This is a genomic window from Streptomyces sp. NPDC102274 (assembly GCF_044766385.1).
GTDB lineage: Bacteria > Actinomycetota > Actinomycetes > Streptomycetales > Streptomycetaceae > Streptomyces.
The window spans coordinates 113,956-206,931 of sequence record NZ_JBIWLW010000006.1; the positions used below are offsets into that span (position 1 = coordinate 113,956).

General features: G+C 69.5%; 71 protein-coding genes, 1 tRNA gene and 5 pseudogenes (1 of these 77 only partly in view). 39 read left to right on the plus strand and 38 right to left on the minus strand.

Annotated elements, in window-relative coordinates; all coding sequences use genetic code 11:
- Positions 1-152, plus strand: partial view of a hypothetical protein gene (locus ACIRQP_RS10845; RefSeq protein WP_403886649.1) — the final stretch only. The gene continues 487 nt to the left of window position 1, outside the view; 152 of the gene's 639 nt are visible here — the last part of the coding sequence; the start codon falls outside the window, past its left edge; its stop codon occupies positions 150-152.
- A 213-nt stretch (positions 153-365) separates the two neighbouring features.
- Positions 366-914, plus strand: coding sequence for a large conductance mechanosensitive channel protein MscL (gene mscL / locus ACIRQP_RS10850; protein WP_403886652.1), 549 nt, complete (start codon positions 366-368; stop codon positions 912-914).
- 22 nt (positions 915-936) lie between these two features.
- On the opposite strand, the gene ACIRQP_RS10855 is transcribed toward mscL, so the two are convergent.
- Positions 937-1,152: a hypothetical protein gene (locus tag ACIRQP_RS10855; protein ID WP_403886654.1), complete on the minus strand. Its 216-nt coding sequence runs from the start codon at positions 1,150-1,152 to the stop codon at positions 937-939.
- 136 nt (positions 1,153-1,288) lie between these two features.
- Here ACIRQP_RS10855 and ACIRQP_RS10860 point away from each other — a divergent pair, with 136 nt between their 5' ends.
- Both ACIRQP_RS10860 and ACIRQP_RS10865 read left to right on the plus strand, forming a co-directional pair.
- Positions 1,289-2,320, plus strand: a complete 1,032-nt coding sequence (locus ACIRQP_RS10860; protein ID WP_403886657.1) for a P1 family peptidase — start codon at positions 1,289-1,291, stop codon at positions 2,318-2,320.
- A gap of 145 nt (positions 2,321-2,465) precedes the next feature.
- Positions 2,466-3,314 carry a DUF6227 family protein gene (locus ACIRQP_RS10865; protein WP_403886659.1) on the plus strand — a complete coding sequence of 283 codons (849 nt, stop codon included), beginning with the start codon at positions 2,466-2,468 and terminating at the stop codon, positions 3,312-3,314.
- Positions 3,315-3,383: 69 nt separating this feature from the next.
- Here ACIRQP_RS10865 and ACIRQP_RS10870 read toward each other — a convergent pair whose 3' ends face one another.
- The 5 genes from ACIRQP_RS10870 to ACIRQP_RS10890 form a co-directional block, all read right to left on the minus strand.
- Positions 3,384-5,513 carry a fructose-specific PTS transporter subunit EIIC gene (locus ACIRQP_RS10870; protein ID WP_403886662.1) on the minus strand — a complete coding sequence of 710 codons (2,130 nt, stop codon included), beginning with the start codon at positions 5,511-5,513 and terminating at the stop codon, positions 3,384-3,386.
- A 148-nt stretch (positions 5,514-5,661) separates the two neighbouring features.
- Positions 5,662-6,609, minus strand: coding sequence for a 1-phosphofructokinase (gene pfkB, locus ACIRQP_RS10875; RefSeq protein ID WP_403886665.1), 948 nt, complete (start codon positions 6,607-6,609; stop codon positions 5,662-5,664).
- Between the two features lie 11 nt (positions 6,610-6,620).
- Positions 6,621-7,382 (minus strand): DeoR/GlpR family DNA-binding transcription regulator, encoded by a 762-nt coding sequence (locus tag ACIRQP_RS10880; RefSeq protein ID WP_403886668.1) that lies wholly within the window; start codon positions 7,380-7,382, stop codon positions 6,621-6,623.
- A gap of 107 nt (positions 7,383-7,489) precedes the next feature.
- Positions 7,490-8,785, minus strand: coding sequence for a S1 family peptidase (locus ACIRQP_RS10885; protein WP_403886671.1), 1,296 nt, complete (start codon positions 8,783-8,785; stop codon positions 7,490-7,492).
- A 71-nt stretch (positions 8,786-8,856) separates the two neighbouring features.
- The gene (locus tag ACIRQP_RS10890; protein WP_403887146.1) at positions 8,857-10,341 is read right to left on the minus strand and encodes an MFS transporter; all 1,485 of its coding nucleotides are present in this window, start codon (positions 10,339-10,341) and stop codon (positions 8,857-8,859) included.
- Positions 10,342-10,629: 288 nt separating this feature from the next.
- Between ACIRQP_RS10890 and ACIRQP_RS10895 the strand changes: the two genes are divergently transcribed.
- Complete coding sequence (locus tag ACIRQP_RS10895) at positions 10,630-11,616, plus strand: helix-turn-helix transcriptional regulator (RefSeq protein ID WP_403886674.1); 987 nt, start codon at positions 10,630-10,632, stop codon at positions 11,614-11,616.
- A gap of 177 nt (positions 11,617-11,793) precedes the next feature.
- Here the strand turns inward: ACIRQP_RS10895 and ACIRQP_RS10900 are convergent, their stop codons facing one another.
- Together ACIRQP_RS10900 and ACIRQP_RS10905 are read right to left on the minus strand one after the other, a co-directional pair.
- Positions 11,794-12,789 (minus strand): RNA polymerase sigma factor RpoD/SigA, encoded by a 996-nt coding sequence (locus ACIRQP_RS10900; protein ID WP_403886678.1) that lies wholly within the window; start codon positions 12,787-12,789, stop codon positions 11,794-11,796.
- Positions 12,790-13,250: 461 nt separating this feature from the next.
- Positions 13,251-14,037 (minus strand): annotated as a pseudogene (locus tag ACIRQP_RS10905) (dioxygenase).
- Positions 14,038-14,241: 204 nt separating this feature from the next.
- Here ACIRQP_RS10905 and ACIRQP_RS10910 point away from each other — a divergent pair.
- Positions 14,242-14,775, plus strand: coding sequence for a MarR family winged helix-turn-helix transcriptional regulator (locus ACIRQP_RS10910; RefSeq protein WP_403886681.1), 534 nt, complete (start codon positions 14,242-14,244; stop codon positions 14,773-14,775).
- Positions 14,776-14,904: 129 nt separating this feature from the next.
- On the opposite strand, the gene ACIRQP_RS10915 is transcribed toward ACIRQP_RS10910, so the two are convergent.
- Both ACIRQP_RS10915 and ACIRQP_RS10920 read right to left on the minus strand, forming a co-directional pair.
- On the minus strand, positions 14,905-16,440 hold the full coding sequence (locus ACIRQP_RS10915) for an MFS transporter (RefSeq protein ID WP_403886684.1): 1,536 nt from the start codon (positions 16,438-16,440) through the stop codon (positions 14,905-14,907).
- A 294-nt stretch (positions 16,441-16,734) separates the two neighbouring features.
- Positions 16,735-17,391, minus strand: coding sequence for a TetR/AcrR family transcriptional regulator (locus tag ACIRQP_RS10920; RefSeq protein ID WP_403886686.1), 657 nt, complete (start codon positions 17,389-17,391; stop codon positions 16,735-16,737).
- 267 nt (positions 17,392-17,658) lie between these two features.
- On the opposite strand from ACIRQP_RS10920, the gene ACIRQP_RS10925 reads away from it, so the two are divergent.
- The gene (locus ACIRQP_RS10925) at positions 17,659-19,110 is read left to right on the plus strand and encodes a M6 family metalloprotease domain-containing protein (RefSeq protein WP_403886689.1); all 1,452 of its coding nucleotides are present in this window, start codon (positions 17,659-17,661) and stop codon (positions 19,108-19,110) included.
- Positions 19,111-19,287: 177 nt separating this feature from the next.
- On the opposite strand, the gene ACIRQP_RS10930 is transcribed toward ACIRQP_RS10925, so the two are convergent.
- Together ACIRQP_RS10930 and ACIRQP_RS10935 are read right to left on the minus strand one after the other, a co-directional pair.
- On the minus strand, positions 19,288-21,039 hold the full coding sequence (locus ACIRQP_RS10930) for a class I adenylate-forming enzyme family protein (protein ID WP_403886692.1): 1,752 nt from the start codon (positions 21,037-21,039) through the stop codon (positions 19,288-19,290).
- A gap of 111 nt (positions 21,040-21,150) precedes the next feature.
- Entirely contained in the window at positions 21,151-21,906 is a 756-nt protein-coding gene (locus ACIRQP_RS10935) for an SDR family NAD(P)-dependent oxidoreductase (RefSeq protein ID WP_403886695.1), read from the minus strand.
- A gap of 438 nt (positions 21,907-22,344) precedes the next feature.
- Between ACIRQP_RS10935 and ACIRQP_RS10940 the strand changes: the two genes are divergently transcribed.
- Positions 22,345-22,417: transfer RNA gene (locus tag ACIRQP_RS10940), tRNA-Arg, on the plus strand.
- A gap of 47 nt (positions 22,418-22,464) precedes the next feature.
- Here ACIRQP_RS10940 and xerC read toward each other — a convergent pair.
- Together xerC and ACIRQP_RS10950 are read right to left on the minus strand one after the other, a co-directional pair.
- Positions 22,465-24,139 (minus strand): annotated as a pseudogene (gene xerC / locus ACIRQP_RS10945) (tyrosine recombinase XerC).
- Positions 24,136-24,801, minus strand: a complete 666-nt coding sequence (locus tag ACIRQP_RS10950; RefSeq protein WP_403886697.1) for a helix-turn-helix domain-containing protein — start codon at positions 24,799-24,801, stop codon at positions 24,136-24,138. Before ACIRQP_RS10950 ends, xerC begins: the two are co-directional and overlap by 4 nt.
- A 109-nt stretch (positions 24,802-24,910) precedes the next feature.
- On the opposite strand from ACIRQP_RS10950, the gene ACIRQP_RS10955 reads away from it, so the two are divergent.
- The 8 genes and pseudogenes from ACIRQP_RS10955 to ACIRQP_RS10990 all read left to right on the plus strand — a co-directional run bounded on the left by ACIRQP_RS10955 (position 24,911) and on the right by ACIRQP_RS10990 (position 32,349).
- Positions 24,911-25,141 carry a hypothetical protein gene (locus tag ACIRQP_RS10955; RefSeq protein ID WP_403886700.1) on the plus strand — a complete coding sequence of 77 codons (231 nt, stop codon included), beginning with the start codon at positions 24,911-24,913 and terminating at the stop codon, positions 25,139-25,141.
- A gap of 215 nt (positions 25,142-25,356) precedes the next feature.
- Positions 25,357-26,592, plus strand: coding sequence for a DUF3631 domain-containing protein (locus tag ACIRQP_RS10960; RefSeq protein ID WP_403886703.1), 1,236 nt, complete (start codon positions 25,357-25,359; stop codon positions 26,590-26,592).
- Positions 26,593-26,840: 248 nt separating this feature from the next.
- A pseudogene (locus tag ACIRQP_RS10965) lies at positions 26,841-27,607 on the plus strand (DUF2637 domain-containing protein).
- 232 nt (positions 27,608-27,839) lie between these two features.
- Positions 27,840-28,172, plus strand: a complete 333-nt coding sequence (locus ACIRQP_RS10970) for a hypothetical protein (RefSeq protein WP_403886706.1) — start codon at positions 27,840-27,842, stop codon at positions 28,170-28,172.
- 9 nt (positions 28,173-28,181) lie between these two features.
- Complete coding sequence (mobC, locus tag ACIRQP_RS10975) at positions 28,182-28,355, plus strand: plasmid mobilization relaxosome protein MobC (protein WP_403887148.1); 174 nt, start codon at positions 28,182-28,184, stop codon at positions 28,353-28,355.
- The gene (locus tag ACIRQP_RS10980) at positions 28,356-30,062 is read left to right on the plus strand and encodes a relaxase/mobilization nuclease domain-containing protein (protein WP_403886709.1); all 1,707 of its coding nucleotides are present in this window, start codon (positions 28,356-28,358) and stop codon (positions 30,060-30,062) included.
- Between the two features lie 373 nt (positions 30,063-30,435).
- Positions 30,436-31,929 (plus strand): hypothetical protein, encoded by a 1,494-nt coding sequence (locus tag ACIRQP_RS10985; RefSeq protein ID WP_403886712.1) that lies wholly within the window; start codon positions 30,436-30,438, stop codon positions 31,927-31,929.
- 24 nt (positions 31,930-31,953) lie between these two features.
- Positions 31,954-32,349, plus strand: coding sequence for a hypothetical protein (locus ACIRQP_RS10990; RefSeq protein ID WP_403886715.1), 396 nt, complete (start codon positions 31,954-31,956; stop codon positions 32,347-32,349).
- A gap of 21 nt (positions 32,350-32,370) precedes the next feature.
- On the opposite strand, the pseudogene ACIRQP_RS10995 reads toward ACIRQP_RS10990, so the two are convergent.
- The 8 genes and pseudogenes from ACIRQP_RS10995 to ACIRQP_RS11030 all read right to left on the minus strand — a co-directional run bounded on the left by ACIRQP_RS10995 (position 32,371) and on the right by ACIRQP_RS11030 (position 41,914).
- Positions 32,371-32,911: pseudogene (locus tag ACIRQP_RS10995) on the minus strand (flavoprotein).
- On the minus strand, positions 32,911-34,053 hold the full coding sequence (locus ACIRQP_RS11000; protein WP_403886718.1) for a hypothetical protein: 1,143 nt from the start codon (positions 34,051-34,053) through the stop codon (positions 32,911-32,913). The pseudogene ACIRQP_RS10995 and the gene ACIRQP_RS11000 overlap by 1 nt, the downstream one beginning before the upstream one ends.
- Positions 34,054-34,140: 87 nt before the next feature.
- Positions 34,141-36,222, minus strand: coding sequence for a methyltransferase, FxLD system (fxlM, locus tag ACIRQP_RS11005; RefSeq protein WP_403886721.1), 2,082 nt, complete (start codon positions 36,220-36,222; stop codon positions 34,141-34,143).
- A gap of 21 nt (positions 36,223-36,243) precedes the next feature.
- Complete coding sequence (locus tag ACIRQP_RS11010) at positions 36,244-37,518, minus strand: lanthionine synthetase C family protein (RefSeq protein WP_403886724.1); 1,275 nt, start codon at positions 37,516-37,518, stop codon at positions 36,244-36,246.
- Complete coding sequence (locus ACIRQP_RS11015) at positions 37,515-40,469, minus strand: lantibiotic dehydratase (RefSeq protein WP_403886727.1); 2,955 nt, start codon at positions 40,467-40,469, stop codon at positions 37,515-37,517. The genes ACIRQP_RS11010 and ACIRQP_RS11015 overlap by 4 nt, the downstream gene beginning before the upstream one ends.
- Before the next feature lie 217 nt (positions 40,470-40,686).
- Positions 40,687-40,866, minus strand: coding sequence for an FxLD family lanthipeptide (locus tag ACIRQP_RS11020; RefSeq protein WP_403886730.1), 180 nt, complete (start codon positions 40,864-40,866; stop codon positions 40,687-40,689).
- 185 nt (positions 40,867-41,051) lie between these two features.
- Positions 41,052-41,240, minus strand: coding sequence for a hypothetical protein (locus ACIRQP_RS11025; protein WP_403886733.1), 189 nt, complete (start codon positions 41,238-41,240; stop codon positions 41,052-41,054).
- A gap of 227 nt (positions 41,241-41,467) precedes the next feature.
- Entirely contained in the window at positions 41,468-41,914 is a 447-nt protein-coding gene (locus tag ACIRQP_RS11030) for an ATP-binding protein (RefSeq protein ID WP_403886736.1), read from the minus strand.
- A 241-nt stretch (positions 41,915-42,155) separates the two neighbouring features.
- On the opposite strand from ACIRQP_RS11030, the gene ACIRQP_RS11035 reads away from it, so the two are divergent.
- From ACIRQP_RS11035 to ACIRQP_RS11045, 3 genes are all read left to right on the plus strand, one after another.
- Positions 42,156-43,439, plus strand: a complete 1,284-nt coding sequence (locus ACIRQP_RS11035) for an XRE family transcriptional regulator (RefSeq protein WP_403886739.1) — start codon at positions 42,156-42,158, stop codon at positions 43,437-43,439.
- Positions 43,436-43,975, plus strand: coding sequence for a GNAT family N-acetyltransferase (locus ACIRQP_RS11040; RefSeq protein ID WP_403886742.1), 540 nt, complete (start codon positions 43,436-43,438; stop codon positions 43,973-43,975). The genes ACIRQP_RS11035 and ACIRQP_RS11040 overlap by 4 nt, the downstream gene beginning before the upstream one ends.
- Positions 43,976-44,140: 165 nt before the next feature.
- On the plus strand, positions 44,141-45,811 hold the full coding sequence (locus ACIRQP_RS11045) for a Shedu anti-phage system protein SduA domain-containing protein (RefSeq protein ID WP_403886745.1): 1,671 nt from the start codon (positions 44,141-44,143) through the stop codon (positions 45,809-45,811).
- A 287-nt stretch (positions 45,812-46,098) separates the two neighbouring features.
- On the opposite strand, the gene ACIRQP_RS11050 is transcribed toward ACIRQP_RS11045, so the two are convergent.
- From ACIRQP_RS11050 to ACIRQP_RS11060, 3 genes are all read right to left on the minus strand, one after another.
- The gene (locus ACIRQP_RS11050) at positions 46,099-47,652 is read right to left on the minus strand and encodes a hypothetical protein (protein ID WP_403886748.1); all 1,554 of its coding nucleotides are present in this window, start codon (positions 47,650-47,652) and stop codon (positions 46,099-46,101) included.
- Between the two features lie 232 nt (positions 47,653-47,884).
- Entirely contained in the window at positions 47,885-48,118 is a 234-nt protein-coding gene (locus ACIRQP_RS11055) for a WD40 repeat domain-containing protein (protein ID WP_403886751.1), read from the minus strand.
- Between the two features lie 3 nt (positions 48,119-48,121).
- Positions 48,122-49,225 carry a WD40 repeat domain-containing protein gene (locus ACIRQP_RS11060; protein ID WP_403886754.1) on the minus strand — a complete coding sequence of 368 codons (1,104 nt, stop codon included), beginning with the start codon at positions 49,223-49,225 and terminating at the stop codon, positions 48,122-48,124.
- A 205-nt stretch (positions 49,226-49,430) separates the two neighbouring features.
- On the opposite strand from ACIRQP_RS11060, the gene ACIRQP_RS11065 reads away from it, so the two are divergent.
- Positions 49,431-49,592, plus strand: coding sequence for a hypothetical protein (locus tag ACIRQP_RS11065; protein WP_401485397.1), 162 nt, complete (start codon positions 49,431-49,433; stop codon positions 49,590-49,592).
- A 569-nt stretch (positions 49,593-50,161) separates the two neighbouring features.
- Here ACIRQP_RS11065 and ACIRQP_RS11070 read toward each other — a convergent pair.
- On the minus strand, positions 50,162-50,896 hold the full coding sequence (locus ACIRQP_RS11070) for an SDR family oxidoreductase (RefSeq protein WP_403886757.1): 735 nt from the start codon (positions 50,894-50,896) through the stop codon (positions 50,162-50,164).
- Positions 50,893-51,158, minus strand: a pseudogene (locus ACIRQP_RS11075) (Atu4866 domain-containing protein). Before ACIRQP_RS11075 ends, ACIRQP_RS11070 begins: the two are co-directional and overlap by 4 nt.
- Before the next feature lie 158 nt (positions 51,159-51,316).
- Here ACIRQP_RS11075 and ACIRQP_RS11080 point away from each other — a divergent pair.
- The 3 genes from ACIRQP_RS11080 to ACIRQP_RS11090 all read left to right on the plus strand — a co-directional run bounded on the left by ACIRQP_RS11080 (position 51,317) and on the right by ACIRQP_RS11090 (position 53,061).
- Positions 51,317-52,159 carry a helix-turn-helix transcriptional regulator gene (locus tag ACIRQP_RS11080; RefSeq protein WP_403886760.1) on the plus strand — a complete coding sequence of 281 codons (843 nt, stop codon included), beginning with the start codon at positions 51,317-51,319 and terminating at the stop codon, positions 52,157-52,159.
- A 102-nt stretch (positions 52,160-52,261) separates the two neighbouring features.
- Positions 52,262-52,528, plus strand: coding sequence for an Atu4866 domain-containing protein (locus tag ACIRQP_RS11085; RefSeq protein ID WP_403886763.1), 267 nt, complete (start codon positions 52,262-52,264; stop codon positions 52,526-52,528).
- Positions 52,513-53,061 (plus strand): nuclear transport factor 2 family protein, encoded by a 549-nt coding sequence (locus tag ACIRQP_RS11090; protein ID WP_403886766.1) that lies wholly within the window; start codon positions 52,513-52,515, stop codon positions 53,059-53,061. The genes ACIRQP_RS11085 and ACIRQP_RS11090 overlap by 16 nt, the downstream gene beginning before the upstream one ends.
- 55 nt (positions 53,062-53,116) lie before the next feature.
- On the opposite strand, the gene ACIRQP_RS11095 is transcribed toward ACIRQP_RS11090, so the two are convergent.
- Positions 53,117-53,500 (minus strand): SLOG family protein, encoded by a 384-nt coding sequence (locus ACIRQP_RS11095; protein WP_403886769.1) that lies wholly within the window; start codon positions 53,498-53,500, stop codon positions 53,117-53,119.
- Positions 53,501-53,994: 494 nt separating this feature from the next.
- Here ACIRQP_RS11095 and ACIRQP_RS11100 point away from each other — a divergent pair, with 494 nt between their 5' ends.
- Positions 53,995-55,440, plus strand: coding sequence for an FG-GAP-like repeat-containing protein (locus ACIRQP_RS11100; RefSeq protein WP_403886772.1), 1,446 nt, complete (start codon positions 53,995-53,997; stop codon positions 55,438-55,440).
- A 113-nt stretch (positions 55,441-55,553) separates the two neighbouring features.
- Here ACIRQP_RS11100 and ACIRQP_RS11105 read toward each other — a convergent pair whose 3' ends face one another.
- Entirely contained in the window at positions 55,554-56,495 is a 942-nt protein-coding gene (locus ACIRQP_RS11105; RefSeq protein WP_403886775.1) for a hypothetical protein, read from the minus strand.
- A gap of 53 nt (positions 56,496-56,548) precedes the next feature.
- Between ACIRQP_RS11105 and ACIRQP_RS11110 the strand changes: the two genes are divergently transcribed.
- The 5 genes from ACIRQP_RS11110 (at position 56,549) to ACIRQP_RS11130 (ending at position 63,829) form a co-directional block, all read left to right on the plus strand.
- Positions 56,549-57,859 carry a CapA family protein gene (locus tag ACIRQP_RS11110; RefSeq protein WP_403886778.1) on the plus strand — a complete coding sequence of 437 codons (1,311 nt, stop codon included), beginning with the start codon at positions 56,549-56,551 and terminating at the stop codon, positions 57,857-57,859.
- Positions 57,860-58,213: 354 nt separating this feature from the next.
- A complete protein-coding gene (locus ACIRQP_RS11115; RefSeq protein ID WP_403886781.1) occupies positions 58,214-60,529 on the plus strand; it encodes a HAMP domain-containing protein in 2,316 nt (771 codons plus the stop codon).
- Between the two features lie 6 nt (positions 60,530-60,535).
- Entirely contained in the window at positions 60,536-62,242 is a 1,707-nt protein-coding gene (gene pgsB, locus ACIRQP_RS11120; protein ID WP_403886784.1) for a poly-gamma-glutamate synthase PgsB, read from the plus strand.
- Positions 62,239-62,721: a poly-gamma-glutamate biosynthesis protein PgsC/CapC gene (locus tag ACIRQP_RS11125; protein WP_382877922.1), complete on the plus strand. Its 483-nt coding sequence runs from the start codon at positions 62,239-62,241 to the stop codon at positions 62,719-62,721. The genes pgsB and ACIRQP_RS11125 overlap by 4 nt, the downstream gene beginning before the upstream one ends.
- Before the next feature lie 28 nt (positions 62,722-62,749).
- On the plus strand, positions 62,750-63,829 hold the full coding sequence (locus ACIRQP_RS11130) for a C40 family peptidase (protein ID WP_403886788.1): 1,080 nt from the start codon (positions 62,750-62,752) through the stop codon (positions 63,827-63,829).
- A gap of 127 nt (positions 63,830-63,956) precedes the next feature.
- Here the strand turns inward: ACIRQP_RS11130 and ACIRQP_RS11135 are convergent, their stop codons facing one another.
- Together ACIRQP_RS11135 and ACIRQP_RS11140 are read right to left on the minus strand one after the other, a co-directional pair.
- Positions 63,957-65,801: an MFS transporter gene (locus ACIRQP_RS11135; RefSeq protein ID WP_403886791.1), complete on the minus strand. Its 1,845-nt coding sequence runs from the start codon at positions 65,799-65,801 to the stop codon at positions 63,957-63,959.
- A 236-nt stretch (positions 65,802-66,037) separates the two neighbouring features.
- Positions 66,038-68,308 (minus strand): serine hydrolase, encoded by a 2,271-nt coding sequence (locus tag ACIRQP_RS11140; RefSeq protein WP_403886794.1) that lies wholly within the window; start codon positions 68,306-68,308, stop codon positions 66,038-66,040.
- A 171-nt stretch (positions 68,309-68,479) separates the two neighbouring features.
- Here ACIRQP_RS11140 and ACIRQP_RS11145 point away from each other — a divergent pair, with 171 nt between their 5' ends.
- From ACIRQP_RS11145 to ACIRQP_RS11160, 4 genes are all read left to right on the plus strand, one after another.
- A complete protein-coding gene (locus ACIRQP_RS11145) occupies positions 68,480-69,223 on the plus strand; it encodes a GPP34 family phosphoprotein (protein WP_403886797.1) in 744 nt (247 codons plus the stop codon).
- 455 nt (positions 69,224-69,678) lie between these two features.
- A complete protein-coding gene (locus ACIRQP_RS11150) occupies positions 69,679-70,536 on the plus strand; it encodes a helix-turn-helix domain-containing protein (protein WP_403886800.1) in 858 nt (285 codons plus the stop codon).
- Positions 70,537-70,831: 295 nt separating this feature from the next.
- Positions 70,832-71,041: a DUF397 domain-containing protein gene (locus ACIRQP_RS11155; protein ID WP_129768573.1), complete on the plus strand. Its 210-nt coding sequence runs from the start codon at positions 70,832-70,834 to the stop codon at positions 71,039-71,041.
- Positions 71,042-71,477: 436 nt separating this feature from the next.
- Positions 71,478-73,070, plus strand: a complete 1,593-nt coding sequence (locus ACIRQP_RS11160) for a sodium:solute symporter family protein (protein ID WP_403886803.1) — start codon at positions 71,478-71,480, stop codon at positions 73,068-73,070.
- A gap of 111 nt (positions 73,071-73,181) precedes the next feature.
- Here the strand turns inward: ACIRQP_RS11160 and ACIRQP_RS11165 are convergent, their stop codons facing one another.
- The 4 genes from ACIRQP_RS11165 to ACIRQP_RS11180 form a co-directional block, all read right to left on the minus strand.
- A complete protein-coding gene (locus ACIRQP_RS11165) occupies positions 73,182-74,297 on the minus strand; it encodes an ADP-ribosylglycohydrolase family protein (RefSeq protein ID WP_403886806.1) in 1,116 nt (371 codons plus the stop codon).
- Between the two features lie 221 nt (positions 74,298-74,518).
- Entirely contained in the window at positions 74,519-75,763 is a 1,245-nt protein-coding gene (locus ACIRQP_RS11170) for a DUF418 domain-containing protein (protein ID WP_403886809.1), read from the minus strand.
- A gap of 104 nt (positions 75,764-75,867) precedes the next feature.
- Positions 75,868-79,293, minus strand: coding sequence for a tetratricopeptide repeat protein (locus ACIRQP_RS11175; protein ID WP_403886813.1), 3,426 nt, complete (start codon positions 79,291-79,293; stop codon positions 75,868-75,870).
- Between the two features lie 37 nt (positions 79,294-79,330).
- A complete protein-coding gene (locus ACIRQP_RS11180) occupies positions 79,331-82,003 on the minus strand; it encodes a bifunctional FO biosynthesis protein CofGH (RefSeq protein ID WP_403886816.1) in 2,673 nt (890 codons plus the stop codon).
- A gap of 235 nt (positions 82,004-82,238) precedes the next feature.
- On the opposite strand from ACIRQP_RS11180, the gene ACIRQP_RS11185 reads away from it, so the two are divergent.
- On the plus strand, positions 82,239-83,804 hold the full coding sequence (locus tag ACIRQP_RS11185; protein ID WP_403886819.1) for a CehA/McbA family metallohydrolase: 1,566 nt from the start codon (positions 82,239-82,241) through the stop codon (positions 83,802-83,804).
- A gap of 102 nt (positions 83,805-83,906) precedes the next feature.
- Here the strand turns inward: ACIRQP_RS11185 and ACIRQP_RS11190 are convergent, their stop codons facing one another.
- Both ACIRQP_RS11190 and ACIRQP_RS11195 read right to left on the minus strand, forming a co-directional pair.
- A complete protein-coding gene (locus ACIRQP_RS11190; protein ID WP_403886822.1) occupies positions 83,907-84,380 on the minus strand; it encodes a hypothetical protein in 474 nt (157 codons plus the stop codon).
- An 11-nt stretch (positions 84,381-84,391) separates the two neighbouring features.
- The gene (locus ACIRQP_RS11195) at positions 84,392-85,660 is read right to left on the minus strand and encodes a multiprotein-bridging factor 1 family protein (protein ID WP_403886825.1); all 1,269 of its coding nucleotides are present in this window, start codon (positions 85,658-85,660) and stop codon (positions 84,392-84,394) included.
- Positions 85,661-85,834: 174 nt separating this feature from the next.
- On the opposite strand from ACIRQP_RS11195, the gene ACIRQP_RS11200 reads away from it, so the two are divergent.
- Together ACIRQP_RS11200 and ACIRQP_RS11205 are read left to right on the plus strand one after the other, a co-directional pair.
- Complete coding sequence (locus ACIRQP_RS11200) at positions 85,835-86,257, plus strand: ATP-binding protein (protein ID WP_403886828.1); 423 nt, start codon at positions 85,835-85,837, stop codon at positions 86,255-86,257.
- Between the two features lie 892 nt (positions 86,258-87,149).
- A complete protein-coding gene (locus ACIRQP_RS11205; protein WP_403886831.1) occupies positions 87,150-87,443 on the plus strand; it encodes a hypothetical protein in 294 nt (97 codons plus the stop codon).
- A gap of 24 nt (positions 87,444-87,467) precedes the next feature.
- Here the strand turns inward: ACIRQP_RS11205 and ACIRQP_RS11210 are convergent, their stop codons facing one another.
- A complete protein-coding gene (locus tag ACIRQP_RS11210) occupies positions 87,468-89,006 on the minus strand; it encodes an FAD-dependent oxidoreductase (protein WP_403886834.1) in 1,539 nt (512 codons plus the stop codon).
- A gap of 209 nt (positions 89,007-89,215) precedes the next feature.
- Here ACIRQP_RS11210 and ACIRQP_RS11215 point away from each other — a divergent pair, with 209 nt between their 5' ends.
- From ACIRQP_RS11215 to ACIRQP_RS11225, 3 genes are all read left to right on the plus strand, one after another.
- Positions 89,216-92,167 (plus strand): BTAD domain-containing putative transcriptional regulator, encoded by a 2,952-nt coding sequence (locus ACIRQP_RS11215; RefSeq protein WP_403886837.1) that lies wholly within the window; start codon positions 89,216-89,218, stop codon positions 92,165-92,167.
- Positions 92,168-92,384: 217 nt separating this feature from the next.
- Entirely contained in the window at positions 92,385-92,537 is a 153-nt protein-coding gene (locus ACIRQP_RS11220; protein ID WP_403886840.1) for a hypothetical protein, read from the plus strand.
- A gap of 139 nt (positions 92,538-92,676) precedes the next feature.
- Positions 92,677-92,838, plus strand: a complete 162-nt coding sequence (locus tag ACIRQP_RS11225; protein WP_403886843.1) for a hypothetical protein — start codon at positions 92,677-92,679, stop codon at positions 92,836-92,838.
- The last annotated feature ends 138 nt before the right edge of the window (positions 92,839-92,976 follow it).

Sequence of the window (92,976 nt, forward strand, 5' to 3'; positions counted from 1 at the left end):
GAGCCAGGGTGACCGAGGTTCCGGAGGCACGGGAGACCGTCGTGGACACAGGGGACGGCGGGGCGCTGATCGTCCTGTCCGTTCCACGCGCGACGGCCACGGAACTGGCCGGCGCGGGCGCCACGTCACGGTTGGCGGTGACGCTGTGCTGAGCCGGCTCGTGCAGGGTCGGCTTCTGCCGAGGCGGCTTGTACGGGGGCGGCTTGTACGGGGGCGGTTCACGCTGAGCCGATGTGTTCGCACTCGCACTGGCGAGCTGTGGGGTCGCCTGATCGCGTCTGCGGATTGGACAGCGTGGGCACGCGCTGTCGTAGGTTGCGAAGCTGATTGTCACCTCTACCGCACATGCGAAGAAAGGCTCACTCGTGAGCAAGGAGAAGGAAAGCGTGCTGGAGGGCTTCAAGGCCTTCCTGATGCGCGGCAACGTGATCGACCTCGCGGTCGCGGTGGTCATCGGCGCGGCGTTCACGAATGTGGTGAACTCGGTCGTCAAGGGCCTGATCAACCCGGTGGTCGGCGCGTTCGGCACCCAGGATCTGAACAAGTACAGCTCGTGCCTCAAGTCGCCGTGCGAGACGAACGACGCGGGCGAGGTCGTGAGCGGCATTCCGATCATGTGGGGAACGGTGCTGAGCGCGGTCCTCACGTTCGTGATCACGGCGGCAGTCGTGTACTTCCTGATGGTCCTGCCGATGTCCAGGTACCTCGCCAGGCGAGCCAGGCAGCAGGCCGCCAAGGAAGAGGTTCAGGAGGTCACGGATGTCAGCGAGCTGGAGGTGCTGAAGGAGATCAGGGACGCGCTGATCTCGCAGCGTGGCTCAGGGACGGCCGTCCCTGGGCAGGCAACCACGGGTCAGGCAGCCTCTGGTCAGACCACCCCGGGGCCGAACAATCCGGGGCAGGGCAACCCGTAACGGCTGATTTCGGCACTGCCCGTCAGAGGTGGTGGGGCGGCTTCTCGTCGAGGAAACGCGCGAGATCGGCGGCGCTGTCACCGCTCCCGGCGGGCCTGTCTCCCCAGCCACGGTCCGTATCGTCCGTCGACTGCTGGTCCAGCGGATCGTCGAAGATCAACGCCGGATTGGGGCGAGGCGGCCGGGACGGCTGTGGCGGGTCCGCCGCCGGCGGCTCGGGGGTAGGGGCGGTGCTCATAGCTCCAGGGTACGGGGGCTCGGTCCGCGTCGGCGCGGACAAGGCCCGGGCGGTCGTCGGGGCCGGCGGCGGCGACCATGACGACGGGGGTGACGCTTGCCGGGCGCGCGGCCCCCCGTGGTACGGATGGGGGTTCATGACATCCAATGACGCACTGACCGACGTGGCGGGCCTGCGGGTCGGGCACGCCGAGGTGGCGGGGGAACGGGCGCTGAGCGGCACCACCGTTGTTCTCGCCCCGGAGGGCGGGGTGGTGGCCGCGGTGGACGTACGGGGCGGCGGGCCGGCCACCCGGGAGACCGATGCCCTCGATCCACGCAATATCGTCCAGCGCGTCGAGGCCGTGGTGCTGACGGGCGGCAGCGCGTTCGGGCTCGACTCGGCGTCCGGGGTGATGGCGTGGCTGGAGGAGCGCGGGCGCGGCATCCGGGTCGGTCCCGACCCGCACCAGGTGGTGCCGGTCGTGCCGGCGGCCGGGGTCTTCGACCTGGGGCGCGGTGGCGACTGGCTGGTCCGCCCGGACTCGGCGACAGGCCGTGCGGCGGCGGAGGCGGCGGCGGGTACGGCGAGCGGAGCACCGGTCGCGGAGGGCGGTGTGGGCGCCGGGACGGGCGCTCTCGTCGGTCCGGTCAAGGGCGGGATCGGTACGGCGAGCCTGGTCCTGGACTCCGGGATCACGGTGGCCGCCCTCGTCGTGGCCAACGCGGCGGGTTCCGCGATCGATCCGCTGACGGGCGTGCTGTACGGGCGCTACCTCAACGGCCGTACGGAGTACCCGGCGCCCGAGGTCCACGAGGCGGCCCAGCGGCGTCTGGCCGAGCTGCGCGAGCGGAACGGCCCCCCGCCGCTCAACACCACGCTCGCCGTCGTCGCCACCGATGCCGAACTGTCCCGGGCACAGGCGCACAAGCTCGCGGGCACGGCGCACGACGGCATCGCGCGCGCCGTCCGTCCCGTGCATCTGCTCAACGACGGGGACACGGTTTTCGCTCTGGCGACGGGTCAACTCCCCCTCGCCGAGGGGGATCCGCTCGCGCTCAATGAGGTACTGGCGGCCGGAGCGGACGTCGTGACCAGGGCAATCGTCTCCGCCGTCGAGGCGGCGGAGAGTGTGGCGGGGCCCGGCGGGACGTTCCCTTCGTATCGCGAGCTGTATGGGCTCGACTGACCGGCGCAGTCGCCGAGTTGGTGGGGGCGCGCGGGAACTTCACGTACGCCCCCTTCGTTTTCTCAAACTTAGGACGCGATGTCAGCCCTAGGCGCTACGTTATGCAATCACCAAGTGACATGTGGCGACGGCCTGGAGACCCATCTTGAACGATCCCTACGAGACAACCGAGACGCACCTCGAGCGACTCCTGGGTCGGGCACTCAACTCCTTCGACCTGCCGGACGCATTGGTCGAGCAACTCAGCCATGCGCTGGCGCACGCCAGCTCGCTGTGCTCCGCGCACCACAGTGCGGGGCTGCACCGCGAGACGTACCGACACACGTATCTGCTCGCGAACGGCAGCGCGCTCAGTCTCTGGGAGCTGGTGCACAACACCGGCCGGGACGAGGCGCGGTCGCACGAGCTGTACGCGGAGGAGTCCGAGGCCCAGCTCGCCGCGGCCCGTCTCTGCCGCCCCGGCAGCCCCGAGGCCCCGCGGCTCTCCGACGACGGGTCAGCGGACCCTGAGGCGGTGCGCGATCCAGACGGGCCGCCCATGGACGATGCCGCGGCGGGGCTGCTCGCGGAGCTGGAGTCCGAGCGCACGGCCGAGATCGACGCGCATCTCGCCCTGCTCCGCGGTCTGCGTGCCATGCCCTCGACCCCGCTTCCGCGGCACCGGATGTACTCGCCGGACAACTCCCCGGACCATGCCCGCCGGGTGCTGCGCCGGGCGGAGAACGCCGACCGGCCGGGCGAGGAGACGGCGGGGCTGCTGCGCACGGCCTTCGCGCACCACATCACGCAGGTCTTCGGCAGACAGTGCCAGGTCGAGGGCAAGGACGCCGGGTTCATGCTCTACGAGCACGCGTTCTTGCTGATCGACGGCAGCGAGACAAGCCTGTGGGAGGTGGAGCACACGGCGACGCCGGACGGCCGTCATATGTGCGAGGTGTACGAGACGGAACACCTCGCGCGCGAAGCCATGGAGCTCCGCGCGCAGGTGCGATGAGGTGAGGGCGGGACGGGGTGGGTCGTACGGCCGTCAGGGGTGGACGGCGTACGACCACGAGGATCCGGCTCAGGCGGCCACCGGTACCTTGGCGTCCGCCGCCCCGTCACCGGTGACGCCGCCACCAGCGCTTCCGGCCTCCGCCGTCCGGTCCGGGCGGCCCGTCTTGCGGGCTCCCTTGAGCAGGATGACCAGCCCGGCGCTCACCGCTGTACCCGCCGCGATCGCGATGAGGTAGAGGAACGGGTTGCCGATCAGCGGGATCACGAAGATGCCACCGTGCGGGGCCCGCAGCGTGCACTCGAAGAGCATCGACAGCGCGCCGGTGACCGCGCCGCCCGCCATCGCGGACGGGATCACCCGCAGCGGGTCGGCGGCCGCGAAGGGGATCGCGCCCTCGGTGATGAAGGAGGCGCCGAGCACCCAGGCTGCCTTGCCGTTCTCCCGTTCGGTGCGGGTGAACAGTCTGCCGCGTACGGTTGTGGCCAGCGCCATGGCGAGCGGCGGGACCATGCCGGCGGCCATCACGGCGGCCATGACCTTGAGGCTGCCCTCGTTGGGGTTGGCGAGGCCGCCGACCGCGAAGGCGTACGCGACCTTGTTCAGCGGGCCGCCGAGGTCGAAGCACATCATCAGACCGAGGATGACGCCGAGGATGATCGCGTTGGCGCCGGAGAGCCCGGACAGCCAGTCGGTCAGCGCCTTTTGGAGCGAGGCGATGGGTTTCCCGACCACCAGGAACATCAGGAAGCCGACGATCGCCGAGGAGATCAGCGGGATCACGACGACCGGCATGATGCCGCGCAGCGGGGCGGGGACCTTCAGCTTCTGTATCGCCATCACCGTGCCACCGGCGATCAGACCGGCGACCAGGCCGCCCAGGAAGCCCGCGTTGATGGTGAGGGCGATAGAGCCGCCGACGAAGCCGGGCACCAGACCGGGGCGGTCGGCCATCCCGTACGCGATATAGCCCGCGAGGACCGGCACCAGGAAGCTGAACGCCAGGCCGCCGATCTGGAACAGCAGGGCGGCCCAGCTGGTGTGGTCCGTCCAGATGAAGTGCTCGGCGACGGAAGGGGCCTTGTCGACGGTGTAGCCGCCGATGGCGAAGCCGAGGGCGATGAGAAGCCCGCCCGCGGCCACGAACGGGACCATGTAACTGACACCGGACATCAGCCACTTGCGCAGCTTGGTGCCGTAACCCTCGCCCGGTTCAGCCGCGTTGTCCACGGGTGAGGCGTGGTCGCTCGCCGTACCGGTGATCTCGCCGCGTTCCGCCTTGCCGCGTACGTCGGCGATCAGCTCGGCGGGCCGGTTGATGCCCGCCTTGACGCCGACGTCGACGGTGGGTTTCCCGGCGAACCGGTCCTTCTCCCGTACCGGCACATCATGGGCGAAGATCACGGCGTCGGCGGCGGCGATGACGGCGGGGTCGAGCCGGTTGAACCCGGCGGACCCCTGCGGCTCGACGACCACCTCGACGCCCGCCTCCCGCCCGGCTTGTTCCAGCGCCTCGGCGGCCATATAGGTGTGCGCGATCCCGGTGGGGCAGGAGGTGACAGCCACGATCCGGAAGACGCGATCGGCGGGCTTCTTCGGCTCCTCCGCCGCCGGGGGCGCGGCCGCGGGCACGGCCGGGGGCTCCTCCGCGGCCGGGGCCTCTTCCGTCGGCGTCGCCGGCTCGGCAGGCCCGTCGGCAGACGCGGCGGGTTCGGGGCGCGGCTCCGGCTGCGGCTCGTCGGGCTCGGCCCGTGTGGCGTCCTCGCCGCGAATCAGCGACGCCGCCGCGGTCGCGTCCGTCGCCGTACGCAGCGCGGTCGTGAAGTCCTCGTTCATCAGACGCCGTGCCAGGGCCGAGAGGATCGTCAGATGGGCATCGTCGGCACCGGCCGGGGCCGCGATCAGGAAGATCAGGTCCGCCGGACCGTCCGGGGCCCCGAAGTCGATCCCGCGCGCCGAGCGGCCGAAGGCCAGCGTGGGTTCGCTGACATGGGCGCTGCGGCAGTGCGGGATGCCGATACCGCCGTCGAGCCCGGTCGGCATCTGCGCCTCGCGCGCGGCCACATCGGCCAGAAAGCCGTCCAGGTCGGTGACCCGGCCCAGGGTCACCATCCGTTCGGCCAGCGAGCGGGCCGCGGCTTCCTTCGTCTCGGCGGCCAGGTCGAGGTCGACCAGGTCCGCGGTGATCATGTCGCTCATCGCGGGCTCCTTCGCTCGCATATCGCGAGGGTCAAGTGGGTGGGAGAGGGGGGAGAAGCGGGAGTAAGGGGAAAAGCGGCAGGAGGGTGAGGGGAAAGGGATGGGGATGGGGATGGGTAGCGGGGGGCTTGGGGGCAGGGAGACGGGCTCATGAGGCGGGCTCCGCGAGTGGACGGTCCAGCGGGACGTCCGCGGTCACCGTGACCGCCGACGGGTCCAGGTCCGCGGGCGACGGCATCACGCTGCCCGGCAGTTGCACCGCCGCCGCCCCATGCGCGACGGCGGACGCGAGAGCCTCGGGGCCTTCGCCGCCCGCCGTCAGGAACCCGGCGAGCGAGGCATCGCCCGCACCGACGTTGCTGCGGACCGCCGCGACGGCGGCACAGCCGAAGTACGTCCCCGCGCCCGAGACCAGTAGCTGGCCGTCCGCGCCGAGGCTGGCGAGCACGGACCCCGCGCCGTACGTCCGCAGTTCCTCCGCGGCCTTCACCGCGTCGCCCACCGTCGCGAGGGGGCGTCCGACGGCCTGTGCCAGCTCTTCGGCGTTCGGCTTGACGACGTCCGGCCGTTCCCGGAGCGCGGCCAGCAGCGAGGCACCCGAGGTGTCGAGCGCGATCCTGGCCCCGGCGCGGTGCGCGCGGGCGACCAGTTCGGCGTACCACTCCGACGCGAGGCCGCGCGGCAGACTGCCGCAGCAGGCGATCCAGGTGGCCGCGCCCGCGTGCGTACGAATCGTGGAGAGTAGCGACTCCGACTCGACGGCCGTCAGTTCGGGACCCGGCGCGTTGATCTTCGTCAGGGTGCCGTCCGGCTCGGCGAGCGCGATGTTGGAACGGGTGGCGCCCGCGACCGGCACCGGCGCGACCTCGATGCCCTGCCCCGCGAGCAGTTCGGCGACGAGCGCGCCGGGCGCGCCGCCGAGCGGCAGTACGGCGACCGTACGCCGGCCCGCCGCGGCGACGGCCCGCGAGACATTGACCCCCTTGCCGCCGGGGTCCATGCGCTCGGCCGTGGCCCGCAGCACCTCGCCTCGGTCGAGGGCCGGGACCTCGTACGTACGGTCCAGGCTCGGATTCGGGGTGACGGTGAGAATCATGCGGCGCTCTCCTAGACGCACAGCACTTCGGTGCCCGCGGCCCCTACCGCCGCGGCGTCCGAAGTGCTGAGCCCGCTGTCGGTGATGAGCAGGTCGACATCGGCGAGAGCGCCGAAGCGCGCGAAGTGCTCCTGGCCGTGCTTGGCGGAGTCGGCGAGCAGCACCACCCGCCGGGCGGCGCCGACGAGCGCGCGCTTGACCGCGGCTTCGGCGAGGTCCGGGGTGGTGAGACCGCCCTGCGGCGAGAACCCGTTCGTGCCGAGGAACACCACATCGGCGCGGATCTCGCCGTACGCGCGCAGGGCCCAGGCGTCGACGGCGGCGCGCGTACGGTGCCGCACCCTGCCCCCGACCAGATGGAGATCGATGCCCGGATGATCGGCCAGCCGGGCGGCGACGGGCAGCGCGTGGGTGACGACGGTGAGCCCGCAGTCCAGCGGCAGCGCCGCCGCGAGCCGCGCCACGGTCGAACCGGCGTCCAGGATCACGCTGCCGTCCTCCGGCAGCTCGGCGAGTGCCGCGTGCGCGATGCGGTCCTTCTCGTCGGCGGCGGTGGACTCGCGCTCCGCGAGGTCGGGCTCGAAGTCGAGCCGCCCGGCCGGTATGGCCCCACCGTGCACACGCCGTACGAGCCCGGCCCTGTCCAGGGCCTTGAGGTCACGCCGTACGGTCTCGGCGGTTACCTGGAACTCCTCGGCCAGCGACAGCACATCGACGCGGCCGCCCTCGCGGGCGAGGCGCAGGATCTCCTGCTGGCGCTCCGGTGCGTACATGTGGTTTTACGTCCATTCCGTGCCCGAACCTGTGGTTTCGGCGACACGCTACGCCCAGATTTTCTGAAAGTAAACAGATCCGGGCACGGTACGGACAGAGTCGGGCGTCAGCCGTTCTCGGCGGCGCTCTCGCCGTAGCCGACGGTTCCCGCGCCGCCGTCGTTCCCGGCAGCACCGTCTTCGTTCCCGACGACCTCGCCGCCATCGTTCCCGACGACCTCGCCGTCGCCGTCCCCGACAGCCCCGTCCCCCGCAGCCCCGTCGCCGACAGCCCCGTCGCCGACTTGGGCGCCGACGGCGGCCAGCGCGGTGGTCACCGGCTGGAAGAACGTCTCGCCGCCGACGGTGCAGTCGCCGCTGCCGCCCGAGGTCAGCCCGATGGCGCTGCCGTCCGCGGTGAAGAGGGGGCCGCCGCTGTCGCCCGGCTCCGCGCAGACATCGGTCTGGATCAGGCCGGTGACCGTACCCTCCGCGTAGTTGACGGTGGCGTCGAGGCCGGTGACCGAGCCGTCGTGCAGCCCCGTGGTACTGCCCATGCGGATCACCGCCTGGCCCACTGTGGCCTCGGCGGCCCCGGTGATCTCCACGGTCCGACCGTCGCCCGTGTCGACCACGCCGGGGGCCTCGGTGGTGGCGTCGTCGTAGCCGACGAACGCGAAGTCGCCGTCGCCCGGGAAGATCGCCTGCCGTACGGTGCCCACCGGCGCCCCGCCCACGGCGTCCGACCACTCGGCGGCGGCGACTCCGCAGTGGCCGGCGGTGAGGAAGCCGGGCGCGCCGTTCCCGTCGATGACGTTGAAGCCGAGCGAGCAGCGCGCGCCGCCGCCGAAGATGGCGTCACCGCCCGCGGCGACGGTCTTGAACTCCCCGGTCGACTTCTTGATACGGGCCGTGTCCGCGCCCAGCGATCTGACCGTGGACTCGATCCGGTCCCAGTTGTCGCCGGTGACGGTGCGATCCGCCGTGACCTGGATCTGGTTGGTCTTCGGATCGACGGCCCACGCGGTGCCCGGAATGGTGGCCTGCCGCCGCAATGTCTGCGCGGCGGACTTCAGTTGGGCCGTGCTGTTCTTGACGTTCCGCACCACGGCTCCGGCCCTGGCGACCTCGGCACGCATATCGCTGTCGTCGCCGACGACATTGACGGTGACCTGCTGCCTGTCCTTGTCGTAGTAGGCACCGGCGTAGGCCGGACCCAGCCGCGCGGCGATCCGTGAGGCGAGGTCCCCCGCGGATAAGGCACTCAGCGTCTTGGGCACGGGCGCGGGCACGGGAGCCGGAGAGGGATCGGATCCGGCCTGCGAGGCATTGGCCTGGGGCAGCAGAATCGCGGCCGCCACCACGGCCGCGGCGCCGCCCCCGGCGAAAACGATCTTCCGCTTGGGTATGCGTTTGTGGCTCAACTCGTGACCTCCTGTGGGGGACGGAGTCCGCTCGTCGGCAGCAGACGAAACGCGCTACGCGCTACGAGCCTTCATACGCGGGAGACCTGAGTTGTGTTCAGCTCGGCCTCCATGGCCTCCATGGCCTCCGCCGCCGACTCCTCCGCATGCTGCTTCGGCCGGGCCGGCAGCGCGAACATCACCCCGAAGATCATCACGAGCACCGCCGCCACCCACCACAGCGCGTGCTGGAATCCGTCCACGAAGGCCATGCCGACCACCGAGGGGTCGGCCGCCGAAGAGCCGGCCGACGAGGAACCACGGACGTGATCGTCGACCACACCGAAGAACACCACCGACACCAGCCCGAGCCCGAGCGCGTTGCCCATCTGCTGCGTGGTGTTGATCAGACCGGACGCCGAGCCCGCGTGCTCGCGCGGCACCCCGGACAGCACCGCGTCCGTCAGCGGCGCGATGATCAGGCCCATGCCGAGCCCCATCACCGTCAGCGGCAGCGCCAACTGCCAGGCGTGGATCTCCGTTCCGTACCGCCCGGCTTCCCAGATGTAGACCAGCAGTCCCGCTGCCATCGTCAGCGCACCGGTCTGGAGCACCTTCCGGCCGAAGCGCGGCACCAGCTTCTGTACGGACAGTCCCGCCGCCACCGAGACCGCGACCGAGAACGGCACTCCCGTGAGCCCCGCCCGCAGGGGGCTCCAGCCGAGACCGATCTGCATATAGAGGGTCGAGACCAGGAAGAAGATGCCCAGAGCGATCCCGAAGGTCAGCTGTACGGCGATACCCGCGGCGAAGCTCTTCACCTTGAACAGCGACAGCTCGACGAGCGGCGAACCGTCCTTGCGCGTCTTCCGCTTCTCGTACGCCACGAAGCCCGCGAACACCAGCACACTGCCCGCCATGCACAGATGGCCCCACAGCGGCCAGCCCAGCTCGCGCCCGCGCGTCAGCGGGTAGACCAGCATCAGCAGGGCGGCGGTCACCAGCACCACGCCGACCAGGTCGAGCCGCAGCGCCTTGGGCGCCTTGGACTCGGTGATGAACTTCCGGCCGAGCAGTACGCCCGCGATCCCGACCGGCAGATTGATGAGGAAGATGGGCCGCCACTCCAGCCCGGCGATGTTCCACTGCGTCAGCAGCGCGCCGAGCAGTGGTCCCGAGACGGCGCCGAGGCCGACGATCGCGCCGAACATCCCGAAGACCTTGCCACGTTCGTGCGCCGGGAAGGTGACATGGATGATCGCGAGCACCTGCGGCACCATCATCGCCGCCATCGCGCCCTGGAGCAGCCGTGAGCCCGCGAGTATCTCCGGGGTCGCGGCGAATCCGCAGAGCGCGGAGGCGATCGTGAAGCCGGTGATGCCGATCAGGAAGAGCCGCTTACGGCCGTATATGTCACCGAGCCGACCCCCTGTGATCAGTCCGGCGGCGAAGGCGAGGGCGTATCCGGCGGTGATCCACTGGATGGCTCCGAACGAGGCGCCCAGACCCCGTTCGATGCTCGGGATGGCGATATGGACGATCGTGACGTCGACCAGGTCCATGAACGCGGCGGTCATGACGACGGCCAGGGCCAGCCAGCGACGACGGTCGCCGGGCGCGGAGACCGTGCCACCGACGGCCGAGACGCTGTCCGAAGCGCCGGGACGGGACTCGGCAGCCTTGTCCAGAACGGCCACGGGCGTTGAGCGGGCGGGAGGAAAAGCAGAAGACGAAGAAGTCGGAGAGGGGGAAGAGGGCGAAGAGGGCTGAGAGGGCTGAGAAGAAGCGGGCGAAGAACTCATACGGAAGAAGCTAGGGACCATTTAGGCCAGGACGAGTCCTAGATGGCACGCACCATGGATCCCATGACCGACACCCCGGCACGGCTCCTCAGTCTGCTCTCCCTCCTCCAGACTCCGCGCGAGTGGCCGGGCAGTGAGCTGGCCGAGCGGCTCGCTGTCAGCCCGCGCACCATCCGCCGCGACATCGACCGGCTGCGCGCCCTCGGCTACCCCGTCGAAGCCACCATGGGCCCGGTGGGCGGCTACCGGCTGGTCGCCGGCACCGCCATGCCGCCGCTGCTCCTGGACGACGAGGAGGCCGTCGCCATCGCCGTCGGGCTGCGCGCCGGGGCGGGCCATGCCATCGAGGGCGTCGAGGAGGCCTCCGTACGGGCGCTCGCCAAGCTGGAGCAGGTGCTGCCCTCCCGGCTGCGGCACCGCGTCTCCACACTCCAGGCCGCGACCATCCCGCTCACCCAGGGCGACGGATCCACCATCGATCCGCGCACCCTGACGGTGATGGCCTCGACGGTCACCGGCACGGAGCGGTTGCGGTTCGGCTACCGCTCGGGCGACGGTACGGAGACGAAGCGGCAGGTCGAGCCGTACCGTCTCGTCTCCACCGGTCGGCGCTGGTATCTGGTGGCCTACGACCTCGGGCGCGAGGACTGGCGTACGTTCCGGGTCGACCGGGTCAGCGAGCCCTTCGCCACCGGCGCGCGATTCCGCCCGCGCGAGCTGCCCGCCGGGGACGCGGCGAAGTTCCTGAGCCGGTCGATGTCCCGGATGCAGCCGTCGATGGAGGTGGATGTGAGCTTCCTGGCGCCCGCGCGGTTTGTGGCGGCGCGGCTCCCGGCCCGGCTCGGCACGCCAGAACCCACCGGCCCTGACTCCTGCCGACTGCGCACCTCGGTGGACGACTCGGTGGAGTGGCTGGCGCTCCGACTGGCGCTGGTGGACTGCGAGTTCACGGCGCACCGGCCGGACCGGCTGACGGACTACCTGCGGGAACTGGGGGCAAGGCTCACCCGTGCGGCCGTCCTTGCGGCTGTCCCGGGAGAAGCACCGTAAGAGCAGCCTCGGACACGACCCGGACAGACTCGGACACGACCCGGACAGAGGTGAGCCCCGGCACCTGGGGGGGGTTGGTGCCGGGGCTCGTTCTCGGGGGCCGACGGGTCGGCCCGTACGTACCGCTCGGAGAGACAGTACGAGTAAGGGGGACACTACGGGTACAGAACGGTGACGTCACGCCGCCGCGTCGAAACCTGTGTCACGAGCCATCTTTTTCAGCTCCATCAGCGCGTGCTTCTCGATCTGCCGTATCCGCTCGCGGGTCAGGCCGTGCTGCTTGCCCACCTCGGTGAGCGTACGCTCGCGGCCGTCCTCGATGCCGTACCGCATCTTGATGATCGAGGCCGTGCGCTGGTCGAGCTTGCCGATCAGGTCCTCCAGCTCCTCACTGCGGAGCAGCGTCAGCACGGACTGCTCGGGCGATACCGCGGAGGTGTCCTCCAGCAGATCGCCGAACTGCGTGTCCCCGTCGTCGTCCACCGACATGTTCAGACTGACCGGGTCACGCGCCCAGTCCAGTACGTCGTTGATCCGCGCCGGGTTCGACCCCAGCTCCTCGGCGACCTCTTCGGGCTCCGGATCCCGTCCGTTCTCGCGGTTGAACTCCCGCTGAACGCGCCGGATCCTGCCCAGCTCCTCCACCAGATGGACCGGCAGCCGGATCGTCCGGGACTGGTCCGCTATGGAACGCGTGATGGCCTGGCGGATCCACCACGTCGCGTACGTCGAGAACTTGAAGCCCTTGGCGTAGTCGAACTTCTCCACGGCACGCACCAGGCCGGCGTTGCCCTCCTGGATCAGATCCAGCAGGGGCAGACCGCTGCGCGGGTAACGCCGCGCCACGGCGACCACCAGGCGGAGGTTCGAACGGATGAAGATGTCCTTCGCACGCTCGCCCGCGGTGACCAGCGCCTCAAGCTCTTCGTGCGAAGCGCCACCCGCCTCGCTCTTCACCTCTCCGTCGAGAATCTGCCGGGCGTATACTCCGGCCTCGATGGTCTGGGACAGCTCGACTTCCTTTGCGGCGTCGAGCAGCGGCGTACGCGCGATCTCGTCGAGGTACATGCCGACCAGGTCGCGGTCGGCGATCTCCCCGCCTACGGCGCGAACACTGCTTGCCGCTTTCGTCCCGCCAGAAGCGGTACGACGGGCGACGGCACGGGTTGCCATGCGAGCTCCCTTACTGAACTGAGTAGGTCGCGACACCCTCCCGGGTGCCCTGCATCCGAAGGAAACAACGACTGGAATCCGGACAGAATTCCCATGCCGTACATGGATTTTGTGATCATGCAGTACCCTGTACCGCCACGATGGGTCGGCCGGTGCTGCGAGGAGGGCCAGAAGCGCAGGTCAGAGCGGGTCGGAACAGGCTCACGGGCCGGTACCCGGTCGTCGTCCCCCCATCCCTGTAGATATCCCCGCAGATCCCTCTGAGATCCCTCTGACCTCACATTCCTGAAGACGGCTCGCGCCCGTCTTTGGTTGCTCAGCGGTTGCTCAGCCCACACCGGGTCGACGCCTGCCGCCGGGTCCACGCCCGCCGCCGGCTCGTCAGCGGGGCGATGAGGCAGCGGTGCGATGAATCAGCGGGGCGGTGGGTCAGCGGGGCAGCAGGGCAGCGAGTCGGCAGGTCAGCCGAACTGCACCGCCCTCTTCGCCAGGCCCATCCAGAAGCCGTCGATCACGCTCCGGCAGCTCTCCAGCTCGCCCTCCGACGCACCCAGCGTCACGAAGAGTGGCGCGAAGTGCTCAGTACGGGGGTGGGCCAGCCGGCCGGCCGGGGCCTTGTGCTCGAAGTCGAGCAGGGCATCGACGTCCCGCGCCCGCAGCGCCCTCGTACCCCAGTCGTCGAACTCCGCGGACCAGCCGGGCACCCCGCCGCCCGTGTGCCGCAAAGCGGCCAGGTTGTGGGTGAAGAAGCCACTGCCGACGATCAATACACCCTCGTCCCTGAGCGGTGCCAGCTTGCGCCCGATCTCCAACAGCTTCTGCGGGTCGAGTGTGGGCATGGAGACCTGGAGCACCGGAATGTCGGCCTCCGGGAACATCTCCGCCAGGGGCACATACGCACCGTGATCGAGCCCGCGGTCCGGCACGTCCTGCACCGGCGTCCCGGCGCCGCGCAGCAGCTTCCTCACGGAATCGGCCGGCCAGCTCGGGCGCCCCCGGCGCCGCGTACCGCACCGCGTAGTAGTGCTCGGGAAAGCCCCAGAAGTCGTACACCAGCGGCACGGTCTCGGTCGCGCCGAGCGCGAGCGGGGCCTCTTCCCAGTGCGCGGAGACCATCAGGATCGCCTTGGGGCGGGGCAGCGTCCCGGACCAGGCGGCCAGTTCACCGGGCCAGACCGGGTCGTCGGCCAGCGGCGGGGCTCCATGGGAGAGGTAGAGGGCGGGCATGCGCTCCGCGACGGCGTTCATGGCGACTCCCGGTCTGTTGACCTGTCTCTGTCCGTGGACGTGCAGCATGTGGACGTGGACGTGGATCTATCCGTCCGTGGATCCATCTGCGCGTGGATCCATCTGCGCGTGGATCCATCTGCGCGATCCACCTACTTGAATCCTCAAGCATTCACTTCACTGTCACCCTATCCAGACCTAGTTTAACTTTCAAGAATTGGTAGAGTGGAATACATGACGATGGCATCCACCGGCAGCGGCGCCGGTACGGGCGAGGAGCCTCGCTGGCTCAGCAACGAGGAGCAGCGCGTCTGGCAGGCGTATCTCCAGGCCACCACGCTGCTGGAGGACCATCTCGACCGCCAGCTCCAGCGTGACGCCGGGATGCCGCACATCTACTACGCCCTGCTCGTGCATCTCGCGCGCGCTCCCCGGCGCCGGATGCGGATGACCCAGCTGGCCAAGGACGCCAAAATAACCAGGTCACGGCTGTCGCACGCGATCGCGCGGCTGGAACAGCACGGCTGGGTGCGGCGCGAGGACTGCCCCTCCGACAAGCGCGGACAGAACGCGTTCCTGACGGACGAGGGAAACGATGTCCTGGAGAAGTCGGCGCCGGGCCATGTCGCCGCCGTACGCCAGGCGATCTTCGACCGGCTCAGCCCCGAGCAGATCGGACAGCTCGGCGAGATCATGCGGGTGATGGCGGCAGGGCTCCAGCCGGAGGGTACGGGCGCGGATCTGCCCTGGCGCCGCTGACATACGAAGTACTACGGACACGAATCCGCCCCGGCACCACCGCTGAATAGCGGCGGTACCGGGGCGGACGGTTCCGTGCCGTGGGGCAGCGACCGTCAGTGCATCCGCACCGTCAGTGCATCGCCATCGTCAGTGCATCGCCACCGGCATCTTGATCTCGTCCTCCGCGCCCTCGACACCCGAGGCGACCGGCGAAGAACCGGGACGGCCCGTGTTGATCAGGGTCACGGCGATCGCGGAGGCGACCAGCAGGATGCCGACCGCCCACCAGATCGCGCTGGAGAAGCCGGCCACCAGGGCCTGGAGCTCCAGCAGCTGCGCGTTGGTGGCCGTCGCCGCGTGGGAGGCGACGTACGCGGTGGTGGCCGAGGCCGCGATCGTGTTCAGCAGCGCCGTACCGATCGCGCCACCCACCTGCTGCGAGGTGTTCACCATCGCCGAGGCGACGCCCGCGTCACGCGGCTCGATGCCGTGCGTGGCGAGCGACATGGCCGGCATGAACGCCGTACCCATACCGAGGCCGAGCAGCAGCTCCGCCGGCAGGATCAGGCCGGTGTACGAGGAGCCGATCTCCAGCTGGGTCAGCAGGAGCATGCCGACGGAGGCGACCAGGAAGCCGGGGCCCATCAGATGGCGAGGCGCCACCCGGGTCATCAGCCGGGCACCGATCTGGGTCGAGCCCGTGATCATGCCCACGATCATCGGCATGAAGGCGAAGCCCGTCTTGACCGGCGAGTACCCCTCGACCACCTGGAGGTAGTACGTCAGGAAGAGGAACAGACCGAACATGCCGATGATGGCGAGGCCCAGCGAGAGATAGACACCGGCGCGGTTGCGGTTGGTCACCACGCGCAGCGGCAGCAGCGGAGCCTTGACCCTCGACTCGACGGCCACGAACGTCACCAGCAGGACCGCGGCGGCGACGAAGAGCGAGATCGTCATCGAGTCGCCCCAGCCGTTGGACTCGGCGCGGGTGAAGCCGTACACCAGCGAGACCAGGCCCAGCGTGGAGAGTACGACGCCGGGGATGTCCAGCGCGGAGCGGTTGCGCCCGCCCGCGGGCTCGCGGATCACGAAGTACGCGCCCAGGGCGGCCACGATCGCGAACGGAATGTTGACGAAGAACGTCCAGCGCCAGTCCAGGTACTCGGTGAGGAATCCACCGAGGATCAGACCCACGGCGCCACCGCCACCGGCGATCGCTCCGAAGATGCCGAAGGCCTTGGCCCGCTCCTTGGCATCAGTGAAGGTCACGGCGAGCAGCGACAGAGCGGCGGGCGCGAGCAGCGCGCCGAAGACACCCTGGAGCGCGCGGGCGCCGAGCAGCAGCCCCTCGCTGTTGGCCGCGCCGCCGATGGCGGACGCGGCGGCGAAGCCGATGAGGCCGGTGACGAACGTGCGCTTACGGCCCCACAGGTCGGCGATGCGTCCGCCGAAGAGGAGCAGACCACCGAAGGCGAGGGCGTAGGCCGTGATGACCCACTGCTTGTTGCCGTCCGATATCCCCAGGTCTTTCTGGGCGGAGGGCAGCGCGATATTCACGATCGTCGCGTCGAGTACGACCATGAGCTGCGCGAGGGCGATGAAAACCAGCGCTTTCCAGCGGCTGGGGTCGGCGGCCGTGGCACCCGGATCGGGGCGCCGTGTTTCGGCTGTTTTTGACATGGAGGTGTCCACCTAAGGGTGCGTAAAGGCGAAAACGTACGTAAGCACACGCGACGCTGCGTGACTTACGAAGTCATGGGGTCGTGGAGTCTCTGGTGCGGGCGCTGGAGCACGAGCCGCTGGCCGCGGGCACGGACACGCGCCGGCGGACCTCTGAACTGAGCGGGCCGCTGGAGCTTGCCGGAGTTGCCGGAGCCACGCGGCCGCTACTGGAACTGGAATGGGCTACTGGGACTGTGGGGGCCTGGCCGCCGGGGTTCGCGGGCCTGGCCGGTGCGTTGGTTCAAGGGCGCGTCACGGAGCGGCGCGGCGCAGATCCTCCATAGTCGCGGCCGAGCCGGCCAGTTCGGACCTGGCGGGTGCTTCCAGGCCATCGAGGAACAGCTGGAGATGCCGGTGGATGAACCGGTCCATGTCCAGGCAGCCGGTGCCGGGCAGCGGGCGGGTGAGCTGGGACAGCGCGACCATCAGATCGCCGACGGCGACATCCGTTCGCAGCCGCCCGGCCTGGCGCGCCCGTTCCATGAGCCCTTCGACGACCGTCTCCAGACGCACGCGCTGCGCGTCCAGATCGGGACGTTCCCTGTTGAACGTGGCGGACAGCATCGGACAGAGCGCTCCGATTCGTTCGTCGGCCGCGGCATGCACGAAGCGGCGCAGCGCGATGAACGGGTCGGACTCCTCCGCGGCGATACGGTCCGCCTGGTCGGCGACACTCTCCATGACGGAGCGCACAACAGCGTGAACAAGGGCGTACCGGTCGGCGAAGTGCCGGTAGAGCGTGGCATTGCCGATGCCCGCACGGCGGGCGATCTCATCGAGCGGGGCGTCGGCCCCGAACTCCACGAACATCTCACGGGCCGCCGCCACGATCCGCTCCCGGTTGCGCAGAGCGTCCGCGCGCGGGCGGGCCACTCGGCGCGTCGGGGTTTCAGCTGCGATGGCGGTCACGTCGAACCCTTCCCTCGGTTCCCTCGGTCCTCGTGCTTCGTATGTCGCAAGCGGGGATCGCTTCCCCGCTTTCCAGAGACACCTGTGTAAACGGGGAAGCCATCCCCGGTTATTTCACTCAAACATGTGAGCTGGGTCACTCTGCTCCATTCGGTGGCAGGAACCCACGATCGGCGCACCCAGCGAGCGCCGACACGCCGACCGACGCACGGTGATCGAACAGCGCAGTCAGTACGGCCGACTGCCGCGGACGTAAAGGGCGACCGCATGCAGCAGAGGCGTCAGATACGCGGAGCCGGCGGGAGAGCCGGAGCCACAGGAGCCCCCGAAGGCATAGAAGACACGGCAGACACGGACGGAACCGCAAGCACCGGAAGCACCGCCGACGCGACCAGCACCCGACGTACCCAACGAACCCCGTGCACCTCACGCACCTCACGCACCAGTGGCATCGCCGGCCGGGCCAAGGGCCCCCGCCGCCTCACCGCCATCGCCGGCCTCACAGCGCTCACCCTCGCCGCCCTGACCACGGCGAGTTCGACCCTCCACGCCACCGCCACCGCCTCGGGGGGCCTGGGACTGGCCGTGAACTCTCCCCTCGGCCCGTGCCGTATCGTCCCGAACATCGCCGTACAGATGTCGGAGGGCCTGCCCACCCCGTCCGGTTACTCCCGCTCCACGGGCAAGGTCCGCGCCCTCAACCTCATGATCGACTTCCCGGACGCACCGGGCACGGGGAGGGCGCTCGACCGACTCTCCGAGTTCTTCCCGAAGACGTCGCAGTGGTTCAGAACCAGTTCGTACGGGCGGCTCGACTACCGCCCCGAGGCCCCGCTGCGGGACTGGGTACGGATGCCGCTGCCCTTCGCGGAGTACGGGATCGCGCGCGGCTCACCGTACGAGCCGGGCTACCGAAAGCTGGTCGACGACATCGTGGCCGTCACCGACCCGGAAGTGGACTTCAGCGCGTACGACCTGGTCAACGTGTTGGTCACACCCAACGCGGGCCCCTCGGCGCTGGACACCGTCCTGTCCGTCACCTTCTCCGGCAACGCGGATGCCCCGCACGCCGACGGCGCCCCCCTCGCCAACACGTCCTTCGTCTACAGCCGCCAGGACGACGGCTCCGGATCGTACGCCGAGACCGGCTACCGGGTGCTCCCGCACGAGAACGGCCATGTCTTCGGGCTGCCCGATCTCTACACGATGGACGGCGGCAGCTCGGTCGGGCACTGGGACATCATGTCCGAGGACTGGGGCGCCAACAACGATCTGCTGGGCTGGCACAAGTGGAAGCTCGGCTGGCTCGACGACGAACAGGTCCGATGCGCCGCGCGGGCGGGCAGCAGCAACGACTATGTGCTCGGTCCGCTGGCCACCACGGGCGGGCCGAAGCTGGCGTTCGTACCGATCTCCAAGGAGTCGGGGTACGCGGTGGAGGTACGGACGCGCGAGGGCAATGACGAGGCGGTCTGCGAGCCGGGGGTCCTGATCTACCGCGTGGACTCGGGCGTCGACACGGGCCGCGGCCCGATCGCCGTCGCGGACAGCAAGCCGAACAGCGGTGGCTGTACGCGCAGGCCCAATGTGCACGCGGAGCTGTCGGACGCGCCGTACCGGCCGGGGCAGACCTTCACCGACCAGGAGCACGGCATCGAGATCTCGGTGCTGGCGCAGGACCCGGACGGAAGTTTCAAGATCAGGGTGAAGCGGTCCTGAGCGGTTCCGAGTGCCTCTGGCGGTCCCCCCGAGTGCCTCTGGCGCCCCCCCCGAGCGCCTCTTGGCTCTTGGCCGGTCTGGGCTGCCTCCGGGTGATCCTGAGCGTCCCGTGCCGTCCCCGTGCACGACCACTCTCCACTCCCTCCCCGCCTCGTCATTCCTCCCGCGATTCCCCCGTCATTCCTCCCCCGCGCGGATGTGCTCCGCCACGGGGTCCCGCAGCTCACGCTTGAGGATCTTGCCGGTCGGGTTCCGCGGCAGCGGCTCCTCCCGCACGAGCACATGAGCCGGCACCTTGAACGCGGCGAGACGACGGCCGACATGGGCCCGCAGTTCCCCGGCGTCCGTCCCGGCCCCCGGCCTGATCCGCACCACCGCCGCGACCTCCTCGCCCAGCACGGGGTGGGGGACGCCGAGCACGGCGGCGTCGATGACGTCCGGGTGCGCGTGGAGTACGTCCTCGACCTCGACGCAGTACACGTTCTCGCCACCGCGGACGATCATGTCCTTGATCCGGTCCACGACACTGACGCGCCCGTCGTCCCGTACGACCGCGAGGTCACCGGTCCTGAACCAGCCGTCGCGGGAGAACGCCCGCGCGCTCGACGCCTCGTCCCGCCAGTAGCCGCGCATGAGCGACTGGCCGCGCAGCCACAGCTCCCCCACCTCCCCCTCGGGCAACGTCTCGCCGGCCGGATCCGCGATCCGTACCTCGGTGACGGGCGTCGGACGTCCCACGCTGGCCGGGAACCGCCGGTAGTCGGCGCCGAAGTTGGCGAGCACCCCGCCGGAGGTCTCCGTCAGGCCGTAACCGTTACGAGCTTCGATGCGCTCCCCGTAACGGGCTGTGAGCCGGGCCACCAGATCGGGCGGCGCGGCGGCGCCGCCGGTGGCGAGCATGGTGAGGGATTCCAGCGGGTCGTTCTCGGCGACCGCCTCGTCCAGCAGTTGGAGCGCGGTGGCCGGGACGCCCGCGTAGTGCGTCACCCCGTGCTCGCGGATCAGTTCCAGGGCCCGTCGCGCGTCCCACTTGCGCATCAGGACGAGCGTGCCGCCGACGGCCATCGCCGAATAGAGGCTGGTGAACGCCGCCACATGGAAGAACGGGAACGTCATCAGCGAGACGGGCGCGGGCCCCTGGCCCGGGATCCGCCCGCGCCCGAGGGCGGAGGCGGCGGCCTGGAAGCGGGGGTTCATGGCCGCTCCCGCCTGTGCGAGATGGGTGGCGACGGCGCCCTTGGGCCGTCCCGTCGTCCCCGATGTGTAGATGATGGTGGCGTCGTCCTCGGGCCGCACCTCGACGTCGGGGGGCGCGGCGGCGGGATCGGGGGCGGGCAGTTCCTCGTACCGCTCCACGCCCGCGCCGAGCGCGCCGCCGGAGTCGTCGCGGCCTCCGCACCCGTCGTAGCCTCCGCAGCCGTCGTGGTCGTCGGAGTCGAAGACGACGATCCGCACCCGCTCGCGCCCGCCTTCACGCTTCCCCTGGTCCTCGGCCCATCGGCTGACGCGCGGCAGCCGCTCGCCGTCCACGAGCAGCACGCGCGGCGCGCAGTCGTCCAACGCGTACCTGAACTCGTCCTCGGTCCACCAGGCGTTGAGGGGTACGGCGATCAGCCCCGCCAACTGGGCGGCCCAGAAGGCGATCTGCCACTCGGGGTGGTTGCGCATGGCGATGACGGCGCGGTCGCCGGGGCGCAGCCCGTACGCATCGAGGAACCGGTTGGCGAGGGCGGAGGCGGCGGCGAAGAACTCCCCGTACGTATACGTCCGGTCCTCCGCCACCAGAAACGGCTGATCGCCGAAGGTCCAGGTCGGCTCGACGAACTCGCGCAGGGTGCGCGGCCCTTCGGCATAGATGAGCGAGCCGTTCTCGGCGCGTACGACGGCGAAAGGCGCCCCGGGCGCGGTGAGGATGGGCGACACGGGCACCTCGGGAATCTCTCTGAGCGCTTGCTCAATACGGGGGCGACGCTACTCCACCGACCTGACGGAGTCGACCCGCGCCGCCCCCGCCCGGCGCGGCCCTGGCGCCATGCCCGGTCAGTCCACCTGCGTCCCGCAGGTGATGTTGAGCGCGGTCGCGGTCATGGAGCGGGCGCGGTCGGAGGCGGCGAAGGCGGCCACGTTCCCCACGTCCTCCAGGGTGGCGGCCCGCTTCAGCATCGTGCGCCGCTCGATGTCGTGGACGATGGCGTCACGTCCGTCGAAGTCCGCGGGAAGCGTCTCGGCGATCCCGGCGGTCTGGAGCGTCAGCGCCCGGATCCCGAACGGCCCCAGCTCACAGGCCAGTTGGCGGCGCAGCGATTCGAGCGCCTGAAAGGCGACCTGGAGCCCGCCCAGGCTGAATTCGGGCGCCGGATCGCCGTACCCCCCGAACACCAGGATCACGCCGGAACGACGCGGCTTCATATGGCGGGCGGCGGCGCGCGCGGTCAGGAAATTCGTCCGCAGGGCGGTCACGACGGGCCGCTCGAAGTCCGCGAGCGCCATTTCGGCGAGCGGGGTGCCCTGCACGTCGTTGTGCGAGATCAGATTGAACGAGATATCGATACTGCCCGCCCGCTCGGCCACATCGTCGGCATGCGCGTCCACGGCCCGTTCGTCGAGCGCGTCCAGTACGGCGGTCTCGACGGTGCCGCCCTCGGCCCTGATGTCCGAAGCGACCGCCTCCAGCGGCCCGGGGGTACGGGCGGCGAGGAAGACCTGCGCCCCCTCCCGCGCGAAGATCCGCGCCACGGCGCCGCCGATGGCCCCGCTGCCGCCGTAGATCACAGCGGTCTTGTTCTTGAGCAGCATGCCCGCTCTCCTTCTCGCATTCGGATGCGACGGAACGTACGCCCCGCCTCCTCGAAGGACCGCCGCCCCGCCCAAAACTCATCGCCGCGTCTCATCCGGTCCGGGCCACCGATCGCCGGGCTCGGCGGTACCGCCGTGCGACTCTCGGCACTGCGCACCCGCTGTCTCTCCACGCATCCCAACAACACGAGTCCGCTGGAGGACCCGGACCCCCGACCACCAGAAGGTCCTGGCGCTCACGACCCCCGCGGCACAGGACGACACCCCAGTGGTCCCCCGTTCCTTCCGCGCGCCTCACCGAGACCGGCCTGCCGCGCCCGCCCACGGCAGGGCGGGCGGGCAGGGCGGGCGCAGGTCACGGCAGCCACCTGCCGGACAACGCCACCCGCTACACTGTTTCCGGCGGCACAGCCCTCACCGGCCGCGCCAAGCCTTCCCGCCTTCGTAGCTCAGGGGATAGAGCACCGCTCTCCTAAAGCGGGTGTCGCAGGTTCGAATCCTGCCGGGGGCACAACGCGTTACCGCTCTGACCTGGGGTTTCTCCCCCAGGGAGGGGTCTTACTCGACCTCGGACTTCTCGTCCGAGGCCGTTTGCGTGAGCGGTGCGTGAGCGGACGGGGAGTTGATCTCCCGCATTTTCCCCAACGGATCAGCACCATCCGGCCCGGGTTCCGCGCCGGCAGGCTCCGCGCCGTCGGGATCGGCCTCCGCTTCGGGATCGGTGTTCTCGGTGGTGACGCGCGCTCGCGGCACGAGCCGGGCCGCGGCCTCCGCGATCGCCAGGTCCGCCTCGGGGAGCAGGCTCGTGTACGTGTCCGACGTGATGGTGATCGAGGAGTGGCCGAGCATCTCCTGGATGTCCTTCAGGCCGGCACCGGCCGCGTGAGCCAGCGTCGCGGCCCCGTGACGGAGATCGTGGAGCCGGATCGGCGGAAGACCGATTTCCTCGTGCAGCTCGATGAACCGCCGTGTGACGTTGGCGGGGTGGAACAGTTCTCCGTTCTCGCGGGTGAAGACCCTTCCGGTCTCCATCCAGCCGCTCTCCCACTCCTTGCGGTCCTTGTCCTGCTGGGCTCGGTGCCGTTTGAGTGCCTGGACCGTGTCGGCGTCGAGGGCGATGGTGCGCGCCCCGGCGTCGGTCTTGGGATCGTCCTCGTACACCTCCCAGCCGTTCACGACGAGTTGCTTGGCAACCGTGAGAAGCCCGGCCTCCAGGTGCGTGTCGGTCCACCTCTGACCGCACGCCTCGCCTCGCCGAAGTCCGCGGAAGGCGACCAGGTGAAACAGCGCGTACAGCCGGTCCTCGGCTACATGGTCAAGGAAGAGGGCCGGTGTGTTCCGGCGTCCAGACCATCACCGGCGAGGGCTTCTCGCCAGTGCGCTTCCAATGGAGGATGCGCTCCTCGGTCCACACAAGTGCCTTGGGGCGCCTGCCAGCCTCCAACTCGACGTGGGAGGCCGGGTTGAAGGTGATCAGCTGCTGAGCGATCGCCGCGTTCAACGCGGCCCGCAGCGTGGAGCGAACACGTTGCCGCGTCGCCGGACCGACAATGCGGCGGTAGGGATCCATCTCGGCGATGGCCGCCTTCATCGCCTTACGGCGGGCGCGGGGCCCGCGCCCCTTCCAGGAAATCTGTGCGAGATCCTCGAACGCCTTGCGTCGCGCGGCGTTCCCCTCGGCGATCTCGACGTTGGCCTCGGCTATGGCTTCGAACATCTCCGAGAGGTGAGTGACCCGAAGGCGGTCGAGCCGTACGTGCCCGATGCGCGGCTGAAGGTGGACGCGAATATTGCTCTCGTCGCGGCTGATTGCACTCTGCCGCCCCTTCTTGCCCGCCAGCCAGATATCCAGCCACTCGCCGACCGTGAGGCGGCTGGTGAGGTCCAAGCCGTGGCTCAGGCGCCGACGGGTCGACTCGATGTCCGGTAGCGGAGCCTTCTCGTCTGCCACTTTCTCCAGCAACTCGGCGATCTGATCCAGACCTTCGGAGTCATCGGCGTCGGCGAGGCCGAGAAGCGCGCGTATGTGGTCGAGGTCGGTTTGGGCGGCTTTGTTGCTCTCGTAGCCGGCACGGCTGAAGGATCGGCGGATTCCATCGGCTCGGGGTGGGAGCTCCTGGCGTATGGAGTAGGAGCCATGCTTGCGGCTGGTGAGCTTGGGGCACTTCTTGCCGAGCGGCTTGCCGGTCTCGGCGTCGCGGCAGTAGCAGCGGCGGTGGGTGGATCCCTTCAAGGGCGTTCCTCCGTGGTGGTATCGGGGGCCCATTCGGGCGGGTCGACGTCGTGGAGTGCGGGTGGGAGGTCGGGCGGGATGGCTCCGTCGTCGAGGAGGTCTCGGCGGAGGTAGCGGAGCTTGTACTTCGCGGAGACGGCCCGGTCGGCGTACTCGGTCCGCTTGCGTTCGGCCTCTTCCTGCTGGGCGCGGCTGGTTGCCGTCTTGGCGGCGAACCGTGCCTGCTCTTCTTCGTCGAGCGCGGCCAGGGCGGTGCCCACGAGGCTGGCGTGTACCTCGAAATCGGGCACGAGGCCGGCATCGTGCCCCAGTACCTCCTGCTCGCCGGTGAAGCGCCGCAGGGCGTCCCAGGTCGGCACGAGTTGCTCGAAGGGGAGTTCCTGAGTCTGTTCGACGTAGCCGACCGGGAAGATGAGGCAGGCCGGGTACGTCTCCAGGGCGGCGGCCAGGACCAGGACGTCCACCAATGGCAGGCCGGCCCGGCGGCCGGACTCCATGTTGGCAATCACGTTGCGCGGGATCGGGTGCCCGAGCTGCTCGCACCGGTCGGCCAATTCCTGCGCGCTCCACCCCATCTCCTTTCGTCTGCGGCGGACTTCGCCGGCCACGTTCGCCTGGACCCGGTCCACCCACTCCGGGAAGTCGTCCGCTTCATCATCCACACCGCGTTGTGTCATACAGACACATTAGCTTGTGGATCCTGATTGGTGGCTGCCTGGAGCCGGACGTGATGACCGCGTTCGCCGACGGCTGTACCGAAAGGGATGGCGCATGCGCGAAAACACCACGGAGGGGTCGCCGAAGGGGATGAGCCGGGAGGACCTGCTGGCCCTGCCAGTAGCCATTGACCTCGAAACCAGCAACCGCGCCCTGGGGCTCGGGCGGAGCAAAGGCTATGAGCTGGCGAAGCGCGGCGCATACCCGTGCAAGGTCCTTCGACTTGGTAACGCCTACCGGGTCGTGACTGCGGATCTGCTGGATCTGCTTGGGCTGGCCGCATGAAAAGGCAGCAGGCTAGCAAACCATTCTGCGTTGAGCTGACACAGAATCGCTGGACTGTTGCCGGGTGTGGCCGTACGGTCCGTGTTCCCTCGGGGAACAAAGTGGGCCTCCGGCGATGCAACGCCGGAGGCCCGAGCAACCCCGATCGGCCCTGGAAGAACCAACTCGGCGGCAACGGCGCGCAAGCCCGCCACCGCCAGACGAGGAGCTGCCCTGTGGAACCTTCGGGAACCGAGCCCTATTCCAGCCCCGAGAAACCCTCTTGGCCGCCGGTGGCCATACCCGGCCAGTCCACGAGCCGCCCTGCTTCGCCGGGAGGACCGCCCGCCGCCGTCTCCGGCGCTGCTCCGATATCCGAAGGGGAGCGGGTACTGACGGAGCTCCGTGAGCGGATTCGGCGGTATGTCGTGCTGCCGAGCGAGGAAGCGTTCACGGCAGTAACGCTGTGGGTGGCGGCGACCCATCTGCAGACGGCGTGGCAGCACGCTCCCCGACTGGCTGTGGTGGGACCGGCGAAGCGGTGTGGCAAGTCACGGCTGCTGGATGTGATCACCGAGAGCGTCCACGATCCGCTGATCACGGTCAACGCCTCGGCTGCCGCGGTGTTCCGGTCGATCACCGATACCCCGCCCACCTTGCTGGTCGACGAGGCCGACACGCTCTTCGGCTCCGCGAAGGTCGCGGAGAAGAACGAAGAGATGCGCGGCCTACTCAACGCGGGACACCAGCGCAACCGTCCCACCCTCCGGGTCAGCGGGCCCAACCACGAGGTGGCCAAGTTCCCTACCTTCGCCATGGCCGCCCTCGCGGGCATCGGTGACCTGCCCGACACGATCATGGACCGGTCGATAGTGATCCGGATGCGCCGCCGCAGGCCGGGCGAGGCGGTGGACGAATTCCGCACCTACCGCGACACCCCGCCCCTCCACGCGCTGCGCGACCGGCTCGTCGCCTGGCTGGCCCCGCTCCACGCCGACGCGATGGAACTGACACCGGCCATGCCGGTCCAGGACCGCGCGGCCGACACCTGGCAGCCGCTGGTGTCCGTCGCCGGCCTCGCCGGCGGGACGTGGCCCGGCCTCGCCCGCACCGCCTGCCGGGTCATGGCGAAACACGAGGCCGAACAGGACCAGGACAGCAGCAGCCTGGGCATCCGCCTCCTGGCCGACATCCGCCGCGCCTTCGCCACCGAAGGCAACCCACCGGCGCTCCGCACCAGCCGACTCCTCGACATCCTCAACCAGGACGCCGAGACCCCCTGGCCGGGGTACACCACCAACGGCCTGACCCCTCGGGGCCTGCAGATCCTGCTCAAGGAGTACGGCATCAGCTCCGCCCCCCGCCGCTTCCACGGCAACGTCCAGGCCCGGGGTTATGCCCTCCTGCATTTCACCGACTCCTGGGCACGCTACTGCCCCGAGCCCGTACCGGAAGCCACGACCGGGGCCTGACCTGGCACGACCCGTCGCGACTCGTCTCCGCGCAGGTCAGCGCGGTGACGAGTCGAGGTCCGGTGACGAGTCGACTCGATGTCACTGCCGCACCCGTACCTGCTCTGACCAGGCACGCGACGAGTCGCGACGGGTCTCTTCCACCCACCACCGGGCAGGCCACACAAGCCCCGCCTCCGTAATCCTGGAGTACTCCCGCTTTGTCCTCCCCCGCCCTCGCCGCAGTACCGTCCACTGCCCAGGTGCCCTTGGCAGCAGCGATCCGCGCGGGTGTGGCGCTGCTGGCCGTGGCCGCCTTCGCGCTCTCCTACGACGCCCTGCGCCAGATGGCCACCGCCAGCCACATTCACCCGGCGCTCACCTACGCCTTCCCGCTCGTCATCGACGGGTTCATCGCCATCGGGATCGGCGCCCTGCTCGTCCTGCGGACCGCACCGCTGTCCGCCCGCCTTTACATCTCGGCGCTGGTCGCCATCGCCACCGCCACGAGCATCTGGGCCAACGTCCTGCACGCCATACGCCTCAACCAACAGAACCACACCCAACTCGCCCTCGACGACCTCACCGTCGGCGCCATCTCCGCCATCGCCCCACTCGCCCTCGCCGGAGCCGTCCACCTCTACCTCCTCGTCGCCCGACACCCCACCACCACCTACCGCCACAACAACGGCCACAAGACCAACGACGGCCACGAACCCGCCGAGGAAAGCCAAGCCAGCGAGACAGCACCACCACCCGCCACAAAGACCAACGACGTGGCGCAACCGGTCGGGAAGCACAAAGGGGGGCCCCGCACCAGACTGGCGAGCCGGGAGGCGCTCCGCCGAGCATCACCCTGGAGCAGGCCATCGACATAGGCCGCGCAGCTCCCCTCGGACGACACGACCGCGTCTCACGCCGCAACGTCGAGCAGGCGATCCGGGACAAGGGATTCGGCATCTCCCGAAGCCGCCTGGACAGGGTCAAGAACCTGCTGCAGGCCGAACTCGACAAGGCCACGCCAGGCACGGGCTGAACCTCGCAGCTCAGGTCACCCCAGCCCGCCCCTCCCCCGCATCAGCGCGGGAGGGGCGGGCCCAGGGCTCTCACCCTTACCACCGCCCGCAGGAGTAGACATGCACAACTTCAACCACCAACTTCCCTCTACGCAGGAGCAGATGATCTCCGCCCCAGCCACAGACAGCGGAGCAAGGTATCCCGTTGGACCGTCCAAGGGCCGGTCCAACGGGGAATCCTCCGCCCCGGGGGTGGCTGAGGGGCTCGGGCAACAGGGGGTGCCCGAGGAGAAACAGCTCCCCGTCGCGGAGCCGCAGCTCCCGCGTGCCGCCGATGAAGCCGCGCTGCACCGCGTCGCCCGCCGCCGCGACCGTATGGAGAGCCAGCGCAAAGAGCGCGTCGACGTGCGCTACAGCCTCGACGAGAAGACCGACATCCTCGCCATGGCCCGGTCGCTGAACATCGCCGCCGCCCACTACGTCGGCGCCGTCGTCATGGCCCACGTCCACGGCCACCTCACCCTGCCCGGCCGGCGCACCCCCGTCGACGACCTCATCGACGAACTCAACGCCCTGCGCGCCTAGGTCGCGAAGATCGGCACCAACATCAACCAGATCGCCCGCGTACTCAACTCCGGCGGCCAACCACACCCTGAGGACACCGCCGTCCTCGCCCAGGCGGAACGGACCCTGAACGCCGTCAGCGCCACCGTCGCCGCCATCGACGTCACCTCCGACCAGGCGGCTTCCACGAAGCGGGCCGACTGAATGATCGCCAAAATCACCAGCGGAAAGGACACCGCGAAGCTGATCAACTACCTCTACGGCCCAGGACGGGCCAACGAACACACCGACCCCCACCTGGTCGCCTCCTGGGACGGCTTCGCCCCCGACCCCGGCCGCACCGACGACATCAAGGCGACCAGGCAGCGCCTCGCCAACGCCCTGGACCTACGAGTGAAGCAGGCCGGCGACCGCGCCCCGGAACAGCACGTGTGGCACTGCTCGGTCCGCACCGCACCTGAGGACCGCATCCTGACCGACGACGAATGGGCGGACATCGCCCGCCGCGTCGTGGCCGCCACCGGCATCGCACCCGACGGCGACCCCGACAGCTGCCGCTGGATCGCCGTGCGCCACGCCCCCGACCACATCCACATCGCCGCCACCAAAGTACGAGGAGACCTCCGCCCCGCCCGCCACTGGAACGACTACCTCACCGCCGACCGCGAACTCATCGCCATCGAGAAGGAATACGGGCTACGCGAAGTCGCACGCGGCGACCGCACCGCAGCCCCACGCCCCACCCGCGCCGAGAAGGAGAAAGCCCAGCGAGCGGGGCAGGCGCAGACGGCGCGCGAGCAACTGCGCACCACGGTCCGCACCGCCGAATCCATCGCGGCTAGCCCCGAGGAGTTCCTCGCCGTACTCTCCGGCACCGACAGTGTGCTGGTCGAGATCCAGCACTTCCCCTCCGGCGACATCCGCGGCTACAAAGTCGCGCTCCCCGACGACACCAACGCCGCCGGTAAGCCGGTCTGGTTCTCCGGCTCCAAGCTCGCGCCGGACCTGTCATTCCCCAAGATCCGCGAGCGCCTGACCGCCACCGAGCCCACCAGCCAGCGGCCGGACGACCGGCGCAGGCCGAACCCCTGGCACCAAGCCACCGCCGCCACGGAACGCATCCCCCACCACCTCGACCACCATGACGACACCATCGCCCAGGCCCACCTCGCCGCCTTCGGTGAAGCCCTCGACGCCCTCCCCCGCCTCGCGCCCCAGCACATCCGACACCAGCTCCGGCAAGCGGCGACTGCCTTCGAACGCGCCACCCGCTCCCGTATCCACGCCGAACACCACCACGCCCGCGCCCTGCGCGGCGCCGTACGCGCCATGCGCACCCAGCCCGTGACCGGAGACGGAGCCCTCCTCGCAATGTTCCTCGACGCCGCAATCCTCACCGTCATCGCCGCAGCCCGCTGGCACCAGCTCCGCCACCACGACCAGCAAGTCGCCGCCGCCCAGCAGACCCTGCTCCACCTCCAGGCCGCCTACAACCAATCAGCCGCCATACCGCTGGCTGCCCTCGCCCAACGCCGACCACCGCAGCAGACTGTGGACCGGCACATCCGCCACCTGCGCCAAGCTGTGCCCGACTATGCCGAGCAGACCGTCGAAGACCCCGCCTTCGGCGCCCTTACCGCCGCCCTCGCCGAGGCCGAGGCGGCAGGCCACGATCCCGAGCGGCTCCTCCAACAGGTCGCCGGCCAGCGTGCCCTGGACGACGCCGACTCCCTTGCACGGGTCCTGACCTGGCGCGTCCAACGCCTCAGCGCACGGCCGGCACCCAGCGCACGAGCCCGAGCAGCACAGGCTCGCAGTGCTGCCGCACGGCACACCGGCGCTCCGGTTCCGATGACAGCAGCCGCCTCAGCCCCGCAACAGTCGGCACAAGCGCGGCCGCGCTCCCGGTAAGGCCCGATGCCCAGGTTCCGGCAGAACGCCGTCTGCGCCCTCGGTATCCCCACAACTCGGTGGCGCCTTTCGGTCATTGTTCGATCCAAATGCCTCCATGCGCAACTTGTACTGGTTTGCGCTATGGCAACGCTTGCCATGCGCGAGGACGATGCCCCTCTGCGTCCGCCGTATTCAGGTGTCGCGGTGGGGCATCGGAGACACGGGGGTGGGGGACTTGTCCTACGCGGAGCATCAGTCTGTCTTTTCGGCGCCCGCGGTGCCGTTGGGGACTGCGGCTGATGCGCGGGAAGTGATCAGGCATGGGGTGTATACCGAGGGGGTCACCCGCCGGTTGAGCGCTGCGGCCTTCGCCCGTACAGACTGGTTGGCCGTGTTACGTGCCGAACTGGCCAGCCTGTGGAAGGAGTTGAAGGCAGCCGTAAAAAAGCGGCTGCGGTGGCTCTTCCCTCCCAAGGAGGCGGAGAAAGCTCCCGGTTCCTCCGAGCCGGCGCCGCCGTCGGTCGTGGTGGGTGAGGACTACGCCGTCTGGGTTCGGCGGAGGATCAAGAAGTCGAAGCGGCCTGTGCCGGTGTACGGCTTCCACCAGGAGCCCGTGGTGGAAGCCTCGGACCGCGCCATACACCATATGCGGAAACGGCGAGGTGCCGTCGCTGCGGTGGTCGCGGTTGTCGTCTGGCAGGCCATCGCCGGCAGTCTGACGGTGGGGTGGGCTGCCCTCACCTTGATCGTCGGGCTGTGGGGCGTCTACCTGGTCGAGCGATACCTGGCACAGACGCGCCTCAACGCCCTGTTGGCCGGGGAACTGCACGCAACTCCGACAGCCGTTCAGGCCCATGCCCTGCCGTATCTCCGGGAGCGCCGCGACAGCGGCAACCGGGACCGGTTTCTCGGGGCGGGTCTTCAGGCATGGCCGCCTGCGGTTATCGGTATCGATGTCGAGCCGGCCCCCGAGAACCAGGATGTCGGAGACGACAACGCCGGGCTGCCTGCGGGACTCGGTTCTCCGGCGCAGCGCCCGGGTCAGCCCGACATGGCCGAGGTGGCAAAGGCCGTACTGGATGCCCTGTCTCAGCACAACAAGCCAGTGGCCCGCAAGCCGCTGAAGCACTTCACCGTGGCCCAACTGCACACGCATGTCGCGCGCCGACTGGACGACCCGGCACCCGCCCATCACCGCGATCACCCCATCCCGCGCATGGAGGTCATCGGCATCGCCGGCATCCACTACAAGCGCTGGGACCAGATCGACGACGATGCCTGGCGCACTCTGCACACCCTCGCCGAGGACAGCATCGGCGACAAGCCCGCCGAGGAGATCGCCCGCCGCTACATCTGGGCCCGGGTCACCGCCTGGAACGGTGATCTCATCGCCGCCGTCCTGGTCCACCTCGCCTACCAGGGAGGCTTTCTGCGCGTCACCGTCCGGCCGCACATCATGGCGCCGCTCAACTCGAAGGTCGCTGGTCTCAAACCCACCGACCCACGCAGCCTGAGATGGCTCGCCCGCACTGCATTCAATGCTCTCGGCGACATCTACATCGGAGCCGACCGGCTCCTACGCCGCACCGCCCGCAAGCGCCCCGAACTCGACCCGGGCAGCGGACCGGTCAGCCTCCGCGAGGTCTACAGCGTCCGCTGGATCGACGACATGCACACCAATGACGACGCCCGCTACTACGTGCAGATGATGCAGCGCCGCGTCTTCGACTCCACCGAGATCTTCCTGCGCGACCACAACGTCGACATCGCCGCCTACCAGCAACAGGCCACCGCGATCTACAACTTCGGGGTCATGAACGGCGGCACCATGGCCGGCCCTGTGCAGGCCACGCCGTTCTCCAACAACCCCTCCATGACCAACTGAACCGCACCCCGCCAGGAGCCCCGCATGGCCATCCGCCGACAGCCCGACCCGGCCCCCAACGGACCCAACTTCGGCATCATCAACACCGGAAACATGACCGGACCGGCCCAAGCCGCAGCGTTCTCCCAGAACGTCAGCCAGACCAACCACATCACGAACGAAGCCGTCGACAAGGCCCGCGACAGCATCGACGACCTTCGACGGCGCCTGGAAGAACTACGCGGCCAATACCCCGAGGTGGACGCCGCCCTGCGCGACCTCGCCATGATCACCCCGCGCCTGGACGAACCCGACCGCGACCCCGGCACCCTGCGCTACATGCTCCAGAACCTCGTCGAACGCTGCGGCGGATTCCCCAACCTCCTAGCCGCAGCCCAACTCGTCCAGTCCACTGTCGTGGCGCTGTTGCCTGGTTCATGACCTCCCCCGCCCCAGCTGCGGTTACCGAGCAAGCCATAGCTCAAGGAGGTCCAGGGCTTCCTCCCAGCGGTAGCGGTCGGACCCGCCGCCAGCCTTCGGCTTGTGTGGCTCGTGCGAGCCGATCAAGACGCCCATCTCGCGCAGCCGCTCCAGATTCTGCCGGTACGCGGGGTGAGCGACCTGAGCCGAGTTCAAGTACGGCAGCACGGCGAGCGGTACGCCCATGGCAGGTGCTTCGCACAGCATGCCCAGCGCGAGGTTGTCGGAGATCCGGCAGCCCATTTGTTGACGGTGTTGAAGCTGGCCGGGGCGACCGCGATCGCATCCGCAGGCCGAGTCGGACGCGGTTCTCCCGGTGATCGCCAGGCCGGGCGGATGGGGTGACCGGTCTGTGACTCGACCGCCTCCGCGTTGAGGAAGCCGAGTCCTTGGGGGGTGGCGACGCCGCCGACGTCCCAGTGCCGCTCGTGCGCTGCGGTGATCAGCTTGCTGACGTCGGCGGCGACCCCGGCCGCGCGCAGACCACGATCTGGAGAAACGGCTCGCCAGTCTGTACGTCCATCAGGCTCTCTCCATAGGGGTTGTACGTCCGGGCTCGGAGAGGCGTGTGAGGCTTCCCCGGATCACACTGTCGCTGGCGCGCAGAGCCGCCGTCAGTTCTCCTTGCAGCTCGTCCGGGATGGTCCCTGCCCCAAGGGCACAGGCCCGCACCAGTGCGCGGCAGTCCTGCGCTTGCCGGTCTGTCGCGATCGCGGTGAACAGAGGGTGCGCCAGGTTCTCGCGGGCCGCGTAACCGTCTTCGGCGTCCGTCGTCCTGCGGCGGAGGTCGTTGACGATACGGTGAGCGGCGGGCGCCTCCGCGGAACCAATCGCGTCCAGGACGGTAAGTCCGAGCCGGGTGTCGAAGACCGTCATCCCGGGTCCGCTCTTCCGCTCGGAGTAGGTCGTCACCAAGCTCGCTAGGCGGCCGTGAAACGGTTGCCCGGCGTCGCGGCGGCACAAGACGGTCAGGCATGCCGTAACGGCTTGCTCCCACGGGTCGCCAGGCATCGTGCCGGCGAGGAGAACAGCAGCCCGTGCCGTGTCACCCTCAACGAGAGCGGCGAGTACGGCGACTTGGCGCCCGTCGAGCATCCGTTTGCCTACGCCTCGGTGAGCTTCGATGTGTGTCAGGGCCTCGGCCCAACGTCCCTCGGTCGTGAGAGTGCGCGTGCCGTCGGCGAGGAGCACGCGCCACAGCCACGCACGGACCTCATGGCGGTCGTCGTCGGTCGCAGTGAGGACCGCCGGTACCGCGACGCCCTCGAACCGAGCATCTACGCCCGCCTCGACGGCCTCATACAGGTCGAGCAGTCGCTGGCGGCCTTCATCAGCGCGCCCCGCGCGGATCTGGAGGCGGGCGAGGTTGACGACTGGTTCCAGCCCTCGGATTGCGCTCATGCCGGGCAGGGGGCAGGCGTGGAGGTAGGCGGCGGCGTGCTGGTGGCACATCTGGCGTGCGAGGTCGGGAAGGTCGAGATCGGAGGCGATGAGCGCGGCCTGGTTGTAGACAGCTGATGCGAGCCCTTGGTCGGTCTTGTTCACCGCAGTGTCGGCCAGGTCGACGAGAGCGCGCACGCGCTCGGGCAGGGGCAGGGGCAGGCAGGCGGGCCGGAAGCGCGCGACGAGCGGGAAGCGTTGGGCTGTGGGTCCGTGCGGGTCCATGGGTCCCCCAGGCATGAGTGAGAACTGGTGAGGTGACGGTGCCCGCCGGCCGTACGCCGGCGGGCACCGTCCGCTACGCGTGGGGCGTCACTGCCAGTCGACGACGATGCGGTTCAGCGGAGTGTCGAGAGAGAAGAGACCGGGGCGCTGCTCGATGGCGGGGGCGTCGAGGGGCTGGATTTCGAACGTGGCTTCCCGGCTGCGGTATTCGCGGTCCCAGGTGCGGATGGCGTCGGCGACCTTCGCGGCCAGCTCGTCGCTGCCCCCGCCGTGGCCGATGACGCCGAACTCCCAGAGCTTGCCGCCCTCGGGAGTCCTCTTCTCCGACAGCCGCCGCGCCAGGTAGGTGACGGCGCCCTTGTCGACGACGGCGGTCGACGAGGGGTAGGGGTCCTCGGTGAGCAGGCCGCCCTTGGCGCTCTGGGGGAACAGCATCCGGATCAGGCCGGAGGGAAGGGAGCAGGTGACGAACAGTTCCATCCACTCCGGCGACTCCATGGCCTGGACCGTCATGCCAGTCCATTCCTCGGTGCGGGGCTGGTCCAGAACACCGGCAAGGGCGTCGGTGTCGATGTGCTGCCCAGCGGGGGCCTGAAGCCGGACAGCGCCGTCCGCGCTGAGCGGGATGACTCGGCGGTCATCGTCGGCAATGCCCCGCCGGAGCGGCATGAAGGTGTTCATCTCGCTACCGAGGGAAACCCATCGGCCATCGCGCTGCTCGTAGGCGATGGAACGGGAGACAGTGCCCTTCAGTCGCTGGGGGACGAGGACCCGGCCGCCGTGGGCGAGCTGCTGCAGCCAGGCGTGCGGCACGCCGTGCGCGCCCACGGTGGCGATGATCCGGTCGTACGGCGCTCCCTCGGCGTAGCCGAGTGCTCCGTCACGGGTCACGGCCTCGGCGTTGGTGATCCCGGCGTCGGCGAAGTGCGCGCGGGCGCCCTCCACGAGGTCGTCGTCGACGTCGAGGGTGGTCACGTGTCCGCTCTCGCCGACCAGGTGGGCGAGCAGACCGGCGTTGTAGCCGGTGCCGGCGCCGAGTTCGAGGACGCGCTCGCCGGGCCGGGCGTCGAGCTGGTCCAGCATGAGAGCGACGACGCCCGGCTGGGAAGCGCAGGAGATCGACGTCCCGTCGGTGTCGTACTTGATGTGCACCGGTGCGTTGGCGTAGGCGTCTTCGAGCGACGCTTCGGGCACGAACACATGGCGGGGCACGGTCCGCAACGCGGTCTCGACGGCGGGCGTGCGGGCGTGCCCGTCCGCACGAAGCTGGTCGACCAGGGCGTTGCGGAGGCGCTCGGCGTCCGCCGTGGGGGTGGCGATCGTGTCGGTGTTCACCGCGCTGACGCTATCGATCTCGGCCGTTGCCTCGTCGGGCGACGCGGTGTTGTCACTCGTTCCCATGACTACCTCTCGTGCGATGTTGGACAGGACGCTCTGGTCGTCCCGGAGGAGACCGGCGCGGTTGGCGTGGAAGATCACGTGATGGGCGATGACGGCTCGCAGACCGCGGGTGAGGGCGCCGCGGCCTGCGAGGGCAGCGAGAGTGGTTCCGGCCCGTTCGAAGGCGGTCACCCATTCCTCGTGCGCGTGGAGTGGGCCGCCCAGGCAGCAGAGGCTGTAGGCGTCGGCGGTCATGAGCTTCCGCATCGCCGGAGTCAGTTCGGCGGCTCGTTCAGGTGGTTGTGGAGCGGTGGCCGGCCGAAGGGCCGCGACCTTCGCCCATACATCGCCCTGCTCGAACCAATCGAGTCCAGCACCGCGCATCATGACGCTCGCCAGCAGGACGGCGGTCTCCCGACGTCCCAAATGCATCGGGCTCAGCTGGTAGGTGAGCAGGTGGCGCGAGTCGCTGTGGAACAGTTCGTGGGCTGTGTCCATGGCCTCCGGGCCGCCGAACGTGTGGGTCTCGGGCTCGTAGACGCAGGGCAGGCACGACACGGCCACGCCGTCGCCGACGAGATCGCTCAGGAGCGACTCAATGGCTGGTGAGGGCTTGTCCGCGAGATAACGCAGCGGCCAGGGCTGCTTGTTCATGAACCACCAGTCGGTGAGCTGCCCGTCGGCCTGCACCTTGATCAGGGTGGGGCCAAGGCGTTCGGCGATGGTGCGCCGGGCAATCTCGCGGTCGACGAAGGTGATGTTGTGCTGCTGCCAGCGGTCGGGAGGCATAGAGGTCCTTCGGTCGGTGGATCAAGCGATGAGGAGGCATGCGTCCCAGGCGGACCGGGGTGGTGCGGCGGTGCTGGGCGCGAGGAGGGCCAGGGCTATGCCAGCGGCGCCGTCGAGTAGGCCGGAGCCGCCTTCCTCGTCCTGAGTGAGCGCCGTGGCCATGACTTCGGGGTCGGTGCCCGGTGGGATGACCGCAGCCAGGAGGGCCGGGATCGCGGCGCGAAGTTCTCCCGCAGTCGAGGGGTGGGCATCGTTGGCCGTACGCGCGGCAGCGTGGGCGAGGCCGGCGAACCCGTGGCAGAGGCCGTTGTCCGTCGTGGCCTTCAACTGCTCGGGATCAGTGAGGGCGGCCACGAGCACGTTCTCCGCGGCGATTTGGCGGCTCGCATCGCCGAGGGCCAGCGCGGCAAGTTGCTGAGCGCGGGCGAGGCCGGCGGTGCCGTAGCACCAGGACGGCCGCCTGAGGGCTGACGAGCCGAGACGCCCGCTGCGCAGCTCGCCCTGAGTGACCCAGTACGGCCAGACCGATCCGCCGCCGGTCTTCTCCTTCCAGCGGTCCAGCCAGGCCAGGATGGTGCGCAGTGCTGCATGGTGCCCATCGGTGACGGAGCCGTTCCGAGCGGCGAGGGCCAGGAGCGCGAGCACGCCGCCGATGCCGTGCGCCATACCGGTGTTGGCGTGTCCACCGGAGAATCGGTCGTCCGGGTTGCCCGAGGGCCCGGTCTCCGCCCACCAGCCCGGCAGGATCTCGCCGTAGTGGGTGATCGGTTCGGTGAGGCGCACGCAGTAGTCGAGAACGGCGCGCATCGTGGAGCTGCCGGGGTTTCGGCGCAGTAGATAGGCGCCGTATCCGGTGAGGCCCCGGATGGCGTCGAACTCGGCGAGCTGCGGCAGGCGTCCGGCATCGATGCGGCGGTGTGCGGCGTCGAGACGGCGTCCGACGTCGACTGTGATCTGGGCGTCCATCGCGTCGAGGGCGCGTTGGTAGGAGTCGGGAAGGTGGTCGGCGGTACAGGACAAGGCGTGGGCGAAGGCAGGCACCCCGTAGAAGGGGTGGCTGTCCGGGCCGCTGGTGAGCGGCTGCCGGGAGGCGGCGGCGAGCCAGTCGTGGGCGCGGTGCCACGGGCCGAGGCCGTTCGCAGCCAGCTCGATGTGCAGGAGCGCGATTCCGGGCGGGCCGTAGGCAAGGTGCTGCCGGTCCGAGGACAGCATCCTGGGGCCGCGGGGCATGGTCTCGGGGTCGGTGAGCTGGGCGGCGAGGGCGTCGACCAGGCCGAGCGCGGGGTGGGCGGTCACGAATCCCTCCCCCTGGTGCGGGCGGTCCAGGCCAGGGCGGCGGCACGAGCGAGGTAGAGGCATACCTCTTCCTCTGGGAAGTTCACGGCGACGTGGCGTACGAAGTGGACGTGCAGCAGGGAGGTCAGGACGTCGTCGAGGGCGATGCCCTGGGTGTCCGGGCCGGGCAGGTACGGCCGGTACGCGGCGAGTGCCACTTCTCGGTCGGCCCATCCGGACACGGTGGCGTCTCCGCCCGGGACCCTGCGCAGGGCCGACCAGTCGTCGCTCGGGTCGGCAAGCCGTACGGCCTCGGTGAACTGCGGGCGTGGAACGGGCACGGGTGCGGTCGGCGAGACATGGTCGATCAGCCACTGCATCCCAGCCTCGGTGGTGCCGAGGAAGGCGGAGGTGATGGCGACCGTGTGGGCCGCCACCAGCGTGCGCTGGCCCGGACGCTGTGGCTGCGCGAGCTGGGCCAGGATGGCGCGCGAGTCCGCCCAGAACACCTCCTCGGCCGCCTCCCATGCGGTGCCGGAGCCCCAGCGGCCCATCTCCCGGTAGGAGGTGGGATAGCGCAGGTCGGCCAGCAGGCCAATGCTTCGTAGCTCGTCAGCCCAGGCGCTCACCGTTCGGGCCGTGTCAGCGAAGGCCCCGGGGTCGGGGAGGGCAATGCGTACGCGTAGGTGCTGGTCCGGGTCGCGGAAGCGGATAAACCACCACGGCGGGTTACCGAGCTGTTCGAGGAGGCCAGGCAAGTGCCGGGAGAGCAAGACGTCTTGGCGGCGGGGGTCGCCGTACAGGGCGGCCAGAAGAACCGAGGAAGCGGCAGGTGTCTGCATCTGAGCCGCAGACAGGGCACGGGTCCGGCTGGGGGCTGGCAATGGCGGCCATGCCGACGGCCTGGTTGCCTTGAGGGGCACCACGACCTCGTGGACTCGCCCACCGCACCAGCCGTACGCCTCCGGTTCCGGGGCCTCGACGAGCACGGCCAGGCGCGAATGGTCGAGGTGCCTGCGCAGGAGCGCACGGTGGCTGGCCTCGTCGAGGTCGAGGAAGAGGCGCCGGTCGTCCTCGACGAGATGGACGCGGCGCGGCAGCCTCCGCCGGGCACGCCAGTCGCTGAGCGCGGCGTCCCACTCGGCCCGAGGGCGGGCATGGCCGGGCAGTTCGGACGCTTCCAGCCGCCAGCGCGCCGGGGCCAGCACGGTCCGGCCGTACCGCAGACGTGGAAGGAACGGCATCGCCGCTGCGGCGCCCCAGTCGAAGACGGTGACCTGCGCGCACTGGGCGCGGGACAGTTCGGTGAGGAACCGCACCAGCGGCGGGGTGTGGGTGTGGAGGTTCAGCGCGTGCATCCCGATGGCCTCCACGCGGTGGCCTCGCTCGGGGACGGCGAGGTACATGCGGCGGCCGTCGCACCCCACAGCCAAGTCCTCCGGGATGAGGACGGTGCCCTGCGGGGCGCGGTGCTCCTGAAGGCTGATCACGGTGGGTAGAACCTGTGGGGAGCGGGTGACGTGGGCGCTCTCCGGGAGCAGGGGCGGGAAAGAGAGCTGCGCGGGCATGGTGCTGCCGTCTGCGGCCGGGAGGTCGGCAAGCTCTGCGACCAGGGCCTTTCGGTCGGCGGGGGCCAGCACGCTGAGGAATCTGCCCGTAGAGACGCCGACACCACGGGACACGCTCACGACCTCCAGCCGGAACCGCCCGCGCTGCAACTCCTCCAGGCTGGCCGCGTGCACCCGCACTCCGATCTCCAAGTGCGGCGGTAGTCGAGGCTCGTCGGGACCCACGTCCAGGGCCTCAATCTGTTCGTCCGTGAGGATCACTTCGTCACGGCCGTCGAGCGCAGCGGCCTGAGCCAGCCCTACGAGGGCGTCATCCCGAGCGGAGACGCGGGGCCTGTGGGCACCAGCCGGAGCGCCTGGGTAGCCGTCGGGATAGCCGGTGCCGCTGTCCGCGACGACCTCCGCGAGCGGCACCATCGTGCCGATGCCGTACCGCTCGTAGAACCGCTGGTGGTACTCGTTCCACGCGGCGGTCCCGTACGGGCGGATGCTCAAGCGGGTCAGGATGAGAGCGGCGCGCTCGATCTCTCGGGCGACCGCTTCCGGCAGAACGATCTGTGCGTCCAGGCGGAGGTCGAGCGCGACGGGGTGGCGGCGTAGGCCAGGGACGAGGTCTCGCATCCGCGCCGCGACGCTGTCCCGGCCGCCGTGCGTGGCGCACTCCTCCAGGCCCGCCCGGACCGCGTGGAGTTCGCGTACGGTCTCCGCGACCGGGGCTAGGCTTCCAGCGTCGATCGCGTCGAGTTGGCCCAGCAGATACCCGAGTGCGTCGGTCTCGGTGCTCGGAGCATGCAGGCCCGTGATCAGCACCCGCCGCCGGATCAACTCCGCCATTAGTTGACGCGCCTTCTCGGGACCGGCCTCGGGGAACTCCGCCTGGAGCTTGTCCACGAGGGTGCCGAACCGGATCGGCAGTCGGGTCGCGGCAAGGACCGCGCGCACCGGTCCGGTCAGGGCCAGAGACGCCTCGACCGCACGAGTCCGGTCGTCCTGGACGTCGGGCTGGAACGGCACGATGAGCCGCTCTCCCCGGTACGTCACGGTGTTGTTGATGACGACGGGCAGCCGTTCGAGGAGGTCCGGGCATGACTCCAACCGTGCGACCAGGGCCGCCAGCCACTCTGCCCCCGCGCGGCCGACGGCCACGTGCCCCTCGCCCCAGTCGGCCCGCGCCTGCGGGCCGAACTCCGCGGTGGCCACGCCGGCGAACAGGCCGAAAGGCGTAGCCCGGTGCAGGGCCCGCAGCACGTAGCGGGCCACGGACAGCGCCGCGCGCTGCACATCCCGGAGGGCGGGATGCTCAGCCGTGCACAGGGCCCGTACCTGCGCGGCCAGGACCGGGCTGGAGTGCTGGAGTGCCTCGGCGACACCCCTATTCGCCCAGACTGTGCGTAGCCACGCCACACGGGCAGACGAACCACTGGGCGAGCGGTCGTCGAGGTCAGGGCAGGGAGGAAACGGCAGCGAGGGCCGGGCCACGGCGCGCACGAGAGCAGTGGGACCGGTGCGGAACGCTGCGGGCGGAGCAACCACCAAGTACCTCCGTAGGTGAGAGGGCCGGCGGCTGGTGCCGCCGCGCGGAGACGCGGCGGCACCAGACCGGGGTGACCTGGGGTCCGGGTCAGGCGACGTTGGTGGTGCAGGCGCCGCAGGTGGACCCGCAGTTGTCGTCGGTCAGGTTGACCAGGCCAGCCGGGTCGGCGATCTCGACGAGGGAGACGTCCAGGTCGAAGCCGTCCGATGAACCTGGGATCTGCGGGCGTACTTCGGTGCGGCTGGGAATTACGGTGCTGCGTGTCATGCTTCAACTCCTCGTAATCGTTGTGGTGTTACTGGGCTGGAGCGCCCACCAGGTGCCGTCACGGGAGCGTTGCCAGACGGCTGCTCCCCGGACGGCTCCTGGCCGCCCGGCACGAGGGGCGTGCTCCGCGTAGGACCTCGCGGGCCGCCTGCCTCATGCCGGGAAGTCGTGTGCCGGAAGTCTGATCAAGCGGACGTCGGCCGCCGCTCCGTGAAGTAGGCGAGCGCCTGGGCCTTGAGGCGATCGAGGCACGGCTCGCACGCGTAGAAAGGGGCGTGCTGCCCGTCCCACTGCACTGGACCGAGCCAGATCACCAGGACTCCGGTACGCCCGCAGCCGAGCCAGCAATCACCGGTGATCCACGGCCACTCCATGGAAGGACGTCCCCTTTCTCAGCTGGTCGGGATAGTCGATCTGGCGGCCTGGCAGTTGGGAGCGCAGGCCCAGAGGTGGAACGGCAGGCCCCGGTGGCGTATCTCGCCCAGCAGTCGACCGCTCGCTCCCAGCGGCCGGGCGCAGAGGGCGCGGTCGATGGCCATCTGCTGGTGGGGCCGGAGTCGGGCCAGATCCGGAAGGGGCGAGGGTGCCGTGGCCGGGATGCTCACTTGCCGCCCTCGGTACGGAGTTCCGCCCAGACCTCTTTGCCCCAAGGGCGTCTGTCCGAGCCGTGCAGGTCGTAGCCCCAGCGGTCGGCGACAGCATCGACGAGGAGCAGCCCGCGGCCCGATTCGTCGTCGTCAGCCGCCTGGCTGAGTATCGGAAGACGCGATGGTTCCCGGTCCACGACGCCGACACGCAGTCGAGTCGCGCTCGGCCGCCCAACCGTGAGGCGAATCTCGGGACACGGAGTGTGCCTGGAGGCGTTCGCGATGAGCTCCGTGATGATCAGCGCGGCACGGTCGGCGAGGCCGTCGAGGTGCCACACGCCGAGGACGTCTCGGACGAGTTCGCGGCCGAGCTCGGCCGTGGACGGCTCGCACGGGAAGGTCTGGCTGTACGTGGGGTGGCCGACGGAGAGGGCCTCAACTGGTGTTCTCAGACTCGTCATTGGGGTGGAGCCTTCGTGTCGTCTCGGCGCCCGGCCCGCCCCTGCGGGGGAACCTCAGGGGCGGGCCGGGCCGTCAACAGCCGCCCGCACGGTGGGGCACGGCGGGCGACCAGCACCCAGACAACTCCCTTTCCCAGCACGTTGGTTAGGACGTTCAGGTGCTCAGCCGACGGACCGACCTAGGGCGTTTTGACCTCTCCTTTACCTGGCGAGTGAGGATCGTGCGGGCTACCGTGCCCGCATGGACACCACCCGCAACACCGTTCTTGAGGCGTGGATGACCGAACACGGCTACAGCTCCAACAGCCTCGCCGAGGCCGTGAACAGGGCCATTGAACGGTTGACCGGACGCCCTGGTGGACTCGACGGCTCGTCGGTTCGGGCCTGGAAGGCGGGCCGGGTCACCTGGCCAAAGTCAGCCGCCCGCAGGGCACTTGAGGACGTCACCGGACTACCCGCCATCGCCTTAGGGTTCGTGCCACGGAGCCGGCCTTCGTCCACCCCGGCCCCACCGCAGCAGGAGGACCCCGACATGAAGCGCCGCACCCTCGTCGGCAGCATCGCGGCGGCTGCCGCCGCGGCAGCCGCACCCGGCACGGCATCGCCGCGCCGTATCGGCATGAGCGACGTCAACCGCCTCAACAAGCGCTTCGCCGAGATCATCGCCAGCGACCACCGCCACGGCGGACAACTCGGCATCGAACAGCGGGCCGCCGCCCTCGCCGACGAGGCGCTCAACCTCCAGAACGCCGGCAGCGCCACACAGCGGGTACGCAGCAACCTCTACGCCTCAGCAGCCGCCTTCCGCTCCTCTGCAATGTGGGCCGCCATCGACGGCCGGCGCTACGACGTCGCCAAGGCGCACATGCGTGAGGCCCAGGCCCTCGCCGAGATGTCCGGCGATCAGGCGATCAAGTTCCGCATTTGGAGTCACGCCGGCACCATGTATCGGCACATGGGCCGCCCCGCCGACGCATTCGCCGCCAACGACGTCGCCCGCAACCTGCACCTCACCCGCCGAGACCCACTGTTCGCGTCCCTCGGTCTGGCCCGCCAGGGGGCCATCCATGGCGCGGCTCAGGACCGCACGGGCACCCGCCGGGCGTTCGAGCAGGCTCAGGACGCCATGCTGCGCGCCGACCCCGCCGACTACCGGCCGGTGTGGATGCTCGCCTTCTACGACCAGGCAGAACTGGACTCCCTGGCCCTGTCGGCGCACTTGGCACTCGGCGACTACTCCACCGCCGAGTACCACGCCCACCGCTGCCTGTCCGCCCTCCGGCCCCACATGATCCGTTCCCGGGCCATCACCACGACCCGGCTCGCCCACGCCCAGCTCGCCCAGGGTGCCCCAGACGCCGCCACGGCCACCGCGATGAAGGTCTCCGCCGACGCCGCTACCCAGCACGCCCGGGTGACGCGCATGCTGCAGGAGTTCGGGGCAGCGCTGCGCGCCACCGCGCCGGGCAGCACCACCGTCCAGAGCTGGACCGAGCACGCCGCCACCTGGAGGATGGCCGCATGACCACGGCGCCCGCCATCGAACTGCGCACTTTCACCACCCTCGACACCGCCCGCGGCGACCTCCTCGACGTGTACGCCGACGTGCGCGCTCCGCTGCTCCACCTGCCGAACTATGCAGTCACCGCGTTCGGCGAGCGCCTGGACCGGCACTGCGCCGATCCGGGGTTCACGGCCGTCCTCGCGTACGCGGACGGGCATCCGGTCGGCTACGCCTACGGCAACACCATCGAGCACGGCGACCGCTACTGGCAGCGCACCAGCCCGGCGCCGACCGAGAAGTTCACCGAGCGTCCGGCCGTGGCCCTGAAGGAGATCGGCGTCCGCCCGGCCTGGCGGAAGACCGGCACCGCCCGCCGGATCCACGACGCCCTCCTCGCCATCCGCGACGAGCCGTACGTGACACTCATGGTTAACCCGGCCGCCGGCGAGGGAAAAGTCCACGCGCTCTACAAGTCGTGGGGGTACGAGGAGATCGGACAGAGCCAGCCATCACCGGCCTCGCCGGTCCTCAGGGTGATGATCCGCGCCACCCGCTGACCGGCGCCCAAGGTGACCCACCGCGTTCGAACGGCTCAGCCGCTCGAGTGGGCTACATAGCCAGTTCAAAGTGGACAGCCCACGACGACAGCCGGTGTCGATCTCTCTCTACAAGCGAATGAGTCGCTGTACGTTCGCGGTATTTCAAGGCGTGGGAGGAGAGACATGAAGTACTGGCTATTAGCCGCCGAGAACAAGACGTCCGCGTACGAGATGACCCGTGGATCTTCCCAGTCGGCCGGGGGCTGGGATTCGTCGCTTTCAACCGTCACCCGCCTCGAGGTTGAGGAAGGCGACGCAGTCCTACTGTGGCGGAAGGGCCGAGGCGGCGGCGTAGTGGCGCTGGGGGAGATCGCCATCACGACCCCTGTGGAGTCCGACACGCTTGATTGGTCGCTCGCGCGGCTCATAGAGAGGGGCGACGAGGGATCGACTCCCCCTCATGTGAGAGTGCGTCTATCCTTCGGCAAGCTCTCGTTCGCCGCCCCTGTCTCGACCCCGGTACTCCGGACTTCGGGCCTTGATCACGTAGTGAAGCGGGCGCGGTCAGCGACTACAGGACGCCAGCTGGTAGCGCTCAATCTGGCCGCCAGGCGATGGAGAGATTTGATTCAACTCTTGGAGGAGATACAGGCACCGGATGACATGCCCACAGCTTGGAGCAGCCCACCCGGGGCAGTCGTCAAACGGAGCGAACTGCACGATGTCTACGGAGGCAGCCCACGACTCACTGTCGGTGCCAGTGGGAGGACTCCCAACGCATTCCTCTTCCTCGATCGCTCCGTCACAGGCCAACTTGCCCCTCGATGGGATGGCCCTGTGCTGCTTGCTTCCGGACAGTCACAGTGGACAGACACCATCTCGGACGACAACCTGGCCGCGCTCGCGCACAGGCGGCGCGGGGTACCGCTGAGGGTCTTCGTCGCGCACCGCAGCGAGAGTCTCTATCTCGGGGAGTTCGCGATTGAACCCGAATCACCGGTGGAGCGCTGGGTGGATACCGGCAAACGAGATATCACGCCCTCCTACGCTCATCGGCCACACATAGTGGACACTCGAGCACCGCTCTTCCGGCTTCGCCAGCTGAACGGCGTCTCGATGCCAACGGACGAGGTAGACCCGTTCCGGAACGCCTCTCGCATCAGCCTTCGGCTGCAACCTGTCGGTAACCAGCCAGCCGCGACCGCCATCCGCAAGCTGCTTACCGTTCTGGAAAGCGAGCCAGCAACCGCCACGTCCCTCGTTGAGCTCGACGAGGCTCAGCTGCTCGCGACTCTGGTTCAGCGCGCTCGACGTCAGGCTGATCTGGATGAGCTGCGCGTCGCAGTCGAGGACCCCGAAAGCAGCGAAGGCGACCTGCAGAGACTCGTCGAGCGGATGACCTGGATCTTCGGGGGCGAGTTCCTGCCAGGCACGGTCCGCCGCAACATCACCCTGCGAGACCAGCTGGACCTGGCTCTACTCCGACCAGACGGCACCCTGCACGGCGTCGAACTCAAGAAGGCCAACATCAAGCGGCTAGTCACCGGCCAGCGAAACCACCTGATTGTTGGCACAGAAGTCAACAAAGCGGTCGGGCAGGCAATGAACTACCTACGCGAGCTGGACGAGAAGCGCCCACAGATCTTAGTGGACTTGGGTATCGATTGCCGACGCGCGTCGATGACGGTCGTGATCGGGCACAGCGGATTCGTGACCACAGATGCATCGCCCCAAGAGATCGACGAAACCATTCGTACCTTCAACTCGTACCTGACGCGTTTGAGCGTCACTACATACGGCCGCCTAATCGAGAACGCACAGCGGACAATCAACCTGACGGCCTCAGGCCGATAGGGGGCTGCGCGTGTGTCGCAAGAGCCTGGACTCTTGAGCGGCCTCACGTGCGTGCGCGGTGCGTGAGCGGACGGTCCGGCGCAGCGTCACGAGCTGGATGGGGTACGACGCCGCAGGGCGCTGATCAGGCAGAACAGCGCCCTGCGGCAGGGTGCAGCACTGCCTGGCAAGGATTCGATCCCACTCCGACTGCCCGCAAGGTCGGACGCGGAGCGGCCCTCTTCATGCGAGTCACGTACACCAAGTGACCACTCTGTGAAAGGAAAGGCACTCGGATAACGTATGCCTCATGCGAGGTTAGGAAATCTCGGGCGCCATCCGAACTGCCTGAGTCCGACTGTGTCAACCACGACGGCATGGTGCCCCACCCTCAAGGTGAACGTCTCCTCGGAATAGTGCAGGCCCCGCTTCGGCAGATCCGGACGCTTGAGCATCTCCACAACGCTGCGAAGCGACGGCGGGTCTCCGGCCTCAATGAGATAGCGCAACGAGGTCGGGTAGATGCCCTGCACGGAAATCGGCCGTAGACAGAGCTGCTGGGGTGTGCCCACGCCCCAGGTCATCTCGATCTCACTCAGCTGGGGCCATCCGTCCGACAGCTCGGCCACGGCAGTCCCTGACTCCAGTTCGCCACGCACCCTTTCCAACTGGTCTGCGGCAGAGGTGACCCAGCTCTCCACTTTACCTACTTCACGCCGCGTGACAGCGTCGATGGGCCACTTGATTTCGAGGCAGATTCCCAGCTTGTTCTCGGCGTCGACAGCTATGACGTCCAGGTCGCCCGCGCGTTTTCCATCAGCACGCAGCACCTTCACACCACTCCGTGCTACTACCCCCGGAATCGCGGCAAACCAATCCTCCCACTCTTTTGCCCGTTTCCCCAGGGTGTGCCCCACCCGACCGAACCGACTCGCATCTTGAGCCGCCGTTCTCAGCGCAATGGCATCAACCGCCCTCGAAGTAATGAGAGGAGGACAAAGAATGATCTTTTCTCCACTCTCGACGAGGGGCGCGGTCCGGGCCGAACGGCCCACCCGATAGGTCAACCGCTCAAGCAGGTCGTCGATATGCGCGGTCGGAATTTCGGGGCACAGTTGGCTCAAGGCATCGACCATCACCTGCCGATCCAGATGAGCAAGAGTGCTCTCCAGTCTCGCGGCAGAGCGTGCCGCAAGTTCACAGAGGTCAGCAAGCCCCATGATGCCGGCCAGGAGAACCGTGGCTTCCCCCATAGTGAGTCCGTTGCCGAGGGCGAAGGAATCGGGCAAGTATCCTTCCGGCGCAGACTTCCTCCAGGCGTCAATAGACACCATTGCCCGATCTGCGGACGCCTTCAAAACCTCGAACGGCGGCCCTTCGCGCGACTCGACGGGGCGAGCCCGGGCCCACCTCCGTTCCACCTCGGAGAACGGTGGTAGTTCTCTGGGTCGCGCTCGTGATTCCAGATACATGTCGGCTGCCTCAAGGGCCACATCCCAGGCGTGGCGAACTCGAAGATCCCTACCTCTGCGCCTCACCGAGTAACCACCCATGCGGATACTGTGTTCTATCTGATCCCACCGCGAGAACTCGATAGTGGAGGTGAGCACTTCGAAAGCCGCATCCTCATCACAGTCACCATCACCAAGCGGAAACTGGTGATGCCACTCAATCACGAACTCGAAGAGGGTCTCCCAGGGAACATCAGTCTGTATCCCGGCGTCCATCTCCCTGGCTCTGAACTCGGCCGCCTTCCGCAGTAGCGCGTAGATGCGTCCCTCTCCTGCACTCCACGCACGGTGTAGCCGCAGTGCGGACCTCTTTCTGGAAATCTCCTCCAGAAGCTCTTCCGCCGGTTTCATGTCTCTCCCCCTCGCCATCCGAGACCCTCGGCATGGCATCGGTCAGATACCTGGACGCACCCAAGCGCAGACCACAGCCTTGGGTCCCCGTGTGATCCTCGTACACCAAGCAGTACGACACCACCAGATTGCCAGCACCACATTCGTTAGCCTCGATCTTTCTTGAGGGTCCACCGACGGAGTCGGTGGACCCTCAAGAAAGATCGAGGCTAGGCGGCTTCGGGCCCAGCTATCACCCGCCAGCACGATGAACAGGCGTGATCCAAATACGGACGCTGTCGCGATAACCGACTGCTGCGAGGAGGCCACCATCCGGAGAAAAAGCAACGTCGTACGCCTCGCCGAGGGAGGCATCGAGAGAGCCGGGAAGTGGCTGGCCGTCAGCCGCATTCCATAAGCGCACTGTGCCGTCCATAACTGCACCGGCCAAGAGTTGACCATCCGGCGAGAAGGTCACCGCGCTCACGGCTCATGTCTGAGCAGACGAGCAATCACGGACAGCGTTGCCCGTTCCCGAGACAAGTGGATCCCACAACCGCACCGATCCATCGCTCCCCGCTGAGGCCAACAGTTTTCCGTCAGGCGCGAACGCAATACCGCAACATTTCCCAACGGTTATGCATCCGGTCACCTCCCATGTGGCGGGTGACCACAGCTGCGTTATCCCGTCGTATCCGGCAACGGCCAGCAGGGAGCCATCGGGGGAAAACGTAAGCCCGTCGACCCGGGTTTGCCCCACATCCAGAGTCTTGATCATCTCGCGTGTAGCGGTGTCCCACAGGTACACACACCCTACGAATCCGGCTGCCGCCAATAGACTTCCGTCGGGGGAAAACGCCAGACTGTCGAGGATCCCCTCGCTGTCAGGCAGGCTTCCCCCCACAGGGATGCGGAAAGTCACGTCCCACAGCCACACTGTTCCATCATCAGCCGACGAAGCAAGCAGCCGCCCATCGGACGAGAAGGTCAGGTCACGAACGATGTCGCGGTGTCCGGCGAGGGGGTTCGTTACAGCGCTACCCATGGGATCTTGCAGATATATGACCCCGTCGCAGCCGCCCAGGGCCAGGTACTGCTTATCGGGTGAGAAGGCCAATGCGTCGTACTCATCGGCAGGGCCCTGAACAGGCCTCAGAGCCACGACGTATCCGCCTTCTAGGTCGTCCGCAAGCGCCTGGAGGGCCAGCGGACTTACGGCTCGCACTGGGGCGCGCTCCGAGATACCTACACCTGTACTGCTGCGCTGCGACCGCATATGGTCCAGGTCTCGCCACCGTTCGCGCCACACCCCCATCTCGGGAGTTCCGCGTGCCACGAGACAGTGCTTGCCGTCCTCGTCGTACGAGAGCAACGTGCGCACCAGAGACATCAGGGTGTCCAGCCGCTGGAGCCGCTTGCCGTTGAATGCCTCGCTGAGGGCGGAGACTGATAAGGGGCTTGCACCCGGCATAGCAGCCGCGCGGGACACGATCATGTTGAGCGTGGGGCCCCCGCGATCGGCTCGCAGTTGGCGTAGCTCCTCAGCTAGCCGGTCAAGCCCGACCGTAAATTCGGTCTTGTTCGGCGCGCTCATCTGTCCACCCCCTGTTGCGTCTGGCGCCTACGCTAGGGGACCTCAGGCCGTACCGCGCCGAAATCCGCCGAAACTTTGGCGGCATCACAACTTCGTTCGTGCGATGCAGGTCTACGGGCTAGGCACTGTTGCCATGGGATGCATGACGCACTCTCAGGACCCTCAAGTTTCGCCCCCGCCTCCACACTCAGAGCCTGGTCCCTTCATGACCGTACGCACCGCGCTCATCCTCCTGGCATCCGTAGTCATCGGCGTAGTCACCGGCGGCCTCGCCCTCCTCTGCGGCACTCAGCCCGCTGGTGCCGCTCTGGCCGGACTGACCAGTGTCGGGGCTTCCGTACCCGTCCTGCATGCCCTCATCCAGTAGGAGACAAAGAGCGGCTGGTTTCCAGGACACGGCCTTCATGCGTGCGCGATGCGTGAGCGGACTGCGCGACACAAAGCGTCATACGAGGGATCGACTACACGGTTGCGCGCTACTGACCAGGGGAAACAGCACCGCGAAGCAGGGTCGAGCACCCCCCGGCAAGGATCCAATCCCACTCCTAAAGCGGGTGTCGCAGGTTCGAATCCTGCCGGGGGCACAGCAAAACACCAGGTCAGGGGCCCTTCCGTCCAGCAGACGGGAGGGCTCCCGCGCTTGCGGCGCACGTATGGCACGCCCACCGGGGCGCAGAACTCGCCGCCCTGGGCGGGGTCTCCAAGGCCACCATGAGCCGGCTCGTGCGCACCCCGCCTGGGCTTCGCCGACTTCGACGAGGTACGAGAACTCCTCCGTGCGCCGCGCCTCCGGCGGCGAGCCCCGACGTGTGGAGGTGCCGCCCGGCCTCGCCGGCTACGCGGGCCGACAGGCCGAATCGATCCACAAGGCGCTCCGGCGGCCTGCGCTCACCGACGTGGTTGACCGCCTCGCCTCCGCCCACAGGGTCACCGTCGTCAGCCGACGCCGGCGGCGGGGCGAACCACGATCTCGTTGACGTCGACGTCGCTGGGCTGGGTGATGGCGAAGGCGATGGCGTCCGCGATGGCGGAGGCGGGAATGGCCACCGAGCGATAGGTCTTCATGTCCTCGCGGGCGCGCGGGTCGGAGAGGGAATCGGCGAGTTCGGATTCGGTGACGCCGGGGGAGACGACGGTGACTCGGATGTCACCGGCCGATTCCTGGCGCAGGCCCTCGGAGATCGCGCGTACGGCGAATTTGGTGGCGCAGTACACCGCGGCGGTGGCCACCACCTCGTAGGCACCGACGGAAGCGATGTTCACGAACTGTCCGCTGCCCTGCTGCCGCATGACCGGCAGGGCGGCGGCGATGCCGTGGAGCACACCGCGTACGTTGACGTCGATCATCCGGTCCCACTCGTCGACCTTCAGGGCTTCCAGCGGGGACAGCGGCATCACCCCGGCGATGTTGACCATCACGTCCACTCGCCCGTAGTGCTCGCAGGCGGTGGACACGAAGGCTCGTACATTGGCGGGATCCGTGACATCCAGCCGCTGGTAGGCCGCGGTGCCGCCGTCGGCGGTGATCTCCTTGACCAGGGCGTCGAGACGATCGGTGCGCCGTGCGCCCAGGAGGAGGCGGTGGCCGTCGGCGGCCAGGCGGCGGGCGGTCGCCTCCCCGATCCCGCTGCTCGCCCCGGTGATCGCGACGATCTTCGCACTGTCTGTCATGCCTGCTTTTCCTCTCGGTAGAGGACGAGGTGCTTGTGGTGAAGCACGCCGTCGCGGATGCCGCCCATCGCCGTGAATCCGGTGTCGTCGACGTAATCGATCCGGCTGTCCGTCACCGAGCGGCGCCTCGTGCAAGCGCTGGACCGGCGACCGCGGGCCTCGTCGTATCGGCCGTCCGCCCGCACCTCCTGGCGGATGTGACCGTCCGCGTCACCCACATACCGACCACATCGGCATTGCCGTCCTCCGCGCTCCCTGCCATGGCGGACTCTTTTCGTCCATAGGTACGGATCTGTCCTGAGGTACGGATCTGTCCTGCCCCACCGAGTCTGGGCAGGTCGGTGACCGCCGACCAGGACGCGTGCTGCCTGGGTGCGCCACACCCAGGCAGCACGCCGCCCCGCGGCCTAGCCTGAAGACATGCCCGACAACCAACTGGGAGAGTTCCTGCGCGCACGCCGGGAGCGCCTGCGGCCGCAGGACGTCGGCATGGCGAGCTACGGCGTGCGCAGAGTCACCGGACTGCGTCGTGAGGAGGTCGCCGTCCTGGCCCGTGTGAACCCTGACTACTACGCCCGGCTGGAACAGGGCCGCGAACGCCACCCCTCGCCCCAAGTGCTCGATGCACTCTGCCGCGCGCTGCAGCTCGAAACCGACGCCCGCACGCACCTGTACCAGCTGGCCGGAACAGCGCCGAGTGACCAGTTCACCCACACCACAGACCACGTCAGTCCCGCGCTGCGACAGTTGATGGACGGCTACCCGGGAGCCCCGGCGTTCGTCATCAACCGGACCTTGGACATCCTGGCGACCAACGCCCTGGCCGACATCCTGTACTCACCTTTCGAGCAGGCGGACAATCTCGCCCGCATGACCTTCCTCGACCCGGCAGGCCGACAGTTCTACCCCCGATGGGACTGGACGGCCGAGGCCACCGTGGTCAATCTGCGCCAGGGTGCCGGCCTCGACCCGGACAACCCGCGGCTGCGGGAACTCGTCCGCACCCTCACCGAGCACAGCGCCGACTTCACCCGGCTGTGGAACACCCACGGGGTACGCGGCAAGACCCAGGACGCCAAGCACCTCCGCCACCCGGACGTCGGTCTCCTGACCCTCACCTACCAGGCCTTCGACGTACGCGACGCCCCGGGCCAACAGCTCGTCATCTACCAAGCCGCCCCCGGAAGCCCCAGCGCCCACGCCCTCAACCTTCTCGGCTCCATCCACGCCACCTGGAACCAGACCCAGCCTTATCCCAGGTAGGTGATCAAGGCCGGCGTACGCGGACGCGCCGCCGTTTGGCAGGGGCGAACGCTGACGCGCTGAAAGTCCGGGCAACCTGCCACCAGTTCACGTTGCCGGCCAGTGCGACGAGGTCGCCGCTACACCATCACCGGCAATCGCATCTACTACGTCGACGACACCGCCTTCACCACCGACGGCGTCTTTGTCGACCGCGGCACCCTCCACCACGGCGACTGCGTTTTCCATCGGGAGACGGAAGAAGTGATGAGCACCGAACTGCCGGCCAGTCGATCAGCGTGTGCAACGGCTTGCAGGGCAAGCACCAGCCTCGTTCAACTCGCCGATCTCGTCAGACTCAAGGGGAGACAAGAATGTCAGAACCGGTGAACCCTTCCCGCACCGACCGTAAGCGCCGCAGCGTGCTGAAGGCAGCGGGAGGTGGCGCCCTCTTCGCGACTCCGCTTTTAGCGGCCGCTCCGGCCTCGGCCCAGGAAGTGGATGTCAGGTCCGCCGCCACAGCACGGGAGAGGCGCCTCAAGCGCCTGACCCTTGTAGCTTTCGAGAGGCAGGCTACCGGCGGAAGTTTCTATGACGTCCTGGCCGATGACGTCATCTGGACCGTTGCCGCCGCCGAGCCCACTACTCACTACGGCAGGGAGGCGTTCCTCGCCAATGGCTCCGGCCCCGTAATGGGCCGTCTGTCGACCACGCTCGTTCCCGAGGTCCGGAGTATCTGGGCACAGAACGACACTGTCGTCATTCACTGGGACGGATCGGCTGTGGCACGCGACGGCGTGCCGTATCACAACAGCTACTGCTGGATCTGGACCTACCGTGGCGAATCCGTGATCAAGGCCGTTGCATTCCTCGATCTGGTGGCCTTGAACGACCTCTTCGACCGTATTCCCCTGCCGAGTTGAGCGCCTGTTCGGTGGGGGCGGGGCCCGGGGCGAGCGTCCTGCCGGACGACGGCGATCACACGGTCCACCGCCTCGTCGGGATCCCCGCGGCCTCAGCGAGGTCCGCGCAGCCGGTCGCGTCCCGGGTGCCTTTGTGGATGAACGCCAGGCACATGTCGGCGCCGAGCCGGACCATCCGCTGATCGCGTATCGGTCCGGCCGCGCGGCCGTGGGTCTTCCAGTCGGCCGGATGCGGCTCCTCTATGACCGGGCCCAGATGAGCGACGGCGACGTCATTGACCCAGCCACCGGCGATCCAGTCGGCGCCGGTCGGGCACGCGCCGTGTACGACGACGAACGGCAGGTTGGCGAGCAGCCAGACGCGGGTGATCTGGTGGCGAATCAAGTCTTCGTCTTCCCAGTCGCGGGAGCCGGTGACGAGGACGCGGTACGGGGTCACTGTGGGGGGCCTCTTGTCGTTGGTTGGGGCCGGGGACTGTTGGGCGTGCTGGGTGGCCCCGTGGTTCCCCTGGGTGTGGTGGGGGTTCCCTGGGTGTAGTGGAGGTTCCCTGGCTTTGGTGGGGGGGCCTCTGGGTGTGATGGGGGTTCCCTGGGCGTGGTGCGGGTTCCCTGGGTGTAGTGGGGGGGCCTCTGGGTGTGGCGGGGTGGTGGGCCACCGGTCCGGTGACCTTCCACTCGGATCGCGGCCGCCCCGTACACAAGCCGGCAATTCGCCGCCCTCGCGGACCAGTTGCCGGTTCAGTTCGGCACCGCCGCCGGGTCCCGTACAACCCCCGGGCCCCTTCGGCGGTCACACCTGCACCGGACGGCGCGTGTGCGCGGGGTCGGAGGCCCGTCAGGGGCAAGCCCCGTACGTCGTCGGCTCGGAGGCTCGGACCACCGACTCGGATGGCCACCACGGTGTCCGGGGTGCCGAAGGAGAAGAGGACACGCATGCAGCAGCACCTTCGCACCATCCTCGCGACCACCGCCTCGGCCGCCCTCATCAGCGGGTTACTGCTCGCCGCCGGGGGCAGCGCCGTCGCCGCGCCGTCCGGGGTGCGGGGCGACTTCAACGGCGACGGTTACGGCGACCTCGCGATCGCCGCGCCCCTCGGGAAGGTCAGCGGTAAGGCGGGGGCCGGGTACGTGGCCGTCGTCTACGGCACCAAGAACGGACTCGACAAGTCCGAGCGCGCCATCATCAGCCAGGCCACCGCCGGTGTTCCGGGAGTGCCGGAGGCGGGTGACCACTTCGGCGACCGCCTCACCACCGGTGACCTCGACGGTGACGGCTACACCGATCTGGTGGTCGGCGTGCACTCCGAGCGGATCGGGACCACCGACTCGTTCGGCGTCCTCACCGTCGTCTGGGGAGGCGCGAGCGGCCTGAAGTCCGCCGTCGATCTCGCGGCCCCGCTGCCCGAGTACCGGAACGAACTCGGCTGGGGCCTCGCTTCCGGTGACTTCGACGGGGACGGTCACACCGACCTGGCCGCCGTCAATATCGCCGCACCCGAGCTGAACATCTTCAAGGGTCCGGTCTCCCGGACCGGCAAGGCGGCGGGTCTCGTCGGTATCGACACATCCGGCCGGACCGGTATCAACGCCGACAAGATCGTCGCGGGGAATGTCAACGGCGACGGCGCGACCGACCTCCTGGTCATGGGGCAGCAGGAGAGCGGCGACGGATACCGGACCCGCAGCGTCCTCTACAAGGGGGGCAAGACCGGTCTCAAGGCGTCGGGCAAGGCCGCGGGGGGCTACGAGGCGGTCATCGCCGATGTCGACAAGGACGGTTACGGCGACATCGTCACCGGCAACTTCATGGAGAAGTCCGCCGACGAGCCGAACGGCGGCCTCGGAGGCGCGATCACGGTGACCTACGGCAGCGCCGCCGGGCTGTCCGCCCGTACCCCGGTCCGTATCACCCAGAACACCGCCGGAATTCCCGGCACCGCCAGGAAGGGTGACCGCTTCGGCTGGAGTCTGGCCGCGGGTGACACCAACCGCGACGGCTACGCGGACGTCGCGATCGGCGCGCCGGGCGAGGCCATCGGGGGCAGGATGGCGACGGGCACGGTCACCGTGCTGCGCGGCTCCGCGAAGGGGCTGACCGGCACCGGTTCCAAGAGTTTCACGCAGAACACGGCGGGGGTGCCCGGTACGGCCGAGGCGCAAGATCAGTTCGGCTCCTCCGTCGAGCTCACGGACAGCGACAGGGACGGCCGCGCGGAACTGGTGGCCGGCGCCTTCGCCGAGAACAAGGGCGCGGGGTCGGTCTGGCTCTTCAAGTCCGGTACGAGCGGTATCACCGCCACCGGTTCGACGTCCTTCGGCGCCGCCGCGGTCGGCGGGCCCACCGGTCTGTCGTACTTCGGCGACGTCCTCGCCGGATAGGGCGTAGCGCTCGCCACAGGGGCCGGACCCGCCGGGGGGCCGGCCCCTCGTCGGCCGCCGGGTTCCGCGTGCCGCGGTGGCGCTGACGCCGGCTCTCGGTATTGGACCGCCCCTCAGCTCCCCGCGCGCGCCTCCCGCGCCGTCGCCCGCCACTCCGTCACCGCCGCCGTCATCGCCTCCACCACGCGGCGGCCGCGGGCCGTGTCCTCCCGGATCGTACGGCTGAACTCCACGTGGATGAACGGGACTCCGTCGTCCGACGCGAGCCGGCCCTGCTTGTTCGTACGCCCGGCCAGCGGGCACTTGGACGACCAGGCGCGGCACACCCGGAAGCCGTCGTCCGTCAGGGCCCGCGCCAGGGTGACGGCCTGCGGGCGGCCGTCGTCGCCGGCGCCCGTGGACACCACCACGTCGTGCGCCGGGGCCGTCGTGTCCGCGAAACCGTGGACCTGGATGCCGGGTATCCCGCGGGCGACGAGTTCCGCGCAGACCGCGTAGAAGACCGTGTCGGTACGGTGCGCGACGTCCGAGGCGTTCCCCTCGCCCGCCGCGCGATGGGCACCGGCCATGACCAGCACCCCGCCGGGGGTGCCGCGCAGCACGCCGGCGCCGAGGGTCTCGCTGTACGCGTCGGCGACGGGGTGCGGCACCTGCACCGAGAAGCGGGCGGGCGCGTCGAGGTCGATGTACACCCGCCCCCAGCCGCGCGCGCCCTCGCGGGCCCGGTCGGAGATCTCCGCGTACCGCCGCCCCTTCACGGTGTCCCGGAGGATGTGTACGCCGAAGTCGACCTCGGCGAGCCTGCGTTCGGCCTCACCGCGCTTGCCGTCGAGATAGAGTCCGACCCCGGCGGCGACGGTCTCGCGCTCGAAGCGGTTGGGCGGCAGGAAGCGGGCGTCGGCCACGGTGTCCGCGGCGAATCCCGCGATCCGGCGTTCCAGATCGAGGTCGGTACCGGAGGCGGGTGCCGAGGGTTCGTCGGAGTTCCGGTCCAGGACCGGAGTGACGATCACCACAGCTGCCGCGATCAGCACCCCGACCAGCAGGCTTGCCATGATTGTTATCTTCACGGTCGGAGATCGTGTCATATGACGTTCAAAATACCTATGTGAAACAACCCCTCCCTCTGCTCCGCGGTCGAGTCCCTCTGTCCCGCGGGCGACGTGCCGCCACCCGTACGGCCCTCCGCGCCGCCGCGACAGCCTGTCTCGCCACCTGCCTCGCCACGGCCGTCGCGGGCTGTTCCGTACTCGGCTCCGGCGACGGGGGCACAGACGCCAAGGGGGGCGGAGGCCCGTCGTTCACGGTCGCCGCGGCCGGTGACGTACTGATCCATCCCCCGCTGACGGATCAGGCGACGAAGGACGCGAAGGCCACGGGGGGCAAGGCCGGGGCACTCGACTTCGGGCCGCTGATGGCCGGGGTGAAACCGGTGATCAGCAAGGCTGACCTGGCGATCTGCCACATGGAGCCGGTGGTCGCCAAGAAGGGCGGGCCCTACGAGGGGTTCCCGAACTTCCAGGTCCCGCCGGAGATCACCACCACGCTCAAGGACGTCGGCTACGACACCTGCTCGACGGCCTCGAACCACTCGATCGATCACGGTGCCGCCGGCGTGAAGCGCACCCTGGACGCGCTCGACGCGGCCGGTCTGCGTCACACGGGCTCGGCCAGGAGCGAGGAGGAGTGGCGTACGCCACTCATCACCGAGGCGAAGGGCGTGAAGGTGGCGCAGCTCTCCTTCGCCTTCGGATTCGGGACCGACAAGGTGCCGGCGGACAAGCCGTGGCTGGTCAACAAAACGTCCTTCAAGGAGATCGCGGCGGCCGAGAAGCGGGCCCGCGCGGCGGGCGCGGAGGTGGTCATCCTCAGCATCCACTGGGGGCGTGAGCACCAGAACGCGCCGAGCCCGTCGCAGATGGAGCTGGCGGAACACATCACGAAGGACACCGGTATCAATCTCGTGATCGGCCATCACGCCCATGTCGTGCAGCCGATGGAGAAGATCAACAGCACCTGGGTCGCCTATGGCCTCGGCAATCAGGTCGCCCGGCACGAGGTGCCCACCGGCCAGTCCGAGGAGGGCATCATCGGCTGGTTCACCTTCACCAAGCACGGCGGCACGTGGGATGTGCGGGCACAGTACGTGCCGACGTTCGTGGACATCCCGCCGGACCCGGAGGATCCCGAGACCCCCGACAAGCTGCCGGACGGCGCGGTCACGGACTACCGGCTGCTCGATGTGGCGCGGGCGCTCAAGAACGGCAAGCCGGAAAGCGGCACGCCGGACGAGGGGAAGAAGTACAGCGAGGTGCAACTCGCTCGTTACCGGCTGGCCTTCGATCGTACACAAGGCACGATGCTGAACCGCGGCGCGGCGAAGGACGGTCTGACACCTCTTGAGGCGCCGCCCAACTAGCTTGATTCCGGCGGCTGTTGGGTCCACATTAGGCTTCGGTCACGGCCGCTGCCCAGCCGAAAGTCCCGCGGTCCGGTCCCCCTTCGGGGTGAGGCACCCCTGACGGGAACTGTCGGCCGATGGTTCCGCATGTCCGGTACGTAACATCTGTAATACACATCACACGCGCGGTTGTCTGATTTTGCACAACCATTCGACCGCGCGGCCAGTCCTAGTTTCGCGCGTGGGACGCGTGGGAGCGGTGGGGGAAATCCCCCCGTACCCCTCATCCCCGCACGCGCTCGTCTTCATACCCCTGCGCGCACATACGCGCGCGCTCGGGCGCTGCCCGCACCACGCTGAGAGAGGTACCCCATGGCCGTTTCGTCTGCGAAGCGGCGGCACAAGGTCCGCAGACGGGCCGACATGTCGCTCCTGGGCGGCATACGCCCACCGATCGCGGTCCTCTCGGCACTGCTGCTCGCGCTGGCCGGCCTCACGGCCCTGGGATTCGGCAAGCCGGAGAACGAGGCGCTCCCCGAGGCCGTCCGGATCTCCCAGCAGCACTTCGCCGAGGACGGCGCCGTCGCGCTGCGGGCTTCGCTGGACGAGTCGATCACGGACCTCAGCCGGACGGCGGCCCTGTTCAACGCGGGCGATCCGGTCTCCGCCGACACCGTCCTCGACAAGCTGGGGAACGTCTACCAGAAGTGGCGCGGCTCGGCCATCGTCGAGATCAAGTCCGGCAAGCTGCTCGCCGCGCGCGGTGAGAACGTGCCGCTCCTCGCGGTCGACCGGGAGAAGCTGTCCGACAAGGACGGGCTCGCCCCCCGGATGGTGCGGCTGCAGAACGGCGAGACCCGGCTGCTCACCTTCGCCCTGCTGTCGTGGGAGGGGCAGCCGCAGCAGCTTCTGGTCACCTCGAACAGCCTGAAGGTCCCCGGTATCAGCCTCGGCAAGTTCCGGGTGATCGCCGTGGTCGACTCGGGCGGCACGATCCTCAGCAGCGACGGCCTCCAGGTTCCCGAGGAGACCGACTCGGAGAACATCAAGGACGAGCTCAAGGAGACCGAGAAGCAGCTCAAGGCCTTCGCGAAGCTCGCCGCGCAGAAGTCCGGCGACAACCCGCTCACGACCAAGGAGCCGGGCTCCGGCGGCTTCCTCGGTATCAGCGGGACGATGACGGGCTCCCGGATCACCGACGAGCGTACGGTCGCCGGATACGCGACGCTCGCGGCGCCCGAGGCGGGCGAGAGCACCGACGCGACCGGCCTCGGTCTCTCCGTGGTCACGCAGGTGGCCGTCCCGGAGAACACGAGCCGGGTGAACGATCCGCTGTTCGGCCTGATGTCCGCCGCCGCGCTGATCGTCATCGGGGCGCTCGCCGTGGCCCTGCTGCTCGGTACGGTCCAGCGCCCGCTGATCCGGCTCTTCCTGGAGAGCCGCCGCCTCACCCGCGGCGATCTCACCCGGCCGGTGACCGTGCCCCGCTTCGGCGAGACGCGCCGGATCGGGGACGCGCTGGAAATGCTGCGGCTCCAGCTGCTCGGCGCCCCCGCGCCCGGCGCCGGCCCGGCCACGGACAAGGGAACCGGAACCGGCGGCTCCAAGCGGCGCGGACGGCGCGTCGGCACCCGCGCCCTGCTCGCCGGCGGCGGGATCCTGCTGCTCATCTGGTCCGCCCCGATGATGCTGCTGCTCAACCGCGCCGGGGACACCCTCGTGGTACCGCAGCAGCTCGTGAGCGACCAGCGCGACCGCACCGACACCGTCACCGACCGGGTGCGCCGCGCCCTCAACGAGGGCCATGCCGACCTGCTGTCCGTCGCCACCCTCATCGGCGACCAGACCGCGCCCGCGGACATGGCGAAGGTCCTCGAACGCACCATGACCGAGCACCCGCGCTACCGCTCGCTGTACGTGCTCTCCGCCGACGGCTCCGTCCTCGCCAAGGCGGGCGACAATCCGCAGCACCCCGGCGGCAAGCACGAGGGCAACGCCCCGATCGCCGTGCTCTCCACCGACTCCAAGGAACCGCAGGTCGCCGGATACGCCGAACTGCCCGGCCGGGACGGCGCGCTCGTGGTCGGCGAGTTCCGCGTCGACTTCCTCAACTCGCTGCTCAAGCGCCCCGGTCTCGGCCAGGTACGGATCGTCGACGCCGAGCGCCGGACCATGGGCTCCAACAACGGCTACCGGGCGTTCGAGAAGCTGCCCTCCAGCAGGCTCGACTCGCTGGTCGAGGCCACCGGCCAGAAGGTCGGCCTCAGCACACGCCCCAGCGGGGTCCTGTTCCGCGACGGTGACGGCATCCAGATCGCCGCGGCGGCCCCCTTCGCCGGCGGCGGCGCCGCGAAGTCGCTCGGCTGGACCGTCGTCAGCTGGCAGCCCGCCTCCGCCCTCGCGATCCCCGAATACAGCGCGCAGAACCGCACGGTGCTCGCCGGGCTGCTCGGGGTCACGGCAGCCGCCGCCTGTCTGGGCTGGCTGCACATCGTGGTCGTACGTCCGCTGCGCGAACTGGCCGACCAGGCCGAGACGCTGGCCGACGGCGACCGCCGCACCGTCCTCTACCCGCGCCATCACGACGAGGTCGGGGCCATCGCACGCTCCCTGGAACTGCTGCGCCAGCAGCTCCAGGAGCAGCGCAGGCGCGAAGGCGCGCCGCCGGCCCTCGCCGAAAGGATCTGACCGACCGTGCTCTTCCTCTATTTCGTGCTGCTGGTGTGCAGCGCGATCCTGCTGGTCGCCGGACTCGTCGAACAGCGACGGCACTTCACCAACCTGAACCGCATCCCCACCCGGGTACTGGTCAACGGCATCCGCGGCAAGTCGTCCATCACCCGGCTGTGCGCGGGCGCGCTGCGCGGCGGCGAGCTGATCACGGTCGCCAAGACCACCGGCACCGCGGCCCGGTTCATCCACCCGGACGCGACCGAGGAGCCCGTCTACCGCAAGTTCGGCATCGCCAATGTGGTGGAGCAGATCGGCATCGTGCGCCGGGCCGCCGCCTACAACCCCGACGCGCTGGTGATCGAGTGCATGGCCGTCATGCCGGCGCTCCAGGAGATCAACCAGTCGAAACTGATCCGGTCCACGATCGGCGTGCTGTGCAACGTACGTGAGGACCATCTCGCCGAGATGGGCCCGACCCTCGACGACGTGGCGCGCTCGCTCTCCCGCTCCATGCCGGAGGACGGCATCTGTGTCACCGCGGAGAAGGACCGGTTCGCGATCCTCCAGGAGGAGGCCGACGCCAGGAACTGCCAACTGATCTACGCGGACCCGGAGACGGTCTCCGACGAGGAGCTGCGCGGCTTCAGCTGGTTCACGTTCAAGGAGAACGTGGCCATCGCGCTCAAGGTCGCCGAACTGCTGGGCGTGGAGCGCGAGACCGCGCTCCAGGGGATGTACGACGCGCCGCCGGACCCGGGTGTCCTCTCCGTGGAGCGCTACCTCACGCCGGACGCCAAGCGGCTGCGGTTCGCGAACGTCTTCGCGGCGAACGACCCCGAGTCGACGCTGATGAACATCAACCAGCTGCTCGATCTGGGCGCGATCAACCGTCCGCTCCATGTGGTCATCAACTGCCGCCCCGACCGGGTCGAGCGCAATGGTCAGATGGGCGAGATCATCCCCGAACTCCAGCCGGAGAAGGTCTTCGTCATCGGCCATCCGGCGAAGAGCGCCATCGACGCGATCCCGGCCGAATGGCGCTCACGCGCGGTCGACCTGGGCGGCGACAAGCGCGACCCCGAGGAGTTCATGCGCGAGCTGCTCGACATGCTCGGGCCCGACTCCTCACTGGTCGCGATCGGCAATATCCACGGCCAGGGCGAGCTGCTGCTCGAACACCTGGCGGAGCTGCCGCCGGACGAGACACCGGACCCGGAGGACGGACCCGCCGACCCGCCCGCCCCCGTACGGGCGGCGCAGCCCCGGATCCCGGCGCGGACACAGTCACAGGGACCGTCGCAGGGCCAGGCACAGGGCCAGGACCAGGACCAGGCGTCGGACACCGTCGCCATCCCGGTCGTCTCCGCCGACGCCGTCCCCGGAACCGCCCCGCGGCAGGACCAGCAGCACCCGCGTCACGACGAGACGATGGCGCTGGTCCGCTACGCGCCGCGCCTCGATCCGTTCCAGCCCTACCCGGAGGCGTACGAGCAGCGCTACCAGCAGCGTCCCGCCGCCGGACCGCCGCGCCAGCGCGGCCTGTTCGAACCGGTCCAGATGCCGGAGCAGACAGAGGCCCAGCAGCCGGGCCCGTACGACTCCGACGACCCCGGGCAGCACCACCCCGCGTCCCACCAGCAGCCGCGGCATCCCGATCACCCGAAGCCCCCGCACTCACCGAACCCCTCGCACTCCGTGGCGCCGCAGAACCCAGGAGAACCCCGTTGATCCCCGCAGTCCTCACCCCCGAGATCGCCGCGATCGGCATCGGTCTGGGCCTGATGTTCTCCCTGATCTGCTATCTCACGACCAATCTCTCCCCCGGCGGCATGATCACGCCGGGCTGGCTGGCGCTGACCCTCGTCGAGGACCTCCAGCGCGCCGCCATGGTCGTCGGCGTGACCGTACTGACGTATGTGACCACGCTGCTCGTCCAGCGCTTCGTGATCCTCTACGGAAAGCGCCTGTTCTCCGCGGTCGTCATGATCGGTGTGCTTCTCCAGGGCACCGTGATGATCGTGCTCTCGCTCGAATTCCCTCTCATGTACGCGAACCAGACGCTCGGCTTCATCGTCCCGGGTCTGATCGCCTACCAGCTCGTACGCCAGCCCAAGGGCGCGACCATCCTCGCCACCGGCACGGTCACGCTCACGGCCTATGTAGTCCTCACCGCCGGCATCCTGCTCGGCGCCCTGCCGTCAGCCTGACCCGCCCACCCACGGGAGCCGAATCGTCATGAGTGCCAAGTCCAAGCGCGGCCGCCCTGTCCTGCATGCCGCGACGGTCCTCGCGCTGCTGGCCGGCAGCGCCTATCTCACCGTTGAACTCCGCAAGGACGAGCAGGCGAAGGCGCCCACCGTCCAGGCCATCACCGACATCCCCGCGCTGACGTCCGGGAACGGGAGCACGGCCGGCGAGCAGACCTGGGAGCGGCTGAAGAACCCGGAGCGCTCGGTGCTGCGCAGCGGGGACGGCGACATCCTCGCCACCTTCACCGACGACGCGCGTACGGCGACCCTCACCGGCCCCAGCCGTACCTTCGACGAGCCGACGAGCACCAAGACCCGGGTGGTCACCGAGAACTGGGTACGGCTGATGCCGGAGGCGTGGAAGAAGGGCGCCGAGAAGGAGAAGTGGTTCAAGGACTGGTTCAAGGAGTTCTACGGCAGCGAGGAGGACGACCTCTTCGCGTTCGCCTTCCAGTACGTCGAGGGCGCGCCGGTCAAGAAGGACGACGAGGGCGTTCCGTACGCGGGCGACGCCAACTTCGGGCCGGTCAACCCGGAGGGCAGCGAGGGCAACGACTACCGCCTCGAACAGTCCGACTTCTACGACTACCTCGGCATCCCGTACACCTTCCGCGACGGCACCACCAAGCAGCCGCAGTCCGCGCGTTACCGCGCGATCGACTGCTCGGGCTTCATCCGGACCGTGTTCGGCTACCGGGGCCGCTATCCGCTGATGGTCTCCGATGTCCCCGGCGACGGACTGCCGCGTACCGCCAACGGCATGGCGCGCGCCGACGTGGGCGTCGACATCATCAAGCTGTCGGGTCCCGAGCCGCGCTACGAACGGCCGAAGTCCATCAGCGTGCTCCAGCCCGGCGATCTGGTCTTCTTCAAGCTCGACGGGCGGACCAAGAACCGGCTGGACCACGTCGGTATGTACATGGGCAACGACACGGACGGACACCAGATCTTCGTGTCCAGCCGCGAAGAGGTCAACGGTCCGACGATCGGCGACAAGGGCGGTACGTCACGCCTGGACGGCAACGGGTACTACGCGGCGACGCTGCGCAGCGCCAAGCGCCTCTGACGAGGGGCCGGGGGGCCGGTCCCGTATGAACGGGCCGGCCCCCTCGACGGACAGGTCCTCCTTGGCGGACAAGCCCCCCCCTCGACGGACAAGCTCTCCTTGACGGACAGGCCCCCGGCGAACGCGCTCAGCGCAGCTCCTCCGGGCAGCCGGTCCCGCGCGGCAGCTGGTACGGCGCGGCCAGCCGGTACACGCCGGGGCGCGGCGCCAGCAGCTCCGTCCACTCGTCGCCCTCCACGTTCGTCTCGGCCTTCAGCAGACACCCGTTGGGGTTCGTATAGACCTTGGGCCCGTCCTCGTCGGCCTTGGACGCCGCGGTCTCCTGCGGGGGCACGACGCTCTTGCCCTCCTCGTCGACGAGGCCGAGCCACGGCGAGTACGGGATCCTGATCAGCACCCGTCCCGCCGACTTCACATGGATCGTCAGCTCGCCCGCGCCCGCCCGGTCCACCGTCGCCGGCGGATCGGCCAGCGGCATCGGGTCCTCGACGGCGAAGAGCTGCCAGTTGGAGTCGCCCCAGACGTGCTCCAGATAGGGCAGCCCCTTCTGGACGAGCTCGGCCTCGAGCCCCGCGCCCGAGTCGGGCTTGCCCTTGGGCAGCACCACGTAGTGCACGGCCCAGCGGTCCAGCCAGCCGCGGTAGCTCTCGGCGGTCAGGGTGTCGTCGTAGAAGAGCGGGTTGCGCTCCATGTCCGCCTGGCGGTTCCAGCCGCGGGCGAGATTGACGTACGGGGCGAGCGCGGAGGCTTCGCGGTGGCTCCTGGCCGGGACGACCTCGACCCGGCCCTTGTCCGCGCCGGTCTGCTGCAGCTGGTTGACCAGCGGCGCCAGTTCACGCGTCCAGGACGCGGTGGGCGCCGTACGCACCATGTCGTCGACGCCCTTGAACCCTATCCAGATGTTGAGCCCGGCGAAGGCGAGCACCAGCGCGTACCAGCGGCGTGACCGAGGGGCCGTGTACGGCAGGGCCGCGAGCAGCACCACGCCCGCGATGACCATCGCGAACCGGGAGACATTGGACCCTATCTGCGAATCGATCACATAGGTCAGCAGCACGCCCACGCCGTAGACCGCCGCGGCGACCCGGACCGTACGCCACTCCCCGGGGACGAGCAGGAACACGAGCACCGCGAAGAGGAAGGGCAGCGAGGCCGTCCCCACCGACATCGGCTGCGTCCCGGAGAACGGGAACAGCCAGGAGGAGAGCGCCACCACCGCGGCCGGCGCGAGACCGAGCGCATACGCCCCGGGGCGCCGCTTGTTGAGGAACAGCGCCGCCGCGACGACCCCGAGGAACAGCCCGGCCACCGGGCTCGCCGCGGTCGCCAGACCGGCGAGCGGCGCGGCGGCTGCCGCCTTGGCCCAGCGCTTCGTCCGCCAGCGGTACGGCCAGCAGAACACCGCCGCGACCGCGCCGAGCGCGAACATCACGCCGAGGCCGAAGGTCACCCGCCCCGACAGCGCGTTGCAGAGGAACGCGAAGACCCCGGCGAGCGAGCACGCCACCGGGTTACGGACGGCCCGTACCCGGACCAGGATCAGCGAGGTGAGGGCGGCGGAGACGGTCCCGGCGATCATCATCGTCGTACGGACGCCGAGGACGGACATCAGATAGGGCGAGACCACGCTGTACGAGACCGGATGCATCCCGCCGTACCAGGCGAGGTTGTACGCGGAGTCCGGGTTCTGGCCGACGAACTCGGCCCAGGCGTCCTGCGCGGCGATGTCGCCGCCGCTGTTGGCGAAGAAGAGGAACCACACCACGTGCGTGACGGCGGCGACGGCGGTGGTGAAGAGAACGGGATGACGGGCCACCCCACCCCGCAGGCGCCCCCGCAGTCCCTCGGACGGCTCGCCGCCGCGCTGCGTGGGCAGTCTTATTCGTGGCCGGGCGGTGTCCCGCCGGTCGGCGGAGGTGACGCCGTCGGCAGAGGTGCCGCCGTCGGCGCGCGTCGGCTCAGTGGTGGTCACTGCGGCTCTCCACGTCTTTCCGTCTCACCGTTGTCCCACCCGGTGTGCCGACCCCCGACATCCTTCGAGACGCCGTCCCCGCGTCCGGCGGTTGCCCGGACGGCCGGCCGAGCGGGTGCCCCGGGCAGATGTCCGTTTCGGGACGCTAACACGTGGCGGCGGCCGGGGAGGGCACCATTTACGGCGCCTTCCCCGGCCGCGGGGCCCCGAGGGGCCGTCGGACGTGTGGCCGCGGATCAGCCGACCCGGGTGAGCTTCGCGCCGAAGCCCGGTTCCGCCAGGTCCTCCTGGAGCGCGACGGGCGCGGACTCCTTGCCGGTGCCGGTGCCGACGATGATCTCGCCGACGACCGTGCCGGAGGCGGCGGAGTGCGGCACCGTCTCCTTGCCCTCGGTGAGGTTGAGCTTCACCTGGAGACCTGCCCAGCCGACCGCCTTCAGGTCCTTGGTGGAGACCACCGGGGTCCGGCCGCCGAGGCCGTCGTCCACGTACCCGACGACATCGCCCTTCTTGACGACCCCGGTGGAGGTGACGCCGTCCTGGGCGGTCTTGATCAGCTTGAGGCTGTTCTGGATCGCCAGCTCCAGCTTGTCCCAGAGCTTCACGGCCTTCTGGGCGCCCATGACCATGCCGATGATCCGGCGGTTCTGGCCGTCGACGATCGTGTTGGCGGACCACAGCAGATTGCCGCCGGCCGGAGTGGACGAGCCGGTCTTGATCCCGCTCACGCCCGGTTCGAGCAGGATCGAGTTGTTGTTGATGATCAGATTGTCGATACCCGGGATCTCGACCTGGGGCAGATTCACGATCTCGCGGAAGACATCGTTCTGCATGACCGCCTTGCCCAGCTTCAGCTGGTCGTTGGCGGTGGAGACGGTGGAGGACTCCAGACCGCTCGGGTCCGTGTACGTCGTGTTCGTCATGCCGAGGTCCTTGGCGGCGGCGTTCATCTTCTCGACGAACGCCGGCTCCGACCTCGCGTCCCAGCGGGCCAGCAGCCGGGCCGCGTTGTTGCCCGAGGGGATCATCAGCAGCTGGAGCATCTGCTTCTGGGTGTACTGCTGCCCTTCCTCTATCGGCGCGGTCGACTCGTCGGGGCGGTCGGCCTCTTCGCCCGCCTTCTTGTCGACCTCGATCTTCGGGCCCACCTGCTCGCCCTTGATCGGGTGGTCCCTGAGGATCACGTACGCGGTCATCACCTTCGCCACGCTCGCGATCGGAGCGGGCTTCTGCTGCCCGTACGTACCGATCACGCCGACGCCCTCGACCTCGACGGCGCCCTGCCCCTCGTCGGGCCACGGCATGTCGAGCTTGCCGCCCTCGAAGGTGAACGTGGGGGCGGCGGAGAGCGCCAGCGTGGGTGCCGGGAGCGGCCGTAGGGCCTGCACGACCGCGAAGACGACCAGGAGGAGCAGCACGAGAGGCGTGTAGATCTTGACCCGCCGGACGGCCGTACGGACCGGAGTCTCGGGCGGGGCGGGCTTGTTCGTCAGCTCGGCCAGGAGATCGAGCGGCGGCATCGGCGGCATCGGCTGCTGCCGGGTCCGCTCGGCCGCCTCGGGAAGCGCGGTGGGCACGGACGACGACGGATACGACGGCGACGGGTACGGCGTCCGGGGCGGAGACGCGAGGGCGGCCTGCTGGTCGTCCCGGCGCAGCGGTACGAACGTACTGGTCCGCTCGGCCGCCGACTCGGGCTTCTCGGCGGGCTTCTCGGCGGCCTTGGACTTCTCCTCGGCCTTGGCCTTCCCCTCGGCCTTTTCCACGCGCCGCTCGGGCACCTTGAGCGTGGTGGTGGGCTGATCGACGGCGGGCCGGCGAAGCTTCGTGAAGACGGCGGTGGGCTGGTCGACGGGCTCCGGGTCGGCGGAGGGGGCAACGGTGCCGGCGTCGGCGTGGGTGTCCTTGCGCTTCTTGGCGTCCGCCTCGGCGTCTTCCTTGGCGTCTTCCTTGGCGTCTTGCTTGGCGTCTTGCTTGGCAGCCGTGGCCCAGGAGGGGACCTTGCCGCCCTTGCCATCTATGTCTCTCTTGTCTTCTTTATCGCCCTCGTCGCCCTTGTCGGCCTTCGCCGCATCAGTGCCAGTATCTGACTCGGCGTCCGTATCAGTCGAGGCGTCAGCGGCGGCGGCGCCCTCCGCCTTGTCCCGCACCTCGCCTCGCACCTCATCCTCCGCCTCGCCCTTGTTTGACGAGGACTCCGCCTTCGGGGGATCGGCCTTCGGCGGCTCAGGGGCTGGAGTTATGCCCCCACCGTCCGATTCGTGCGCGTCCTCGGTCTCCTCGGGCTCCGCGGAATCCTCCGGACGATTTGCGATCGCGACCTTCGTCGACACCGCCGAGCCGGAGTCACGCTCCGCCCGCTCCGCCGTGTCCGCCGCCGCTGTCGCCGGTTCGCGGAAGACCGCGAGCCGCGGATCCCGCCCCCCCGGAGCCGTCTCCCCCGATGACTTCCGCTGATCCGACTTGCCGGGGGACTCGCCCGCCACCGTGTCTCCTTCATGTCTCATCCGACGTACCGCACTGTCCGAAGCATCTATCAGTGTCCTGCTCTGAGACCTCGGCCGACGTGCTAGACGAGAACGACATACATAACGGTTCCCGCACAAAGCACTCAGGCACCCTCGACAGACCAATGTGAGAGGGGTCACCCTGTCATTCATCCACGCGGGGAGGCATGGATGGGCAGGAGCCGCAGAACAATTCCGGAGGAGCTTCTGTTGCTCGCTCTGGACCCGACCACGGGTACCACAGCGCAGCCGCAGTCGCTCGACCTCGGCCTGGCCGGAGCACAGCTAGTAGAGCTGGCGCTGGCAGGACGGATAGCCCCTGACGGGGATCGTATCGCCGTGGTGATGCCACGGCCGACCGGAGATCCGACTCTGGACTCCGCACTGGAGTTGCTGCGCCGACGCGGCAGCCCGGTCCGGGCCGTCCACTGGATCGGCGGGCCCCGACTGGGGCTGCGCCAGACCTATCTCTCGCATCTGGAGCGATGCGGCATGGTGCATGCCGTGGCGGGCCAGATGTGCGGAGTGCTGCCGACGACTCGCTACCAGGCGACGGAGACGGCGATCAGCCGGGAAATCAGGTCCCGGCTGGACAGTGCGATCCGCACCGGCGTACCGCCGGACCCGCGGACCGCGGCGCTCGCCGCGCTGGCCCACGCGGTCGGACTCGGCAAGCACTTGTACCCCGGTAACGAGGGGCGCTCGTCGCGCTCCCGGCTCCGGGACCTGATCAGACATGACCCGATGGGCGGTCTCGTGGCGCACGCCGTGATGGACGTCCAGAACGGGGTGGGCGCACAGCCACGCCGTAATCCCGCCCAGGGCGCCCCCAGCGCCCCGGGTGGCGGACGCCCCCCAGGGGCTGTGCCGTCGCAGCCGCACCACGGCGGCATGGCACGCGTCCCGGCGCACTGAACGACCCGCAGCACACCCGCAACACCCGCAACACCCGCAACGCCCTCAACACCCGCAGGAACCGCAGGAACCGCCAACACGGCAGTCCGCCGCACCGATGTCCCCAGAGCCGGTTCGGGAGCCGCACAAGTCGCGCGGGGCAGTCGGACCACACCGGTCCGACTGCCCCGCGCGTCGTGTCTCGGCCCACTGATGGCCTTCCGGCGGCTCCCCCACGGCCCACTGACGGCCTCTGGAGGGCCCCTGACGGCCTGTACGGCGGTCCTGGGGGGAGAACAGGGGGGCGAGGCGGACAGGAGTCCGTCCCGGCGCGGGGGCGCTCGCACCGGCGCGCGGGGAACCGCGCAGACCGGCCCATTCGCGTCTGTGCCCATTTTCCAGCGCAGTCACGGCATTTGGTGGCAGTCTGCTGAGCAGGAGATACGTACAGCTACGCAGCCGGAGGTGCAGTTTCCGTGGCGTCCAACGTCAATCCCACCGTCAGGCGACGCCGATTGGGCCAGGAGTTGCGCCGGCTCCGCGAGCTGAAGGGCATGACGGCCGAGGAGGTGGCGGAGCGCCTGCTGGTCTCCCAGTCGAAGATCAGCCGACTGGAGAACGGCCGCCGTTCCATCAGCCAGCGCGATGTCCGTGACCTCTGCGGGGTGTACGAGGTCGAGGACCAGCGCATCGTGGACTCGCTGATGCAAATGGCCAAGGACTCCCGTCAGCAGGGCTGGTGGCACGCCTTCGGCGACATCCCGTACAGCGTCTACATCGGCCTGGAGACGGACGCGGCGTCCCTGCGGGTGTACGAGCCCCAGGTCGTCCCTGGGCTGCTCCAGACCCGGCCGTACGCGGAGGCGCTCATCAACGGCGCGCTGCCCGAATCCCCGGTGCTCGACGTCGAGAAGCGCGTCGGGGTCCGGCTGCGACGCCAGGACCGCATCAACACACCCGACGACCCGCTGCGGCTGTGGGCGGTGGTGGACGAGGCGGCGCTGCGCCGTCGCGTCGGCGACCGGCAGCTGATGCGCGAGCAGTTGGAACATCTCGTCGAACAGTCACAGCTCCCGCATGTGACCGTGCAGGTGCTGCCCTTCGAGATGGGCGCGCATCCCGGGATCACCGGACATTACGCGATTCTCGAATTCCCGGACGCCTCGGACTCCAGCGTGGTCTACATCGAGGGCGTGACGAGCGACCTTTATCTGGAGAAGGCGAACGATGTGCAGCGCTACAGCGTGATGTACGAGCACTTGCGCGCACAGGCGCTGAACGCCGATCAGACCCGGCAGTTCATCGCGGATATCGCCAAGGAATACGCCCGCTAGCGGGTTTTCGAGCCGTATACCGGCTGCCGGGTCCTGAGGACGACCGCCGGCGGCCGGCCGGCGGCTCGGGCTGGGCCCGCCATCCCGGCATTTGCACGGAATGTCGAGTACGCCGACTTTCCCGGCCAGAGGGAGGGGAAGGTACACCTCCGCTACCCGGAAGCGGAAGACCCTCCAGAGATAAGCCATCAGGACGAGTGAACGCCCATCCCGCCCTTGGAGTGGGGCTAGTAGCGTCGATCATGCCAGCAGGAAGTTGGCGCTATTTCACACCCATTGCGGAACCGGAGCGAACATGGCAATTCTTCAGGGCGCTACGGACACGTGGACCAAGTCCTCGTACTCCGGCGGAAACGGCGCGTGCGTAGAGGTCAAGTCCCCCGTCGTCCAGACCATTGCCGTCCGGGATTCGAAGGCCCCAGAAGGTCCCTCGATCTCCTTTGTCCCCACCTCATGGAATGCCTTCGTGCAGGAAATGAACAAGGGCGCTTTCGACCTCGGCTGAGGTCATTCGGCACCCTGCACCCGCACCACGGACAGAGCCCTCTCGACCGGTCCGCCGTCCTGGCCGAGGGGGCTCGGGCATGCCCGGCGGGCGCCCGCTTCCCCGCTTCCCCTCTTCCGTTCCCCCACTCCCCCTCTCGGCCGCACGGGACCCGCATCCCCTGCGGTCATTTCGTTGTGACCGAAGCCTGACGAAGTGCTCGCTCATCGTGTGGGCGCCGTCACGGTCGCGACAACGCCCCGACAGGTCAAGAACAAGTAAAATCGTTCGGCTTTCTGACCTGGGTTCACATCTATGACCGGTGAAGCTCTTGACCAGCCGCCACGCCAGGCGGTTCAATCCCCAAAGTCCCCGCTCCCGCACGGGGAAAACCGCCGACCGTACGAACTGACGAAGAGCACTCGACGTTCATAAGGCGGACCCCTGGAGGGGGCACATGAACAGCCTCGACTGGATCGTGCTCATCGCATACTTCGGTGTGATGGTCGCGATCGGCCTCTGGTCGCACAAGCGCGTGGACAACGTCAGCGACTTCTTCACCGCCGGCGGCAAGATGCCGTGGTGGCTTTCCGGTATCTCGCACCACATGTCCGGTTACAGCGCGGTGATGTTCACGGGATACGCGGGCATCGCCTATGTCTACGGCGTCACCTCGTTCGTGACCTGGTCCCTCCCGATCGCCATCGGCATCGGGATCGGCGCCAAACTCTTCGCGCCCCGCCTCAACCGGCTGCGCTCCCGGCTCCATGTCGCGTCGCCGCTCGAATACCTCAAGAACCGCTACGACGTGAAGACACAGCAGGCGCTCGCCTGGTCGGGGTTGCTGCTGAAGATCGTGGACGTGGGCGCCAAGTGGGCGGCCATCGCCACCCTGCTCTCCGTCTTCACCGGGATCTCCCTCAACCAGGGCATCCTCATCACCGGCATCATCACCGGCATTTACTGCACCGTCGGCGGTCTGTGGGCCGATGCCCTCACGGAGCTGGGGCAGTTCATCATCCAGCTCTTCGCCGGTATCGCGATGCTCATCGCCGTCATGGGCAAGCTCGGCGGCATCAGCTCCCTGTGGACGGTCTGGGACAAGCTCCCCGAGGGCCACGCGAACCCGACGGCCGGGCCGTACACCGTGACGTTCCTGCTGGCCTTCCTCTTCATCAAGATGTTCGAGTACAACGGCGGCATGTGGAACCAGGCCCAGCGCTACATGGCGACGGCCAACGCCCGTGAGGCGACCCGCTCGGCCCGGCTGTCCGCCATCCTCTGGCTCGTCTGGCCGCTGGTCCTCTTCTTCCCGATGTGGTGCGCGCCGCTGCTCGTCGAGGCGCAGAAGCCGGACGCGTCCGACTCGTACGCCCTGATGACCGAACAGCTGCTGCCGCACGGTCTGCTGGGCCTGGTCATCGTCGGCTTCTTCTCGCACACCATGGCCATGTGCTCCTCGGACGCCAACGCCATCGCGGCGGTCTTCACCCGGGACATCGCGCCCGTCGTCTCGAAGGCGGCGCGCAACTGGACGGAGCGGGCGGGGCTGCTGGCGGCGCGGCTGTCGACGATCTCGTTCCTGGCGCTGTCGATGGCGATCGCCACGCAGGTCAACTCGCCGACGTTCAAGGACATCATCACTGTCGTGATCAAGTGGGTGGCCGGGCTGATGGGTCCGATCGCGATCCCGTTCATGCTCGGTCTGCTCAAGACGTTCCGCAGGTCGGGGCCGACCGCGGCGCTGGTCAGCTGGGCGCTGGGGCTGCTGGCCTTCTGGCTGGTCAACTACCCCATCAACTGGAGCGTCGACGGCGGTGTGCCCCTCCAGTACCAGGTCTCGGTCCCGCTCGCCGTCTCGCTGGTGCTCTACATCGTGATCGGCTTCCTGAAGCCGGAGGAGTCTCCCGAGCGCGAGGTGCTGCTGGCCCGGATCAACGGGGAGGGCGACGGCGACGGTTCGGGTCTGACCGCGGCCTCGCTGCGGGTACCGGCCCCCGCGGAGCCGGGTGACGCGAAGACGACGGACAGGAAGGGCTCGGACGGCTGAGGAAGGCCGCCGGCGCCTCTCCGGCACCTCTGACACCGCTGTGCGGCGGGTACGGGCGATATACGTCCGTACCCGCCGCGCCGTCGCGTCGGGCCCCCGGCGCGGGCCGCCTCAGCCGCGCGGATAGCGGACCAGCCAGCCCGAGGCCGCGGTCCCCGGGCTGTGCAGCGCGGGGCCCTGGGTCATCTCCATCGCGAAGTCGTCGGCGATCTCCAGCAGCGTGGGCCGGCCCTCCAGCTCCGCCAGCCAGGCGGGCGGCAGGGCCGTCTCCCCGTGGAGCGCGCCGAGCAGCGCGCCGCAGAGTGTGCCGGTCGCCGCCGAGGGACCGTCGTGGTTGACGGCCAGGCGCAGCCCCTGGCGGATGTCCTCGGCGACCAGCGCGCAGTAGACGGCGACGGCGAGCGCCGACTCGGCGGTACGTCCCTCGCCGAGCGCGGCGATCCGTTCCGGGCCCGGGATCCCCTGCCGTACGGCGCCGAGCGCCTGCTGCAGGGCGTCCGAGACGGGCTGGTGCCCCGGGCGCGGGGTGAGCTGGGCGAGGGCCCGCTGCACGCCCGCGTCGAGCGTCTCGCCGCGCGCCAGTGCGTGCACGATCACCGCGAAGGCGCCCGCCGACAGATACGCGCCCGGGAAGCCGTGCGTCTGGACGGCGCACTCCACGGCGAGCTGGCACACCAACTGCGGCTCCCAGCCCACGAGCAGCCCGAACGGCGCGGACCGTACGAGGGCGCCCGAGTCGCGCGCGATCGTGTTCTTGGGCTTGTCGAGCGTGCCCATGATGGTGTCGCCGAGGCCGGTGAGACAGGAGATGGTCGGGTCGCGGCGCGCGTACAGCCACTCCTCCTGGGCGAGCCAGCCACCGTCCTTGCGGCGCAGATCCGGTCCCCAGTCCCGCTGGGTCGCCGCCCACCGCAGATGCGCGCGGTGCACGTCGGTGGGCGGATGCCAGGCGCCGGTGTCCCTGCGGACCTGAGCGCGGATCAGCCCGTCGACGGTGAACAGGGTCAGCTGTGTGGCGGCGGTGACCGCGCCGCGGCGGCCGAAGGCGGGCACGAAGTCGTTCACGGCGCTCTCCCCGTGGGCGGCCCTGATCTCATCGAGCGTGAGCGCGGAGACCCCGGCACCGAGCGCGTCCCCGATGGCACCGCCGAGCAGACAGCCCCGCACCCGGCTGCGGAAATCCTGCTGTTCGGCACGGCCCCAGACGGCTCCGGACGGTGTGCTCACGCGCCCCTCCCTCCCCTGTGCCTCCGAGCGACCGCACCAACTCCGCAGCACTGTAATCGACCGGGAACAGTGGGTTGAGGGCGCGCTTCGGGATGGCTGGGAAGAGTGGGGCGGTATGGGCGGCGGTCGCCCGGCAGGTCGGCTTTGGGCGGCCCGGCCCGGACACGAAGGCTTCCTGGTGGTACGTGGCGGTTACGCGATGCCCGCCGCGCCGCCCTGTGTCACGCGGGCTCCGGGCCGCGGCGTGGGCTCTCGCGCAGCCGCATGGCGGGCCGTTCCAGCTGGGTGGCGGCCCGCAGCAGCCACTCGACCGGGCCCATCCGGAACCGTCGCATCCACCAGGCGCTCCAGACCACTTGCACGGAGTAGATCGCCACCGCGATGGCGAGGACCGCCGCGGACGGCACGCGGCCGATGAGTCCGAGGCCGATCCCCGTGAAGATCAGGACGCAGAGCAGCGACTGGCTCAGATAGTTGGTCAGCGCCATCCGTCCCGGCCAGGCGAGCACTTCGGCCGCCCGCGCACCGCGCGCGGTCCTGAACACGCGCAGGAGCGTGGCCGCATACGCGGCGGTGAGGAAGGGCGCGCTCACGATGTGCGCGGCGCCGGCGAACAAGTTGTCGTGCCCGCCGAAGGTGTAGAACAGCGAGCCCGCGAGCCCCACCGGGAAGCCGACGAGCTGGATGAGCCGCAGCTTCCTCTCGTGGCCGGCGGGGTGGGCGAGTACGCGCCGCTTGCCCGCGGCCAGCCCCACCAGGAAGGCGGAGAACGCCAACGGCCCCTGGAAGAAGAGGATCAGCGGGAATATGGCCCCCAGCGAGGACAGCCGTTCGCCGATGACCGACCCGAGGCCGCCGCGCATCGCCTCGGTGCCGGCCCGGCTGTCGGCGAGCATCCTGGCCTGTTCCGAGGCGGTGGCGGTCGCGGAGGCGCCGTCGATGACGGCCACGAGGACGGCCACGGTCAGGAACAGCAGCGCGATCGTGCCGGTGATGATCCCGGCCACCCACAGCGCGGTGCGCGGCAAGATACCGCGCACCAGGAAGAGCAGCAGCCCGAGCACGGCGTACGTGATCAGAATGTCGCCGTAGAACAGCAGGACCGCGTTGGCGACACCTATCAGGAACAGCGCCCCGAGCCGGCGCAGGAAGCGGGGGCGGAAGGTGTGCCCTCGCACGGCCGCGGAGTTGATCTGGAGGGTGAAGCTGTAGCCGAAGAGAAAGGCGAAGAGGACATAGAACTTCGCCTCGAAGAAGAACTGGACGATGTTCTCCGCGACGTCGTCGTGCCAGGCGAGCCGGGCCGGGTCAGGCAGGTCCAGCAGGGTGTAACCGCTGGCGAAGAACGGGATGTTGACCATCAGGATGCCGAAGAGCGCGACGCCGCGCAGCGCGTCGACGTCCGCGAGCCGCGCCGTCGCGGGCGTGCCCGCGACCGCAGGGCCGGTCTGGGACGGTGGTGTCATACCGTACGACGCTACGGTCGGCGGCCGAGGCACCGCATCCGACCAAAGTAGCGCGACCGGATCTCTACGGTCCTTCTCACGGAATGCTCCGGTGATCCCCCGGTTCACGCCCAGCGGGCGGCGAACGCGTCGCGCGCGGCGACGACCCGGGCGAGCCGCGGGCTCAGGCGGCCGGCGTCGACGCCGGGTGCGTGCAGCAGCTCTTCGAGGTCACAGGCCATGTGCGCGAGGTCGTCCCACTCGTGTTCCAGGGCGAACAGGGTCGTGAGCGAGGCGTCCAGCGCCTCCCAGTCGCCCCGTACGGCCTCGCTCAGCATGGCCCCGTACATGGGCATCTCGACCGTCAGGTCCTCGGCCTCCGACAGCAGTCGCTCCAGCTCCCGCCACACCGGGGCCCCGGCCTCCGCGCCCTCGGCCACGGTCACCACCATGGCCCGCTGGAGCGTGCCGTACACCGGATCCTCGACGCTGTACCGCTCTGCCACCGCGAGTGCCGCCGCCCACTGCCCGCTATGGCGCAGCGCCTCGCAGCGATCGTCCAGGTCGTCGGCGTCGGCGGAGATCAGCTCGTCCAGCCGGCGAAGAGCTTCCTCGGGCCTGCCCAGGAGCAGGCACATGGCCGCCGCGCGGCGCCGGGCGTGGTCCGCGTCCGGGTACAGGTCGACGCATCGCACGAGATCGGCGTACGCCTGCTCCGGGCGGCCCGCGGCCTGTGCCGTCCTGGCCCGGCAGTAGTAGGCCCACGAGCCGTCCTGATCGAGCTCCAGGGACCTGTCCAGATCCGCGAAGGCATGACCGTAACGGCCGCGGGCGTGGTGGGCACTGCCACGCAGGGTGAGCGCCCAGACGTCGTCGGGCCGTCGGTTCAGCACCTCGGTCAGATCGGCGACCGCTTCCTCGTGCTGTCCGGCGTCCAGCCGGGCCTCTCCTCGCCTCCGCCGGATCCACACGACGTCCGGATCGGCGGCGACGGCACGCTCCAGATCGGCCAGCGCGCCCGTGGCGTCGTCCAGTTCCTGACGCAGCCCGGCACGGTGCGCCAACGCCCAGGCGTACTCGGGGTCCAGTTCGATCGCACGGTCCAGATCGGCGCGCGCCTCGGCGTGCCGCCCCAGCAGAGTGCGGACACACCCCCGGCTCGCCAGGGCCGAGGCATGATCGGCGTCCAGCTCCAGGGTGCGGGTCAACTCCCGTTCCGCGTCATCGTTCCGGTCGGCGAGCCGGTACGCCTCGCCACGCTCGGAGGCGATCCAGGCCTTGTCCGGCGCCAGTTCGACCGCACGGTCCAGATCCGCGAAGGACCGGTCGGTTTCCCCCGTTTCGCGCAGCAGGCGGGCTCTGCGGACCAGCGCCCACAGATACTCGACGTCCAGCTCCAGGGCGCGGTCGAGATCGGCCAGGGCAGCGGCGTGCCGCCCCAGCGCCTGCTGGGCGACGCCCCGGGAGGCCAGCGCGTACGCGTTGGTCGGGTCGAGCGCCAGGACACGGTCCAGCAGATCGGCGGCGTCCTGGTGCCTGCCGTGGAGCCGCAGCGTCTCCCCGTACGATTCGAGGATCCAGGTCGTCTCCGGGGCCAGTTCGTCGGCCCGGCGCAGATCGGCCAGGGCGGCCTCGTACGCCCCGTTCAACTGGTGGGTGAGACCACGTCCGTAGTGCGCGAGGGGCTCGTCCTGGTCGAGGGCGAGCGACCGGTCGTACTCGGCCAGCGCCTGTTCGTAGCCGCCCGCCTCGCGCAGTTCCCGTCCGCGTACCGTGTGCGCCGCCGCGCGGCCCCGGGTGTCCAGACCGGGCCGGTCGAGCAGCAGGCCGAGGGCGGCCCGTACCCCTTCTTCCTCGTCGTCGAGGGCAGCCGCCAGCCGCCGTCCCCACTCCCGGGCCGGCTCGTCGTCGGTGTCCGCACCGCCCTCCGCCAGTACCTGCGCGGCGCGGCGGGCCGCCGCCGGGCTCTCGCGGCAGCCGTCGACCACGTCCCGCAGCGCCCCGGGGAGCGCGCCGCGCGGGCCGGCGCACAGCGTGTGGTACGTCTCCTCGAAGCGCAGCGCCCGCCATTCGGCGCTCTCCCACACCTCGTCGGCCCGCAGCTCCGTCTCCGTCCCGGCGGGCGGCTCTGTCTCCGTGTCGGCCCGCAGCTCCGTCTCCGTCCCGGCGGGCGGCTCTGTCTCCGTGTCGGCCCGCAGCTCCGTCTCCGTCTCGGCGCGCCAGCGGGCGAAGCACGCGGCGAGCGCGGTGTGCCGCTCGCGCCAGCGGCGCGGGGAGCGAGTGCGCTGGAGGCGCAGCATGGGGGCGCGCACCACTCCGTGGTACGAGACCCCCGCGTCCTTGAGGGTGGCGAAGGGCAGCGCCCGCAGCCAGTCGTACAGCCCCGCCGCGTCCTCGGTCACGACCGCGCGGAAGACGTCCTCGTCCAGCCGGCGCGGCAGGGCGCAGGCGAGGGCCGCGGCCCGCCGTACCGGGTCCTGCTCCCACTTGAGGAAGCGTTCGACGGCGGTGGCACTGGGGTCGCCCACGTCGTACGGGTCCGTGGGCTGGTTCTCCGCGAGCGTGGACACGAGGACGGGCAGGCCGCCCGAGAGCCTGAGCACCTCCTCCACGACGGACTCGTCCGTGACCCGTTTCGCCGCGAGAAGTGTGCGCGTCTCCCCTTCCGTGAAGGGCGCGAGCGGCAGATCCGTCACGAAGTCCGCGAACTCGCCCCAGCGCGCGGCGCCGAAGGGCCGCTGGCCCGCCACCGTGACAACGACCGCGCCCGGGAACCGGCCGTAGGTGCTGGTCGTCATCAGGTCGCGCAGCCAGCTGTCCAGGAAGGGCGCGGTGCGTTCGTACGTGTCGAAGAAGAGCGCGATCCAGGGGACGGATCGGGCGATCTCGGTCAGTTCGGTGACCAGTACGGGGGTGAGCACCTGGTCCGGCCTCAGGACGAGCTGGACGTCCTCCTGGTTGCGGAAGCGTGCGCTCAGGGTGGCCCGTAGCCGGTCGGCTCCCGCCGCGAGCTGCTGGGTGTCGACCGCGTCCGCGAACGCCCCGACGACCGGGACCATACGGAGCCCGATCACCCCGGCCGTGACGGCCGCGGTGGACCCGGCGGACGGGGCGGCCGCGGCGGACCCGGCGGGGGACTCCCCGCCCGCCGCGGCCGCGCCCGCCGTACCGGCGCCGGACACGGCCGCCGACTCGGCCTCGTGCCGCCGCTGCCGGTACGTGGCGAGCTGCCGGTCCAGTTGCTTGAGCGGATGCCCCTGCCGGCCGAGATGTTCGGCGATCGCGGCCAGCGCCTCGGGGACGCTGCTGACGGACTCGTCCACGTACGCCGTCAGCGCGCCGCATTCCCGGGCGGCCCGCTCCATCTCCCGTACGAGGGAGGTCTTGCCGACCCCCGCGTTGCCGTGGACATGGAAGAGGTAGCGGTGCCGCTCGTCCTCGGGCGGGTACCCGAAGTTCTCGCGGTAGGTGCTCAGCTCGGCGCCGCGTCCGATGAATCTGCGGCGGCGCGCGATCAGTTCGGCCATCGACGGCTGATGCGCGTGCGCCACGTACGTACTCCCCCGTGTCCGTTCCGTTCTCGCCCGCTCAGTCTGCCAGCAGAGGCAGCAGCTCCGGCAGATGTCCGTCCGACGCGGCCGCCGCCCTGACGCGCTCCTCCGGGACCTCGCCGTACAGCGTCGTACGCGGCTTCGCCGGGCGGCCCGCCAGGTCCGCGATGGCGACGAGGTCCTTGACCGAGCGGTACGAGCCGTAACTCGACCCGGCCATCCGGGAGATGGTCTCCTCCATCAGCGTGCCGCCCAGGTCGTTCGCGCCGGAGCGGAGCATCTCCGCCGCACCCTCCGTGCCCAGCTTCACCCAGCTCGTCTGGATATTGGTGATGTGCGGGTGCAGGAGGAGCCTGGCCATCGCCATGACCGCGCGGTTGTCGCGGTCCGTCGGGCCGGGGCGGGCGATGCCGGCCAGATAGACCGGGGCGTTGGTGTGGATGAAGGGGAGCGTCACGAACTCCGTGAAGCCGCCCGTCTCCTGCTGGATCCGGGCGAGCGTACGGAAGTGGCCGAGCCAGTGGCGAGGCTGGTCGACATGGCCGTACATCATCGTGGAACTGGACCGGATGCCCAGTTCATGGGCGGTCTTGACGACCTCGATCCAGGTCGCCGTCGGCAGCTTGCCCTTGGTGAGGATCCAGCGCACCTCGTCGTCGAGGATCTCCGCCGCCGTGCCCGGGATCGAGTCGAGTCCGGCCTCCTTCGCCGCCGTCAGCCAGTCGCGGATCGACAGGCCGGTGCGCGAGGCGCCATTGACGACCTCCATCGGGGAGAAGGCGTGGATGTGCATACCGGGGACGCGTTCCCTCACGGCGCGCGCGATGTCGAAGTACGCCGTGCCGGGCAGGTCCGGGTGGATTCCGCCCTGCATACAGACCTCGGTGGCCCCGACCTCCCACGCCTGCTGCGCGCGGTCCGCGACCTGGTCCAGGGAGAGGGTGTACGCGTCGGCGTCCGTGCGGCGCTGCGCGAAGGCGCAGAAACGGCAGCCGGTGTAACAGACATTGGTGAAGTTGATGTTGCGCGTGACGATGTACGTGACGTCGTCGCCCACCACATCCCGGCGCAACTCGTCGGCGATCCGGGTCAGCGCGTCGAGCGCCGCGCCGTCCGCGTGGAGGAGCGCGAGCGCCTGGTCGTCCGTGAGCTTCGTCGGGTCGTCGGCGGCCCGCGCGAGGGCCGACCGTACGTCCGTGTCGATACGGGAGGGCACCATCCCGGGGGCCGCGGCCTCGCGCAGCGCCTCCCAGTCGCCGTACACCTCGTCGAAGTCGTCGCGCCGGTCGGTGGTGCGGCCCTCGGTGTCGATCGTGCGGTGCAGATCCGTACGGCCGGTGGCGGTGAAGCCCTCGTCGGGCTCCTGCCAGGGCAGCCCGGCCGGCCGCGTGTCCTCGCGGGCGAGGCCCGTCTCCGGGTCGGCCAGCGCCCGTACGTGCGGCATCAGCCGCGGGTCGAGCCAGGGCTCGCCGCGCGCGATGAACTCCGGGTAGATGGTGAGCCGCTCGCGCAGCGCGAAGCCGGACTCGGCGGTACGCGCGGCCAGTTCGTCGATGTGCGGCCAGGGGCGTTCCGGGTTGACATGGTCGGGGGTGAGGGGCGAGACGCCGCCCCAGTCGTCGATGCCCGCGCCGATGAGCAGCGCGTACTGGGCGTCGACGAGGTTGGGCGGAGCCTGGATCCGGGCGGCGGGGCCCAGGACGTGCCGGGTGACGGCGATGGCCGCCGCCAGCTCCTCCAGTTCGGCGTCCGGCATCCCGCGCATCGCTGTGTCGGGCTTGGCGCGGAAGTTCTGGACGATGACTTCCTGGATGCCGTGGTACGCCCGCTGGACGCGCCGGAGCTCGAAGAGGGCGTCGGCGCGCTCCTCGTACGATTCCCCGATCCCGATCAGCACGCCGGTGGTGAACGGGACGTTGGAGCGGCCCGCGTCCTCCAGCACCCGCAGCCGTACGGCGGGCTCCTTGTCCGGCGAGCCGTGGTGCGGTCCGCCGGGCTCGGACCACAGCCGGGTCGCCGTGGTCTCCAGCATCATGCCCATGCTGGGCGCGACGGGCTTGAGCCGCTGGAGATCGGTCCAGGAGAGGACGCCCGGGTTGAGATGGGGCAGCAGTCCGGTCTCCTCCAGGACGCGGATCGCCATGGCGCGGACATACGCGAGGGTGTCGTCGTACCCCTCCGCCGCCAGCCACTCCCGGGCCTCGGGCCACCGGTCCTCGGGCTTGTCGCCGAGCGTGAACAGCGCTTCCTTGCAGCCGAGCGCGGCGCCCTGGCGCGCGATCTCCAGGACCTCGTCCGGGGAGAGGAACATGCCGTGCCCGGCGCGGCGCAGCTTGCCGGGGACGGTGACGAAGGTGCAGTAGTGGCACGTGTCCCGGCACAGCCGCGTCAGCGGAATGAAGACCTTGCGGGAGTACGTGATGACGCCGGGCCGTCCGGCCGCCGCCAGCCCGGCGTCCCGTACGCGCGCGGCGGACGCGGCGAGATCGGTGAGGTCGTCGCCGCGCGCCTGGAGCAGCACGGCGGCCTCCGCGACATCCAGCGCGACCCCGTCCCGCGCCCGCTTGAGCGCACGCCGCATCGCGTTGGCGGTGGGGGCCGCCGTTCCGCCGGGTTCTGCCGGTGTTGCCGGTTGTCCGGTCCGCTCTCCGGCGGGTCCGGGGGGTGTCGGTCGTCCTGTTCCGGGTTCCTCAGGCACGCGCGTCGTCATCCTCCGAGAATACGTTCGGTGCTGTGGCCTGCCACGACACGGGACTCCCGACCTGGTCGTCCCGTACAGGTCCAGATCCTGGACTCTTTTCAGCCATCTGCCGACATCCTTCCCTTGCCTCCTGGTTCACGACTCAGTACCAGAGTTCGAACGCATGAATCGGTGGTCGCGTCTGTGACCACGTGGACCACTTGTCCCTCTCGTTGTCCCTCTCGGCACCTTGGGAGCCGCCGGCATGTGCAAGGACCACGCAGACACCCACGACACCCACGACATCCGCCACGACAGCGCCATCGCCCGACGAGGTCTTCTGGTGACGGGAGCCGCCGCCGCGCTTGCGTTGAGTACCGTGAGCTTCGCGAACGCGACCCCGTCCGGACCTTCCGGCACGGCCGGCGACGAGTCCGGAGAGCAGACGAGAACCGTCCGCGGCACGCTGCCGCCCGGCTCCCCGGACTTCGTCCACCTGCCCGTCGAGGTACCGCGCGGGGTCCGCGAGATCCATGTCGCCTACTCCTACGAGCGCCCCGCCATGCCGGCCGGCACCCAGGGCAACGCCCTCGACATCGGCATCTTCGACGAGCGCGGCACGCGGCTCGGCGGCCAGGGCTTCCGCGGCTGGTCGGGCGGCGCCCGCACCGAGTTCTTCCTGCGCGCCGACGCCGCCACCCCCGGCTACGTCCCGGGCCCGGTGAACGCGGGTACCTGGCACATCGCGCTCGGCCCGTACACCGTCGCCCCGCAGGGGCTGGCGTACGAGGTGACGATCACGCTGAGGTTCGGCGCCCCGGACAAGACCCCCAAGCCCGTGTACCCGCCGGAGCGCGCCAAGGGGCGTGGCCGGGCGTGGTACCGCGGTGACTGCCATATCCACTCCGTCCACTCCGACGGCAGGCGCACGCCCGCCGAGATCGCCGCGCTCGCCAGGGCCGCGGGCCTCGACTTCATCAACACCAGCGAGCACAACACGCATTCCGCGCACAGCGTCTGGGGCGGCCTGTGGGGTGACGACCTGCTGATCCTCACCGGCGAGGAGGTCACCACCCGCAACGGACACGTCGTGGCGCTGGGCATGGACGGCGGCACGTTCATCGACTGGCGCTACCGCGCCCGCGACAACCGTTTCGGCCACTACGCCCGCGAGATCCGCCGCGCCGGCGGCCTGGTCGTCCCCGCCCATCCGCACGCCACCTGCATCGGCTGCAACTGGAAGTTCGGCTTCGGCGACGCCGACGCGGTGGAGGTGTGGAACGGCCCGTACACGGTCGACGACGAGGTCTCCCTCGCGGACTGGGACAACACCCTCGTCTCCGCGGCCCGTTCGGGACAGTCCTGGACCCCCGCGATGGGCAGCAGCGACTCCCACCGCGACCCCGACCCCATCGGCACCCCGCAGACCGTCGTCCTGGCCGAGGACCTCACCCGCGACGCGATCCTCGCCGGCATCCGCGCGGGCCACAGCTATGTCGCCGAGTCCGCGTCGGTCTCCCTGACCTTCGGCGCGGCGGGCGGCCGGGGCCGGCACGCGGGCATCGGCGACCGGCTGCGCGTCGACGCGGACGAACCGGTGACCGTACGCCTGGAGGTCACCGGCGCCCCCGGCCGCACCGCCCACTTCGTCACCGACCAGGGCACCCTGCACACGGCCACGCTCCCGGAATCCGGCACGGGCACGGTGGAATGGCGCACCACGGCCGCCTACGCCACCTACGTACGCGCGGAGGTACGCCACACCCCGACGACACCGGGTTTCCCGGGCGCGCTCGCGGCCTTCACCAACCCGATCTTCCTCGGGGAGTGAGGACAGGCCGAAACGGGAAGCCCCGGCCGGCATCCACCGGGGGCAGGTGTCGGCCGGGGCAACTCACTCAGCGAGGAGTAGGGGCTTTAGAGGCCGCGCCTCTTATCGGGTCGCACCGTGGGGCCATAGGACGGTGACGGGTACGCCTACGCGTTCCGCGTACGCCACGACATCGGCGGTGCCACCGTATCCCCGGGCCGGCAGGCCGTCCCAAACGGCGAGTACGACGTCGGAGAGGCCGACGAGGATCTCGCTTCCTGCCTGGTGTGCCTCCGAGGTGGATTCGGTCATTCCCGTGTGGTGGGCATCAGAGGCGCTGGAGAACAGCCCGTCGTATTCAGCGTGATGCCAGTCGGGCAGGTCCTGGCGGTACCGCGCTGCCGGGATGACGACCTCGATGCGCCCGCCGGCGTCGAGGACCGCTTGGGCCCACCAGGTGTCCGGGCCGTCGGCGATACAGCTGATCCCGATGAGGTCGCGTGTGTCGAGCGTGGCGATCTGCGCGGCGAGCATGGCCTTTACCTGCTGCTCGATCTCCTTGGACAGGCCACGATGTCCGGTGATGCCCACACGCATGGTGTGCCCCCCTATAGGTAAGCGGTGTGTAACTGGTTATCGAATTCGCGCACCATACTCGGTGGCGAGGTTGCCGAGTAGGAACGTCTGAGGGCGCGGGCTCTTTCTGCGATCTTTCCAGAGCGAAGCCGTATCCCCTCGGCGAGTGCTCGACCGGCCAGAGTGAAAGCCGCTTCGGCGTCCCCTGCGGCGAGATACCGCGTAGCCACGTCCAACGTGAGAAAAGCACGTTGCTTGTCGTGTCCACCACGGAGAGCAGTGGCGATTGTTTCGTCACTTACCCGCATACGGTGCACCGGACCGAGCCGCGCGGCACAAGTGATTCGGCAGGCCGCGATCTTCCGTTCGTCGAAGGCGAAGATCCAAGGCCACGCGACGGGTTCGGCGTCGGGGATCCGAGCTGCGTGCTGCTCACATGCCTGGAGGGCTTTGCCGCATGCTTGGTGCGCGCCGGCTGACGCATGGGCAATTGCTTCGATCGAGGAGAGCCATGCAGCAGCGAGCGAAGGCGTGTTCGGGCCAAGCTGGTGCCGGGCGTGGGTGACAAGGCGCAGCGCCTCGTGCGGGTTCCCGGTATCTGCTTCGAAAGAGGCGAGCGAACCGGTCTGGTAGGCGCACAGCAAGATGTCATTGGCCCCTCTCGCGGCGCCAATCGCCGACCCGTACCACCGTCGAGCTGAGCCGTGGTCAGCCATGTCCCAAGCCAGCCACGCAGCGAAGGACGCCGCCTCAGATCCGACGGAGGCCATACGCGCACGGTGCGGTGCATCGGGGGCTAGATCGGCGACCGTCTGGATCAGCCGTAGGTGACCTTGAACTGTCTCAGCCAGGCTGCGTGAGGCAATCGTGGCGTCCAGTCGGCGGTAGGAGCTGGTGGCCATCCGCAGGGCGGCTGCCTGCGAGTTGTCCCACTCAGGCTGTGCAGGTGATGACACAGCCGATGCGAGCGGCTGCGCTGTCGCTGCGACGGCAGCGGCCAGGAATTCACGTCGTTCCACAGGAGGGTGTCCGTTCATGTGCTGGTTGGCGAGGCCAACCAGTTCGAACGGTAGTCCAAGGGCGTTGGCGGCGCTTGCCAGGGTTGCCGTGTTGTAGGCGCCGACACCTCGGTTTTCGAGGCGGGAAACGGCCGCTTGGGACATGTCGCAGGAGTTGGCGAGGTCCCCTTGCGTCGATGCTGCAATCTGTCTCGCGCGCTGAATCACTCGGCCGTAGTCGCCGGCCTGAGACGCGTCCTTGAGGTCGCCGAAGGCGTGCCAGTCAATTTTCTCTTTCCCCACGGTAGACAGCATCCCACCTCGGACAACCCGTGGATATGCACATCGCGAATATCGCTATCCGTGTGGTGAATTCGGCATGGCCACAGCGGAGTTGTCACGGTTTGCTTAAAACCTCTTGGAGACCCAAGCGTGGCCGGTCCTGTACCCGGCTGCTGGTTAGGGGGACCTGTGATCGTGACGAGAACCGAGCCAGTGGACACCGTTCCCGTGGCCCGTGAGTGGTCGATGAACTACACGATGTTGCACGGCTCGGTGCGTCTCGCACGGATACATGTCCGCCGCCACCTGACGGCGATGCGCTGGCGGGGCGATGTGGAGGACGCGGCACTCATCGTCTCCGAGTTGGTGTCCAACGCGATCAACCACGGACGGATCCCGGAGCATCTGCTGACTTTGCGTGTGGCGGTGTTGGAAGACGGCGGCCTCTTCATCGATGTGTCCGATCCGGTGGGGGGGTTCCCGCGTTTCACCGAACTGAGCTGTCCTCCGGGCGATGTCGAGAGCGGTCGGGGGCTTCCACTGGTCCATGGCCTGGGCGCCTCCCTCTCCTGGTTCTTGCGCCACGGCGATGGCAAGACGGTCCGCGCGCGACTTTGACGGAAGGCACAGGCCCGACATGTGCGAGCAAGCCTCTGGAACGGCGTGCCGTATGGCCGAACTCCAGGCCACGGTCCACAGCGGTGGCTTCTGGCGCCTTGTGCCCGAATCCGTCCCCCGGATGTACGACCCGGTGACAAGGGCGCTCCTGGAGCGCGTACTCCACGGACTGAGACGAGAGGCGGAATGACAAACAGCAAGGCGCGGAAGCTACTGGCCCAGTTGACGGAAGAGTTCGGTACGGACGGCCTCCTCGCCATCCCGAAGTGCGCTCCCGGAGGGGAAAACACCGACCTCGTACCCGGGTCGGCGCTGCGCTGGCCTCCGTGCGAATGCGGGCATTCTCTGTGCCCCGATTACGGGCCCCCGGAGTAAGAGCGCAATCGGCACCGGGAGAGCCGGAGCCCCACAACCCATGGCGACCGCATCGGGTCAGGGTCGCATCACCGTCTCCGGACGGTACGCATACCCCCGTTCCGGCCGGACTCCCGGCGAAGGAATCGCCGACCGGAACGGGTCGGGCCACAAGGGCCCAGCACTGCACCAATCGGCCCGCCCGGACAGACCGGGCGTCGGTAAGGCACAGGAGGTCACCATGCGACACCTGATGGAGCTGGTCAAGGTCGGCGGGGAGGACACAAGCGGGGACGACGACAAGGAAAGCGCCCCCTCCGGCGGCTGCGGCGACGGCGACGGCTGCGGCCGGAAGTAACGGCACATCGTTGAACCGGGCGACCCCGCGCATCGAGGCGGGGCCGCCTGCCGAACGTCAAGGAGAGAAGTGGCGCCGCACCATCACGCGTACGTATGGCTCGGTCACGGAGACGTATTGGTGAAACCCGGCGACGCCCATCGTCGCGCGGGACACCCGGAATTCCCGTCCGCTCAGGTGATGCCTCTCGAAAGCGCGGACTGGCTGCTCAAATCCGCGGCCCGGATCGAGGCGACGTTCACCGGGCCGGAAGAGGCCGCGGACTGGTACGCCGGGCAACTGACACAGCACACCGAGACCTTCGCGGGCACCTACGCTCCGACGGCCGACCGCGATGAGATCGTACGGCGCTTGGCAGCCGGTGATGACGTCGTGGGAGGCTGGTGGTTGACCGGCGGCCGGTTCCTCTCCGTCAATCTGGTCGCGTGCAGTCCGCACCGGCTGCGCCGGGAGTATGTCTGTCCGGCGCGATAGCGGAGCCGTCCTCGGTCCGGTGGGCTACGACGGTCCGGTCCGCCGGCCGGTCCACTCCGTGAGCGCGTGGCGCAGGCCCGCCGGGTCCGGGTGATCGGCCGCCCAGGCGATATAGCCGTCGGGCCGGATGAGCAGCGTACGCGTGGCGTTGCGTGCGGACTCGGCGTACAGCACCGGCCCGTCGCCCGGCACCACCGACCGTACGCGCTCATCCCCGCGCGGTCCCACCACCACGAACCGGCCCGCGCGCAGCGCCTCGTACAGCCGTCCGGACGACAGCGCCAGATCGGGGGCGCGCCTGCCGACCAGTGGGTGGGCGCCGCGCGGGGAGGGGTACGCGATGCCGATGCCGGTGACCATGCGCATCACGCGGTCGCTGAACGGGTGTGCCCGCGCGAGCAGTTGGGAGCCGGCCGACCGCAGGGCGCGCAGGGGGGCGGAGCCGGTCAGCGCGAACCGGATGATGACCCCGCTGGCGCGCAGCACCATGGCGCCGACCGGATGACGCTCCGTCTCGTACGTGTCGAGCAGCGCGTCGTCCGCTCGTCCTCCGAGCACGGCCGACAGCTTCCAGCTGAGGTTCGCGGCATCCTGAAGACCCGTGTTCATGCCCATGCCGCCGGCCGGGGAATGGACATGCGCGGCGTCGCCCGCGAGGAAGACACGACCCACTCGGTAGTGCGGCACCTGCCGTTCGTCGCTGTGGAAGCGGGAGATCCAGCGGGCTCCGTGCATGCCGTAGTCGGAGCCGAGCGCCTGCCGGGCGGCTTCCCGCACCTCGTCGAGATCGGCGGGTGCGCTGTCGGGGAGTTGCCGGGCGCGGTTCCAGCCCATGACGCGATACCAGCCGTCGCCGAACGTGCCGATCAGCGCGAAGAAGTCGCCCTCGGCGTTGGCGAGCAACGGGGCGGGCGGTGTCTCGGTCAGCCGGACGTCGGCCAGCACCATCGAGCGGATGACGGCGGAGCCGCGAAAGGGCAGCCCGAGGGAGCGGCGGACGGTACTGGAGGCGCCGTCCGTGCCGACGACGTAGGAGGCGCGGAGCGTGCGGGACCCGGACCCGGAATGGGAATCGGACCCGGAATGGGCATGGGAATGGGCCCCGGACCCGGACTCGGCGTGCGCGCCGCCGGCCCGCACCTCCACCCCGGCGACGGCACCGGCGCCGGCACTGTCGTCGTCCTGCCGTACGCCGGTCACCTCCGTGTCGTACAGGAAGGTGACACCGGCCTCGCGGGCGCGCCGTTCGAGCAGTCGTTCCACCTCGTACTGTCCGACGACCAGGATGTACGGGAAGCGGCTGCGCAGCCGGGTCAGGTCGATGGACGTGCGTGTGAGCAGCCGCAGTTCCCGTACCGGATATCCGCGCGCCACCAGTTCGTCGGCGAGTCCGCGCGCGTCCAGTTGCTCCAGCGTGCGGGCGTGGACGACGAGGGCGCGCGTGAGATTTCCGACGGCTTCCGGGCGGCGTTCGACCAAGGTCACCGAGTGTCCGGCGACCGCGAGATCCCCCGCGAGCAGCAACCCGGTCGGACCGGCACCCACCACGATTACATCGGTCACAGCCGCTGCCTCCCCATCGTCCGTACCAGCACGGTCACCGTCATACCCATACCCACTGGTCAGCTGAGTCCGGCGCTCCGCTTTACCCGGGTCGACGCCTGTCCCGATCCTGTCGAGGGCTTGTGCAGACCGCTACTCGCTGCTGACGCACAGCCTCCGACAAGGCAGACTGTCGAAGGCGATACCGGCGGCGGCAGGCAGGGGGAGCTATGGAACGTGACGGCGGGCCGCGCGTACCGGAGCAGCGGGCTCCGGCCGTGCCGGGTGACTCCGGCGAACTGCGCTTCAGCGTGCTCGGACCGGTACGCGCCTGGCGCGGCGGGGAGCCGGTGCCGCCCGGGTCGCCGCAGCAACGCGCCCTGCTGGCGGCCCTTCTGATGCGTGACGGACGTACCGCCACGGCCGGCGAACTCATCGACGCGCTCTGGGGCGACGAACCGCCCTCGCAGGCGCTGGCCGCCGTACGGACCTACGCGTCGCGCCTGCGCAAGGGGCTCTCCCCCGGCGTGCTGGTCACCGAGGCCGGCGGCTACGCCCTGCGGACCCGGCCGAACCGGCTGGACCTGAACCTGGCTCAGGAGCTGGCCACGGACGCGGAGAAGGCCCGCGCCGCCGGGGACCGCAACCAGGCCCGCGCGCTGCTCAACAAGTCGCTGGGGCTGTGGGACGGCGAGGCGCTGGCCTCCGTACCCGGCCCGTACGCCGAGACACAGCGCGCCCGGCTGGAGGAATGGCGTCTCCAGCTCACCGAGACCCGGCTCGATCTGGACCTGGAGGTCGGCTGCCACGCCGAGGCGGTCTCCGAGCTGACCGTGCTGACCGCCGCGCATCCGCTGCGCGAGCGGCTGCGCGAGCTGCTGATGCTCGCGCTCTACCGCAGCGGGCGGCAGGCGGAGGCGCTCGCCGTCTACGCGGACACCCGCCGGCTGCTCGCCGAGGAGCTGGGGGTCGACCCGCGCCACGAACTCGCCCAGCTCCAGCAGCGCATCCTCCAGGCGGACGCCGAACTGGCCCGCCCCGTCGAGGAGCACGCGCCGCCGCACACCTTCATGCGTCCCGCGCAGCTCCCGGCGACGGTGCCCGATTTCACCGGCCGCGTCTCCTTCGTACGGGAGCTGGGCAAGCGGCTGTCCACGGTCGAGGGGTCCGTGATGGCGGTGTCCGCGCTCGCGGGCATCGGCGGCGTCGGCAAGACGACCCTGGCGGTGCATGTCGCGCACGCGGCGCGGACGTCCTTCCCCGACGGCCAGCTGTACGTGGACCTCCAGGGCGCGGGGACCCGGGCCGCGGAGCCGGAGAACGTACTGGGCTCGTTCCTGCGGGCGCTCGGCATCCCCGACACCATGATCCCCGACTCGCTCGACGAACGCTCCGCGCTCTACCGCTCGACGCTCGACGGCCGGCGCATCCTGGTCCTGCTGGACAACGCCCGGGACGCCGCGCAGGTCCGCCCGCTGCTGCCGGGTACGGAGGGCTGCGCGGCGCTGGTCACCAGCCGGGTCAGGATGGTCGATCTGGCGGGCGCGCATCTGGTCGACCTCGATGTGATGTCACCGGAGGAGGCGCTTCAGCTCTTCACCCGGATCGTCGGCGAGGAGCGGGTCAGCGCCGAGCGCAAGGCGGCGCTGGATGTCGTCGCGGCGTGCGGTTTCCTTCCGCTGGCCATCCGGATCGCGGCGTCCCGCCTGGCGGCCCGCCGTACCTGGACGGTCTCGGTCCTGGCGGCGAAACTCGCCGACGAACGGCGCAGGCTGGACGAACTCCAGGCGGGCGACCTCGCGGTCAAGGCGACCTTCGAACTGGGCTACGGCGCCCTGGACCGGGCCCAGGCCCGCGCCTTCCGCCTGCTCGGCCTGGCCGACGGCCCCGACCTCTCGCTGGCCGCGGCGGCGGCCGTACTGGACCTGCCGCTGCACGACGCCGAGGACCTGCTGGAGTCGCTGGTCGACACCTCCCTGCTGGAATCCGCGGCACCGGGCCGCTACCGCTACCACGACCTGGTACGTCTCTACGCACGTGCCTGCGCGGAGCGCGACGAACAGCCGCCCTCCGAGCGGGAGGCCGCGCTCTCGCGGCTGCTGGACTTCTACCTGGCGACGGCCGCGAGCGTGTACGCCCTGGAGCGCCCCGGGGACCGTCTGGTGGACCACCTGGAGCCGACGTCGTACGAGGGCCTGTCCTTCACCGACCGGCACGACGCGGAGGACTGGCTGTACGCGGAGGCCAACTGTCTGCTGACGTTCGTACGCCAGTGCTCGGGTGCGCTGACGCTGCGCCGGGCGGTGGATCTCCTCTGGGCCTGCGTCGACCTGGCCGAGTCCGGCGCCAACTCCAAGCAGTACGAGGAGGCCGCCGCCGTCCTGCGGGAGGCCGCCCACGCGGCGGGCGACCAGCGGGCCGAGGCGCGTGCGCTGGTGATTCTGGCCAATGTCCACCAATTGGTCGGCCGCTTCAAGGAGGCGGACGACGAGGCCGGACAGGCGCACCGGCTCGCGGAGGCGGCGCAGGACCCGCTGCCCAGTTGCTGGGCGGCGAACGCCCGGGGCGTCATCGCGCTCTTCCAGGGCCGGCACGCCGAGGGCGAGAAGTATCTGACGCGCTCCCTTGAGCGGTTCCGGGCGGCGGGGGACCGCGCCGGTGAGGCGAGCGCCCTGTGCAATCTCTCCCGGATCCGGCTGGCGACCGGACGTACGTCCAGCGCCGTCGCCCTGGCTCAGCAGGGCATAGACATATACGACGGACTGGGGCACTCCCTGCGCGGCGCGAACGGCCGCTACGCGCTGGGGCTCGCGCTCACCCAGGCCGGGCAGCTCGGCGAGGCCGCCCAGCGGCTCCACGAGGCGCTGGGCGTCTTCCGGGACAGCCGCCAGCGGCTGTGGGAGGGCATGACGCTCTGCCGGCTGGCCGAGGCCGATCTGGAGGGGCACAAGCCTGCCCAGGCCGCGTCCAACGCCGAGATGGCGCTGACGGTCCTGCGCGGCATCGGCGGAGAGTGGCGGCGCGGGAACGTGCTCACGGTCCTGGGCCGGGCGCTGCACGGCATCGGGCAGACGGGCAGGGCGCAGGTCTGCTGGCGCGAGGCGCTGTCCATCTACGAGGACCTCGGTTCGGCCGAGGCCGTGGAGGTACGCGAGCTGCTGTCACCGGCCGCCGCGGCGTGATCCCCGGCCCCAGTGGGGCGTTCATCGTTCGTTTATCGCTACCCGCCAGTCTGATGCACGTCGAGCCGTCGTATCGGGGGGCAGACGGAACGACACGGACCGGCGCACCACGGTGAACGGTCCCTGAGATGCCCGTCCGACGACTTCCGGGGGAGTCGTCGGACGGGCATCTCCCAGCCCATCACGCACATGGTGCACAACAGGGGAGATATCGATCATGGGTGAAAAGCAGACGGACGAGACGGTACTCAAGCCGAAGGACATCCACGCGACGTCCACCGGCGGCGAGAACACCGTCAAGGACATCCATGCCACAGGCGGCGAGGCCACCACGCAGGGCGACATCCACGCCACTGGTGAACCTGCCTGACCGGACCTCTTCGACGGGGGTGACGACCGCGACGGCGCGGAGGGGGGGCCGTCGCGGTCGTGGCATGTCCGGATATCACTACTAGCGAGCGCGGCCGACGCGCCTACGCTTCAAGAATCCCTGCCGTAAAGGATTTGAGATGACACTCGTCAAGCGCGTTCTGGTCACCACGGCTCTGGTAGCCGCGGCGGCCGCGGGTTCGGCGGCGCCGGCCCTCGCGACCGACAGCCATGCCACGGTCGCCCCTCAGGACCATGGCGACGTTCCCGTCGTCACCACTCAGGATGTGCACGCGACCTGAGGCGGACGACGCATGAAGAGGCGGGGGGGGGGGGGGGGGCCCGCCCCCCCCCCCCCAAAAAAACACCCCCCCCCCCCCCCCCCCAAACAAAAAACCCCCACCAGAGAACGGGGGTGCAAACCGTCCCACACACCCGAA

Bases quoted from the DNA above. Each gene is read 5' to 3' on its own strand.
- ACIRQP_RS10955 (WP_403886700.1), top strand. From the start codon at position 24,911: ATGCGCGAAAACACCACGGAGGGGTCGCCGAAGGGGATGAGCCGGGAG.
- ACIRQP_RS11080 (WP_403886760.1), top strand. From the start codon at position 51,317: ATGCCCGACAACCAACTGGGAGAGTTCCTGCGCGCACGCCGGGAGCGC.
- ACIRQP_RS10900 (WP_403886678.1), bottom strand. From the start codon at position 12,789: ATGGCAACCCGTGCCGTCGCCCGTCGTACCGCTTCTGGCGGGACGAAA.
- ACIRQP_RS10925 (WP_403886689.1), top strand. From the start codon at position 17,659: ATGCAGCAGAGGCGTCAGATACGCGGAGCCGGCGGGAGAGCCGGAGCC.
- ACIRQP_RS10895 (WP_403886674.1), top strand. From the start codon at position 10,630: ATGACCGACACCCCGGCACGGCTCCTCAGTCTGCTCTCCCTCCTCCAG.
- ACIRQP_RS11070 (WP_403886757.1), bottom strand. From the start codon at position 50,896: ATGACAGACAGTGCGAAGATCGTCGCGATCACCGGGGCGAGCAGCGGG.
- ACIRQP_RS11180 (WP_403886816.1), bottom strand. From the start codon at position 82,003: ATGACGACGCGCGTGCCTGAGGAACCCGGAACAGGACGACCGACACCC.
- ACIRQP_RS11025 (WP_403886733.1), bottom strand. From the start codon at position 41,240: ATGGAGTGGCCGTGGATCACCGGTGATTGCTGGCTCGGCTGCGGGCGT.
- ACIRQP_RS11190 (WP_403886822.1), bottom strand. From the start codon at position 84,380: ATGCGTGTGGGCATCACCGGACATCGTGGCCTGTCCAAGGAGATCGAG.
- ACIRQP_RS11225 (WP_403886843.1), top strand. From the start codon at position 92,677: ATGACACTCGTCAAGCGCGTTCTGGTCACCACGGCTCTGGTAGCCGCG.
- ACIRQP_RS10915 (WP_403886684.1), bottom strand. From the start codon at position 16,440: ATGTCAAAAACAGCCGAAACACGGCGCCCCGATCCGGGTGCCACGGCC.
- ACIRQP_RS11220 (WP_403886840.1), top strand. From the start codon at position 92,385: ATGGGTGAAAAGCAGACGGACGAGACGGTACTCAAGCCGAAGGACATC.
- ACIRQP_RS11160 (WP_403886803.1), top strand. From the start codon at position 71,478: ATGAACAGCCTCGACTGGATCGTGCTCATCGCATACTTCGGTGTGATG.
- ACIRQP_RS11060 (WP_403886754.1), bottom strand. From the start codon at position 49,225: ATGAGCGCGCCGAACAAGACCGAATTTACGGTCGGGCTTGACCGGCTA.
- ACIRQP_RS10935 (WP_403886695.1), bottom strand. From the start codon at position 21,906: ATGCTGCTCAAGAACAAGACCGCTGTGATCTACGGCGGCAGCGGGGCC.
- ACIRQP_RS11170 (WP_403886809.1), bottom strand. From the start codon at position 75,763: ATGACACCACCGTCCCAGACCGGCCCTGCGGTCGCGGGCACGCCCGCG.
- fxlM (WP_403886721.1), bottom strand. From the start codon at position 36,222: ATGCCTCCCGACCGCTGGCAGCAGCACAACATCACCTTCGTCGACCGC.
- ACIRQP_RS11035 (WP_403886739.1), top strand. From the start codon at position 42,156: ATGGACACCACCCGCAACACCGTTCTTGAGGCGTGGATGACCGAACAC.
- pfkB (WP_403886665.1), bottom strand. From the start codon at position 6,609: ATGATTCTCACCGTCACCCCGAATCCGAGCCTGGACCGTACGTACGAG.
- ACIRQP_RS10880 (WP_403886668.1), bottom strand. From the start codon at position 7,382: ATGTACGCACCGGAGCGCCAGCAGGAGATCCTGCGCCTCGCCCGCGAG.
- ACIRQP_RS10860 (WP_403886657.1), top strand. From the start codon at position 1,289: ATGACATCCAATGACGCACTGACCGACGTGGCGGGCCTGCGGGTCGGG.
- ACIRQP_RS11100 (WP_403886772.1), top strand. From the start codon at position 53,995: ATGCAGCAGCACCTTCGCACCATCCTCGCGACCACCGCCTCGGCCGCC.
- ACIRQP_RS11030 (WP_403886736.1), bottom strand. From the start codon at position 41,914: ATGACGAGTCTGAGAACACCAGTTGAGGCCCTCTCCGTCGGCCACCCC.
- ACIRQP_RS11115 (WP_403886781.1), top strand. From the start codon at position 58,214: ATGGCCGTTTCGTCTGCGAAGCGGCGGCACAAGGTCCGCAGACGGGCC.
- ACIRQP_RS10890 (WP_403887146.1), bottom strand. From the start codon at position 10,341: ATGACCGCCGCGTTCATGGACCTGGTCGACGTCACGATCGTCCATATC.
- ACIRQP_RS11050 (WP_403886748.1), bottom strand. From the start codon at position 47,652: ATGAAACCGGCGGAAGAGCTTCTGGAGGAGATTTCCAGAAAGAGGTCC.
- ACIRQP_RS10980 (WP_403886709.1), top strand. From the start codon at position 28,356: ATGATCGCCAAAATCACCAGCGGAAAGGACACCGCGAAGCTGATCAAC.
- ACIRQP_RS11215 (WP_403886837.1), top strand. From the start codon at position 89,216: ATGGAACGTGACGGCGGGCCGCGCGTACCGGAGCAGCGGGCTCCGGCC.
- ACIRQP_RS11000 (WP_403886718.1), bottom strand. From the start codon at position 34,053: ATGGACCCGCACGGACCCACAGCCCAACGCTTCCCGCTCGTCGCGCGC.
- ACIRQP_RS11140 (WP_403886794.1), bottom strand. From the start codon at position 68,308: ATGAGACATGAAGGAGACACGGTGGCGGGCGAGTCCCCCGGCAAGTCG.
- ACIRQP_RS10870 (WP_403886662.1), bottom strand. From the start codon at position 5,513: ATGAGCGACATGATCACCGCGGACCTGGTCGACCTCGACCTGGCCGCC.
- ACIRQP_RS11045 (WP_403886745.1), top strand. From the start codon at position 44,141: ATGAAGTACTGGCTATTAGCCGCCGAGAACAAGACGTCCGCGTACGAG.
- ACIRQP_RS11020 (WP_403886730.1), bottom strand. From the start codon at position 40,866: ATGACACGCAGCACCGTAATTCCCAGCCGCACCGAAGTACGCCCGCAG.
- ACIRQP_RS10855 (WP_403886654.1), bottom strand. From the start codon at position 1,152: ATGAGCACCGCCCCTACCCCCGAGCCGCCGGCGGCGGACCCGCCACAG.
- ACIRQP_RS11090 (WP_403886766.1), top strand. From the start codon at position 52,513: ATGTCAGAACCGGTGAACCCTTCCCGCACCGACCGTAAGCGCCGCAGC.
- ACIRQP_RS11185 (WP_403886819.1), top strand. From the start codon at position 82,239: ATGTGCAAGGACCACGCAGACACCCACGACACCCACGACATCCGCCAC.
- ACIRQP_RS11205 (WP_403886831.1), top strand. From the start codon at position 87,150: ATGCCTCTCGAAAGCGCGGACTGGCTGCTCAAATCCGCGGCCCGGATC.
- ACIRQP_RS11145 (WP_403886797.1), top strand. From the start codon at position 68,480: ATGGGCAGGAGCCGCAGAACAATTCCGGAGGAGCTTCTGTTGCTCGCT.
- ACIRQP_RS11065 (WP_401485397.1), top strand. From the start codon at position 49,431: ATGACCGTACGCACCGCGCTCATCCTCCTGGCATCCGTAGTCATCGGC.
- ACIRQP_RS11155 (WP_129768573.1), top strand. From the start codon at position 70,832: ATGGCAATTCTTCAGGGCGCTACGGACACGTGGACCAAGTCCTCGTAC.
- ACIRQP_RS11105 (WP_403886775.1), bottom strand. From the start codon at position 56,495: ATGGCAAGCCTGCTGGTCGGGGTGCTGATCGCGGCAGCTGTGGTGATC.
- ACIRQP_RS11040 (WP_403886742.1), top strand. From the start codon at position 43,436: ATGACCACGGCGCCCGCCATCGAACTGCGCACTTTCACCACCCTCGAC.
- ACIRQP_RS10990 (WP_403886715.1), top strand. From the start codon at position 31,954: ATGGCCATCCGCCGACAGCCCGACCCGGCCCCCAACGGACCCAACTTC.
- ACIRQP_RS11130 (WP_403886788.1), top strand. From the start codon at position 62,750: ATGAGTGCCAAGTCCAAGCGCGGCCGCCCTGTCCTGCATGCCGCGACG.